Here is a 115,343-nt window from a genome sequence, read left to right on the forward strand (position 1 = left end):
CTTTTTTAGAATCTTTATCAACCCATAAGGCTTTAAGAAATGGCGAAGTGCGTAGAGGCAAGGCATTTTGCGGATATGGCGCGGTGATTTGGGTAATGCCAAGATTTGCAAATTCCTCGCTCAAACGATACCCTGTAGGGGAATCTAGAGTAATGGTTTTAATGTCTTGCTGAGCGAAGTGAGAATCTAACCCATCAAGTTCGCCTAAAAGCTCAAAGAGCAAACTTCCAGCGGTTTTTACGCCAAAAATTTTTGGGTTTGCTTCTCCTGTGAAGTTTCCAACCCATACCACAAGCGTATATTTAGGAGAAGTCCCAGCCGCCCAAGCATCTTTTCTCCCATAGCTCGTTCCACTTTTCCACGAAAATATTTTTTTATCTTTATGGAGATTCTCTAATCCAGCGCGCTCTAATTTCTGCATTGCTCGTAGCGTGAGATACGCCGCTCCAGCAGATAAGAATCGTTTTTCTTGCACTTCATAGCAAGGTTGCTTGGTGAAATTTTGTGTGCTTTGGTGCTGATTGGAATCTTTTTGGCAGGGCTTTTGTGTGTCATAGCGTAAGTTTGCAAACACTCCATAATTGCCAAATCCCGCAAAAACTTTACCTATGTCTTCTGCGCTTAACTCCTTTGTGCCAAGTATGAGAGAAAGCCCATAGCGCGCATAATTATTATCTTTGAAATGTAAAATATCTTTAAGTGTAAAAAAGAATTTTTCATAGCCATATTCTTGCAAAAGTTTGACAAAAGGCACATTAAGCGACCTTGCAAGCGCAGTTTGTGCGGTGATAAGTCCATAGTATTTTTTGTTCGCATTTTGTGGGGCAAACGCACCAAAAAAAAGTGGCACATCAATGAGTTTGGAATATGGAGAGATAAGCCCCTCATCAATGCTAAGTCCATAAAGCAGGGGCTTTAGTAGTGAGCCCGGAGAGCGTTTGGCGATAATGCCATCAATTTGTCCGTAATTTGAAATATCTAAAAAATCTTGAGAGCCAATGTATGCGATGACTTCTCTGCTTTTGGTGTCGATTAAGAGCACACTTGCATTCGCAATGCCATCTTTTTGGAGAATCTGTGAATAGGATTTGACGCGTTGTTCAAAGCGTGCTTGAATGTTTTTATCAATGCTGCTTTTGATGAGTGGAGTGGAGTTTTTTTGTGCTTTTATAAGACGCAGGGCTAGGTGCGGGGCAAGGTTTTTATGTGTGATAAGTTTTTTAGGCAATGGCTCTTGGCTCGCTAGTTTTAGCACATCATCATCAAAGTGCCCCTTTTGGTGGAGACGAGTGAGTAGAGCATTACGCTTTTGGAGTAAAATATCTTTGTTTTTTTCTGGGTTGATTAAGCCCGGCGCATTTGGAAGCACGGCAAGTAATGTGGCTTGCGCCCAAGTGAGTTCATTTGGATTTTGTAAGCCAAAATACAGCAACAATGCTCCACTAAAACCAATAATATTGCGCCCATACGAGGCATTGTTAAGATACATTGTGAGGATTTCATCTTTGCTATAGAGGCTTTCAAGTCGCAATGCGTAAATCATTTCATCAATTTTGTTCTTATAGCTTCGTTCATTTGTTGCGTTTAAAAACTTGCTCACTTGCATTGTGATAGTGCTTGCTCCCGCGCGATTGCTTTGAGTGAGGTTATTTTTAATCGTGCGCGCAATCGCTAAAATATCAATGCCAAAATGTGAATAAAAGCGTTTGTCTTCATACTCTAACACAGCGGTTTTGAGCTTATCTGGCACGGGAATTGTGGCTTTTAAATGCCATTGTTCTTCTTTGTTTAAAAATACGCTTAAAAGCGCACCATTTCTATCAAGAAGCATTTTGCTGTATTGTGCTTCAAATGGGTCTTTTGTTTGATTGTGTTGTGCGTCTTTTAGTTGAGAATCTAGTGCGAAAAATGTCAAAAAGAAATACCACACGCCACTTATGCTAATAAACACAACAAATGCCTTGATAATGGTGTTTTTTGAGAGTTTTGAAGCGAGTAGGTAAGTGAATGTATGTGTCTTTATGCTTTTGAGGATTTTTATGATGTAAGGTGGCGGTGTAACATTTTTCATCAATAAACCTTATAAGGATAGCACTGCTTACTCAAAGTCCCCAAACCATTTGGCTATATCGCTTCTAATGGTTTGTCGTAACTGCATAGCGGCAATTTTATTATCATTGAGTGCTCTTTGGAGCAGACTTAATGCACCATTGCGAAATTTGCTTAAATACGGGTGGTCAATCTGCGCCCAATCGCCTAAAAATACAATTTTACTCCCCTCGCCCACACGCGTGCCAATGAGCTTTATAGTAGCATTGGAGGCATTTTGCACTTCATCAAAAATAATAAATTTGTTTGCCAGCGTGATTCCGCGTGCGTGTGCGATGTCAATGACTTCGATATTATGCTTTTGTAAGAAATATTCCGTTGCTTGCTCTTTTTGGATACTTTTGGTTTCGCCCTTGTATTCTATACGCTTTGCTAGCGAGTTTTGTTGTAATTTATCAATAGTGAAATTTATCGCACTAAAAAGTGGATACATAAAATAGTGGAGTTTTTGTGCTTCATCTCCTTTGCGATAGCCTAGCTCAGCGTGTTTATCGCTCGCTGTAACGGTGTTGCGTAAATATAGTATGCCATCAACACTGCCATTTTTTAACAAACTAATCCCAGCTTGCAATGCAATAAGAGTCTTGCCACTTCCAGTAGCCCCTGTGATAATGCTTAGATTGTTTTTAGGGTGCGTGAGCAGGGCATAAAGCATTTTTTGCTCTAAATTGATAGGCGTGATATAGGGCTTTTGCTCTTCAAGGATAGAATCTAGAGGCATAATCTCACATTTTCCCTCAACCTTAAGCCCAAAAAATTTGCGTCCCGTATGATAGAGCGAACTATCAGTATTATCAAGCTCGGTAATTTCTAGCAAACTCCAATCTGTGAGATTTTTAAACGATTCTCTTTCTTCAAGTGTGCTTATTTCCTCATCTTTATGCACTTCAAAACTCTGCCAAAAGTCGATTTTTTGTGGATTCTCCACGCGGTCGCGAAAGAGCGATTGAGCATTTATCCCTTGCGCGTGAGCACGGATTTTTAGCGAAATATCATTAGTCAGCAAGATAAGGTTATAATCTTTAGCGATTTGGATAATTTTACTATCATTTACACTAATGGTAGAATCTAAGTGATAATGCTCACGGAAAATCAGTGTAATAGGGATTTTTAACTCATCTTTGATAAAAAACATTTCACTTAAAAAATCATCTTTATATCTCTTTGTGATGTGCGAGTTGTTTTTTTGAGATTTTTTTGCGTGGGGCTTTGCGTTATTAGAATCTTGTGGTGATTGAACGGGGTGGTTGTTTGTATAAATGTTGCGAAAAAATTCGCGGATAAAATATCCCATTTCATTTTGCAATTCTTTTTTGCTATCAAGTTCATCGATAATTGTGTCGCTAAGAAAGAGTTGATTTTGTCCGTTTTGATAGAGATGGATAATGTTTTGTATATCATCTAAAATTATTGATGTATCAAGTAGGTAGGACTTGCTTGTCATTAACAACCTTAAAGTAAAATTTAGGAGTGATTGTATCAAATTCACTTAAAGATACAATGTTTTGTGTTGAGTTTAAGGAGGTATAACTATGTTATTAGTTACTTTTAAGGGTGAATTGGTAAAACTCTATGGCAAGAGATTCTCTGTGGGCGATAGTGCGCCTAGCATAAAGCTCATTAGTCGAGATTTATCGCCCATAGAAGTCGGTGGAGCGCAAGATAAATGTCAAGTTATTAGTGTCGTGCCAAGCCTTGACACAGGTGTGTGTGCTGAACAGACAAGGCACTTTAACCAAAAGGCTGCTTCACTGCCAAATGTCAAAGTGTTTTGTGTGTCTATGGATTTACCATTTGCACAAAAGAGATTTTGTAGCACAGAGGGCATTGAAAATGTGAGCGCGGTAAGTGATTTTGTAAAAAAGGAGTTTGGCAAAACTTATGGACTATTGCTTGAGAGTTCGCCACTTGAGGGATTGCTCACTCGTGCGGTAATTGTGGTGGATACAAATGGCAGGATTGCTTACCAAGAAATTTGTTCTGAAATTACTAAAGAGCCAAATTATGATGCCCCATTTTTCACACTCAGTAAATTAACTCAATGAGGAGACACAATGCAAATCAACTCTCTTAACGATATTGTCGCGTTTATTGATTCTGGTTATACGGGATTTTTGGCGACAAAAGGCACTTGCGGGAATCCACGCGTGCGCCCTGTGCAAAGCGCACTTGTGTATAATAATAAAATCTATTTCGCCACTTCTATACACAAAAATCTCTATAAGCACATTCAAAACCACTCGGGCATAGAATATTGCACTTGCTTAGATGATGGGAGTTTTTTGCGTTTGCGTGCAGAGGCTAGGATTGCTAATCATATTGATGCGAAGGAAGCTATGATGGAGCGGTATCCATTTATTAGACAAAAGTATAAAAGCCCAGAAAACCCAGATTTTGCGGTGTTTTACCTCGAAAATATTAGCGCGCAGTGGCAAAAAGGAAGCGAGAAAGTAACTTTCACACAGGAGTTTTAGTGCTTATCTAATGCTCTTTGCGCGAAATAAATACAAGTAAAAATAACACTATATAGCCACAAATATGGGCAAATGACAAATTCAGCCAACGACAAATCAAAACCAAAGAATACATACACACAAATGGTAAAAAATAAAAGCACAAGCGCGCAAGAATCTAAAAACCCAATAAGCACAACCACACAAAGCGTGATAAATCCACTCTGCCAAATCCCCAAATGATATACATCAAAAGGCAAAATATTGCACGCGCCTAAATACAATACTACTCCAAAAACGCTTAAAATAAGCATTGTGCTATCTTGAGGGCGCATTTTTTGCTCTATAAAGTATCCTATCCACGAGAATCTAAACATATCACCAAGCACACATCGAGTAACAAAAAGCATACTTAAAAGCACGCAAAACACACTTGGGGAATCAAAAAATGTATAAATAATTTCAAAAGTGTTATAGCTCTGCTCTGTGTGGAGGTTGATTGGGATAAGACTTATGGCAAATAGCACAAATGCAATGGTGTATTTGAGTTTTAAGCCTTTGGTTATTTTGTCGTTGTATGCTTGGGATTGCAATAGAGCGGTTTTTATCTCCATAAATTCTTGCATACTTTGGCGTATATCTATGCCTAAAAGTTTATTAAGGGCAATTTCTATTGCATTATACATTCGTTTGTTGAGCAATGCGCTATCGCTAAAACCCCCAAAGGTTTGTGCGATTTCTCGGTCTATTTGCGCTTCTTTGCGTGCTTTTTGCGCTCTAGATTCTATCCCAAAGCCTAGAAGTGTGTAGTCTTTAATGCCATATACTTTGAGGAAGATAAAATTTACCACATTTCCAACAAAGAGATACAACGCACTTAGCACCACAACTAATGCAAACATTACATTTCCTCTATTGGAGTGTTTGCGAGATTCTCTTTTGCTTGTGCGATGACCATATCATCGATGTAAATATACGGAGATTCTTGGGAATCTTTGTCTTTTGGTAAGGGCTCATCTTTTTCCTGTGGTTTGTTTGGCGTTGGTGGTATATCGCGCACTTGAGCGATAAGCTCATCAATAGAATCTAGCGGGATTTTTAGGTATTTTATTTTTTCTCTATTGTGCGTATAAGTAATGTGCAAATGCGTAGAATCAAGCAATGCACTTGGATAGCTTACTTCTCCATTTTGCGTAACATCAATGGTTAGTAAGCGCGTAAAGGTGTTAGGATTTTTTAGCAAAAAGAGGCTTAAAGACGCTCTTGGGTGTATTGGCACGCTTTTTCCGTAGATGTTTTGAAATTCTAAGAGCGGATTATTCATTCCGTCATTGTGGAGCAAAAGCACCTCTTTATCCAAAGCAAGCAACACAGAAGAACTATCAAAGTTCTTTATATTGCTTTGCAGTGGCTCCCCCCATTTGTTTCCAAAATCTTGGCACATTTGCAAAAACGCGAAGTTTTCATATCCGCGGTGGATTCTATAACTTGCAAGGCAAGAAGTGGAATCTAGAGCGATTATAGTGGGTTGAAGTTGGGATTTTAGGGAATTTGTGCGCTTAGCAAAGAGGAACTTTGCATCTTTGTTAAAAAACGCCACAAGTGGATATTTATCCGCAAGCTCGTGATAAAGTGGAAGCATAAATCCACCATTTTCTAGCTCAAGCGGTGGCGTGCGCACAAGATGTGAGAGATTAGCAAATGCCCCTAAATGAAGCCCTGTAACATAATTTAAAGATTGCAATTTCTCATCAAAATACAGCTGATAGACTTTACTTGTCGCCCATCCTCCAAGACTAACCCCTACTACAAACAAATGCACACGCTTTTTGGAATCCATAAACACCACAGGGTTGCCAAGTTTTTTAATAAATTTCCCACTTAAGCGTGAGAGCATTTGGGCGTCTAAAATAGGTTTTGATTCACTCCAAGTGTTGTTTGTGCCATTTTGCTTATCTAAAAAACTCTGATAGATTTTTACATCTTTGTCCCCCTCCCTGCTCCCTGCGAAAAACACGACCATAAGCCTATCGCCCAAATCAAGCAGACTTGAGCTGTGGGCTGATTTTTGTGTATTTGGGACAAAGACATTTTGTGTGTTAAAAAAATTCATTTCGCCAAGTAAGTCCGCATTTATTTCAAGGGTGTGAGTATTTTGTGGTTCAAATAAAGATTGAGCGGGGTTTGTAAAATCTAGTGCATATTCTTTATTTGTTTGTTGCAAAAATGCGGAGTCGTTCCGCTCGCCATTAGCATTGTGATAACGCACAAAAAGTCCAACTCCCGCGAGTCCTAGCAATAAGACAATAAAAATAACCCTAATCCCAAGCAATCTATCCCTCCAAAGTATAAATGCAACCCCCAAAGATTCTAATAATATTGTGAAAACTTACACGCTTTTAATAAACTTTGCAATCCTCTCAATACCTTGCTTAATCGTGTCTATATCGCACGCAAATGAGAATCTCACATATCCATCTTGCCCAAAGGCACTGCCGGGGACAAGTGCGACACCGACTTTTTGGAGCAATTCTTCACAAAATTTCATAGAATCCCCACCGCAAAGATTTTGAATACTAATAAAATGATAAAATGCCCCTTGAGGCTTGCGAATACTAATGCCACCAAGCGTGCTAAAAAGTTGATAAGAGACCTCCATTCGCTCTTTAAACGCCACGCACATTTCTTTTATTTCATTATCACATTCATTAAGTGCCACAACACTGGCTTTTTGTGCGATAGAATTGATATTTGATGTGCATTGAGATTGTAAATTATCCATTAACTTCACAAGATTTTTATCCTTGCAAGCCAAGTAACCCACGCGCCAGCCTGTCATTGCCACTGCCTTGCTTAAGCCATTGACTACTATGGTGCGTTCATACATATCCGCATTCACTGCTGCGCTTGAGCAAAATACACCATCATAAAGGAGTTTTTCATAAATTTCATCGCTTATCACCCAAATATTTGTGTCTTTTAATACCCAAGCAATGGCTTCCAACTCTTTTTTGCTATATACCATTCCTGTGGGGTTTGACGGGGAGTTGAGCACAAGGGCTTTGGTTTTTGGTGTGATAGCAGCTTTGAGCTGTTCGGGTGTGATTTTGAAATTTTGTGATTCTGTTGTCGGTAAAAAGATGGATTTTCCACCACAATACTTCACTAACTCTGGGTAACTTACCCAATAAGGTGCTGGTATGAGCACTTCATCACCATCATCAATGAGGGCTTGAAAGATATTAAAAAGCGAATGTTTTGCACCATTGCTAACGAGAATCTCACTAGGCTCGTATTTCAATCCATTATCGCGTTCCAACTTGCCACAAATGGCTTTAAGTAATTCTGGGATACCTCTCACGGCGGTGTAGTGAGTGAAGCCACTATTAAGCGCGCGAATGGCTTCATTTTGTATAGGGGTTGGTGTGTCAAAGTCTGGCTCGCCAGCTGAGAAGCTTAAAATGTCTTTGCCTTGCGCCTTTAAATCGCGTGCAAGTGAGCTAATAGCAATGGTTGTCGATGGCTCTAAAAGTGTGATGCGATTGGCATAGGGATTTTTAGATTCTTTCATAGCTTCCCTCCTTATTGGTTATTTAAGATTTTGGGATTGTATCAAAAAGTCGCTTAACACAGCCTTATAAATACACTTTTGTAATGAGAAATACACAATTACACAAATCTCACTTGGGATTTATTCTTGTGTAAAAACACCATAACGCATAAGTTTTTCATAGCGGTGCTGTAAAAATTTATCGTCTTTTTGTATTTCTTGCACAGCGCAGACGAAATACTCTTCAATAGCTTTAGCTGCATTTTGCTTATCTCTATGTGCGCCCGATAGAGGTTCTTTAATAATATCATCAATAAGGTGTAGTTTTTGGAGTTCTTCTGGGGTGATTCTTAGGGCTTTTGTTGCGGTTTCTATTTTCGTGGGGTCATTCCATAAAATTGCCGCACAGCCCTCTGGAGAAATAACGCTAAATATAGAATATTGCATCATCGCTAGTTTATCAGCCACAGAAATAGCCAAAGCACCACCACTTCCGCCTTCACCGATTACCACGCAAATAGTTTGTGTTTGGAGTGCTGCAAATTCTTGGAGATTTTTTGCTATCGCTTCACTTTGTCCGCGCTCTTCGGCTGCGATACCCGGATATGCACCTGAAGTATCTACGAGCATTAAAATTGGTAATCCAAATTTTTCTGCAAGTTTTGCTGCTCGAAGTGCCTTGCGATAGCCTTCTGGGTGAGGCATACCAAAGTTTCTAGTAAGTTTATTTTTTGTCCCTCTGCCTTTTTCCTCGCCGATGACAACCGCACCAATGCCACCAATTTTACCAATAAAGCACACGATTGCCTTGTCATCGTTAAAATGTCTATCTCCACAAATTTCGTATTTGTCCTGCATAATAAGCTCAATATAATCAAGTGCATAAGGTCTATCTGGGTGTCGCGCTAATTGGAGTTTTTGATAGTCGCTCATATTGTTATACACTTGAGCGATTTCTTTTTCTAAATCTCGTTGCAAGATACTCTGTGCGTGAGTATCCCCTCGAATGCTAGCAGATTCTATATCGTCTTGGAGAGATTTGATTTTGCTCTCAAAATCTAAATATGTAGCCATTACGCCTTATCCGTTAAATTTTTGAAACACCACCACGCCATTTGTGCCACCAAAACCAAATGAATTGCTCATCACGGCGTTTAGCTTTGCTTCTCTGGCGACATTTGGGATATAATCCAAGTCGCATTCTGGGTCTGGCGTCTCATAATTGATTGTAGGTGGCAAGATACCCTCATTCATTGCCATAATGCTAATGACTGCTTCTAAACCACCAGCTGCACCAAGGCAGTGTCCAATTTGTCCCTTTGTAGAGCTTACAGGTGGGCAATTTTCCTTGCCACCAAAGGCTGATTTGATAGCTATGGTTTCAAATAAGTCATTATACATAGTGCTTGTGCCGTGCGCGTTAATGTAATCAATTTTGGTATTTGCCATTTTTAGCGCGGCTTTCATCGCGCGGAACGCTCCTTCGCCTTGCGGTGCTGGAGTGGTAATGTGGTTGGCATCACCGCTCTCGCCAAAGCCAATAAGCTCGGCATAAATTTTCGCTCCGCGTGCCTTAGCAGAATCAAGGCTTTCTAAAACTAACGCACCAGCTCCCTCTCCCATTACAAAGCCATTCCTATCCTTATCAAATGGTCGAGATGCCTTGAGTGGCTCATCATTTCTATCAGAGAGTGCTCTCATCGCCGCAAAACCACCAATACCAACAGGACAAATGGTAGATTCTGAAGCGATGACAATCATTTTGCTTACTTCCCCGACCATAATGCTTTTGCCTGCTTCAATGATAGCGTGTGTGCCAGCCGCACAAGCAGTAACGCTAGCGATATTTGGTCCCTTAATCCCATATTCAATGGAGGCAAAGCCACCAATCATATTGATGAGCGCAGATGGGACAAAAAACGCACTAATTCTTCGAGGTCCTTTATCAAAGCAAGCGATTGAGTTTTGTTCAATATTGCCAAGTCCCCCGATACCAGCTGCAGAACTAATGCCAAAGTCATTGCATATATCTTGGGACACTTTATTATCGCTACCAAGCAATCCGCTATCTTGCAATGCCTCTTTAGAAGCCTTAAGTCCTAAGTGAATGAAGCGACCAGCCTTTTTGACTTCTTTTGCGTCCATTACCTCTTCTGCATTAAAGCCGACAATCTCGCCAGCAATCTTCACAGGGAAGTCTTCAGCATCAAATAGAGAAATTCTTTTAATACCACATTTTCCCTCTACTATAGCCTTAAAAGAATCACTCTTATTTAGACCTAGTGAATTTATCATTCCAAGTCCCGTAATTACCACTCTTTGCACTTAAACTCCTTCATCACAAAACAATTTAGATTTACAAGTTAAGAATCTACAAAATACTGATTTGTAGATTCTGTATCGACATAAATTAAGTATGGTATGCTTACTTGCGTGCTTTTTCGATATATTCCACCACATCTTTTACGGTTTTTATATCTTTGGCATCATCTTCTGGAATCTCGATTTTGAACTTATCCTCTAACGCCATAATAAATTCAACAACATCAAGAGAATCCGCGTTTAGGTCATCGATAAAACTAGAATCTTCTTTAACCTCGCTAGCATCTACATTTAATTGCTCTACAACAACTTCCTTTACTTCATCAAACAACGCCATAATTGACTCCTTATTTTAAATTTGAACTTAAGAGGGCATTATAGTAAAAAAAGGCAAAAATACCCTTAATTTAGACAAAATTTTTTAAAAAAGCTACATATATAAGCCACCATTAACCTTCAAAACCTCGCCTGTTACATAACTTGCCTCATCGCTTAGTAAAAACGCCACAACGCTTGCCACTTCTTTTGCTTCGCCAAATCTCGCCAATGGGATATTTTGCATATAAAATTCCTTAATTTCGTCTTTTAGAGAATCCGTCATATCCGTGCGGATAAAGCCCGGTGTAACGCAATTAAACCGAATATTGCGTCTTGCACCCTCATAGGCAAAACTTTTTGTCATTGCTATCATACCGCCCTTGCTTGCAGCGTAGTTTGTTTGTCCAGCATTTCCTCGCTCGCCAATGATAGAAGCGATATTTACCACCGCTCCAAATCGTTGCTTACTCATTGTTTTTAAGGCTTCTCTTGTGCCGATAAATGCAGATTTTAAATTTGCATCAACCACACTCATAAAGTCCTCTACACTCATTCTTAATGCAAGATTATCTTTAGTGATACCAGCATTATTGACAAGATAGCTAAGCTCGCCATCGGATTCTACAATGCTTTTAATGCCATTGACAAAATCCTCTTCGTTTGTTGCATCAAAGTTTATCACCGCCGCTTTACCACCGCTCGATTCTATTTCACTTTTAAGAGAATCTGCCAATTCTGGCTTGCTACGATAATTTATCCACACTTTAAGTCCTAAAGTTGCTAAATAGCGACAAATTTCTGCGCCTATGCTTTTACTTCCTCCTGTTACAAGGACATTTTTTCCACTAAAGGTCATTTTTACTCCTTAAGCCATTTGTTTTTATAAAATATTATAGTTTTGGATTGCAATAACCCCCAAAACAGATTGCTACGGCACACAGAAATATAAGGTGCTCTGCTGTGTTCCCACCCTGAAGCGTTGCCTACAATTTCCATTGCATAGGTCTATTATGGAGGCGCGAAATTATACTATAAATTGGCATAAAATTTTGTAGTATAATACACAATTTTATTTAAACTCCAAATTTCATAAGGGTGAGTGATGCGCGAAAAAAATTCTCTGTCCATTCAAGGTGCAAAAGAAAATAATTTAAAAAATATCCATCTTAAGATTCCAAAAAATGAGTTGATTGTTTTTACAGGATTAAGCGGGAGTGGCAAAAGCACGCTAGCTTTTGATACGCTTTATGCAGAGGGACAAAGACGATATATAGAATCGCTCTCAAGTTATGCACGGCAGTTTTTAGACAAAGTAGGCAAACCAAATGTAGATAAAATCGAGGGGCTAACGCCAGCCATTGCTATCGACCAAAAGACAACTTCTAAGAATCCACGCTCCACCGTAGGCACAATCACAGAAATTTATGACTATTTGCGATTGCTTTATGCGCGCATAGGCACACAACACTGCCATATATGTGGTGATAAAATATCCCAAATGAGCCAAACAGACATTATAGAGCAAGTGTTAAATTTACAAGAAGATTCCACAATTATTATCCTCGCACCTATTGTAAAGGAAAAAAAGGGGAGTTTTGCTGATAAGATAGAATCTCTGCGTCAAAAAGGATTCGTGCGTGCGCAAATCGATGGCGTGATGACACGACTAGATGAGGAAATCGAGCTCGCAAAAAATAAAAAACACACCATAAAGGCAATTATTGATAGGGTGAAAGTTACGCCAGAAAACCACACAAGAATCGCACAAGGCGTGGAGCGGGCATTAAAGGAATCATTTGGCGAGGTGGAGATAGAGCAAATGCTTCCAGATTCCAAAGCTACCCAGCCAAAGCACATTCATTATAGCGAGCATTTTGCGTGTTTTAGGTGTAAGGTGAGCTTTGAAGAATTAGAGCCACTTAGTTTTAGTTTCAACTCGCCAAAGGGGGCTTGCACGGATTGTTTGGGGCTTGGCGTGAAATACACCATTGATGTCAAAAAGATTCTTAACAAGTCCCTGCCATTAAATAATGGAGGCATTAAGGTAATTTTTGGATTCAATAGAAGCTATTATGCTGAGCTTTTTGTAGGCTTTTGCAAGGCACATAAAATCAATCCAAGTGTGAGTTTTGAGGAGTTAGATTCCCAAAAGCAAAATTACATTCTTTATGGTTGTCCAAATCCTGTGCGGTTTCATTGGAAAAATAGCACATTAGAGCGACCTTGGAAGGGGATTATCCAAATCGCTTATGATATGTTTAAAGATGAGCGTGATTTGGGTGATTACACGACTGAAAAGACTTGCTCCACTTGCGGTGGGCATAGACTTAGCTTATCATCGTTAAGTGTAAAAGTCGCAGGACTTGGAATCGGTGAGGTGATTGACTTGCCAATCGAGCAAGCATATAGATTCTATAATGATTCTAAAAAATTTGCCTATCTCAATGCACAACAAGCAATGATTGCCCAGCCAATCTTAAAAGAGATTACAGAGCGATTATATTTCCTTGATGATGTGGGGCTTGGCTATCTTTCTTTAGGGCGGGACGCGCGCACCATAAGTGGAGGAGAATCGCAGAGAATCCGTATCGCAAGTCAAATAGGCAGTGGGCTTACGGGGGTTATGTATGTGCTCGATGAGCCTAGCATTGGGTTGCACGAGCGCGACACCTTGCGACTGATTAAGACTTTGCGCTCTTTGCAAGAAAAGGGCAATACCGTGATTGTCGTGGAGCACGATAAAGAAACGATACTAAACGCGGATTTTATCGTGGATATTGGACCGGGTGCTGGCTCACAGGGCGGAGAGGTTGTCTTTAGTGGGGATAAGCAAGCATTGTTGAAAGCAAAAACACTTACCGCACAATATCTTAACAATCAGATTCTCATAGACCACCGCGCCAATAGGATACAGAAAAATTGGCTTGAAGTTAGGCATATCACTATCAATAATATCCACGATTTGAGTTTAAAAATCCCGCTAAGCAACTTCGTATGTGTAACGGGGGTAAGTGGCTCGGGTAAAAGCTCGCTTGTTTTGCAAACTCTTTTGCCTGTGGCGCAAGAGATTCTCAATAATGCTAAAAAAATCCATAAATGCGATGGTGTGGAGATTAAAGGTTTAGAGCATCTTGATAAGGTGATATATTTAGACCAAACGCCTATCGGGCGCACACCACGCAGTAATCCAGCGACTTATACGGGTGTTATGGACCATATCCGCGCGCTTTTTGCAGAAGTTAAGGAATCTAAGATTCGTGGGTATGGGGTAGGGCGATTTAGCTTTAATGTTAAAGGTGGGCGGTGCGAGAAGTGTCAAGGCGAGGGCGAAATAAAAATCGAAATGCACTTCTTGCCCGATGTAATGGTAAAATGCGATGCGTGTGGTGGGAAAAAATACAACCCCCAAACACTCGAAATCACCTATAAAGGCAAAAATATCGCCGATGTGCTCGCTATGAGTGTAAGTGAGGCACTAGAATTTTTTGAAAAAGTGCCAAAAATCGCCTCTCAACTCACCACACTCCAAGCCGTAGGGCTTGGATATATCAATCTTGGGCAAAATGCGCTAACGCTAAGCGGAGGTGAGGCGCAACGCGTAAAACTTGCCAAAGAGCTTAGCCGTAAGGATACGGGCAAGACGCTCTATATCCTCGATGAGCCCACCACAGGCTTACACTTTGCCGATGTGGATAGACTGACTAAAGTTTTGCACCACCTTGTGGATTTGGGCAATTCGATGATTGTCATTGAGCATAATTTGGATTTGATTAAAAACGCAGATTATATCATTGATATTGGACCAGAAGGTGGTGATAAGGGTGGGAAACTCGTGGATTGTGGCACGCCAAGTCATATCATCAAAAATCACAAAAAAAGCGGAAGTTATACGGGCAAGTTTTTAGAATCTGAAATGGCGATTTTAGATTCTAAAAGTGCGAGGACAAAAAAGAATAGTGCTTTATAGTTTTGTAGAGTTTGAATAATTTTCATAAAATCGCGTAAGATTACAAATGCCAAAGAATGTTTTTATTTAAATTGAGTCATACACCATTTTTGATACCATTACAACAAACAATAAGGCAATAAAAGCTAGCATATATATAAAATCTCTTGTGCTGTTTGCTTGGGTTTTGTTTTTTGCTTGAGCGATGTGATAAAGCAAAAACATTAAATAACTAAAACTAAGTAGAGATAAAACAAAGCAAATGAAGTTAGGCGTATCTAAAGTAGAAGTGTCTAAGGTGCTTGCAAGGATACATTGAATGAGAAGTAAGGGTAGGTATAGAGAAATATCGCGCCATTTTGCGTGATATTTGCCAAACAAAAGCAAAAAGCACAGCAACTGCACATACACTAAAAAATATGTGGTTTGGTGTATAAATATTTCTAACAACATCTCTATACTTTGTATATTATTCCCAAAAAGCTCCAGAAAACCACGCATTACCAATGTAAGTAGGGTCATCATATCCAGGTGCATTCGCCACACCTATGTTGATTACTCCTATACGAAGCAAAAGCATAGGCCAAAACTCAGCCCTTGTGTCCTTTAATTCTTTTTGAGATAGGATTTGTATATTTAGATTCTTTGATTTTGTTCCAAAAAGAAACTTACTATCTGCTTGTGATAGTTCTTGTGTTGCTTTGGATTCCATAGAATCAACACCACTCGCCCAAAGCCCACTAATGCCTAAAAAAGCACTTAATATTAGTGTTGAAATTATTTTATTCATCTCATATTCCTTAGGTTAGAATGTTAATAATTTATAATAGGAATATTTTTTATTATAAATTATTAAAAGCACATACTAATAAATTTTTATTCTTTTGTCAATGCAAAAATATTGTGTTTTATAATTTTATTGTTTGAGCAAGTTTTTAAGAATCAGTAGCCAAACAGCAACAAAAAGCCCACTTTTGTCATCACAAACAATGAGATTTTATGCAAGTGCAAAACTCACCTTTTGCAACGACAAAATCCATTATGTCTAAGCTTTTACTCTCGCCTTTATCCCCTCTTTATCCGCGCTAAATTCCACTTTATCCCCATCTTTTAGCTTATCTTGCAAGATGAGCTCGGCTAGTCTATCCTCGACTTCCTCGTATAATGCCCGTTTGAGCGGACGCGCACCAAACACAGGGTCAAACCCCACGCTAGCGATAAACTCTTTCGCGCTGGAATCTAGAGTGATACTTATGTCTCTCTCGCGCAATTTTTTAGCGATTCCTTCAAACATAATATCCACAATTTGCGTGATTTCCCCCACACACAGCGGATTAAAAATCACCATATCATCAAGTCGGTTAAGAAACTCTGGCTTAAAGTAGCCCTTTAGCTCCTCTTTCACAGCACTCTCACGCTTAGTCTTATCCTCTATGCTCATTATTTTATCGCTACCGATGTTGCTTGTCAAAATGATAATAGTGTTTTTAAAATCCACCGTTACGCCTTTATTGTCCGTCAAACGCCCATCATCAAGCACTTGCAAAAGCAGGTTAAACACATCGGGGTGCGCTTTTTCGATTTCATCAAAAAGTAGCACGCAATAAGGCTTCCTGCGCACCGCTTCAGTGAGCTGTCCGCCCTCCTCATAGCCCACATAGCCCGGCGCAGCACCCACTAGGCGCGAGACTTCGTGCTTTTGCATATATTCGCTCATATCAAATCGCACTAGATTTTTCTCACTATCAAAGAGAAATCGCGCTAATGCCTTAGCAGATTCTGTCTTGCCAACACCTGTGGGACCAAGAAATAAAAAACTCCCAATAGGACGATTGCTATCGCTAAGTCCCGCTTTGTTGCGCTTGATTGCGCGTGCGATTGCCTTTAGCGCGGCATTTTGTCCGATTACAGATTCTCCTAATTTTTCCTCGATGCCTAAAATCTTTTCTTTCTCGCTTTGGAGCATTTTTTGGATAGGGATTTGCGTCCAGCGACTAATGATTTTAGCGATACTCTCTTGTGTAACGGCATTTTTAAGTAGCGTGCCACCCTCTTGCATTTGCTCCCATTTTTCATTTAAGCCCTTTTGCTTTTCAATCGCCTTTGGAAGCGTGTCATAATCGATTTTTGCTGCCTCTTCGAGCTTGCCCTCGCGCTTGCAAATGTCGCTTTTGCGCTTTAAATTCTCGATTTCATCTTTTGCTTTGGCGATTTGCTCAAACACGCTTTTTTCGTTTTCAAATTTCGCTTCTAGCTTGGCGCGTTCCTCATCGGCGTTGCTGATTTCTTTTTCTATCTCTTTTAGGCGATTGCTCGTTTGGGTGGAGTCTTTTTCCATTTTCAACGCCTCTTTTTCCACGCGCAAATTTTGCACCACGCGCTTTATGCTCGCTAGCTCAAAGGGCTCAGATTCTATTTGCATTTTTAGCTCGGCTGCGGCTTCATCGATTAAGTCAATCGCCTTGTCAGGCAAAAATCTATCCGTAATGTAGCGCGAAGAGAGCTTAGCAGCCGCCACAAGCGCGGAATCTGTGATATTGACTTTGTGGTGGGCTTCTAGTCGCTCTTTTAGCCCGCGCAGGATTTGCAAGGATTCATTGACACTTGGCTCATTTAATGCCACAGGCTGAAATCGCCGTGTCAAAGCCGCATCTTTTTCAAAATATTTGCGATATTCTTTGAGCGTGGTTGCGCCTATGGTGTGGAGCTCGCCTCGTGAGAGTGCGGGCTTTAGGATATTTGCCGCGTCCATACTCCCCTCACTTGCCCCCGCCCCGACAATGGTGTGAATCTCATCGATAAACAAAATCACATTCGCGCTTTTTTTGACTTCATCGACTACGGCTTTTAGCCGCTCCTCAAACTCCCCGCGATACTTCGCCCCCGCTACTAGCGCACTCATATCAAGCGTGATTACGCGTTTATTTTGCAAAGAGAGTGGCACATCTTTTTTGATGATTTTTTGGGCGAGTCCCTCTACGGCTGCGGTTTTACCGACACCCGGCTCGCCTAGCAAGATTGGATTATTTTTTGTCTTGCGGATTAAAATCTGCATAAGTCGCTGAATCTCCTCATCTCGCCCAATCACAGGGTCTAGCTTGCCCTCTATGGCTTTTGCGGTCAAATCGATTCCGTATTTGGCGAGGGCTTCGAGCGTAGAATCATCGTTTTGATTGAGGATTTTGCTCCCTGCGCGGATAGATTCTAGAGTTTTTGCAAGCTCGTGTGTGTCGATATGCTTGCCTAAAATCTGCTTAAAAGCCTCGTTTTTGAGGTTTGCGATGATGAAATTATCCACCGCGACAAAGCTATCGCCATTTTGCGTGGCGTGGGCTAGAGCTAAATCTAGCGCGTTTTTTAGCTCTTTGGCAATGGAAATATTTTCGCTTGAGACGCCAGAGCTTTTTGGCAGGGAATCCACCGCGCTTTTTGCCTCTAGCTCTAAGGGCGATTTTTCTACGCTCATTTTGTTTAGGGCTTGGTTTAGCAGGCTTTGATGATTGGTTAGCATTGCCCAGATTATGTGCTTGGTTGTGAGTTCGGCATTGCTCGCGTGCAGGGCAAGCGAAGCCGCAGAATCTAGCGTTTCTTTGAAATGATTGGTAAGTTTGTCAAAAAGATTGTTTTGCATTTGTTGCTCCTTTATGGATTTATTCTTAAAGTTTAATATGAAAGCATTATATAAGTTTAGTCATTTAATGTCAAGTTTATTTATAAACATTATATTAAATTTTGATGTAAAATATTACAAAAATCCCTCTATGACGAGTATAAGACTTCCCAAAAATCCTTATTGCGCGTTTGATTAAAAAAATCTTTTGTTTTGCCATATTGAATCGCATTGCCATTTTGAAGCACTAAGAGTGTGTGCGAAAAGTAGCGTAAAATCTCTACATCGTGGGTTATAAAAATGAGGCAAAGTCCTAAATTGCGTTGCAAATCTAATAGGAGGGATAAAATGCGTTTTTGTGCAGATTTATCAAGCGCACTCGTAGGCTCATCGAGCACCAAAATATTCGCACCCAAAGCCAGCACGCGCGCTAATGCTACGCGTTGTCGTTGCCCGCCACTTAGCTCGTGTGGATAGCGGTGCAAAAACTCATCATTTAATCCCACCAAATGCAAATTTTTGCTAACAAGAGAATCAAGCTCGTTTGTGGCACAAATTTTGTGTGCCCTCAAACCTTCTTTAATAATCTCACTTACACGCATTCTAGGGGAGAGTGAGGAAAATGGGTCTTGAAATACAATGTTAATTTGTCTTGCTAGCGAGAGTTTTTCATTTTTAGACATACGCGAAAAATCCTTACCAAAGAAATTCATCTCTCCGCTGGAGCGCATAAGTCGCACAAGTGCGTAAGCAAGAGAGCTTTTGCCTGAGCCAGATTCTCCAGCTATACCCAATATTTCGCCCTTATGCAGTGTGAAATTGATATTTTTTACAAGCGCGAGAGTTTGCTTGCGAAAAAATCTGTGGTTTTGCACAATGGCGTTAAAGTTTTTTACGCATAGCACTTCTTTATCGTGTGAGTATGGGCGCAAGGAAAACTCACTAAAATCAATACAATCAAGCAAATCCTTTGTGTATGGTTCTTTTGGATTGCTAAAAAGCATTTGAGTTGGGGCAGATTCTATAATTTTGCCGTCTTTCATCACAACGATTTCATCAGCGTAATCACGCACAATCCCTAAGTCGTGTGTGATAAGCACAATAGCACTTTTTTGGCTTAAAGAGTGTAAAAGATTGATGATTTGCCTTTGGATTGAGGCATCAAGCGCAGTTGTGGGTTCATCACAAAAAATAATTTTTGGCTCATTGATGATACTCATAGCGATGAGAATCCGCTGTCGTTGCCCGCCACTTAGCTCGTGTGGATAGCGGTTTGCGAGTTTGTATTCAAGTCCTACGCTGTGTAAAACGCGTTGTAGGGCTTGTATTTGTTCGTGTTTTGGAGATTTTTTATGGTGCAAAAGATACGCCTCTAAAATTTGCTTACCAACCTTTTGGAGTGGATTTAGCGCGCTTAATGGCTCTTGTGGAATATAGGCGATTTGTGCTCCTAAAAATTCACACCAAGATACAGAATCTAAATGCGCTAAATCTCTCCCCTCAAAAAACACCACATTGCTTTCAAAAGCCTGTGTTTTGTTTCGTGCATTAAATGGCGAGAGATTAAGAATGTATTGTGCTAATAGACTTTTTCCTGAGCCAGATTCTCCTACGATTGCAAGTAGAGAGTTTTTATTCACATTAAATGAAATATTTTGCAGAGCAAAATTTTCATTTACACTAAGACAAAGATTGCGCACTTCTAGGAGCGTTGCATTTTGCATATCAACTCCACCGCGCAAAAAGATTATGAGGAATATGCAATAAATCAAACCACTTGCCAATAAAGAAGTTCTCTAAATCCTCAAGTGTCGTAATTTTGGCATAATATCCAGCGATTGGTGGGGCGATATGCACGCCTAAGTTAGAGAGTTTTAGCATATTTTCTAGCATTATTGAGCTTAGAGGCATCTCACGCACGGCTAAAAGGAGTTTTTTACGCTCCTTTAGCATTACGCTTGCCGCCCGAGATGTAAGCGTATCGCTAATGCCACAAGCAATCTTTGCTAACATATCGCTACTTGTAGGAATGACACACATAGCCTCAATGCCAAAACTCCCAGAGCTCACACACGCACCCAAATCTTTATCATCTAAAAGCGTTACATTGTTGCGTTGCAAAGATTGCAACGCAAGCGTTAGATTGTGTGTCGTTGCGTGATTTGTGTGTAAATGTGCCCCCTCTTTTTCATAGACGAGTTTTGCGCCCTCGCTTGGGATAACGAATAATGAAATATCACTAGGCAAAAGTTTCGCAAAACGCACGCCTAAATGCACACCGCTAGCCCCACAGATTCCAAGAGTGAGTTTTTTGGGATAGTTCATAAGATAGTTCCTTGATTTTTTTGGGTGATTTTTATTTTTACAATGCGCCCACTATTGACATTTTTTGCATTTATTACTTCTCCAAATCCTCCACTTTGCATAGCTTCAAATGTATTTTGCATTGAGATTCCTTGAGTTTGCGTATTTACGAGCACAATTTCTCCCTTTTTTACCAGCAGGGCTTTACGGAGTTTGTCTTTTGATAAGATTGTTTTATTGCCTAGATAGGTTCTCGCACTGCTAAAGAACACCTCGCTTTCACACGCTGGCATCGAAGTGATTTTATCAAACTCAAATTCCACAGCCTTTGTGTTGTTTTGATTGAAGTCCTCGCCGGGTCGTATATTTTGCGTAGTTTCAAAGCCCTTTATTTGCCCCTTGATTGTATAGGATAAAAAAATTTTTTGATTTTTTTTATCCTGTGTGTCTTTGGCGTTTGCTTGGATATTTACAATAAGCGTGCCTCTAGCATTTTTAAACGCGCTATTTTTCTTAAAAAATGCAAAAGAGGCATTTTCAAGGTCAATATCTTGAGGAGATTCTATAATAATGTCGCTAATGACAAGGCTTTGTGGGCAGTTTTGCTCATAAAATTCCACATAATGGCGTTTTATAAATTCCTTTGGTTTGTCAAATGGCATTGGGGCTTGATAGGTGAATTCTACTTCGCTATGAGGCGTGTGTAAAATAAAACCATTGCGTTCAAAAATCCCAACAACTTCATAGCTTTTTAGCGTTATGCTAAATTTTTCTTCAGGCAACACAGCGATTTTAAAGTTTTTTGGAATCTCTGGGAAAAGCATTGTAGAGTAGATTTGTGAGCTATTGATTATGTAGGATTTTTGCAGAGTGTATTCTTTGGGTGCGACTTTGTGGTCTTTGATTTCTTCACCCAAAAGATTCCAAGAGAGCAATCCAAAAAACACTAATCCAAAAAATATTCTAAAACACATACACATATCCTATACTCATCATTAGTATTTGAGAAAAAATTATCGGTGCGTTACTTGCGCTAACAAATGATTCTTGACTTTGTCGAATGTCTGTAAATCGGTGAAACATTAACTCAAAGCGATGTTTGCTATCATACACATAAGCAACACCAAGTCCTAATGCAAATTTGTTTCCACTTAAGAATCTATTCACACCAAAGTTTTGCACGCCATTTGCTTGCTGTGTCCAATTTGAGGCAAAGTCTATCCCTATGAGGTAGGATAAATCAATAATCACGCCTAGTGAATGGGCATAGTTGCGCCCTAAGTTTGTGTCAAAAATCACATTTATCCCAGCACGATACGAATCGAGTGTATATTGTCGTGTTTTTGGATTCTGTCCGCTAGATTCTCCATCTGCCACATAAGAATCTGTGCTAAAAATGCGCGAATACTCTCCATATATGCGAAATCCAATGTATGGCGTGGAGTAGTGTGCGTAGCCAAACTTTGTATGTAGTCCCACGCCAAATGGATAGCTTGCTTTATATATGCTTTGTGGAGTGTTTGTGAGATAATCACTTGTGCTTAGCACCGCCCCCAAAGCTCCAAGACCGACAAAAAATCCACTTTTTTCACTCGCAATATCATTCCATTGTATATTTGGTTTGGTAAAAAGATTGGCATAATCAAGTTTTTGTTTAGTCGTTTGGAGTTCGTCATTTAAGGCAAGAGAATTTGGAGTAGATTCTTGTTTTTTTGTATGAGCGGAATCTATCGTCTTACCAAGTGTAATACAAGGTAGCATTAGTATAATGGCGCATAATTTATGCAGGAAAAATATTCTCAAAAGCCACTCCTAGCTTGGATATTTTACATTGTATTTTTGTTTGCAAATTATATAAATAAAAGGTCAAAATTGGAGTATAATTTAACCCTTTAACAAACATAAAACAAAGGAGTAACAATGGCGACACGAAAAGAGCACGATTTTATCGGGGAGTTAGAGATTGATAATAGTGTATATTATGGGGTGCAGACTTTTAGAGCGGTGGAGAATTTTAACATTTCGCACGATAGATTAGGGAATTTCCCCCGCTTCGTGCGCAATCTCGCACGAGTGAAAAAGGCAGCAGCGTTAGCAAACTACGAGCTAGGATTGCTAGATGAAAATATCAAAAACGCAATCACAAAGGCGTGTGATGAAGTCATCGCGGGGAAATATTATGACCAATTTGTCGTGGATATGTTTCAAGGCGGGGCAGGCACTAGCACGAATATGAACGCAAATGAAGTCATCGCTAACATTGGCTTAGAGATTTTAGGGCACAAAAAAGGCGAGTATCAATACCTCCACCCAAATGACCATGTAAATCTTAGTCAAAGCACCAATGACGCCTATCCTACGGCGTTAAGAATGGCATTGCACGATTATTTAAGCGATTTGGCAAAAGCTATGGAGCATTTAAAATCTTCCTACGAGAAAAAGGCAAAAGAGTTTGCAAATGTGCTAAAAATGGGGCGCACACAGCTCCAAGACGCCGTGCCTATGACTTTGGGGCGGGAGTTTCAAACCTTTGCGGTGATGATGGGCGAAGATATTCAGCGTGTGCTAGAGGCGCGCAAACTCGTGCTTGAAATCAATATGGGAGGCACGGCAATCGGCACAGGGATAAATTCTCACCCAGACTACCCAAAAGTCGTGGAGAAAAAGCTCCGCGAAGTAAGCGGACACGACTATATCGTGGCTAGCGATTTAATCGAAGCTACGCAAGACACAGGCGCGTATGTCCAAATCAGTGGCGTGCTAAAGCGCGTGAGCGCGAAGCTCTCCAAAGTCTGCAATGATTTGCGACTGCTTAGCAGTGGTCCAAAATGCGGGCTAAATGAAATCAACCTCCCCAAAATGCAGCCAGGAAGTTCCATAATGCCGGGCAAAGTCAATCCCGTAATCCCCGAAGTAGTCAATCAAGTGTGCTTTTTTGTGATTGGCTCTGATGTTACGGTTACCTTTGCGAGCGAGGGCGGACAGCTCCAGCTCAATGTCTTTGAGCCTGTGATTGCGTATAGTCTTTTTAATAGTATCGTAATGCTTGAAAAAGCGATGAAAACTTTGGCGGATAAATGTATCGATGGAATCACCGCAAATGAAGCGATTTGCAGTGATTTTGTGTATAACTCCATCGGTATCGTAACCGCGCTAAATCCCTACATAGGCTATGAAAACTCCGCTAGCATAGCAAAAGAAGCACTAAACACAGGCAAACGCGTGTATGACTTAGCACTCGAGCGAGGACTGCTAAGCAAAGAAGAGCTAGATAATATCCTCACACCGCAGAATATGCTAAATCCGCATATGACAAGTAAAAAATAGCTAAGGTAGTATATGGAGGTTACATTAGTTTTGTTGCAAGTTGTCGTGCTTTTGGGCGCGATATTTTTAGGGATTCGACTTGGTGGCATAGCAATCGGCTATGCTGGCGGTATTGGCGTAATCATTCTTGGACTTGCGCTTGGTATGAAACCCGGTGCTATTCCTTGGGATGTGATTTTAATCATTATGGCGGTGATTGCGGCGATTGCGGCGATGCAAATTGCTGGGGGATTGGATTATTTGGTGCAGATTGCAGAGCGAATCTTGCGCTCAAATCCCAAATATATCAACTACCTTGCGCCAACGGTTACTTACTTGCTGACAATTTTGGCTGGCACTGGACACACGGCGTTTTCGATGATTCCTGTAATCGTTGAGGTGGCAAAAGAGCAAAATATCAAGCCATCAGTCCCGCTTTCAATCGCGGTGGTTTCATCACAAATCGCAATCACAGCAAGTCCTGTGAGCGCGGCTGTGGTGTATATGAGCGGTGAGTTAGAGCCACTTGGGTGGAGCTATCCATTGCTGCTAGGCATTTGGATTCCTACGACATTTATTGGTTGTATGGTAACGGCGTTTTTGCTAACCAAATTTGCGAATTTGGATTTAAGCAAAGACCCTGTGTATCAAGATAGACTTGCAAAAGGGCTTGTCAAAAAGAGCGTAGGCGCACAAAACATTCAGCTTAAAAAAGGCGCGAAACTATCCGTGCTACTCTTTTTGCTTGGGGTGCTTTTTGTGGTGCTTTATGCAACGGCGATTTCAACAATCGGTGGCAAACCCGTGCTTATCGCAAATGTCATTGTGCCACGCGATGCGGCGATTATGAGCGCGATGCTTACCATTGCGACACTCATTGTGATTTTCTGCAAAGTTGATGTGAGCAAAATCCCTGAGACTTCAAGCGTCTTTAAAAGCGGAATGGTAGCGTGTGTGTGCGTCTTTGGCGTGGCGTGGCTTGGTAATACCTTTGTCGAAGGGCACAAAGAGAGTATTACAACGCTTGCAGGGCAACTTGTTGAGCAATACCCTTGGCTTTTGGCGGTGGCATTTTTCTTTGCTAGCACCTTGCTTTACTCACAGGCAGCAACCGCAAAAGCTATCGTGCCTGTTGTGGTAATGGCTCTCGCCATAACCCCTGAAAATACTGCAAATGCGTATATCATCGTAGCGAGCTTTGCGGCGGTGAGCGCACTTTTCGTGCTTCCAACCTATCCTACGCTTTTAGGTGCGGTGCAAATGGACGACACAGGCTCAACGCGAATCGGTAAATATATCTTTAACCACGCGTTTTTCCTACCCGGCGTCCTAGCGATTGCATTTAGCGTAGCATTTGGCTTTTTGGCTGTCTCAATCGTATAACAAATGATTTATAAGAATCTTGCATAGAAGATTTCTTAGAGCTTTGGCATTCCTCCAATGGGCGAGGAAGCTGAAGCGTAAGGCTTTTTATCCATTCTTCCAGCGAGGAAGCTTGCTCTTCCAGCAATCACAGCATTTTTCATTGCTTGTGCCATAAGTATTGGGTTTTGTGCGGTGGCTATGGCGGTGTTGGTAAGCACGCCATCTGCGCCGAGCTCCATTGCCACGCTCGCATCTGAAGCACAGCCAATCCCAGCATCTACAATCACAGGCACACTCAATCGCTCTTTGATAAACACAACATTATAGCGGTTTTGTATCCCAAGCCCACTACCAATGGGTGCGGCAAGTGGCATTACAGCACTTGCACCTGCAGATTCTAAGTTTGAGGCGATTATGGGGTCATCGTTGCTGTATGCAAGCACACTAAACCCCTCTTTTGCGAGAATCTCGCAAGCCTTTAGTGTCTCAACTACATCAGGGTAGAGGGTTTTTTGTGTATCGCCGATAATTTCAAGTTTGATAAAATCAATACCCGTAGCTTCGCGCACAAGTCGAAAAAGTGTAATAGCTTCTTTTGCATTGACGCACCCAGCAGAGTTTGGTAAGAATTCAATATCCGTCCCCTTAAAATAATCCAGCAGATTCTCAGAATCTTTGTCCATAATATTCACGCGCCGCACAGCTACGGTTATCATTTGTGCCCCAGAGGCTAAAGTCGCTTCACGCGTAGTTTGAAAGTCTTTATATTTCCCAGAGCCCACAATCAAGCGTGAATGAAAGCTCTTTTTTCCAATTACAAGCGGTGTATCAAAGTTATTCATAATGTTCCCTTTTTAAAGTTTTTCTAAGTTTGCAATAAGCGTGGTTGGCGTGAGTGCATAAGAGTTTGGATTCATACTTCCAGCAAGTGCGTGGGCTAAAGAAGCGTTGATACTTGCATTAAGACAGTCTCGCCCCTGTGCTATGAGTGCGCCAATCATACCCGCCAAAACATCGCCACTTCCACCCTTAGCGAGAGCCACGCTCCCAAATGTATTGAGATAGATTTTTTCTGCTTTAGCGATTATGGTGTTTGCGCCTTTAAGCACGAGGGTAACTCGCGGATATTTTTGACTAAAGGCTAGGGCTAGAGTGATTTTGTCTTTTGTGTGCGTGTCGGTAAATCCACAGAGTTTGAGCAAGGATTGGAATTCTTTTGGGTGTGGCGTTAGGACGATGTCTTTATGGAGGAGTTGCGTGATTTCCTCATTATAAAACGCGTCTGCATCAATCACACAGGGGATAGTAAGCCCCTCTACATATTTTAACACCTCTTTACACGCACTTCCCAATCCCATTCCAAGAGCGATTGCTGTGGTATTTTGTGGGACTTGGCTTGTCTGCATAATCTCATAAGGCACGCTAATTTCTCTTTCAGTAGCGTTCAAAATACTTGCCAATCCTACACCAAAATGCAATCCAGCCTGCGCGCTTAAAATGCTTGCTCCCTCTTTATCTCCACTAAAGACGCACAAATGACCAAAATTCCCCTTATGTGCGTTTTGAATCTTGCGTGTTGGTAGGTGTAAATCACTTTTTTCAAGTAACTTTAATGGCGAGGTAATTTCATAATTGTGTCGTGAGATTCCCAAATCTGCAATGATAATTTCTCCCACATAATCCTTTGCCAAATCACTAAGAAGAACGCTTTTGAGTGCTCCCATACACACGGTGTAATGAGCCTTAAAAATCCATTTATTCAATTCATTTGTGAGTTGTTTTTGCGCGGGGGAATCTTCGCCAAACAATGCTGGAGTTGCATAAGAATCTTTGTTTGTGTTTGATACATCTGCATTAAGCCCACTTGGAATATCACAAGCAATTTTTAATGGTGCAGCGAGATTAGCAATGCGGATAACTTCTAAAATCTCGTCATTTAGCTTACCCTGCAAACCACTCCCAAAGAGACAATCCACCACTACATCGCAGGGCAAAATTTTAGTGATAAATTTAATGCCCTCGATAAGTCTGGCTTTCTCACACATTTGTATGCAAAGCTCGCTTTTTGGCTCTTTTGCTTGGTAGATTCTCACTACGAAGCTCCCACTTAGCTTGCGTGCTAAAGCATATCCATCAGCACCATTGTCCCCACTTCCACAAATAATCGTTACAACACTTTTATAGTAAGCCTTTTGTTTGATAAGCTCAAGCAAACCATTAGCGGCATTTTCTACAAGGATAGCGGGGCTTAGTCCGTATCTCGTAGTAGCGCGTTCATCAAGGCTTTTGGTGCTTTCATAAAAGTTTTGCATTACATTCCTTAGCTTCCACAGCGCACAGCGATAGCAGCGACAATAGCAGCGACAATTTCATCATCAGTTTGCGCATCTTCTTGCGGGATTAACTCTTGCATTTTAGATTCTAAAAACGAAGTATCAAAGTCTCCTCGCCTAAAGTCTTTATTAAGACAAATATTACGCAAAAATGGAATAGTTGTTTTCACACCCTTAATGGTAAATTCACTCAATGCACGCTCAAGTTTATTCACAGCTAAATCATAACTACTTGCCCGCACTATGAGCTTTGCAATCATAGAATCATAAAATGGTGGTATCACATAATCCTTATATGCGCAACTATCCACACGCACAAAAGGCCCAAGCGCAGGATAATACGCTGTAATTTTACCGGGGCAGGGCACAAAGTCATTATTGACATCTTCAGCGTTGATGCGCGCTTCAATCGCGTATCCCTGTGGGATTATATCACTTTGATTAAGCTCTAAGATTTCACCCTTAGCGATTCGTATTTGTCGCCCGATTAAATCAAACCCTGTGATTTCCTCTGTAACGCCGTGTTCGACTTGTATGCGCGTATTCATTTCCATAAAGTAGAAGTGGTTGTAATCATCGAGCAAAAACTCCACCGTTCCAGCATTTGTGTAGCCTACCGCCTTTGCTGCGGCTACTGCAGTAGCACCCATTCTACGGCGTAAATCTAGGCTAATAAGCGGACTTGGCGCAATTTCTACAAGTTTTTGATGTCGGCGTTGGATAGAGCAATCCCGCTCCAATAAGTGAATCACATTGCCATAATTATCCGCTAAGATTTGGAATTCTATGTGGCGTGGATTTGTGATAAACTTTTCCATAAATACAGAATCATCTTTAAAAAATGCCATTGCTTCGCGTTTGCAGGCATTGAAACTTTCCTCTAAATCCTCTTGTTTATATACCACGCGGATACCGCGACCGCCACCACCTGCGCTTGCCTTTAGAATCACAGGGTAGCCTATCTTTTGCGCTATACGCTCAATTTCAGTCATACTTGTATTGTTGAGGGCTTCTGTGCCCGGCACGATTGGGATTCCATTTTTTTGCATAATGCTTCTCGCTTCATTTTTATCACCCATTTTAGCGATGACATCAGCATTTGGGCCAATCCAAATAATGCCAGCTTCTTGGACTTTCCTTGCAAATGCAGCATTTTCGCTTAAAAATCCATAGCCCGGGTGGATAGCATCTACGCCGAGTTTAAGGGCTGCCTCCACGATTAAATCTGCATCAAGATACCCGCGCAATGGCTCATCGCTTATTTCATAGGATTCATCAGCCATTTTAACATTCATAGAATCTCTATCCGCACGCGAATAAATCGCCACACTTTGGATATGTAAATCTCTGCAAGCACGGATAATGCGCACAGCTATCTCCCCACGATTGGCGATTAGAATCTTATTTATCATTTGCTCCCCTTGTTTAAGTGTAAAGTCTCGTTGCAATTTTAGTAGTCCCACATTGTAGCAAAATTTTAAAAAAGCATTGTTGTTTTGGCTTACATTTGGTTACAAATTATGGTTACAATGCTAGTTTTGCACACACCATACAAAAGGATTATTCAATGACTTATGGAGATTCTGTGATTTTGGGGATTGTGGAGGGATTGAGTGAATTTTTTCCCGTTTCTTCCACAGGGCATTTGATTTTAGCTTCTAGCGTGCTTGGGTTAGCGCAAGATGATTTTTTAAAGACTTTTGAGATTGCCATTCAGCTTGGCTCGATTCTCTCTGTGTTATTTTTATTTTATAAGCGATTTTTACAAGGCATTGATATTTGGCTTAAACTCGCTATTGGCTTTATCCCTACGGGATTTTGTGGGTTATTTTTGTATAAGTTTATCAAGCAACTTTTTGATGGTTATGTCGTGGCGATTATGCTTATTATTGGTGGATTGGTGTTTTTGCTTATCGAATACAGGCACAAAGGCAAGCAATACGCTACCAACGAAGTAAGTGAAATTAGCTATAAACAGGCATTTCTTATTGGTTTAATGCAGTGCCTTGCGATGATACCGGGCACTTCGCGCAGTGGGGCGACTATCGTTGGTGGGCTATTGCTCGGGCTTAATCGCCGTGTAGCAGCGGAGTTTTCATTCCTCCTTGCGTTGCCTACGATGTTTGCCGCTACGGGTTATGATGTATATAAGAATCTTGGCATTTTTGATAGCACAAATATACCAATTTTGCTTGTAGGTGGGGCTGTGGCATTTGTGAGTGCATTGTTTGCTATTAAGTTTTTTTTGGCATTTATTTCTAAGTATAGTTATGTGCCATTTGGTATTTATAGAATCTGCATTGGCACGCTTTTTTTAGTGCTTTTTTCTCTGGGGATTTTAGATTCGAGCTTGTTTTAATCTAAGCTACGCCAAATTTGTCCAAACCGCCTGCACATCGTCATCTTCTTCGATTCTATCAAGGAGCTTTTCTAGCTCTAGGGTTTGCTCTTCGCTTAGGCTAATGGGGCTTGTTGGGATTCTCTGCAGGCTCGCCTTTTGGACGCTAATCCCTAGCTTTTCAAACCCCTCGCTCAATGTCCCAAAATCGCTATAATCTCCAATCGCAGCGTATTTCGCGCTATTTTCACCACTAAAATCCACTCTAGATTCAGAATCTGCGCTAGAATCTGCCCGCTCTAGCTCCTCTAATCCATAATCAATCAACGCTAGCTCCACTTCCTCCGCGCTACTCCCCTCTGGCAGCACAAACTCAAACACACTTTTGCGTGCAAACATAAATTCTAGCGAGCCGTTTGGGACGATTTGCGCGCCTTGTGTTTTGTTAAAATAGCTCTTTATGTTGGCAATGGTGCGCGTGGGATTATCAGTCGTGCATTCGATAAAAATCAACACGCCTCCACTTGCCTTGCCCTCGTAAGTTACCTCGCTAAACTGCCCGTCCTTGACACTAGCGCGCTTTATCGCCGCGTCAATATTATCCTTTGGCATATTTTGGGCTTTGGCATTGGCTATGGCGGTGCGGAGTTTGGCATTCATCGCGGGGTCGCCACCGCCCTCTTTTGCCGCCATTGTGATGACTTTGGCAAGTTTGGGGAATACCTTGCTCATCTTATCCCACCGCTTTTCTTTTGCTGCCCTGCGATACTCAAACGCTCGTCCCATTTCGTGTCCTTTTGTTAAAGTAAATTAAAAGTGCATTGTAGCATAATTGGATTATATACATTATTTTTTAAATAATTTGCTATGGCTTCCCACGCGCAAGGCATCAAGTTGTAAAATATCATCGTGTTTTTCATAGATAAGTAATAAATCTGGCTTGATATGACATTCCCTAAAACCTCGTAGATTCCCACTTAGCTCGTGGTCGTTATGTTTTTGCTCTAGGATTTCGCCATTTGCTAGCTTGTCGATTAGCTCGTCTGTTAAATCTTTTTCTTTTGTTTGTAGATTTTTATAATCTTTGATAAAACTTTTTGTGTAGTTGATGTTATATTTCGCCATTTTCTACTGCTATTCTAAATTCTTTCGCACTTTTAAAAGTCCTACACCCTTTTTCTCTTGCTATTTTTGCCTCTGCGCTCGCCTTTAGCACGCTTTTTTCAAACTTGCTAAGTTTTTGTTTTTTATGGTTTTTGTCTTTTGTGATGGTGCATTTCGCACTGATTGCCTTGCTAAGTGCGCTAAATGCGGGCAAAAACTCATCTTTGACATTTTCTATCACTAAAGTGCTCATTTCGTGTCCTTTTGTTAAAGTAAATTAAAAGTGCATTGTAGCATAATTGGATTATATAAGTGTAATTGAGATAGGCGAGATTCTTATAATCTAAGAATCTCGTGTGATAAAGAAGCCACTTATTCTAGCGGGATTTTTGCGATTGTAGATTGTAGTTTTAGAGTTTTATGCAGGGTTTGGATTATGTGCTGGAAATGCGCTTTATTGATTTTTTCATCATTTTTATGTGAGTCTAGATATTGCATTAGCACTTGGTAGCCACCGAAAAATCCGCCTTGCCCAATTTGCAATGAGAATCAATAATGCGTAAAATGTGGTGCGAAGTTTTGCCCCATTTTACGCAGTCATTGTGAGATGAGCCGATAAGTTTGGCGTGGCAATCCACTTTTTGTTTGTGATGAATTTTGTGGATTGCTTCGGGCAAAGCTATCACAATAACGATAAATTCTACTCCACTGCGCTATATGACTTGCGTAATTCTTTTACTTTTATCCACGCTATAATCCACAAGACTGCTGCTACAAATACCAAAAGCAACCCAATGTAAATAAATGCAGTCAATACGCCGATTGAATAGCACCAAAAATAATACATAAAAAACGGCTCGTTTGTAATATGTGCGACTTCTTTATAATACAAATATGCGTAGTAAAATGATGACGCCACTACAAGGAATCCTAATATAAGCCCAGCGATAGCACCTATTCCAAGCCCATTCAAGCTACTTGAGCCACCAGAAAATGACAAAATTATACCACCACCACTTATGGTTATAATGATACCGCCCAAAAATATCACCACCATTGACAAAATCCAATTTTTTAGCAACGAAGTGCTTTGCGAGGCTTCTTTGAGGGCTAAAACCACTAGGACATAGAGCACAATTCCAGCCAAGTCAAATATAATACCGATAAATGGGATAAATGTGAGCAAAAAGCACCCAAACATCACAAAAACTTTGAATTTTATCCCCTGCAAATCTTTGGATAAAAACGCTTTATCTACGCTAAATGCTTGTTTGATTACATAAATATCAACAGCCTTACCACCTTTGATTTGAAAATCCACTTCGCTACCTGCGGAAACATTTGAGTTGTTTTTGAGCTCGTTTGATTCATAAGTGTAGCGATTGCCATCATCACCACTGATGACGCCATCTGCAAGTATTTTACCTTTCATTTGAAGTCCTTTTTACGAAAAATTAAAGCGTGTATTCTAGCAAATAGGGGGGGGGGGGGTTGTCAAGTGATTTTTAAAGGAAAATGCAAAAAAATACAAAATTTGGTGGATTTTAGATTCGCGCTTTTGTTTAATACTTCGGTGCTTTGGCTGTATAAAAATCTCACGGAAATTTTGGTTATAATGCGAGAGCAAATATCATTAAAGGAGTGATAAAATGGCTTACACTATTAAAGAAGTAGAAACTAAAACAGGCATTTCAAGTCATACTTTGCGCTTTTGGGCAAAAAACGATTTATTTCCCTTTATACAGCGCGATGATAATAATGTGCGCTACTTTAGCGAGCAGGATTTAGGCTGGGTGGCAGTGGTGCATTGCCTGCGCCAAAGTGGGCTAAGTATCGAGCAGATAAAGGAATATGTAGATTTGTGTTTGCTTGGTGATAGCACGCTTGAGGCGCGATTGGATATCATAAAGACACAGCGCGATGAAACAAAAAAAATCATAGCGCAATATCAAAAAGCCCTTGACAAACTAGAATCTAAAGTGGTGTTTTATGAAGATGCGGTTTTTAAACACGATGAAGCAATGCGAGCTAAACTCAATCCAAACAAACTCAAAGGCTACTTTGACAATCCAAGTAATAAGCACTATAAGGGCGTGGGAGAAAATGCAGCAAAAAAACTCACTAAAGTGTAGATTATAAAATACAGCGTTTTTGGGAATCTCTTAAAGATAAAATGCCTTAAACACAGAATCTAGATTCTGTGTTTAAGTAGCGAGGGTTATTTAATCACACCACAAGCCATTCTCGCACCGCCACCACCAAGTGCTGCTGGGTGGTCGCTGTGGTTATCGCCACCAGCGTGAATCATAAGCGCGTGCTTTTTGATTTCGTTTATGTCTTTGATTTTTGGTGCGAGCACAGGATTGGTCGCCTTGCCATCAGCATCGACATAGAGTGCGGGCAAGTCGCCTTTGTGTCCTTTGCTATCCCAAGCAAGTGAATGGTTTGTCGTGTTTTCTGGGTCCCAGTGCCCGCCCGCTTTCATTCCTAAGCCTTTGTCTGTCTTGCCACAATCAGGATTCTCGTGGATATGGAATCCGTGAATGCCCGGTGCCAAACCTTTAAGATTTGGGAAAAACGCTACGCCGTGCTCTGTCTGCACAGCGACTACCTCACCTGCGTCTTTGTTTTTCTTCTCATCTAGGGCTTGGACCTTGATGACGATATGCCCTTTAACTGACTTTGGGTTAAACACCTCTTTATTCTCAGCCATAAGCAATGAGCCTAACAACACAGAACCTACTAAAACTACCTTTTTCATCGGCAACTCCTTAAAAGTGATTTTTGAGAAATTTTATTGTAACACAAAACACACTAAAAAATATCTTTTACCATTTTTTAGGCTATATTTCCTTGTGTATGTTACATTTTTACCTTTTACGCTTAAAGAAGTGCTATGCACTCAATCTCAATAAGCGCGTCTTTTGGTAATGATTTCACTGCCACCGTGCTTCTAGCTGGCTTATGTGAGCCAAAGGCTTGCGCATAAATTTCATTTACCACGCCAAAATCAGCCATATCAGCCAAAAAAATCGTAGTTTTTATAACCCTTTGTAGCGAACTATTGTGTGCTTGCAAAATTGCACTTAGATTCTCTAAAACTTGCTTGGTTTGCGCTTCTATACCGCCTTTTGACATTTGATTTTGGGAATCTAGAGCGATTTGCCCAGAAGTAAAAATCAAACCATTAGTAACAATGGCTTGTGAATATGGTCCTATCGCTTGTGGAGCGTTGTTTGTAGAGATGATTTGCATACATATCCTTTGTTTTAAGATTATGGCATTGTAGCCAAAGATTTGGTAAATTGCATATTTGAGTGGAGAAATTATCTGCAAGGGTTTGTAATTTGTATGAAAAAATCTTATAATTTTGAGTTTGATTTAGAGTTAAGACTTTATTAAGGAAATGCAATGTATAAAAAAATCTTTATGTTGGTGGGTTTGGTGAGTTTTTGCTTTGGAGATAATTTCATTATTGACACGCATTCAATCCGTGATTTTGAGCTTTTATTAAAGCCCAATCAAACACTAATGATAAACCACAAAACAGGGAAACTTATCGGAATCCTTGAGCAAACCCCCGATGGCAAAATGAAAAAACTTCCCATTCCACAAAAGTGGTTTGATAAAAATAAAGAAAATGCTTACAGACTAAAAAATTATCAAGATTCTACGCCACGACAATCTGGCGGGTTAGATTCTATGAAAGTGTATGAAAGCAATGAGGATTACAAAGAAGTCCAAGAAATGCGTAATCTCCATAAGCAAGAAAATGCTAAAAACCAAAATAAAAACATTCCGCCCGCAACTCAAAGCACTCAAACTCAAAAGGAGAGGGAAATTAGCGGAGCGAAAAACGCCTCAAGTTTTCAATATGAACATAAAGTGCGCCCGACAAGCACAAGTAACAACAACGCTAGAGAATGGGATAAATCAAAAATCATTTATGAGCAAAAAAGCCACACTATTGATCTCAAATGATTGGGAATCTAAAGCGCGGGGCTATTTTTTAGTGCTTCTAAGAGCACGGTGGCATACGAACCCTTTGGGAGATAAAAGCTAAGCTCCATTTGGGCGACTTGCGGTTTATACGCTACTTTTAGATTCTCTAAAAATACCCAAGCATAGCGTCTAGAGCCATTTTCTGTAATGGCGGAATCTAAAAATGGCGATTCGATTTTGTGTGCGATGTCTTGTGCGTTAAAAAGTTTAACCCCACTTAACGCGCCTGTGGGGACAATATCGCGTTGCAAAAAGCGCGTAGATTCATCTTGTGTGTGCTGAATGTGGAAAAGTTTGCCATATGGATAATGCTTAGCGACATCGCCAGCAAAAATCCTAAAAAAATGCGCTTGATTATGCAAATCGTGTAATGCTTGAGATTGTAATCCCAAATGAGTGATTTCAGGGATTTTTGCAAGTTCTTTAACGCTAAAATTTGCAAATATTTTGCTTAACTCTATGCGTTTGCAAAGCCACGCATTAAAGAGATGGCTTTGGAGTGATGAGCGCAAAAAGCGAGTGAGTGTTTTATCACGCGGGTTTTTTATACTTTTTGCTTGTAAAAAATTATCCCCCTCATTGCCAAATCGTTGCGCGCCAAAGTAATTTGGGAATCCTCCCTTATCAATAGCTTGCAAAACATTTTGTATTTTTTGAGATTCTATGGGGGAGATTTTTTTTAAACGCACAAAAAATTCATTGCCCTTTAAATGCCCGATTTTAAGTTTGTTGCAATGGGCTTTTATATCAAGGATTTTGATATTTTTATCCTCTAAACTTGGTAGCGCGTAAGAGAGGCTTTGCTCGCAAGTTTTAGGGATTGTGAGGTATTGATAGGTGGTTGGAGCTTTGTCCTTTAGCCCAGCGTAGCCGATTTGCTTGCTCTTTATCCCAAGTGAGTTTGAGAGAATCTTCACAAGCTCAAAGGTGCTTAGATTCTTTTTGCGCACATAGAGCATTAAATGCTCACCACTTTGCGATGCTTCATATAGCGGGATTTCTTTAACCACAAAGTCTCTCGGGCTTGGTGTGAATACAAAGGACATAGGTGCGTGCTCTAAATGATAGAGTCTTTTTTGTGGCAAGGTTAGAGAATCTTGTGAAATTATTTGGTTTGCATTATTTTGCATAAAATTTTCCTTTGGAATACACTTTTAAGATTTTTTGCTATTATACAAGTTTGCTTTGCAAGATTTTGCGTTTTTAAGGAAATTTATGAATACTAAAAATCCTAATTCTGTGGGCTATATGTATAACTTGCTTGATTTTAATACACCATTTAACACGCAAGAATCTTGGGATAATGCAGGGCTTAATGTGGGCTCACTTACCCAAGAGTTTGAGAATCTCTATGTTGCTTTAGAGCTTAATGCTACTATTGCGCAAGAAATGAAGCCAAATAGCCTTATTATTACACACCACCCGTTGTTTTTTAAGAGTTTTAAAAACTTTGATATTGACACTTATCCAGCAAATCTTGCTCAAATTTTATTGCGTAAAAATTGCTCGCTTATTTCAATACACACAAACTTTGATAAAAGTCATTTGAATGAATTTTTTACGCATAATGTGCTTGGATTCCCAGCTTTTACACAAGAAGAGATTGTATGCTTTGGCAGTGTGGATAAGCAGGACTTTCAATCCTTTGTCGCGCATATCAAGCAAAAGTTGGGATTGGCAAGTTTGCGTGTGTGTGATGGAAGTCGTGATGTTGAAAATATATTTGTGATTTGTGGGAGCGGGTTTGGCGAGATTGAGTGCGTGGATAGAATCTGCAAAGAGCGTGGATTCTCTAATGTTGTGTTGCTTAGTGGTGATTTAAAATATCACGATGCGATGAAAGCAAAGTCGCTAAACATCGGACTTATTGACATTCCGCATTATGAAAGTGAAAAATATTTCACACAAATTCTTCACACAATTTTGCAAAATGCCAAATATCAAGCTATAATTATGGATTCCAAAAATCCCATTACCATACTTTAAAAAGGAGCACAAATGAACAAACATTTACAATCGCTTAAAGAAATCGCAAAACTTGATAAACAAATCGATGACCTTGAGCCAAAGATAGTCGAAATCCGTAAAGGACTAGATTCTAAAATCCTACAAAAAAACAAAATGACAAAAAACATAGAAATTTTGCAAGAAGTTATCGACAATAGAGGACTTGAGATAGGCGAATGTGAGCGTTCAATCGCACAAAATGGCGCAAGGCTTGAGGAGATTAGCAAAAAGATGAGCGAGATTACGACAGACAAGCAGTTGCGCGCATTGAGTGTAGAAGAGGACATCGCTAAAGAAAATTTAAGCGTAGCAAATGAGCAAATCCGCAAACTTCAAGCTGAACAAAGTGCCAAAAAAGAGGAGATTAAAACTCTCCAAAGTCAAATAGACGCACTTAGCACGGAGATTAAAGAAATCGAAGTTGATGTGCAAGCGCAAGTAGCTGTGGTAAAGAAACAACAACAAGATATTTTTGATGAACGACAAAAAATCGTAGTAAAATCAGATACCAAAACAATCGCCTTTTACGAAAAAATACGCCGATGGGCAAGAAACACAAGTGTTGTGCCTGTGTTTAAGCAAGCGTGTGGTGGGTGCTTTGTGCGCATCAATGATAAGACTTATGCTGAAGTGCTTAATGCAAGTGATATTACTATTTGCCCACATTGTGGCAGGATTCTCTATCCTTCTGATAAGCAAACATACAAAGAGTGCGTGATTTAGCTTTGTGCTGTTGATTTTTTGGATTTAGATTCTGTATATTTTTGGTTTATTGGGGGAGTGCTTTGGTGATTACACCAAAGCATTAGTATTTAAGAAAGCTGTGCTTTTAGCATCCAAATGGCTTTTTGCAGGCTTGCGCATTTATCATCAGCATACGCACCACTTACTTTATCACCACTTTCATCAGCGAGCTCCGAGAGCTCTGTGAATGTCTTTTCAAAATACTCATAATCACTAAGGACTGCTTTTAGCACAGTTTTAGAATCAAAGCTACTTTTGCTCTCTTCTTTGATTTTAGCATTTTTGCTAATATCGCTCATTGTGAGATATGGTGTGCCACCAAGTTGCAAGATTCTCTCTGCGGTATCATCAAAGACTTCTGCAAATTCCTCATAAATTTCTTGCAATGCCTTGTGTGTGGGGTGGAAATCCATTCCTCTTACATTCCAGTGGTAATTATGCACCTTTACATAAAAGACTTGTGCGTCTGCTTGAAGCTGTTTAAGCTTATCGATTACTTTACTCATTTGTTTCTCCTTATTGTTTAAATTTTGTCTTAATTTTTAAGACAACGCAATTCTAAATAAGATTTGTAAATAAACAATCAATAATTTTTATTAAATACTATTTATTACTTAGATAAATTTCGTAGATTCTAAGCAATTAGTGATAAGAATTTGCAAAAAAATGACTTTATTGTTTATTTTTGTATAAAATACCCTTGATTTTAAATTTTTTATAAGGAGTTTGTTATGCGATACATAGCATCAGTTCTTTTGAGCGCATTTGTCGTTCTTTCGTTTCTAGGTTGTCCTTCAAAAAATGGTAACATCAAAAATCACGGACTTAAAGGTGCTCCAGAGTGGGTTCTTACACAAGGCGTAGATGGTGAGACTTATGGTGTTGGTAGTGCGAAAATCACTAACGATAACATTAGCTGGGCGATGAAAGAAGCTACAACTAAGGGCACAGCGGAGTTAGCTGGAATCTTTGAGCAAAAAATCGAGGAGAAAACAAAGATTTTAGAAAAAGATGGCAACACAGAGAGTGTAAGAGCTATACGACAAAGTATTGATAAACTTTTGGCAGGTGCTACACGCACAGCTACTTGGGTGAGCGATACAGGCGTGCTTTATGCGAAAGTGCAGATTAAAGAAATTGACAACAAGTTGTTAAAGAAAAATCTCCAATCAGTGCAAAAAGTCGATAAAGAAGCCGCTAAAGCTCTATCAGAAGTTGTTGATGAACTCATTGATGGCAAGAAATAGTCATCAAAATCATCTCTCCACGCTTAAGTCCCTTAAGCGTGGGTTTTATAATGTCTAATCAATCTCCACAACACATCAATTCAGATTCTCAAAACACCAGCACTATCGTTTTTGGTCCTGTTTTATCACGCAGGTTTGGCACTTCGTTAGGCGTTGATTTATCTCCACAGCTCAAACAATGCAACTTTGATTGTCTTTATTGCGAGTTAAAAGCCGCCAAAAGTATAGATTCTATGCGTAGTGTAGTGAGTGTCGATGAGATTCTGCGCCACATCACGCAAGCACTCCAAAAAATAGGCACACACAATCTCAATGTGCTGACATTTACTGCAAATGGTGAGCCTACGCTCTATCCGCATTTATACGAGCTTATTACGCGGGTAAAAGCAATTTTGCCAAGTGGCATTCGCACACTTATTTTAAGTAATGGCTCGCTTTTTTGGCGAGCAGAAGTTGTGCGTGCATTGCGTGAATTTGATATTGTGAAGTTTTCGCTTGATTCAAATAATCCTAAAAATTTTGCTCGCATAGATAGACCGCACAAAAGTTTAGATTTAGAGCGGATAAAAAGTGGAATCAAGCACTTTAGCAAGGAATTTGGTGGGATTCTTATCGGCGAGGTTTTGTTGCTTAAGGGTGTGAATGATAGCGAACAAGATGCCATTGCCCTCGCACAATTTCTTAAAGACATTACCCTCACGCGCCTTGATATTGGCACGCTTGATAGACCTCCAGCACACAGAGCTTCACCTTTAAGTTTTGAGGAGATACAATCTTACGCCAAGCATTTTAGTGGGCTCAATGTGCATTTGCCAAGTCGCCCGCAAAATACCACAAACAACTCTTGCGACAATCATTTACTAAAGGACATAAGCGCGCAAGAGATTATAGAATCTATCGCAAGACGCCCGCTAAGCGCAGTTGATATACAAACACTCTTTTCGCCAGCAAGCCAAGAGTTGATTACTAAACTTATCGATGAGGAAGTCTTAATATGGGAGAGAGTGGGGGATATAGAGTTTTTAAAAGTGCGATAAAGTTAGAATCTACCAAAGGTAGATTCTAAAATGTGCGTTATTTCTCAACGGCTTCTATCTCGATAGAAATCCCCACAATATCGCTCACTTGGTTATCTGGTGTATTGCTACCGACTTTGAAGTCCTTTCTATTAAGCTCGCCACTAAGTGAGAGTGAAATCACATCTTTGCCACTTTTTGGGTGCTTGATAGGACCGCTTAGCTCTGCTTTAAAAGCGATATTTTTCGTAACATTGCGGATTTTTACATCAGCATAGAGCTTGCCTTTTTCAAACTTTGTCATTTTGAAAGTTGCCTTTGGGAATCCTTTTGCATCAAAGAAATCCTTTGCCTTTAAGTGGTCATCGCGTGAGCTGTTGTTGGTGTTAATATCAGCGATACTTACTTCACCGCTAAGTCCTTTGACATTTTTACCATCAAAATCAACGCTACCGCTCAGTTTCTTAAAATCACCTTTAACTTTGCTTACCATCATATGTTTGACTTCAAAGCCAACTGATGAGTGAGAAGCATCGACCTCGTATTCTGCTGCCCAAAGAAACCCTGCACAAATAAGTGCCATTAACATTGAAAGTTTTTTCATACCAAACTCCTTAAAAGAGAAATTTTAGGCTATTTAAGCCAAGCAACATTATAGAATCTAAAAACAAATCAAAACATTTACTTTTGTTTTGTTTGCCTGTTGTGTTTAGAATCGTTACAGGCGGTAGATTCCATAGCTCCCCCACACAATCGCCCAAAAGAGTAACGCACAAAATTGCGCTGCACTTCCCATATCTTTTGCTTTTTTAGCAAGTGGGTGAATATCTTTGCTGATGTAATCGATAGCACTCTCAATCGCAGAGTTAAAAAGCTCTACGATGAGCGCAAGGAAGCAGGGCAAAAGCAAAATTACTAATTCCACCCAATCCCGTGCGATAACTATGCCAAGCGGGACACAAATCCCGCATAACGCACAAATCTGCCGAAACGCCGCCTCATCATACAACGCTGCCCTAAAGCCATCGATAGAATAAAAAAGCGCGTTATAAATGCGCTTTAGTCCTTTTTGCTGTGGTTTGTTGCGTTGTAAGTCTTTGTCGCGCTTAGAATCGCTCATCACTTATTTCTTTAATTTATTTAAGGTTGTGGAGTTGGATTAGTGGGTTGTAATGGAGATTCTAAGTGTTGTGCTTGAGAATCTCCCTCGTTGCCCTCGCTATTTGCACTAAGTGAATAATTCCCAACTACAACGAGAGCTAAACTCCATTTGTCTAGTTGCACGAGTGGCGTTGTATCGCTTTTAGCTTGCAGGGAAAATCTCGCATTATTCACTTTGCCCTCTAAAATATCACGGAAAAGAAGCAGTGTCTTTGCAAGATTCCTACTAAATGCTTCTATATTGTCATTATCTGCTCCTTTAATCTCACCTAAAAGAGAATCTCGCATAAAATTGAGCGCGAAAATTGTGCGCTCTATATCGCTATTTTGTGTAGAGTTAAAGAGTATCCTTGCGACATATTCTTTAAGGGCATTTGAGTGCATATCTATATCAATGTGGTTAAGCCTAAAATACATTTCTCGCAAGAATTGTGGGTTTTTTAGCAGACTAAAGATTTCTTGCAAATCCTTATTTGCAAAGTCATTATGCGTAATATCAAAGGCTATGTTGCTTTTTTGTAGGTATTCATCATTGTGATTTTTGCATTGGAGTTGTGTGCTAAGGAGGCGCATTGGCTTTTGTTGTCCTTTGTTATAAATGAGTAAATCCTCACCACTAGGCAAATAAACTTCTTTGGTGGCGAGTGAAATCTCTATATCGCAAGAAGTTGGGAGGTTTAGCTCGCTTAAATGCGCGCTTAGCCCCACCTTTGCTTTTTTGGCATTTCCGCTTAGCGTGATTTGGATATTTTGCGCGAGAGTGTTTGACATTGTAGGCGTTTGAGAGAGATTGAGGCTCGTTGTAATGGGATTATAGCGCACACTTTCACTTTTACACACGACTTCGACAAAGCCATCGCACACAAATGGAGCGAAGTCTAAAAAGACCAATTCTTGCGCTATAAATTGATTTATGCTCGCTTCAATTTTTTTGCTTGCTTTACTCGTTTGGTAGAGTAGCCACCCACCTAAAATAACCGCCACTAATCCGCCTAAGCCTAAAGTAATAGAGAGGAGTTTTTTCATCGCCCACCTTTATTTATAGAATCTATACATTACACAAAAGCACATTATAGCGCAATCCACATAAAAGTTTTAAAAAATTATTTTGTTAGGTTGCAAAAATGAGGATAATTTTTCTCAAATAGGTTTAATTTTTGCTTAGAATTTGATATTTCCAAAATTTTACGATATTCTTACTAGAAGTTTCGCATTAGTGGGTTTATGGAAACATACTTTGTATTTATTATTTAGGAGGGTATTTTGTGTCGAGGAAAGAGCATTTATCATATTACTTCAAGTGCGCTAACATTGTCTATATCCTGTGCTTTATGTGCGGGGGGGGCATTAAGTGCTAGAGATATAATGTATCTCGCACAAAATGACGACCCAAACGCACCAATTACTCAGCTACCACAGCAAAGCACTGAGCGCGACCCAAATGACTTTGGCATACCAAATGATAAGTTTAAAAAGCAAGCAAAGGCATATAGCAGTGGCTCGAGTATAGATAAGCCACTATTTAGAGCCTTGCAAGCTGAGGGTGGCGATATGAGTAACGCGCTAAAGATTCTCCCTAATGTGCAGTTAAACGACCCAAAGCGCACAGCAAACACCGCAGGTGAGCTCAATCCAGCGAGTATAAGTATCTCGGGCGGATTACCTGCGCAAAATAACTTTTTGCTTGATGGCTTTAGTATCAATAATGACTTAGACCCATTTGGCGGGAGTGGTGTCGGTGGAATGTTAGAAACTTATGCAAGAAGTGGATTCCCACAAGGACTTAATGTCGATACTTCATTGCTTGATTCTATCACGGTGTTGGATAGTAATATTAGTGCGCGATATGGTCGCTTTAGCGGTGGGATTGTAGAATCTACCATTAGGAAGCCCCGCACCAATGGCTTGCACGGGACATTTTCCGCACAATATGCCAATAGTAACTTTAGTAATCTCCCCTTGCAAAGCAATATGCTCCCTAATTTGTATAGCTTGCCAATTATTAGTGCAAATTCAAGAAATGAAAATTATCAACCAAATTTTAGTAAGACTATTTATCGGGCAAGTTTGGAGACTTATTTGACAGAGCATTTTGCCATCCTTGCTGGGATTAGTTTTGCTAGTAGTTCTATCCCATTATCGACATTTCAAACCTTTCAAGTTGGTAGTAATGACTCTAGAGAACAAAGCACAGGGACAAAAGACCAAACAAGGGCAAATGATAATTACTTTGTCAAACTCTTTATTAATCCTAATGAAAATTTTAACTTGGAGTATAACTTCGCTTATATGCCTCAAAGTAGCACTTACTTTCATCCAAACACACCAGATTCTACTTATGTGATGAAGAGTGGCGGGCGACAAATGGGGGTAAAAACTTCTTGGGATACAGAGTATGGACTATGGCTAGCCAATGTCAATTACTCAAATTTAGAAAACTCAAGAGATACAGAAAGTTCCTTTATCAAAAATCCAACTACCTTTTATCCCGTGCAGGGTTTCTTCCCAAGTATAAATCAAAAGCAAGATACTCTAAGTGTAAAAAACGACTTTGCTTTCACTCCTCTAGAATCAAGCGCAATAACACATAGCTTTTTAGCTGGATTAGAGTTTATTTACCAAAAGGCATCAATGGAGCGCACAAAAGAACATCGTGCTTATATTGCTTGTGGGTTTGATTTAACAGGGGCGGTAGATATTTTTGGTGTCAATAGTTCAAACTGCGCCAATTATGATGGCAGTGGCACTATGTATGCGTATTCCCCCATTGCGAGAGATTTTAGCGCGTATAGCTATTCTTTATATGGAGAAGATGAAGCGGAGTTTGACTTAGGGCGCGGTGGAGAGATGAATGCACGACTAGGATTGCGATTAGACGGGGATTTTAACTACTTTAAAAGGCACAAAATCGCTCCGCGATTTTCTCTCACCTATATCACTCCAGCCCCTCGTAGTTGGCGCACGGAATTTACCTTAGGGGCAAACCGCTACTATGCACGCAACCTTATCACCTATGGCTATCGCTCCTTATTGGGTGCGGATAGATTGGTTTTTACCCGTGCAAATAACACTAGTCCTTGGCAAGTTGTTCGTAGGGAGACTGCTAGTTATAGGCATAGCGTAGAGCTTAATGGCGTGGATTTGCCCTATGATGACGAGCTAATGGGCGCAATCACACAAAACCTAAGTGATTTTGTGCTGAGTGTGAAGTATATCTCACGCAGTGGTAAAAAGCAAATCACCAATACACCAACTAATGCTGGTGTAGAGATACTCTCTAATAATGGAAGCTCAAGCGCAGACATCATCTCTGCCTCCCTCTCTCATAAAGAGCCTCTGCTTACAGGACAAGTGGAGCATTTCTACTATCTCTCGCTAGATTGGAGTAATGCAAGACGCAATTATAACCCCTATATTAACGGAGCGGATATGTATTCTGCAAATGATATAGTTATCTTAGATGGTGTATCAATGCCTTATAGCGCGATGCCTTCTCAAAAAATCAACCAACCACTTACGATAAGGCTTAACGCTTCGCATAGCACGATTTTTAAGAATGTAAAACTAAACCTTAACAACTTTTTGCGCTTTAGAGATTCTTACCAACAAATAGTGCTTACTAATATGAGAATCCCAACTGGCGGTGGGATGAATTATACAATGCAAACAATGAACCTGCAAAGTGCCTTTATGTGGGATATGCGTATTGGGCTTGAGAGAGAAGTGTGGAAAGGCTCTGCGCTCTTTGTCAATATCGATATTTACAATGTGCTCAATTCTAAGAATCTCACCACACTTGGTGTGCAAGATGGTGTGTTGCTCTTTGGGATTCCCACAGGGACAAGTGTGCTTATGTATGAAATGGGGCGGAGCTTTTGGGCGCAAGTGGGATTTAAGTTTTAAATGAGAGACTTAGATTCTATTATCTTACATCCATTGCAAGATTTTGCCCACATCATCTGCTTCAAAGCATTTGATTTGTGAAGTTTGGTTTGGCTTTTTAGGCAATATGACATTTTCAAAGCCATAGCTCTCTAACTCTTTAATCCGCACATCAATATTATGCGCTTCTCTAATGTCCCCGATAAGGCTTACTTCGCCAATAAAAGCGGTTTTATTGCTTAGTGGGCGATTTCTTAGGCTTGAGATAATCGCAGCAATCACGGCTAAATCCGCGCTTGTCTCAGTGATTTTAATCCCACCTGTTACATTGATAAAGACATCATAGCGATTAAGCGGAAGCTCAATTTTGCGCTCTAGCAGGGCTAGGAGCATTGTTAAGCGATTATTATCAAAGCCTGTGGAGGACCGCTTAGGATTGCCAAACGCACATTCACTCACTAACGCTTGAATCTCAATCACTAACGCTCTAGAGCCCTCCAAAATCGCTGTAATAGCACTCCCACTCATTGATGGCTTTTGAGAGAAAAAGAGCTTTGAAGCATTTTTCGCGCTGACAAGCCCTTGAGAAGTGAGCTCAAAAATCCCCACTTCACTTGTCGAGCCAAAGCGATTCTTAAATCCGCGCAAGATTCTAAGTTCTCTGCTTGGGTCGCCCTCAAAGTAAAGCACACAATCTACCATATGCTCTAGCACGCGCGGTCCAGCGATACTCCCCTCTTTAGTAATGTGCCCGATGATAAAAATAGCGATATTACGCTCCTTTGCTAAGCGCATAAGCATAAAGGTAATCTCACGCACTTGGCTAACAGAACCCGGCGCAGAAGTAATCTCGGGAGAATAAAGCGTTTGGATAGAATCTACCACGCACATTGCATACTCATCATTGATAAGCGTGGCGCGGATTTGGTGTATGTCTATTTCATTGAGCAAAAAGAGATTTTTATCTACACAATTCAGCCGTTGCGCTCTATCTTTGATTTGACTTTTGCTCTCTTCCCCGCTGACATAGAGCACCTTTTTGCTTGTGTTTTTGGCGATAAGCCCGCTAATTTTAAGAAGCAATGTAGATTTTCCCACGCCCGGACTCCCACCGATGAGATAAAGCCCACCACTCACAATCCCACCACCAAGCACAATGTCAAGCTCTTGCTCATACGAAGTAAATTGGTGCAAGGCTTCAAATTCTACTTCGGTTATGGCGATTGCTTTATTGTCCGTATTGAGTGATTGTGTTTCTTGGAGTGTTTTAATCTGCTCGCTATTTAGCTCGATAAAAGATTCCCACGCGCCACAGCTCGAGCATTTGCCAAGCCATTTTGAGCTTTGGAATCCGCAGTGTTGGCATTCAAAAAGAGAGCGTTTTTTTGCCATATTTTGCCTTTATCACTTTATTTACGCGCTAAATATAGAATCAAGCAAGGTTGCGACATATTCTTGGGCACTAAAGGCGATTAAATCCTCTGCTCCCTCGCCCACGCCAAGAAACACAATGGGGATTTGCAATTCGCTTACAATGCTAAAAATCGCCCCTCCCTTGCTTGAGCCATCAAGTTTGGTGATGATGATTCCATCGATTTTGGTATGTGAGGAGAAGTGTTTGGCTTGATTGATGCTTGAGCTTCCTTGCGTGCCATCAAGGATAAGGTATTGTTTGATGAGGTTGCTCGCGTTTGGGTTATCCATTCCCTCGCATAATGCCTTTTGGCTTACGCGAATGATTTTTAGCAATTCATTTGTAAGGTTGCTTTGTGTGTGCAGTCGCCCAGCTGTATCCAAAATCACCATATCATACCCCTTAGCAATGGCTGAAGTAATACTATCAAAGCATACTGCACTAGAATCTCCGCCGATTTTTGAAGCAATCACAGGGATTTGCAACCGCTCACCCCACGCCTTAAGCTGTTCGATAGCTGCTGCACGAAAGGTATCGCCCGCGCCCAAAAGCACACTCTTACCCTCGTTTTTGTATTTGTTGGCGAGTTTGGCAATGCTTGTGGTTTTCCCCGCGCCATTTATCCCCATAATGAGTAGGACTTGTGGTTTTGTGGGGAGAGTTTCGGTGTGTGGTGGTGTGGAATCTGAGCGAATGCGTAAAATCTCGACAAGTTTTGGGGCTAAAATATCACGCGAAATGTTTGAGGGTAGGGAATCTAAAAGTGATTGGATAACATCATAATCCATATCGCATTCGATTAAAAGCTCTTCAAGTTGGTCTTTTGAGAGGCTATCTTGCTTTTTACCAAGTATTGAGCCTATGTGGCTGGTGGTCTTTGAGAGAAAGGAGAGCATAGCTTATTATTTAGCAGGATTGGCTTGGCTTTGCTCGCTAGATTCTACAAAATCTGCGGGATTTGCAGAATCTTGTGGTTGTGCTTGAGGCTCATCTTGTGTGTCGTGTGGCTCGTGCGTCAAATCCGCATTTTCATTTATTGGTAAATCCAAATCACGCATTTCTTGGATTTGAAAAGCATTTTGTGCCTCAGCATTAAGCACATCGTGCAAGATAAAGAGTAAATCGCGCTCTATCATTTCTTGTGGCACGAGCCCTGCATAATCCACCACCTTGCTTCCATCGACATCTAAAAGCCATACATAGCCCGATGAAATATCTTTATCTAAAAAGTTTAATATGTCATTATTAACGCCTTGCACGACTGCGGGCGTATAAATAGGATAGCTTTTAGCATAGGCATTTAAGACAGAGTTTATAGATTGTATATTTTGCTCATTTTGTGCGGCGGGAGTAAGGATAAAAAGATTGATATATTTTGCGTATTTTTGCTTTAAATCCACAATATGTGGGGCAAGTGCGAGGCAGTTTTTACAATCGTGCTGGACAAAAAGCAAAATACTTGGTCGCTTATTTGAAGCATCACTTTCCTCGCTTGTAGAGATTTTAATTACCTCGCTATTGCTATCAAGCACTTCAATGGTAAGTGTTTGCGCTTCATTGAAATCTTCCCCAACAGAAGTGGGGTTAAGAGTGTAAGTAAAGCTATCCTTTTTCTCGTGTTTAAATTTATCACAAGCTACAAAATTCAAACAAAGCAATGCGAATGCAAAAAAACCAGCGATATATAATGCCATTGATGTCTTGTGTGTCATAGATTCTCCTCCCACTAAAGAATGTGATTGTTTCATTATTTGTCCTTATTTTACATTATCAAAATGTTTAAAGCAAAATGTGTGCTATGATTATACACAAAAAAGGATAAATTGCGTATGAGTGCTAAAAATGCGTTTCGCCAATGGGCTAAAATGCAACAAATTTATGCTAAAGCAAAGGTTTTGCACGCTAAAATCTCTCCACTCTCAAACCTCTCTACAAGCCCATCACAAGCAAATCCCCTCACAGAGAATCTCCTCGCACAAAAGCCATTTGACAGAGATTCTAAAATTATTTGTAAATATCTTTTCGCACTTTTGCAAAAACTTCAATCTAAAAATATTTTATTGTATGCTCCATTTGTGTTTGAGGCGGATATTTGGGAGTTAATTTGGCGATTAAAAAGGCAAAAAAAGAAAATTTTTCTCCCATTTATACAAGATTTAAGTTTTAAAATGTTACCATTGCACTTGCCATTACAAAAAAATCGTTTTGGCATTTTTGAAAGTAAATATTCTAATTTTAATTTAGCAAAAATCGACACGGCGGTGATTCCAACATTTGGGATTGACGCAAAGTTTAAGCGCGTGGGATTTGGCAAGGGAATGTATGATAGATTTTTTTCGCGTAACCATAAAATTGGACTTTATCCTAGAAAGAAAGTTTGTAAAATTTTTGTAAGTCGCACACCTTGCATAAGTCCTCGTGTCCTTACTCAATCCTTTGATATAATGGGGGATTATTTTATTAGCGCTTTGTCGTGTTGCAAAAGGACAAAGTATGATGATTGTAGTGTATATAGTAGGCGTGCTCCTTTTCGGCGTTATCGTTGCCTGCGTTACTTACCTAGTAAGCAAAAAGATATTTAGTTCTAATGTTGATGTGCTTTTAGAGCAAGCAAAGGCAAAGGCAAAGGCGATAGAATATGAGGCAGAAAAGCTGTTGCGTGAGCAAAAAATTAAGTGCAAAGAAGAAGAAATCGCTCTAAGACAAGAGTATGAACAAAGTCAATCTAATCTTAAGGCTGAATTTCAAGCAAAGGCAACAGAACTTGAAAGGCAAGAATACAAAAAGATTCAAGAGCTTGAGCGACAAGAAGAATCAATAAGAGAAGAGCAACAAAGATTAGCGAGTTTAGAAAATAAGATTCTCAACGCACAATCTGAGAATCAAAAAGTGCGCGAACAATATGAGGACGCACGCAAAGAGGCGGTTAAAGTTTTAAGTCAATATAGCAGGTTGTCTATTGATGAGGCGCGCGAGAGACTTCTTGAGATGCTTGAAGAGGAGCTTATCGAGGATAGGGCGATGATGATACGCAAGTATGAAGAGCGGGCAAGGCACGAAGCCCAGCAAAAAGCGCATTATGTCATCGCTCAAGCCACAATGCGCTATGCGGGAGAGTTCGCCACAGAGCGTCTCATAAATGTAGTAAGTCTGCCAAATGATGAGCTAAAAGGGCGCATTATTGGTAAAGACGGGCGCAATATAAAAACATTAGAGATGATAAGTGGCGTTGATATTATCATTGATGATACACCAAATACTATCATTGTAAGTAGCTTTAATCTCTATCGCCGTGCTATCGCGCTAAAGACGCTAGAAGCACTTATAGAAGACGGGAGAATCCAACCCTCGCGCATTGAAGAAGTGTATGAAAAAACAAAAGAGCAAATGGACGAAATCATCTTGCAAGATGGCGAAAATATCGTTCTTGATATGGGGATTGGCATAATGCACCCCGAGCTTAAAAGACTTTTGGGTAAAATGCGTTATCGTGCAAGTTATGGACAAAATGCACTTGGGCACTCTATCGAGGTGGCAAATCTTGCAGGAATGATTGCAGGCGAGCTTGGTGGTGATGAGCGTTTAGCGCGTAGAGCGGGAATCTTGCACGATATTGGCAAGGCTTTGACACAAGAACTTGGTGGGAATCATATTGACTTGGGCGCGGAAGTATGCAAGCGGTATAAAGAGCACCCTGTGGTAATAAACGCTATTTACGCACATCACGGCAAGGAAGAGGCAAAAAGTATCGAGTGTGCGGCAGTTTGCACGGCTGATGCTCTCTCTGCTGCTAGACCGGGTGCTAGACGCGAAGTGTTAGAGAGTTTTTTGCAACGCGTGCAGGATTTAGAGAGGATTGCCTTACAAAAATTTGGCGTGAAGCAAGCCTATGCTATCAATGCTGGGAGAGAAGTGCGCGTGATTGTGCAAGCTGATTTGGTCGGCGATAATGAAAGCATTGTGCTATCACGCGAAATCGCCAAAGAAATCGAAAAATCTATGCAATATCCCGGAGAAATTAAGGTAAATGTAATCCGTGAGGTTCGCGCAGTTGAGTATGCAAAGTAGCAAACACTTTGTGTATAAAATTTGCTTTATAAGGCATATTTGCCTATAAAATTTATTGTAAGGACAAGAGATGAAGACACAATGGAGTAGAGATTCTTGGCGCAAAAAGCCAATCAAACAGCACCCAACATACAAAGATTCCAAACATTTGCAAGAAGTTGAATCTACTTTAGCGGGTTATCCTCCACTTGTCTTTGCTGGCGAGGCGAGGAAGCTAAAAGAACAACTAGCAAAGGTATGCAGGGGCGAGGCATTTTTATTGCAAGGCGGGGATTGTGCGGAGAGTTTCTCACAGTTTAATGCCATAAATATCCGCGATTTGTTTAAAGTCATCGTGCAGATGAGTGCGATTTTGACCTTTGGGGCAAGTTGTCCTGTGGTAAAGATTGGGCGAATGGCTGGGCAGTTTGCTAAACCTCGAAGTAGTGATTTTGAGGAAGTTAATGGAGTGAGTTTGCCAAGCTATCGCGGAGATTTGATAAATGGCGTGGAGTTTAGCAAGGAAGCACGCGAGCCAGACCCAAATAGAATCTTGCAAGGTTATAATCAAAGTGCAGCGACACTTAATTTGCTCCGTGCCTTTGCACAAGGGGGATTTGCGGATTTAAATCAAGTGCATAAATGGAATCTTAGCTTTGTAAAAAACAACACTTTTGGCAAAAAATACGAGGAAATTGCAGATAGAATCACGCAAGCCCTGCATTTTATGAAAGCGTGCGGGATTGATTCACAAAGTTTGCCGACATTGCGTGAGACAGAATTTTACACAAGCCACGAGGCGTTGCTTTTGCATTATGAAGAGCCATTGTGTAGGCAAGATTCTCTCACGGGGCAGTGGTATAACTGCTCGGCGCATATGCTGTGGATTGGTGAGCGCACACGGGGATTAGATGAAGCGCATATCGAGTTTTTGCGCGGTGTAGATAATCCGCTGGGCGTGAAAGTAGGACCAAATGTAACAAAAGAGGATATTTTGGGGCTTTGTGATATTTTAAATCCTAAAAATGAGGAGGGCAGGCTTAATCTCATCGTGCGAATGGGTGCGGATAAAATCAAGCAAAATTTCCCTAAAATCTTGCAATCCTTGCAAGGCGAGGAGCGCAATATCGTGTGGAGTTGCGACCCGATGCACGGGAACACGATTAAAGCGAGTAGTGGGTATAAAACGCGCAACTTTGATAGTGTGCTTGATGAGGTAAAAAGTTTTTTTGAGATTCACAAAGCAAATGGAAGTATCGCTGGTGGCGTGCATTTAGAAATGACAGGAATGGATGTAACCGAATGCACGGGTGGCTCGCAAGCTATCACAGAAGAGGGGCTAAAGTGCAACTACAACACGCAATGCGACCCGAGACTAAACGCCACGCAAGCCATTGAAATGGCATTTTTAATTAGCGATATGTTAAAGCGCACATAGGATTGTTGTTTAACCTATGGTGTGAGTTCCGCTAGATTTCACTCTTGTAAATTTTGTGCTTGCCACATTTTAGCGTATTCGCCCTCTAGTGCTAATAATTGCTCGTGCGTGCCAGATTCCACTATCTCGCCATCGCGCAAAAATACGATTGTATCGCAGTTCATCACGCTTTTTAGTTTATGGGCGATGATGATGATAGTTTTGTCTTTGGCAAGGGCGTTTAGGGCTTTTTGCATTGCAAATTCATTTGCCACATCAAGACTTGAGCTCATCTCATCTAGCAGGATAATTGGCGAGTTTTTTAGGATACACCTAGCGATTGAGATTCTCTGCTTTTCCCCACCGCTTAAGGAAGTCCCGCCCTCACTCACAGCCGTCTCAAGCCCCTGTGGCAATCCACGCACAAAATCTAGCGCATTTGCAGAATCTAGTGCCTGCTCTATCTCACGCTCACTTGCGTCCTCATTGCCAAATGCGACATTAGATTTCACGCTCCCCTTAAACAAATACACTTTTTGAAACACCATAGAAAATTTGCTCATCAATCTTTCAGGCTCTATGCTTGCGATATTTTTTAGACTGCTAGGCTCATTTGCATTGCCGATTTTTATCGCTCCATTGCTTGGCTCATAAAATCGCGCGATTAGCTTTACTAGCGTGCTTTTGCCACTGCCAGATTTACCGACAATCGCTAGGCTACTTTTATGCGGAATGACAAGGTTAATATTGCGCAGGGCAAAGTCGCTTTTTTGATGTTTGTTCTCATCGTTTGCCCCGTAGGCAAAATCGAGATTCTCGATGACTATGTCATTTCCGCGTGGCAATTCTTTATCATCGCCCGCGACTTTGTTTTCGCGCAGAAGTGTCAAAATATTTTGCCCAGATTTTGCAAAATAGCGCAACTCAATAAAATTTATCGCAAAAGTCATCAGCGGGACAAACGCCTTAGAGCCAATCAAAATAAAGCCCAAATACTCAATCACGCTTAATTCCCCACTAAGCAAAAATTCCCTCCCAAAGCCTATCATAAGTCCAATTCCAGCCCCCATACACGAAATCACAGAGAGTGCAAAAGGCATTAGCCCCACTTCGATGCGGATACTCTCTTTTCGCAAGTTCTCAAAGCTAGCCTCCAATCGCTTAAATTTTTCCCCGCTTAGATTATGTGCCTTTATCGTGGCGATTCCATCGATATATTCGTTGATATGATTTGAAGCGTCCAAAACTGCGGCTATGTGCTTTTGGCTTAGATAGTCGCTAAGTCGCCTTGTAAGCGCAAGTAAAATCACCGCAAAAGGCGCGCAGGCAAAAAACGCTAACGCCATTTGCCAATGATAGACTGCAAGCCCGATAAACACAAGCACGCTTAGCGCGAAGCTCGCAAAGACTTGCGGGAGGAGGTGGCTACTTGCTTGCTCTAAATTTGCAAAATCTTTCATCAAACAATGACTAAGCCTCGCAGGATTTGCGCTCTCTAAAAATCCTAATGGCAGTTTGCGGATATGCTCAGCCAAAGCGATTCGCCCTTGTGCGCTTGCTTTGTAAGTCTCTTCAAAGTTTGCCTTATACGCAGGGAGTGAGAGATAAAAGCTCGCAATCATTAGCCCAAACCCCACCGCACAAATTATAAGCAATTCACTCAAATCCGCTTCCTTTGCTCCCAAAAGTGAGCCCTCAAAAAAGGGCGATAATACTCGTGCTACAAAATAAATAACCACAAAAATGGTGCTAAATTTTGCCACTTCGGCAATGGTAGTCAGTGCGAACGATTTGTAAAATCGTCTCGTGTCATTTAGGGCGATGTCTTTTATCATTTGTATCATTGTATCTCCTTTTGTTTTGGTGTTTTTGTGTTTTTAAAATTTAAATTCTCAAATCTAGACGAATTTTGTGCGTGTGGATTTTGACTTCAAGTCCAAACGCCAAAATCTACGCACGCCAAAACCCGCTAATTTTTAATACTCCATTGTTGCGTATCATTGTAGAGATTCCATAGTTCCTTATACTGCGGGCAAGACTTTAATAAGTCTTTGTGCGTCCCAAGCGCGAGAATCTCGCCTTTTTCCATTAGCGCGACTTTATCGCATTTAAGCGCGGAGTTGAGCTTGTGTGCGACCATTATGAGTGTTTTTCCACGCGCTAGATTTTTTAGTGCCTCATTGAGCTTTGCTTCATTTTCGCTATCAAGCGCGGAATTTACCTCATCAAGCAATAAAATAGGCGCGTTTTTCAAAATCGCCCGCGCTAAGTTTATGCGCTGTGCTTCGCCACCGCTTAGATTCATTCCTCCCTGCCCGATGACACAATCTAACCCGTATTTGGTGATGATTTCATCGCATTGCGCTAAATGCGCAGCGTGCAAAATCTCCTCATCGCTGGCTTCCTTGCCAGCTTTTATATTCTCACGCAGTGAATCGAAAAACATAAAATTCTCTTGAAACACAAAGCTCATTGCTTCCATCAAATCGCATTCTGCAATGTCTTTTATGTTGATTCCGCCCATTAGGATTTCGCCCGCGCTTGCGTCATAAAATCGTGCGAGCAAATGCACGATACTAGATTTCCCCGCACCGCTTTTGCCGACAATGGCAAGCGATTCCCCTTGTCGCAGTGCAAAACTTACATTTTTAAGCGCGTGTTTTGCGCTCAATTCTCCATTTGGATTTTGATATGCAAAATCTACGCTTTTAAATTCTATGTCAAAGCGCGTTGGCTTGAGCGGATTTTTGCTTTGTGGCAGGGGCTTTTGGCGAAAGATTGTATCCACTCGCTCCACCGCTTCGCTTATTTGCATTAGCTCGCTACTTAGGTTAAAAAGGCGCAAAAATGGCGCGATTAAGCCATTGCTAAGCAATATGAAAAACACGCATACCAAAATATCGTAGAGATTGAAAGTATCACGCGTGATGAAATACGCACAAAAGGGCAACGCAAAGAGGATAAAGCCATTTACAAGCGTGGTAAAAACCCCAAAAGGACGCATACATTTGTAAGTAAAACTCAAAGTGAAATGATGATAGTCCTCCACAGATTTAGCAAAATCTTGGAATGCAAAAATGCTTTTGCCAAACATTTTTACCACGCTAATGCCTTTGATAAACTCCATACTTGAGGAGTTTATGGATTCTAGTTTGCTAAAAAACTGCTCTAAGCAGGCTTTCATCTCTACTTTTGTCTTGCCATAGACGCTAAATTGCACAAATAGCCCGACTAAATACACCGCCACGCATACTATGGCAAGTCGCCAATCGCTCCAAACAAAAATCACAAAAATCGCGCACGCCCCCACGACTGATTGGATAAATTCTGGAATCTTATGGGCGACAAAGTTTTCGATTTTTTCGACATTTTCTTGCAAAGTTTTGTGAATCGCACCTTTGGTTGTGTGCGTGAAATAGCCTAGTGGAAGCGTGGCTAGGTGGCGAGCAAGGCGCAAGCGTAGATTGTAGAGAATGCGATATGCAGCAAAATGACTAAGCGTAAAAGTCGCCCCTTGCAAGAGCATAGAGACAATCACGCTAGAAATGGCGATAAGCGCGCAATAAAACACCAAATTTTTATCCACATTTGCCAAATCGTGCGCGTTTAGGACAAACTCTTGCACAATCCAATACCCCGCAAAATAAGGCACAAACTGCAAAATCGCAGAAAGCGCGCTAAGCAGGCTAGAAAATGCCAAAAGCGTCTTTTTCTCCCCGCTAATCTCAAGCAATCTAGGCACACCTTTTTTCGGCTTTTTGTTTTGGTTTTGTGTTTTCATTGTTTTACTCCTTTATGTGATTTTTTTATTACACGCGGTGATAGCTAGCGCGATGAGTCCAAACACAAGCGAGGCGCAAAATAGCGCGAAATAGCCATTTGCTACGCTCACTTCAATCCCGCTGCGAGCCAATACTTCGCTAAAATCTGCCAACGCTTCGCTAACGCCACTTAGGCTAGATTCTGCGCTTGCCACGCTAGAATCTCCACTGCCAAGCCCTGCGCTACCAAAATCCGCGCTACCAAAATCCGCGCCATCAAAATATGTCTCGCGTGAATGGTGAGAATGCCCCTCGCCTTTGCTTAAGGCTTCAATGGTATCTTGCGCGATAAAAATCCCTAAAATCTGTGAAGCGATAACCCCGCCGATGACAAAACAGGCATTTTCCGCCGAGCGCAAGAAGCTAAAATCTACCCCGCTTTGTGCGCTACCCTCACAGATACGCATTCCTAGCGAATACATAAACACGCATAGCGCGCACATATATACGCCAATGCACGCTAGCCCAATCAAGATTAACGCGTGATTTTGCCATAGCCACATATTTGCTAACAATAGCAAAAACACGCACGCACAAAACGCCAAAAGCGTGATAAACGCAGGGCGAAATCCAAAAATGCGGATAAGCAAATACGCTAAAGGTGCGCCTACAAACATCGCTACGCAATTTATCACCCCACCGACAATCCCAACGACATCAAGCGAAAATCCAATATAGACTAAAAGCATTGTGCTTGTGGTGTTTGCAAGTGCGATAGGGAGCATACAGAGGCAAAAAAATCCTAGCCACCCCCACAAACTTAGGCTTTTTAGCGTTTGCAAAATCGAGTCTTTGGAATGACAGGAATCTTTAAAATGCAGGGAGTCTTTGGAGGGCGAGGAATCGATGGCGTAATTTGTCGCGTTTGTAGCGATTTTTGCGCTATTTGCGGGCGATATTTCAGAATTTACACCGCGAAGATTCCCATATTGCCCATTTGAGCTCATACGCACAAACGGCACGCAAAGCAACGCCACAAAAAACGCCATTACAAAGCACGCCACGCTAAAGCCATATTTTTCATAGATTACGAGGGCGACTATGATGCCCATAATCCCACCCACGCCAGAGGCAAGGAGCATTATGGTATTTAGGCTTACTTTTTTATCCGCGCTTGTTTGCGTAATCGCAATGGCGTTTAGGCTAATGATAGCACACGCCCCAAGCAAACACATAACCATAAACGCCACGCATAATAGCCCTATATCTTGTGGCGAGGCAAAAGCCCCAAGCGCGATAAAACTAACCGCAGAAACTAGCCCAAGCGCAAGGCAGAGAATCTTAAAATTATGTGCGTGCTTTTTGCGCCAGATTTCCACGACACCAGAGTAAAAAAAACTTAGCATAAAGGGAATCATCGTAAGGTAAAGTAGCCCGATTTCTTGCGGGGCGATGCCATCTTTTGCCATTATCGCGGGCAACGCGCCATAAATCATCAGCGTAAAAATGCTAATAATGCTATACACGCTAAAAGAAATGCTATACAATTTCATAATTTTGCTCCTTTGTATTGGTTTATTTATTGTCGTTTTATTGTCATATTGAGCGTTAGCGAAATATCTCAAAGTTTTTCAAAAGACCAGAGATATTTCGGCTTTTTCAAAGCATCAATATGACAAGAAAAACCTCCTTTTAATGTTGATTTAGTATTTATACGCCACTTGCGCACCGAGATTCCACGGATTGCCTACGAGATAGTAGGGCTCTAGTAGATTAAGTTGCCGTGCATAGAGCGCGTAGCGCGTGTTGGTTACATTTTGGGCGAAGATTTTAAAGCTGAAGTTTTTGTATTCATAGCGCGTGTTTAAGTCCAAAACCACATAGGGCTTTTGCATCAAATCATCACTGCGTATCAAATCATCAAAATATTGCTTTGTGTAAAATCGCGCATTGCCACCTACATACAATCTATGCGCATTTATGCGTAAGAAATTCCAATCCGCACTTGCAGTGAGGCTCACAAGCGGTGCGTATTTTAGCTCCTTGCCACGCACATCATAGGGAGCGGGTTGCCCGCCGATACTTAAGCTACCGACATTTTTGCCACCATTTGTATAGCGTGCGATACCGATATTTGTGCCGAGACTTACATACAATCGCTCGCCATTGTAGTTTATATCTGCTTCAAACCCCGTGCTATATGCGTCTCCTATGTTTTTGATACTTTGGGCGATACTATTTCCCACATAGGCTTGCCTATCTTGTATATACGAATAATAAACAGCGAGATTTGCCATAAGCACAGAATCTAAAAAGCGCAAATGGCTTCCTAACTCCGCGCTATAAATCTGCTCGGGGTTGTAAGGCTCTTTGTCATCATCTGCATAGGGGAATTTCGCAAATCCGCCCATTTTGGTGCTATGCGTGCCTGCAATGTAGAGTTTAATATGCTCGTTTGGATTAAAGCCAAAGGATATTCTAGGATTAAAAGTATGCCAGCCTTTGGAGTTTGTATATGCGGAGTTAATGCCCGCCCCTGCAGCCACAGGGCTATCTATGGAAGCGTGATAATACTGATAGCGTCCGCCAAAGCCGATGTCAAAATATTGCCCTAAGGGGAAATACCCATCGCCAAAAAATGCTATGGTATTTACCCGCTCTGTTGCACTCCAATTTGCCCGAAATCCAAATGGCGTCATATCACCTGCTCCACCGATAAATCCGCGCATTCCATTATCGGTTATCAAATGCTTATAATACGCGCCAAAAGTCGTGCGGATTCCATTGCTATACTCGCTATCTAAGCGCAACTCCTCTAGCACTTGCGTAATATCATAAAAATACCCGTCCTTTTTGCCTCCATAAGTTTGCACCAAAGGATAAGTGTTCGTAAGAGAATCTGTCTTGTTAAAAGCAGTAATGGAGCTTAGCAAATGCCCGCCAAAGTCATAATCTAGCTTTAGGCTTGCTTGCTGGGCGAGGAGCTTTTCCCAAGGGTTTTTGGCATACACGGCGTTTGGTTGCCCAAGTGTAGTGCCATTTGGTTGCCATTGCCGACCATCTGCACCACCATACCCGAAATTATCCGCCACAGGAGAATCTGCGGGAATCTCCCAGCCACTAGCGGTTGTGCCGTTTTGGTATTGGGATTTGGTAAGCCAAAATCCTTTGGTGTTTTTAGGCACATAGTGAAAATTATAGCTGACCGTGGCTAGAAACGCACTTGTAGGGGCATAATACAGCGAAGCCCCGCCTAAAATGCTATCGCTATCTTTCATATTTTTGTTCCCATATTTGATAAAGCCATTATCGTGTATGTAGCGCACGCTTGCCTTGCCCCAAAGTTTGTTTTTGACTAGTTCGCCACCTATGTAGGCGTTTAAGTCCTCATAGAGCTTTGAGCCTGTGAGAGAGACATTGGCATAGTCGCCTTTCATTGGGTTTTTGGTGCGGATAGAGATTAGCCCTGCTTGGGAGTTTTCGCCATAGAGTGTGCCTTGCGCACCGCGAAGCAACTCTACTGCCTCCACATCGCCTAAGGCTTGGATAAGGAAATTTGCACTTTGTGGGACGCCATCGACATAGAGATTGAGCGTGGTGGTGTAATAATCAGGGCTAGAAATCCCGCGCAAAGAAGCCATAGGAAACACCGATGTGCCGTGAGAATCTTGAATCTGCAAGCCCGCAAAAATGCTACTTAGTTCGGTAGTGGATTTTATGTTGGCATTTGAGAGTTGCTTTTGCTTTACCACTTGCACGCTAGAATTTACACTTTGGATTTCCGCTTCGTATTTGTTTGCATAAGTCGTAGTAGTGGATTTTTCGAGTTGCACAGATTGCTGTGGTGTAGCGTTAGAATCTTGTTTATCGCTAAATTTTGTGTCTTCGCTTTGTGCGTTTATATTACTTAGTGCTAATAGCGCGTAAGTGATAATAGAAATTGTGTAAGGCTTAGTTTTTGGCATTGCTTCCATTAGTTATCTCCTTAGAATTAGATAAAAATAAGTCGCAATAATAATAAAAGCCATCAAAAAATTTCTACTCTAAAATACCAAAATACCTCAAAATAATATAAATTTTTGCGCGTAAAACTTTAATTTGTGATTTTTGTCGTTTTGTTGATAATTTATGATATAATAACAATTCTTAAATTTTATTATAGTTTATTATTTGCGAATCAATACAAATAAGGAGAAATGATGACTACACCTATCAAAGACAATACAAGGGCTAAAGCTAGTTTGTATTCGCACTATGATGTTTTTTCTCGCTCTGCGAGAAAGGTCGCACAATTAAATCTTTCAAAAGATATGCAAAGCCTAGAGTTTTTGGGACAAGATTTTAATGTGAGATGTAATGTTGTTTCCATACTTGATGGAGTAACGCTACATTATGGAAGTTTTGTGGGGGATTTTTCTTGTTTGGATTATAAATTTGATTCTCCAAGGGTGCATTTTGGATTATTGCAAAGTGGAAACTACAAGAGCGAGTTGGATTGCGAGCCTTTTAGTGTGGAGGGTGGTGAAATTTATATAGTAGCACCAAACACACATACAATTGGTCAAAGTTCTTTTGCGGATTGTAATTGTGTGCAAATTGACATTGATGTAAAAGAATCCAAGAGAGAAATACAATCTTTTTTATCTAATTTTAACATCGAATTGCTTTATGAATTTCTTATCCAAAATCCATTAGTGGTGAAGTCCTGCCTGCATACTCGTGGCTTACTTAATATGCTTTGTGGAACAAAGAACATTGATTTATTAAGACTAAAGGTCTTAGAGTCTTTGCTTACCATACAAGAAAGTGCTTATAAATTACAAATGCACAACGCTTATGGTATAAATTATAGTAAAAATGCTTATATTGCCCGCGTGGCAGAATATTTGGAAACGAACTATAACGCAAGCGAGGAATGTTTGAATCTATGCACGCTTGCAGAGCGATTTGAAGTGTGTGTGAGCAAACTCACAAGTGATTTTCGCTCGGTTAAAGGCATTTCTATATATCAATACCTCAAACAATGCAAAATTCAAAATGCTATTTTTTTGTTGCAATCTGGCAAAAATGTAAGTGAAGTCGCAAATGAAGTGGGCTATGTCAATGTTTCGTGTTTTTGTAAAAACTTTAGAGAAAAGATAGGAGTAAGCCCAAATAGATTCATTAAAACGACCAAAAATCATTAAAAATTGTATTTGGGTTGAGAATCTATGAGATTCTAGTGAGTTACAAAAATACATTGTTTTGTCAATACCAAAGGCAAATTGAACGCGCATTATTTCGCGCTAGTCGCCTTATCCACCATATACGCCACATTTTGAAATTTACTCTCACTATACGCGCAAAGTCCTATCTCACAAGTGCTACTTGAGCTCACACCGATGATATTTGTCGCGCTTTCATCTGCCAAATGTGCCGTGCTAGACTTGTTGAGCTCTGGAGTAAAAAAGCCCTTTTTACCCGCAAATCCGCAACACTCAAAGCTTTTTACCACGCGCACATCATCACTGCATAGCTTTGCTACTTCCACAATCGCGCTATCCTTGCCCAGCTTTTTTAGCAGACAAAGCCTATGCACCAAAAGTGGCGAATCCACCTTGCTCCAAGCAAGTTTGTCGCTTATGCTTAAAATAAATTCGCTAATATCATACACTTTATATTTATCCCCAAACTGCGCAATCGTAGAGTAAAAGCAACTTGAATGGTCTGTTATAATAGCATATTTCCCGTCCTCCGTTGCCTTTTGTAGCTCGGATTCTAAAAACGCCCTATTTTGTGCCTTTATACTCTCATAATCCTCAAACATCTTGCCACAGCACATTTGTTTGATTTTTTGCGGATAAATTACGCCGATTTTTGCTTTCGCACAAATGCTCTCCACTACTTCTTGCAATGGGCGTTTGTCGCGCTGTTTGGCATTTGGGGCAAAAATGCGATTCGTGCAAGAAGTGAAATACACGACTTTATCGGGCAGATTTTCGCCCTTATTTGTGAGTGTGTAACCATTTGCGCGAGGCATAAATGGCGGAGTAAAGGGCAGATTCGCACTTAATTTATGCAATGCGCCTGTGATTTTGCTAACCCAAAATTCACTCAAAATCGCACTTGCCACGCGGTAGATTCGCAGTCCTCCACGCGCCACGCCCAAAATTGCACTAAAATTATTATAAATTTTTTGCGCGAATTTCTGCGTTTTGCCACTCATCGCCACTCTTAACTCAAAGGCGACATTTGCGGTATCAATCCCAAGCGGACAAAGAGCAAGGCACGATGAACAACCCGCGCAGGTTTCATTGCCAAAGTATTCATATTCGCTCAAAAGCGCGTCCGCCTCATACTTTTTGCCGTCTTCTAAAAGTCGCGTGATTTCGCGTAGCACTGCAATACGCTCACGCGGTGTTAGTGCAATCTCGCGCGATGGGCAGTTTTTCTCACAAAATCCGCACTCCATACAGCGATTTATCATCTCGCTATTTTCGGGTAGGTTGAGCAGATTTTTGGGTGCGGATTTAAGGTTTTTCTTAAAAATTGTCGCATCATCGCTGATTATGACATCGGGGTTCAAAAGTCGCGCAGAATCAAAGGCATTTTTTATCGCCACATTGATTGCATAAGCCTTTTTGCCCCACTCGATTTCCACAAATGGCGCAACCATTCGTCCCGTGCCGTGTTCGGCTTTCGCACTTCCACCCATTAGCGCGACTTTGCTGCTCATTTCCTCCACAAGCGCGGCAAAATTTTCATATTGCTTTTTGTCTTTTAAGTCTGGCGTGATATTAAAGTGCAGATTTCCCGCTAATGCGTGTCCAAAAATCACGCCATCAAAGCCATATTTCTTAAACAACTCTTGCAACCACGCCACGCCATCGGTAAATTTATTAATCTCAAAGCACACATCTTCGGTGATAATCGTAGTCCCTTTTGGGCGTGTCCCTGCGACAATAGGCAAGATTCCCTTGCGAATCTTCCACCACGCATCATATTCGTGCGAATCCTTTGAATACAATGGCGCAAAGGGCATTTTGATGGATTCTAACTCCGCTTTTATGGCAGTTAGATTCGCCTCTAACTTTGAAGACTCCTGTGATTCGCTTTGAAATAAAATACACGAATAGCCTTCTTTGCACTCTTTGACTATGCTAGGTATCCCTTCACTATCTTTAACCGCCATAAGACAGGCATAATCCATCATTTCCGCACTCACAACTTTGTCCCGCCCAAGTTTTGATAGCGCGACCACCGCTTTACTCGCCTCGCTCAAATCCGCAAAAAATAGCAATCCACACGCTTTGAATTTCGCGTCAATCACGGCGTTGTAGCGCACCTTGCTGATGAATGCCAAAGTCCCCTCGCTACCGATTAAGATATGATTTAAAATATCCGCAATGTCGCTAAAATCCGCTAGGGCGTTTATGCTGTATCCTGTGGTGTTTTTGATTTTGTATTTTCGCGCGATGAGTGCGGTTAGCTCTTTGTCGGCGAGAATTTCAGCGCGGAGTTTTTGCAGAGATTTTACAATGTGTGCGTGGGTTTTGCAAAAGGATTCAACGCTATTTTTGTCTGCTGTATCGATGATTGTGCCATCCGTTAGCACTGCGCGGACAGAATGAATGGTGTTATAGCTATTTTGCTCCACGCCACAGCACATTCCGCTTGAATTGTTGTTGAAAATCCCGCCAATTAGCGCAGTTGTGATAGTCGCTGGGTCTGGTCCAATCTTTTTGCCAAGTGGTGCTAACGCCGCATTTGCCTCGCAACCAATCACGCCACACCCGCACTCAATGACATTACCCTTAACTTCAATGCTTTTAAAGCCCTCATTTGCGATAATCAGCACCGAATCGCTACTGCATTGTCCGCTAAGTGAAGTCCCTGCGGCACGAAAAGTTATAGGCGTGTGGCATTGCCTAGCAAGTGCCAAAAGCGCAATGATTTCGCCCTCGCTATTTGCGCGAATGACGACTTTTGGCACATAGCTATAACAGCTCGCATCCACGCCTAGCGCGTATCGCATTAAGCGCGAATCCCAAACACGCCCAATACAGATTGATTTTGCCTTGCTTATGAATGTTGTGTAGTTTGGTTTCATTGTGCATCCTTATGTGAATCTAAAATGTGAAATCTCCCTAAAATGCGACATTGTAGCAAAAAATAGACTCAAGACAACTTAAATTTTAAACATTACAAGGAGTCTTAAGCTATGATTGCGCACGGTGAAACAAGCATATCGTTACTTTGTGATTAAAGTTTTTGTAAGAATTTCTTAAGACAAATTTATGATATTTCTAATGAAAAATCAAAAAAAATGTAAAAAATTTCAAAATTTTTGCAGATTTTTTACAAAATTAACAAAATATAAGGAAACTTTAAGGTTTGTTTTTATAAAATCCCGCTTTTGATTTGAAAAATTCTCGTAATTTTTGGTCATTAACAAAGCATAAAATAGCTTTTCTTTAAAATGGATTTCTTTTTAATGTAACCATAAGGAGAAATTTTAGAGATTTTGTTAAAAGCCTTTGAGAATCCTTTTTGGATATTTGGAGTGCTTTTTGCTTTAAATTTTCGCTCTTTAAAGTCGAATTAGAGGGTGGAAAAGATGGCTAAAATTTATTGAATTTTACAATCTTGTTCTTTTACACAAAACTTTACTTTAGATTCTTAAAATGGGTAACCTCAGTTTAAGATTAAAGCAAATTTTGAGTAATGATCTTTGAAATCTAAGCAAGAGATAAGAGGTGTGCTGGTTTCTGGCAACCTTTTTCTTAAGCTATGTTAAATCTCAAATATACTTTGAGCTTATCGAAGTGATAAGAGTTTAAGCTTTGACTTAAGACTAGGACAACTAACCTAAAAACAGATTCTTTGATTTATTTAGGGAATCTACAATTTTGGAGAGTTTGGCTCTATTGATTTAGATTCCAACTCCCCGCTTTTTATGGAGAGTTTGATCCTGGCTCAGAGTGAACGCTGGCGGCGTGCCTAATACATGCAAGTCGAACGATGAAGCCTTTAGCTTGCTAGAGGTGGATTAGTGGCGCACGGGTGAGTAACGCATAGGTAATATGCCCCATAGTCTGGGATAGCCACTGGAAACGGTGATTAATACTAGATACTCCCTACGGGGGAAAGTTTTTCGCTATGGGATTAGCCTATGTCCTATCAGCTTGTTGGTGAGGTAATGGCTCACCAAGGCTATGACGGGTATCCGGCCTGAGAGGGTGAACGGACACACTGGAACTGAGACACGGTCCAGACTCCTACGGGAGGCAGCAGTAGGGAATATTGCTCAATGGGGGAAACCCTGAAGCAGCAACGCCGCGTGGAGGATGAAGGTTTTAGGATTGTAAACTCCTTTTGTTAGAGAAGATTATGACGGTATCTAACGAATAAGCACCGGCTAACTCCGTGCCAGCAGCCGCGGTAATACGGAGGGTGCAAGCGTTACTCGGAATCACTGGGCGTAAAGAGTGCGCAGGCGGGATAGCAAGTCAGATGTGAAATGCTATGGCTTAACCATAGAACTGCATTTGAAACTGCTATTCTAGAGTGTGGGAGAGGTAGGTGGAATTCTTGGTGTAGGGGTAAAATCCGTAGAGATCAAGAGGAATACTCATTGCGAAGGCGACCTACTGGAACATTACTGACGCTCATGCACGAAAGCGTGGGGAGCAAACAGGATTAGATACCCTGGTAGTCCACGCCCTAAACGATGAATGCTAGTTGTTGTGAGGCTCGTCCTTGCAGTAATGCAGCTAACGCATTAAGCATTCCGCCTGGGGAGTACGGTCGCAAGATTAAAACTCAAAGGAATAGACGGGGACCCGCACAAGCGGTGGAGCATGTGGTTTAATTCGAAGATACGCGAAGAACCTTACCTAGGCTTGACATTGATAGAATCTGCTAGAGATAGCGGAGTGCTGGCTTGCCAGAGCTTGAAAACAGGTGCTGCACGGCTGTCGTCAGCTCGTGTCGTGAGATGTTGGGTTAAGTCCCGCAACGAGCGCAACCCTCGTCCTTAGTTGCTAGCAGTTCGGCTGAGCACTCTAGGGAGACTGCCTTCGTAAGGAGGAGGAAGGTGAGGACGACGTCAAGTCATCATGGCCCTTACGCCTAGGGCTACACACGTGCTACAATGGGGCGCACAAAGAGATGCAATATCGCGAGATGGAGCAAATCTCCAAAACGCCTCTCAGTTCGGATTGTAGTCTGCAACTCGACTACATGAAGCTGGAATCGCTAGTAATCGCAAATCAGCAATGTTGCGGTGAATACGTTCCCGGGTCTTGTACTCACCGCCCGTCACACCATGGGAGTTGTATTCGCCTTAAGTCGGGATACTAAATTGGTTACCGCCCACGGCGGATGCAGCGACTGGGGTGAAGTCGTAACAAGGTAACCGTAGGAGAACCTGCGGTTGGATCACCTCCTTTCTAGAGAATTGTTTGGGTAATTTGTTTTATCCAAACCAAAAAAGTTAGAGATTTAGCGTGCCTCTTTGTTTCTTGCTTAGTTTTCAGAGATCATCTCAATGTAAAGTTAGCATAGGGGCTTATAGCTCAGGTGGTTAGAGCGCACCCCTGATAAGGGTGAGGTCGGAGGTTCAAGTCCTCCTAAGCCCACCAGAAAATGACATTTTGTAATAAAGCACCTAGTGGTTTGTTATTAAGATTGTGAGGGGAATTAGCTCAGCTGGGAGAGCGCCTGCTTTGCACGCAGGAGGTCAGCGGTTCGATCCCGCTATTCTCCACCATATTGCAAGTGGAGGATTTAGCTAACTTATTTAGCATAGATTCTAAGGTTTGTTTGTTCAAAGTTTAATGCAAGTTTTATCTCATAGAGAATCTCAACCCAAAGAGGTTGAATGAGTGTGTGTTTGTAAGATTTGCATTAGGCTTTGTAAAAGTCGTGTTATTTAACTTATCATTGTTAATAGCCTAAGTAAAATTAAAACTACAATAGCCTGTTTTATTGTGGTGTAGGTGGTCGGCATATATCTAGTTCCGTATAGATTCTGCTGGCGGGTTTGAGCGTGATATAAATCATACTTGAATCACACGATACACTCAGTAAGGCAGTAATTTTAGAATACTCAATAATGAAGGCATAAGCTTTGTAAGGGCAAATGGTGGATGCCTTGGGTGATAGAGGCGATGAAGGACGCACTAGACTGCGAAAAGCTACGCGGAGCTGTCAAGGAGCTTTGATGCGTAGGTTTCCGAATGGGGCAACCCAATGCGTAGTGATGCGCATTACCGATTAAGGGGCGAACCTAGCGAAGTGAAACATCTCAGTAGCTAGAGGAAAAGAAATCAAACGAGATTCTCTTAGTAGCGGCGAGCGAACGGGGATAAGGGCAAACCGAGTGCTTGCACTCGGGGTTGAGGACTGCAATATCCACTGCAATATCTTAGCAGAAGAGTTTGGAAAGGCTCATCATAGAGGGTGATAATCCCGTATGCGAAAAGACATTGCTAGGTAGCAGTATCCAGAGTAAGCCAGGACACGTGAAATCCGGGCTGAAGCTGGGGGGACCACCCTCCAACCCTAAATACTACTATCACACCGATAGCGCACAAGTACCGTGAGGGAAAGGTGAAAAGAACCGCGGGTAGCGGAGTGAAATAGAACCTGAAACCATTTGCTTACAATCATTCAGAGCCCTATGATTTATCAGGGTGATGGACTGCCTTTTGCATAATGATCCTGCGAGTTGTGGTATCTGGCAAGGTTAAGCACACGCGAAGCCATAGCGAAAGCGAGTCTTAATAGGGCGTTAAGTCAGATGCTGCAGACCCGAAGCCAAGTGATCTATCCATGACCAAGTTGAAGTAAGTGTAACAGCTTATGGAGGACTGAACTCGTGCCCATTGAAACGGGTTGGGATGAGTTGTGGATAGGGGTGAAAGGCCAAACAAACTTGGTGATAGCTGGTTCTCTTCGAAATATATTTAGGTATAGCCTCAAGTGATAGCAATAGGGGGTAGAGCACTGATTGGGCTAGGGCTGCTCACCGCGGTACCAACCCCTGTCAAACTACGAATACCTATTGCCTTATCTTGGGAGTCAGGCGGTGGGTGATAAAATCAATCGTCAAAAGGGGAACAACCCAGACTACCAACTAAGGTCCCAAAGTTCTATTCTAAGTGGAAAATGATGTGAAGTTACTTAGACAACCAGGAGGTTGGCTTAGAAGCAGCCATCCTTTAAAGAAAGCGTAACAGCTCACTGGTCTAGTGATTTTGCGCAGAAAATATAACGGGGCTAAGATAGACACCGAAGTTGTAGATTCTATGCTGGTGCATAGAGTGGTAGAAGAGCGTTCGTATCAGCGTTGAAGCCATATCGGCAAGAAGTGGTGGAGCGATGCGAAGTGAGCATGCAGGAATGAGTAGCGATAAAAGTGGTGAGAATCCACTTCGCCGAAAGTCTAAGGTTTCCTACGCGATGCTCGTCATCGTAGGGTTAGTCGGGTCCTAAGACAAGTCAGAAATGGGTAGTCGATGGAAAATTGGTTAATATTCCAATACCAATAGTAGTGTGCGATGGAAGGACGCATAGGGTTAGGTGAGCTAGCTGATGGAAGTGCTAGTCTAAGGGTGCAGCTTGGAGGATAGGCAAATCCGCCTCTGTATGTCAAACCTCAAAGGCTCTCCAAAGTCTTCGGATAGCGGGGAGAATCACTGATACCGTCGTGCCAAGAAAAGTTTCTAAGTTTAACTACTATTGCCCGTACCGCAAACCGACACAGGTAGATGAGATGAGTATTCTAAGGCGCGTGAAAGAACTCTCTTTAAGGAACTCTGCAAACTAGCACCGTAAGTTCGCGATAAGGTGTGCCTAGCAATAGGTCTCAGCAAAGAGTCCCTCCCGACTGTTTACCAAAAACACAGCACTTTGCAAACTCGTAAGAGGAAGTATAAGGTGTGACGCCTGCCCGGTGCTCGAAGGTTAAGAGGATTTGTCAGGGGCAACCCAAAGCATTGAATTGAAGCCCGAGTAAACGGCGGCCGTAACTATAACGGTCCTAAGGTAGCGAAATTCCTTGTCGGTTAAATACCGACCTGCATGAATGGCGTAACGAGATGGGAGCTGTCTCAAAGAGAGATTCAGTGAAATTGTAGTGGAGGTGAAAATTCCTCCTACCCGCGGCAAGACGGAAAGACCCCGTGGACCTTTACTACAGCTTGGCACTGCACATGGGAGCATTATGCGCAGGATAGGTGGGAAGCTTTGAAGTCTCTACTCTGGTGGAGATGGAGCTGTCCTTGAGATACCACCCTTAATGTTTCTGTGGGCTAACTGGCTAGAGTTATCCTCTAGCAGGACAATGTCTGGTGGGTAGTTTGACTGGGGCGGTCGCCTCCTAAAAAGTAACGGAGGCTTGCAAAGGTTGGCTCATTGCGGTTGGAAATCGCAAGCAGAGTGTAATGGCATAAGCCAGCCTGACTGCGAGACAAACAAGTCGAGCAGAGACGAAAGTCGGTCATAGTGATCCGGTGATTCTGTGTGGAAGGGTCATCGCTCAAAGGATAAAAGGTACCCCGGGGATAACAGGCTGATCTCCCCCAAGAGCTCACATCGACGGGGAGGTTTGGCACCTCGATGTCGGCTCATCGCATCCTGGGGCTGGAGCAGGTCCCAAGGGTATGGCTGTTCGCCATTTAAAGCGGTACGCGAGCTGGGTTCAGAACGTCGTGAGACAGTTCGGTCCCTATCTGCCGTGGGCGCAGGAGAGTTGAGGAGAGCTGTCCCTAGTACGAGAGGACCGGGATGGACACGCCACTGGTGTAGCAGTTGTTCTGCCAAGAGCATCGCTGCGTAGCTACGCGTGGATGTGATAACCGCTGAAAGCATCTAAGCGGGAAGCCAACTCCAAGATGAACTCTCCCTGAAGGTCGCAGCAAGACTAGCTGCTTGATAGGGTAGGTGTGTAAGCATAGTAATGTGTTTAGCTGACTACTACTAATAGACCGTTTGGCTTATTTCTTTATTAAGTCTTAAGTATTCTAATTACTGCCTTATTGAGTGTATCATTTTACACCAATAAAGTTTAGGTGTAGTTTTTTAGGCTATTGCAGTGATTGATAACTTATGTATGTAGGTTGTCAAGTTGTTGTTTCCCCCATTAGGAAAATGGAAATAAGGGCAAAATTTTAAAAAAAAGAGATTCTAAAAAAGTGCCTTTATTTCCCTTTTCCTTGTGTCTATAGAGAGGAGGACACACCTAGCTCCATTCCGAACCTAGCAGTTAAGCTCCTCTTCGCTGATGATACTGCACTTTGCAAGTGTGGGAATGTAGGTCGATGCAGGGTTAGGGGAAAACTACTTAGAGACTACTTGTATTCTTTTAGCTCATTTACTTTATTCTTATTGCTTATTAGTTTTTGGCTCAATCCAACTTAGACTCTAACAAAGGAATCTTAAGTTATGATGTCAGCGATGAAAAACAAGTATATCCCACATAATAAAAAAACTTTGCAAGAATTTAAGAAACTAAGAGAATCAAAAACAAGTGAGATTCAAAAAAAGATCATTAAATATGTTTCTACTTCGCTTACACTCGTAGCCTTGCAAGAAGTCTTGATATTGAGGCTGTTAAAATTGCAAAAATTTGTAAGATTTTACAAAAAATTATCGATGAAAAGTGTGATAAATTTTGTAAAAATATTAGAATCTTAATCGCACAAGAGTATGAAAAGATATTTAAAATACAAAGCGAAATTGAAATTGATGAAAGCTATTTTTGCTTCGCTAATGCTCTTAACTGCAAGCACAATGGGTTATGCAAAACATAGATTAAGCAAATTTAAAGGAATCAAAAAAGAGAATTTTTGCTTCACTTAAAAGAAACAGAATTTAGATACAAGGCTAGCAGTAGCATTGAAATGTCAAAATACAAAAGCAAGATTTGTATAAAATCTTATTAAAAATGATAAGAAAAAATCCACTTAAGTTGTCTTGAGCCAACCAAATACACCACGCAAGATTTTTGCCAAAATATTGTGAGAATCAAACTAAAATCTAACCAAATTTAGCTACAATCTTGCCAAATTTTCACTAAATCAAAACGACTTTACACGCACAATCAAAAGGGGTAAAATGACTTTCGCGACTACAAATCCTCCAAAACCACAAAACAAACCAACTCTAAAAAAACCAAAGCCCCATAGCGATTCTAGCAACTCCAAAGATTCTCTCTCCACTAGACTTATCATTATCCTAAAGCGACTTTATGAGGGCGAGTGTATCAAGGCAGACTTACTAGCGAGTGAGTTTGGCACTTCACTTCGCACGATACAGCGCGATATATCTCACATAGCAAATTTGCTAAGTATCAAATATGACAAAGGCACATATCAGCTAGATTATTACGGGGGGGGGGGGAGTGTAAATCCCAAATCTATCAAGCGATTTGCCTCTATTAGCGGGATAGAAGCACTCTACCCCACGCTAGATGAGTTTTTTGTCTATGATTTGCTAGATGATGATGAGAAGTCCCTACACATTGCCAAAGGACATTTTGAAAAGCCTCAAACACAGCTCTTTGAGACACTCAAAGAAGCGATTGATCTCCACCACATACTCCACTTCACTTATAGCCTAAAGCCTAGAGTAGCAAAGCCATACAAGCTAGTGCATATTCAGGGCATTTGGTATCTGCTAGCGAGCGAGTCGCGTAAATTAAAGCATTTTGCCCTATCCAAAATCAAAAATCTAATCGACACAAAAGAAGCGTTTGCCCCTAGCCAAAAAGTAACAACACTGCTAAAATCTAGCCTAAACTCCACCGCCTATCTCACCACCGCCCCCAAAACCGCGAAAATCCTGCTTACCACGCCAAAAGCTAGGATACATTTTTTGCGCAAAAATTTGGGAGCAAACTTCTCTATCATAAAAGATTCATATCAAAATCTAACGCTACAAATGCAATATGCCTTTGATGATGAAGTGATAAATTTTGTCAAAAGCTGGCTACCACACGCCCAAATCATCTCCCCCACACCACTACAAGAAAAACTCCAAAAAATGCTCCTAGAGTATATCAAAGCGACAAATGCTGACACGGGGAGTGAGTAAAATGCAGGGATTTAAAAGGGATTTTAAAATGGGGTATGAAATGTTTGTCATCGCAAAAATCTGCTATCTAAACAAAAGCCACAGATTTTTGACAATCCAAAATAACCCCCTCCCTTAGCACGAGGGGCTTGGGGGTGGGCGTCATTGCGAGAATTTGCGCTAGCAAAATTCGTGTCAATCTATCCGTTTGTCATACTGAGGCTTTAGCCTAAGTATCTCAAATAGCAACAAAGATTTGTCATATTGACCGTTTAGCGAAATATCTCTATTTTTATTGATACTTTGAGATACTTCACTTTGCTCAGTATGACAAACCCACCCCCTTAATCCCCATCCGCAATGGATTGGAAAATTTTGTCATTGCCACGCTTAATCAGCATCTTGCTCGCAATGAGTTCTATTCATAGTCCGCAATGACTATAAACTAGGATTTTTGGCAGACTGATTTAGTCTATGGACGGCGGAAGAAGAAAAAATGACAAAAAAAATACAAACTAACGGAGACAAAAATGTCAAAAATAGAGCCAAGCAAAGTCTATGACTTTGTGTTAGAGAAATTGCAGGATATGAAAGAGAGCGCAGATAGCATTAGTGCCGATAGCGTGGGTGCAAGTAGCGATGATAGCAACATAGAAGCAAAATCTCGCGCAGAGCAGTTGCAAGCAGTCCGCAAACAAATAAGCGACTTTGAAGCAAATGCCACAAAAAGCGCGTTAGATTACAAAAATGTCGCAGAATTTGACACTTTTACAATCGCATTTTATGGTGAGACAAATGCTGGTAAATCCACTATCATCGAATCTTTGCGGATTTATTTTGGCGAATCAACCAAGCAAAATTCACGCGCAAAGTTTGACAAAAGCTATGAAGCGTTCAAATATTACAGCGAGGCATTTTTAGGTAAGATTTTCGCGTTTTTTGCCCCATATCTTAAATCAAACGCGCTTAAAAAGATGATAGATTGTAGCGATGGCGTGATTATCGGCGATGGACGGGCGGATTTCACGCAAAAAAGTCAAACTTATCATTTTGATAATAATGGCGTGAAGTTTGATATTTTAGATGTGCCCGGTATTGAGGGCAAGGAAAATGCTGTGATTGATGAAATATTAAAGGCGACTAAAAAGGCGCATTGTGTATTTTATATCACGCGAAATCCACAGCCACCGCAAAAGGGCGATAGCCCAAGTGGCGAATCCAAAGGCACTCAACCAAAAGGCACGATTGAGAAAATCAAAGAGCATTTAGGCGCGCAAACGGAAGTCTTTAGCATTTTTAACAAATCCGTTACAAACCTTATGCAACTATCAGATTCGATAATCCAAACTAGCGATGAGAGTGGCTTAAATGATTTGGATAAGATAATGGCACAAACACTTGATACAGATGAGCAAAAGCACTACGCAGGGCGCAAAACTTTGAGCGCACAAGTGGCATTTTACGCGTTAGCGGACAAAACGCTTATCATAGATTTGCCACAAAATGCAAGTAGCGAAGCCACAAAGGCAAAGAATTTGGCACTAAAAAGAGAGAAATTTATCGCAAAATATTCAAAAGATGAGTTGTTAGAAAAAAGCCTATTTTTGGACTTTGCGAAATTTATCAGCGATGATTTGGCGCAAAATGTGGGTGCAAAAATCAAAAAGTCAAACTTTAATAAAGCACATAGAATCTTGCTTGGTATGAATGAGACGCTTGAATTTGTGCATAAAACTTATAGCGATTTATACGACAAATGCGCCAAAGAAGTGGAGGATTCGTGCCACAAAATAGAGCGTATATTAGATAGTGCAAAAAGCAACTTTGAAGTGGCTAGTGATAGCGTGATAAGGGCTTTTAGAGGTTCGGTTCAAAATATAATGTATGACTACATTGATGACAATGTCAGTGATGATAGCTTTAAAAACAAATTTAAAGCTGTTTTGGAATCTCAACAACAATCGCTTAATGATAAATTTAAAGAAGCGTTTGAAAAAGAGCAAAAACAATTTGGCAAAGATGTTGAAGTAGAGATAGAAAACTTACAAAGGCGTATAGGCAATATCGCTAAAGATTTTCAAAATCTAACGCTAAATAATGATTTTGATTCAAATCTAAGCATCAACATTGATAACGGGTTAAATACGGCTGGGCTTATTGGTGCTGGGGTTGGTGTTATTGGTCTAGCTATCACAATGACAGCAGCAAATCTTTGGAATCCTGCTGGTTGGGCTGCAGCAGGTGCTCTTGCTATTGCAGCAGTTGTTATGAGTGCGGTTGGTATTGTTGTAGGTGCAGTCAAATCTGTGTGGAAATTTTTTAGCGATGATTACAAAATGAGCGAACAACGCAAAGCGGTTGATACAAATTTGCGTAATATTTGTGGCAATATGCAAACAAAGGTCAATGAATCCATAAAAAATAATATCGAGCAAAACTTACAACCCTATATAGAAGATATCCAAGATAATCTGTCATTAAGCATAGAGCCTATACAAGAAGCAAGTGAATTTTTTGGCGAACTGCGGGAAAATGAAGTTTTGCCACTTGCAGAGCAAATCAAAATAGAGGGAGGTTTGTAAAGGAAAATGTAATTTTTTGGCAAAAATCGTGGCGGTTAAGTAAAAAAATTAAGGAGTAAAAAATGACAACACAACAAGAATTTAAAAGGCAAAAAGAGCAAGGCGAAGCAAAGCTAAACAATCTGTAAGGATTTTTAGAAAAAGGCAGGGATTTTGAGCTATTTGGCGTTAGCGTAGATAGCGGTTTAGAAAAGCTACAAAAAGCAAAAGAGAAAATAAATCAGCGCAAACTAAAAGTCGTGCTTGTGGGAGGATTTAGCGAGGGTAAAACCTCTATCGCTTCGGCGTGGCTAGGCGAAGTTTTGGGGAAAATTGACAGCGCAGAGTCAAGCAATGAAGTGCTTATCTATGATACAAAAAATAATGAAGTAGAGATTGTCGATACGCCCGGACTTTTTGGATTTAAAGAAAAAGGCGTGGGCGTAAATGCCGAAAAATACAAAGACATTACCAAAAAATTCGTAAGCGAAGCGGATATAATTTTGTATGTGATGAATCCCACAAATCCTATCAAAGAAAGCCACAAAGAGGATTTGGAGTGGCTATTTCGCACACTAAATCTACTGCCTAGAACGATTTTTGTGATTAGCAAATTTGATGAAGTGGCGGATTTGGGCGATGAAGCAGAATTTGACAGCGCGTTTGCGATTAAAAAAGAGCAAAGCATTATCCCAAACTTGCAAAGTGCCATAAATCTAAGTCAAAGTGAAAAAGAACATTTGCAAATCGTAGCAATCTCTGCAAATCCTTTTGGTAAGGGCATTGAATCGTGGTTGGCAAATAAAGATGAGTTTGAAAAACTCTCCCATATAGATTCGCTCCAAAATGCCACCACAGAGTGCATTAAGCGCAATGGTGGGTTGGAATCTATTTTGGTTGAATCTCAACAAAGCATTTTAAGCGATATTGTGGGGAGGCAACTGCCTAGTGCTATATCGCTACAAGGAAAAATCAAAGGCGATATGCAACGATTAAATGAGAGCGCAAAAGCATTACAAAAGGATATGTTACGGACAAATGACAAAATGAACGATGCGCAAATTGCGCTTCGTAGCTTTGTAACGCAGTATTTTAATGATTTGATTAAACAAGTAAATGGGACAAGTTTGGAGACATTTGGCGATTTTATGCAGGGCGAAATCGGTAGCGAGGGAAGCCTAATAAACGCGAAAATCCAAAACGAATTTCAACGCCACACACATTCTGTAATCAATGATTTGCGAACGAGTATCGAGCGATTTGACGCAGAGAAAGGCGACTTTGAAAAAGCAATCAGTAGCTATGGTAAGCAAGGCGTAGAGTGGCTACAAAAATCAGGTGCTATAAATTCTCAAAATGTTTTAGCTGCTAGAGATTTGCTAAAAACAGGACTTGAAAAAATAGGCATAAATGTCGGCACAGCATTGAATTTTAAGCCGTGGGGAGCAGTAAATCTTGCAAAAGGAGCTAATACCGCATTAGCTGGTGTGGGACTCGCGCTTGAAGTGTGGGATAGCTATAAACAGCACGAAAAAGAACAAGAATTTCAAAAGGCAAAATCTAAAATCGCTAATATGCTTGAAACTCAAATGAAAGAGATTTTGGACACGATAAATAGCGATAAATTCTACGAACTTTTCAGTGGCTATAATGAGCTAAAAAACGCACTTGAATCCACACAAAATGAGCTAGAATCCTTTGAAACACAAAGTCAAAAATTTGATGAATGGGTAAAAGAGGGCGAAATCATAGAAGCTGAAATTGTAGAAAATTAGTGTAGCTATACAAAAAAATACTTTAAAAGTATATCATAGCGACAAATAATGTCGCACACAGGGAGTAAAATCTCGCCTGTAAATGCCAAAATCTTGCAAATATCAATCCTGCAAAAACGCAGATAAGCAAAATAAAAAGCGCAAATGTGGGCAAGATAAGCAAGAGCAGGCATTACAAAATCTTTTTTAAGGAGCAAGAAATGTCAATTTTCACTCGTTTCGTATTGGGCAGTGCAGCCCTAGCAGGCATAGGATACGCAGGATACAAGGCAAAAAAACACCTAGATAACCAAATGGAGAAGCCAGAAAACTATGGCTTAGGCTACAAAGATGTGGCGTTTGAGGAAGCGGGCAAAATCATCTGCAATGGCTTAGGAGCGATAACTGAAGGACTAGCCAAAGGTTATGAAAAAATCTTTGATGAGCCACTTTATGCAGAAGGCGTGATGTCTAGCCTAGATACCCTAAAATCAACTTTGCGCAAGAGTGAATGCAAGCACCTAAATGGTATGCAGCTCGCACCAGCCCTTGTGAAAAAAACAAGTTTTAGCGCGGCGCAATGCAGTCGCATAGGTATCCCTATCTATGATGAGGAGATGGATAAACTAAATACCCTCCACGATGAAATCCAAAAAAACGATGATTTCATAGACGCGATTTATGAGCTAGAAGCACAATGCTACAAGGCGCATAAGACGATTTTAGATTTTGTCTCATTTGCTAAAGATATGGCGCGAGATTCTAGCGATACGGATACTATAAAGGGCTTAGATAACATATATAGTGTCGCTTCTAGCAAATACGACTTAGATGAAGTAGGCGAGATAGAGAGCGTCAAATCCGCTATAAAATCTATCAAAGAGTCTTGCGATAGATTAGCCACGCTAAATGCAGAGCTAAAATCTAGCCTAAAAGATTCTGCTTTGCAAGATAGTCATCACGCAAGCAAACTAAGCGAGGCTTTAGAGCTAGCCACAGCACTAGATGGCGTGATAAGAGGGGATTTTGCAAGCTATGGTAGCTTTTGTAGCGAGCGCGTAGAGACATTGCAACAATCCGCATAACAAAGTCTCATAGTGTATGAGATTGTGTCATTGTGAGAATCTTAAAAAACCCCTTCCCTTGCAAAATGGGTTTTTGCTTCGGCTAACGCCTCGCAACCTGTTGGGTGGGGGTGGGTTTTTTTGTCATATTGAGCGCGTAAGCGCGAAATATCTCTATTTTTGTTTTTTAGATTTTTGAGATACTTCGCTACACTCAGTATGACAAATGTTTTTAGCATAAAAAAGTTGCTGTCATTGCGAGCGCAACTTGTTGCGCGTGGCAATCCATAATAAGCCCCCCTCCCTTGCGGAGGGGGTTTGGGGGTGGGTAAAGTCATTGCGAGCAAACGCTAGTTAAGCGTGGCACAAGCCCACAGCTACGAAGTAGCGATTCAGCGCGTAAGCGCGAGTGGGCGCAGTTGCGCAAGCAAAATCCACAATCAAAAACATAAAAAATGGATTGCCACGCAAATGCTACTTTTAACAAAGTCGCATTTGCTCGCAATGACGGATTTTTTTGTCAATAAAATTTTCTTTGTCATATTGAGCGTTAGCGAAATATCTCGATTTGTATTTTTGGATTTTTTACAGAATCTATGCTTTGAGATACTTCGCTTGCGCTCATTCCGACAAGTAGATTTTTACCAAACCAAAACAAAGGAGCAAAAAATGCCAATCAAACCAAAATCATTCATAGCAAAATGTCCCAAATGTGGCAAAGTGAAATTTGTCTCGCCCAAAAGCGATGCGCTAAGCCCGCTTGAAATGTGCCCAATGTGTGAGAAATGCAATGAGCCAATGAGTAAAACACCAATGCCAAATTTAGATGTCAAAAGCATAGGCGATTTTTTCAAAGGCTTGTTTAAGGGCAACTAAGGTTAAAAGCAACGCTTAATAGGCTCTCGTGCTTCAATCCTATCGACAAAATATAAGGACGCAATGATGGACTTGAAAAAATTCTCAAAGATTATTAGTGTGCTGTATAAGTTTTTAAGCGAATTTATGAATCTATGGGAGCTAGGGAAACTAACGCGTCTAGGGAGCTTAGGATTTGCACTAAAACAACAAGCAGAGATTTTCACAAACGAGCTAGAATCCAAACAAAAGCGCGTAGATTCTGCATTTGAAGCATTAGATTTAATCCTCGCGTATAAAAAGCAAAATCCACAAGAATTTGAAGAAATATTTTGTGCGTTAGAGCGATTTAGCCAAAAGCGCAAAGTCGATAAATCAATCGATGAAGCGATAAGGTCGCTTTTAGGCTAGATTGCCGTTTGGATTTCATAGCAAAAAAATCTAAAAAGTGCAAAACCAAAAACTAACGCACAAAAAGGAAGCAAATGGGAGCGATTTTTTTATTTTTATTAGCGGTTTTATCGGCTATTTTAGGATTGTTTGTCTTTATAGCGTATATGTATATGTTTGTTTTTGTGGGCTTTATCATCGCTAGCATTGCGATTTTTTATTTTTATGGTGTGGCGTGGGGGCTAGCGTGGCTAGGGCTGTGGTGGGTAGGTGGCTACCTCATCAGCAAAAGCAAATAACCCAAAATCTTTACGCTTACATTTAAGACATTTTAAAATCTCTAGCATAAAGGAAACAAAATGACAAACCTGCTGATTTTATACAATCCATACTACCAAGACACCGTGATAGAATCCCACTTAGAAGTGCTAAAGCAAAAGGGCAAAGTCGCTTTTGGCAAGGTGCGCTCCAAGCTAAAAGACACGCTAGGAAGTCAAAAAAGCCAAAGCGAAAATCCGCTAGATTTAGCCACGATAAAATCCGAGCTACATTCACAAAAAGCACAGGACAAACGCGCATATTTGCAACTTTTTTTGACGGATTATGCCAATCTCTATGTGGCAAAAGTCGATGAGATTTTGGATAAATCCCAAGCCCCAAATGAGATAATCCCAAACTACTATCAGCAAAAAGGCTTAAATGTCGAGGAATATTTCATCATCACGGATTTGCGCGAGATTGTGCGTGATGATTTCGCGACTTTACGCGATAAATATTTGGCAAATTTCACTACTCCCGCCTTTGCAAACCACACTTACGCGCTTTATGGCAACGCCTACACATATCCCATAGAAGTGGTGCAAAAGCGCGAAGTGTGCTATTTTGAGGGCGATGAACGGCATTTTCTTACGCTCTTTAAAAGCGAGGCATTTTTGGCACAAAAGCAGATTTTGACAGACTACATATTTGGCGACTATCTCTACGCTCTGCACCCCGATAGCTTTGAAAATCTCATTTTTGCCGAAATGGAATTTCACGCAAATAAAAATGACAAACTTTATGATTTTAGTGGCGTGATTTTGCGCTATGCAAAGGCGTTTGAGAGTGAATGCTATGAATTTGTGCGCCAAATCGTGCGAATTTTGGGCGCAAAAGATAGCGCGATTTTAGAGCTAAAATTTGGCGTGGGAAGCAAAATGAAAGAAGTGGCGAATCTATCGCACGAAAAGGCGATGCTTGGGGCGTATCTGCATTTGCTTGATAATCTTTTGCGAAAATCTATAAAGGCGCATTTAAGTGCTGAAATCGTGGCATTTTGCGCTAGATTCACAAAAGATATTGCCTTTATGCAAAAGGCGCGAAATCCTGTGGCGCATTCGGATTTTGCAAGGTTTGAAATGGCAAATGCCGTGCGCGATAAAATCATCGGCGTGGGGCAAAGTAGCGTAATGGTGGAAATACTAAAAGCAAAAGAATTGCTAAAATAAAATTTAAGATTTGGCATAAATTGTTTGAAATTTTACGAATCGAAATGTGAATTTTGTGTGATTCGCGTTGAATGTTTGGCGATTTTGTGCGCTAAAAGAGTAAGAGGAAAAAGAGGGCGTGGAGCTGGCAAAAAACTTCTGTGTTTTTGCTTCGCTTTGCTTACAACTGCAAGCAGAAGGTGTTATGCAAAGCATAGATTTGTTAAAATTAGGGGAATCAAAAAAGAGAATTTTTTGCTTTATTAAAAGAAACAGAATTTAAATATAAGGCTAGTAGTAGCATTGAAATGCCAAACTTCAACAGCAAGATTTATACAAATCCTGCTTTTGAAGTCAAACATTAGTATCTAACCTTAAAGAGCGAATTTGATTGGCTAAGTAACTTAGATTCTCATAAATGAGTTGTTTTTAGTTGTGCTTGCGCACAATGAAACAAGCCTTGCGTGGATATTTTCATCTCGCTTATTTAAAGAAAGACAACTTTGATTTTGCGACTTTGGCGCAAGTCAATTACAAAAAGTAACAATTTCCTTGACTTTATTTCTTTGTTGGATTCCAAATTAACCACTTTTGCTTATAATCAAACAATAAATAGCAACAAAGGAGATAAGATGGAAAACTTTGATACATTCATTAAAGAGTATGAGGTGCTTAAATCAGAGCGAGAATCTCAAGGTATCCCGCCATTACCATTGAGCGTAGCGCAGACAAAAAGTGCGATTGAGATTTGCAAAAGCACTCAATCAAGCCAAACACAAAAAGACTTTGCAAAAGAATTGCTTATCCACCGCGTGAATCCGGGCGTAGATGATGCAGCTAAGCTCAAAGCAGAGTTTCTCGCTGAGATTCTTAAAAGTGGCAAGGCGCAGGTTTTCACACCAAAAGAGGCTGTAAAATATCTTGGCACAATGCTTGGTGGCTATAATGTCAAGCCACTCATTGATGGTTTAAGCTTGAGCGATAAAGAATTAGCGCAGGATTGTGCGAATGCACTTAAGCATACACTGCTAATGTATAATAGCTTTGAAGATGTCGCTAAGCTAAGCTCGAGTAATCCTTTAGCAAAGGAAGTTTTACAATCTTGGGCAGATGCAGAATGGTTTTTGCAAAAGCCAGCCTTATCAGAGGTCATTAAAGCGTGTGTGTTTAAGATTGATGGCGAGACAAACACCGATGATTTAAGTCCTGCGGGAGATGCTTTCACGCGTAGCGATATTCCACTCCACGCTAAGGCAATGCTAAAATCACGCATTGAAAACTACGAAAGCAGAATCCAAAAGATTAAAGAAGTCGCTAGTAAAAATGACGCTCAAGTAGCGTATGTAGGCGATGTCGTGGGCACAGGAAGCTCAAGGAAGTCTGCGTGTAATTCGATTTTGTGGCATTTTGGGCGTGAGATTCCCTACATTCCAAACAAAAAAGGCGGTGGAGTTGTGCTTGGTAGCGTGATTGCACCGATATTTTTTAATACTTGTGAAGATTCAGGTGCGTTGCCAATCGCCGTTGATGTGAGCAAACTTAATGAGGGGGACATTATCGAAATTCATACAAATAAGGGTGAGATTCTCAAAAATGGAGAAGTAGTAGCCAAATTCACACTAAGCCCAATCACCATTGGTGATGAGATTCGCGCTGGTGGGAGGATTTCACTCATTATTGGGCGCAATCTTACAGCTAAAGCACGAGATTTCTTAAAGCTCCCACCGAGCGATATTTTCAAATCTCCTAAAACACCACAACAACCAAAAGGATTCTCATTAGCTCAAAAGATTGTCGGGCGTGCGTGTGGTGTAGAGGGTATCGCACCGGGCACTTATTGCGAACCAAAGACTACGACCGTTGGCTCACAAGATACCACAGGTGCGATGACACGCGATGAAATTAAAGAACTTGCCGCTATTAGCTTTGGCGCAGATTTTGTAATGCAAAGTTTCTGTCATACAGCAGCATATCCCAAGCCTTCAGATGTGAGCTTGCACGCTACATTGCCAGAGTTTATCTCTACGCGTGGTGGTGTCGCACTGCGTCCAAAAGACGGCGTAATCCACTCGTGGCTCAATAGATTCTGTTTGCCTGATACGCTTGGCACGGGTGGAGATTCTCATACGCGATTCCCTATTGGTATTAGTTTTCCAGCGGGGAGTGGATTAGTGGCGTTTGCGGCTGTTACGGGCACTATGCCACTTGATATGCCAGAATCTGTGCTCGTGCGATTCAAAGGTAAGCTCAATCCGGGCATTACCTTGCGTGATTTGGTGAATGCAATTCCGTATTACGCAATTAAGCAGGGGCTTTTGACCGTTGAGAAAAAGGGCAAAAAGAATATTTTCAGCGGGAGAATTTTAGAGATTGAGGGCTTAGGCGATTTGAAAGTCGAGCAGGCTTTTGAGCTCTCTGATGCGAGCGCAGAGCGCAGTGCTGCAGCTTGTAGCGTGCGATTAAATAAAGAGCCAATTATTGAGTATCTTAAGTCAAATATCGCGCTTATTGACGAAATGATAAATAAGGGCTATCAAAATGCCGATACGCTCCGCAGGAGAGCACAAAAGATGAAAGATTGGATAGCAAATCCTGTGCTTTTGGAGCCAGATTCTAACGCAGAATATGCCGCAGTAATTGAGATTGATTTGGCAGATGTCAAAGAGCCTATTTTGGCTTGCCCTAATGACCCTGATGATGTGGCGACTTTGAGTGAGATTTTGGCAGATTCTAAGCGACCAAAAGAGATTAACGAAGTCTTTATTGGTAGTTGTATGACTAATATTGGGCATTTCCGTGCGTTTGGTGAGATTGTCAAAAATGAGGGGCAGTCTAAGACGCAAATTTGGATAGCACCGCCAACAAAGATGGACGAGAAAAAGCTCACACAAGAGGGCTATTTCTCGCTCTTTGGTGCAGCAGGTGCGCGTATGGAAGCACCGGGTTGTAGCCTCTGTATGGGGAATCAAGCACGAGTGCGTGATAATGCAGTGGTGTTTTCTACTTCCACGAGAAACTTTGATAACCGAATGGGCAAGGGAGCGCAAGTGTATCTAGGAAGTGCCGAGCTTGGTGGTGTGTGTGCGATATTGGGACGATTGCCCAGCACAAAAGAGTATTTAGACCTTGTGCCTAAGAAATTGGAGGGTAAAAACACTGTTTATACTTACCTTAACTTTGATAAAATCGAAAACTTCGCCCTGTAAGATATAACCACATAAGAATTGCATAGATTCTTATGTGGCTTATATAAAATGTTTATGTCTTATTTAGTGATTGCTTGATAGTCGCTTAGTGATTTGCCCACTGCCCACTCAAAGCTATCATAAAATGCCTTGCATACAGGGTTATTGAGTTCTGGAGTTGCTTTTTTTGTTATGACTGTGTGTTTCATATACTCAACATTATCTTCATAGAGGAAGTAGTCATAGCAAGATTTGTAATATGTTCTAATATACTCGTATTCCTTACCCATAGATTCAAAATATTTAGATTCAAAATATTTGGCAATGTCAAAATCGCTGGTTGTTGCATTTGATTGTTTCTCGCCATAGCGCATTCTAAATGGAATAAATGTTTGAAATAAATCACCTATCAATCTATCGCCATAATTTCTAAATACTCCCCAATATTGCGAAAAAGATTCCTTTGTAAGTGGTATTTTCTTAAATTGCAAAAATGCTACTACTTCAATCAACTCGCTTTTATTATAATCACCTTGCTCATAGTCTTCAAATAATTTTTTATCGTAGTCATAGAGAATTTTTTCAAATGATTCTTTCATAGAATCTGTAAATTGAAAATTATCATAAAAATCCTTAAAGGCATTGCTAAATTTTATGACATAAAGCGTATTAGCTCCTTGTTGATAAAACTCGCGCACTTGATATTGCAATCCAAAGAGTTTTTGTATCTTTGTCATATCAAGGTATTCTATGCCATTTTGATGAGTGGAGATAAATAACGCCAGATATGAATAAGTAGCGCACTTACTACTTCCATATATATCCTTTGCCATATCGCAGATATTTTTAATCGTTGCATTGAGTTTTTTCTTTTCTTTTATGCTTTCTTTGAGAGCAATATATTCTTCCCAATCATTATTAAAAAGACTTAGGTATCGTTCTTGTGCCATATCTTGCGCTATTTTTGCCACGCTTGCTTCTATATTGCTTGTATTACTTGGCGTGGCAAACGCCACCACAGCAAATGAAAGAATCATAAAAATACATTTTTGCATTGTGTGCCTTTGGTATAAAATTTGGATAAATTCTATCCCCCCCCCCTTAAAAACTCCTTAAATTTTGGTTTTGGGGGCTAAAATTTGCAAAAATAGGACTTATGTGAGTGGAGATACAGGAGTGCAGTGTGTGATTGCCTTAAAGGAAGTTGTAACGATTGAAATTGTTGGACTTAGATTCCTTAATTCTATGCCCTTAAATGCCTAAGCCATTATGATAACTTGCTGATTTTTACATCTTTTAAGTAGCGTTGTGCTATAATCATCTTTCGCAAACAAGGCGATTATGCCTTAGAATCCAAATAAAAGGAATAAACAATGTCAGCAAATGAAACAAGAAGCGAAAAAAGTGTGAGAATCGTGCTAGATGAGGAAAAAATCTTGCGTGAGGGCAAGTATAAGTTAGAGGATTTATATGCGTATTTAGATGAAATCGCTAAAGAAGCAGATTTAATCAAACAAGATAAATACAACTATGTCGGCAAGGGCGATAAAAATGATTTGTCGCGCTTAGGGATTTTTACAAATAATAATGTAGTCAAAAATGAAGCAATCACGCGCAATGTAAAAGAATGGTATTGGCTTGAAAATGATGAAATTGATACTAATGTCATAGAATCTGCAAAAAGATATGATAAAGGCATTTGGGAATGAAAGAGCAAAAATATATCAAATATATAATTTTGATTTAGATACTAATCAATTAAGGGATATATTCCCCGATAGCACGAGGTTACCTTATACTATGATTAGAAAATTTTTTGAGGATAGAGGATTTGAGCATAGACAATATTCGGGCTATATTTCTAAAAACACCGCTAGAGGATTATCATATAGCCGCGATTATGGAGGAATTAGGACAAAAATTCACTTGGTTAAAAAACTGCATACAAGAATTTGATGTCTCAAATGTAATAAATGAAGTAAGCGTAAAATACCAAATCATAAATAGCGCGTTAAAACAAGAAAAACAAAACAAAATTCAAAAAATTAACAAAATCACTCAAAATCCACTAATTAAACCCAACACACATACTGCACCAAAGCTCCACAAACGATAAAACTAAGCATTCTTACAAAAATCTTGAGATATTTTTAAAAACAAAAAAACTAAAAAGCTACACTTCGTTTTTAATGAACTACCAACTTCGTGTGATAGCGTGGCAACTCGTGCAAGAGCGAAAGATTCTAGTTTGAAACTCAGCAGCGCGCAAAATATCGCCTTTGGCAAGAGCCTTTTCTAGCGCGATAATATTTTCCTCATCGTGCTTAATGGTGCTTAGGACGACATTTTCTTCTAAGGTGTGTGAGGGTTTTATATATTGCATTACATCGTATTTTTTGAAGTCTTTGTAGGTTTTTTTGAAGCCTTTTAAGCCCTTTGTGATGACAGCCGTGTCATTATAGAAGAAGCCTCGTTGCATTATGCCCATACTATATTCTAAATCGTGCATCTTGCTTACGATGTCGCTTGCTGGCATTGGTAGAGCTACAATGACGCAAATTGCGAGTGTCCTTAAGTTTTTCCCCACTTTACTTCCTTGTTAAGTTTTACTAAAAACTGCTTAAACTACGCATTGTAGCACATTATTTGAAAATGTGGCAAAAAATTATACTTTTTTGATACTTTTATGCAGTTGTTTTGATGATTTTGAGCATATAACACTTTAAGTTTTGCTAAAAATAGCGATTTATGTTAGGAAATTTAATTCAAAAAGCGAGGGGGCTAATAAAATGCAGGACGCACATTTGGGATTTATTCGCGCTACAAGAGCAAGTTTGATTGCTTTGCTTGCCTTTATTGTCATATTTAGTGGTGTTTTTGGTTATTTAAGTTTTAAGGCATACCAGATTAGCGAGCTTTCTGGCAAGGATTTTTCAAGGGCATTTCAGGTGTATCAAAAGGATTTGAGCGCGGATTCCAATGTGCTTATTGATGTGTTGTTAGAGAGCGAGGACTTAGTTGAGCAATTTGATTTTATTATCCAAGCGAGTGGGCGTTTGGCTCATATCATCTCATCGGGTGCTGATACGCAAAGAGCGGTTACAAGTGCTATGTTTCGTAGTTGGAATGAGAGTTTTATCAAAAATAACGATTCTATAAAAGAATTTTATGAAGAGGTCAATACTACCATAGAAATCACCAATGCAAAGGAATTTGCCACAAAAATGCAAAGCCTACTAGAATCTATCACAGCAAAACTTATCCAAAAAGCTCACAGCAACGCTTCTATTGTAATTTCTTCGCTTGATTCTCAAAATTTAGCAAAAGAATTCCTCGCCAATGCGACAACCAACCCTGATGGTAGCATTATCCACACTCCGCAAGGCTATGAGAAATTAAATTCTATCCAAATAGCCTCGATGAGTGCGAGTGTAGCTGGTGTAGTGATTATCCTTTGTTTGGTTGTGAGTGTTTTGGTAGTATGGTTTAATGTAAGCAAGATTGGGAAAAATCCAAGTTTGTTTGCACAGGCTCAAGAGAGCGTAGATTCTAAACAAAACGAGGCAAAAAAATCTGACGCGAATGATAATGCAGATTCTAAACAAAACGAGGCAAACACGCAAGAACTCAACCAAAAATTACAGAATTTACAAGAGCAGTTTATCCACGCCAAAAATGAAGCAAATAAAAGCATAGAATCTAGCAAGGAGCTAAGTGCGCGATTGCAAGGAAGCATTGATATTACAAAGACTTCGCAGGATAAGATTTTGCAAAGCAAGGAGCATTTTGAAGTGGCGTATCAAACTATCCAAAACCTCCTTGAGGGCATTAACCAAAGCATTAACGCACAAGGTGAGTTTAGCTTAAAGTTTCAAGAGTTTGAGGGCAATATCGAAAACATTAAAACAGCACTTGTCTTTATTGATAATATCGCCTCACAAACCAATCTCTTAGCCCTTAATGCTGCGATTGAAGCAGCACGCGCAGGTGAGCACGGGCGAGGGTTTGCCGTAGTGGCTGATGAGGTGCGCAAACTTTCAGAATCTACACAAAAAAGCCTCAAAGATGTCGAGATGAGTATCAACCTTTTAATGGGAAGCCTGCAAGAAATCACTGATGTAGTCTCGCAAAATACCAAAGTCTTTGAAAATCTCGCAAAGCAAAGCGAAGATTCTAAAGAGAATCTCACACTTACACAAAATTCTTTAGGTGAGGTGGTGGAAAACATTAGCGCGCAAAGCAGTGATTCTATTGATATTGCTCAAAAGACTTATGAGGCCATAGAGGCGTTTGAAAAAATTGCTGACTTATTACAGCAAAGCGCACAGTCCTTGCAAGATGAACAAAACGAAGAAAACAATGAGAATCTTGCTGATGAAAATGGCACAAGTGGCGAGGCGACACCAGCTCAAGCAAGCACACAATCAAACGATGAAGGCGAGGCAAGCACACTTAAGACAGCGTAAGTCCCAAGTGTGCGATTGCTTTAAAAAGCTATAAGACCACATTCCACAACTACTACAATTTATTTGTTAAATCAAATTTTGCAAAAGGCGTAGTTTCTTATCAATATCTTTGATAATTTCTTTTGCTTTAAGTTTTTTGTTGATTTGCTCTAGCCTCTCTCGCAATACTTTTTCAGCAGAATCTTGAGGGTAGAGTTTATCCCATTTTTGCATTCGAGCGAATTCCTCTTTATCGTAAGGCAAGTCATTTGGTATGAAGTAAGTTTCAATCATATACAAATAACTGCGCGCGATGTAACCCTTAGAGTATGGCGCAGGATAAAATCTTTTATTTTTGGAATCCACAAATACCTTGCAGTTGCCGTATTGTGAAAATTGCAAATCTTGTGGCGCGTCAAAATACTCAAATGTGCTACGAGAGGCATTTATCTCGCCAATAGCTGGGACGATATTAAGCACATCGCTTTCCATTTGATTAAAGAGCTGTGCGTCTTTGGAGGTGTTTTGTGTGTCTTGGCAGTTTGCCCTGCCTTTTTTGCCCTTTTTGGAGGTTTCACTCCAGCAAGAGAGATGTTTGCCAAAGGCACTTGCAGGCACAATATGCTCAAACTCGATAATTTTAGCCTTTTTGTTTGATTTTGTGCTTGGAGTGTATGCGCTAGATTCTATAATCTCTGGCGTCTTAAACCCATTAAAATCACTTTTTGGTTCAACTTTAAAGGGGGCTTGGCAGTAAAAATCAAAGCGGTATTGTGCGTTATAAAAATAAAACGCTCGCAACTCTTCTTTCGCCCTATCAAAGGTGCTTGCTTCTAAGTGCACAGCAACGCATAGAAAAAGTGCGATTGTATAAAATATTTGGTGTATTTTCATTATTTTCTCCTCTCAAAGCTGTCCATTACGCTAGCAGCCTCCATTAGTCGCTCTTTGTCGAAGTGCGTGTAGATTCTGCTGGTATTAAGACTAGCGTGTCCTAATGCTTCTTGGACAAGCACTAAATCGTGCTTTTTGGTATAAAGCATCGTGGCAAAAGTGTGGCGGAGCATATGTGCCCCCATTTTTTCTTTTTTAATCCCAGCAAAATGAAGAATCTCGCTTAATACTTGATACACTCTTGCTTGGGTGAGCTTGCCGCCCTTTGGGTTACAAAAGATGAGATTATCCTCGATTTTGCTCTTAAGTTCAATTTGTGCTCGTTGGCTTATCCACGCATTCATTAAGCCCTCAATCTTTTGTTTTTTCATCATTACCACACGCATTTTATTTCCCTTGCCGCGCACTTGGAAAAGCCAAATATCATCTTGGGGGATAAAGTCCTTGATTCGTAGATTAAGCACTTCACTTACGCGCACGCCTGTATAAACGATTATTTTAATGATAAGTTTATCGCGATTTACGCGTTCATAGGGCATTGGCGTTTCATCGATAGCTTGTAAAAACGCTTCTAATTCATTTTCATCTAAATAAGTTGGGAGTTTTTGCCCGCTATTTTGCCGTTGTAAATATTTAATAGAAAGCGTGATATTAAAAACAAACGAACCCCCTTTTTTCTCATCGCTATTATTTTTGTCGATAAATCCAAAGAATCCAAGCAATACAATGCGGTAGTTTTTTTTGCTCGCATCACTTAAGTTCGCGGTATGCACGCTAATAAAATCAATGAGAATCTCCTCATCGATTTGCTTAAGCGAAGTAAGGTTGAGTGTTGTGAGGTATTCATAGAGTTTGCTTAGTGGCGTTATAAAGATATTGATTCCTATAAGTCCGCTACCACGCGCCATTTTACAAATACTTATAAGTTCATTAAGGTCATTTGGTTTTTGTTTAAGGGCATTAAGACAGGCAAGCAAACACTCTTTATCACGCACTTGATGATTTGAGAGCGTATTAAGCTTATAACGGACAAATCTCCCCATCCACGCCAATAGATTCTCATTAAAACTCTCATAAGGTTCTAAAGTGTGTCGCATTTATTCCTCTGTCTTTCATCTAGTAATTAGGCATTTGTGATACATTGTGATTGTAGCATTTTATAGGGATTTTACAAACCTACTCAAAGTCATTTGGCAGGCTTTTTGAAGCAATGGTATCACTAATAGGGCTAAACTCACCTCTGCGGTAAGATTCACACGCTATTCGTCCTATCATAGCAGCATTATCTGCGCAAAATTCCAAATCTGCTAAAAGGAGTTTTTTTTCAAATTTTTCACAAAGATTAGCAATTTGAGTGCGCAAAAATGCGTTTGCACTCGCTCCACCCACAATAGCAAAATGCGAGAATGCACCCGCCTTTTTGTCAAAATATTTTTCCAATTTATTGAGGAGGTGTTCGCACGCGGTATTTTGAAAGCTCGCGCAAATTTTTGCTATGGTTTTGGAATCTAGCCTTGCTCTCTCACGCTTCTCTTGCTCTATCGTAAGCCTTACGGCATTTTTAAGCCCAGAAAAACTAAAGGCTAATCGTTTGTCGTGTAAAAGCGGGAGGGGAAATGGGAAAAGTGGCGCGTCTTGTGGGTGTTTGGTGGCATAAGATTCCACGATTGGACCACCGGGATAACCTAAAGAGAGCATTTTAGCGACTTTATCAAAACTCTCCCCAAAACTATCATCAAGACTGCAAGTTATAAGTTTAATGTGCTCATAACTTTGAAACTCTAAAATTTGCGTATGCCCGCCAGAGACAAGCAATACAGCAAGTCCGCTACCCACGCAAATATCTTTTTGATTGATAAAAAGCGAGTAAATATGCCCTTTTAGGTGATTGATATACATAATGGGCACATTAAGGCTTAGTGCGAGTGCGTTTGCCATACATACTCCCTCGCTAAGCGTAATGCTTAAACCCGGACGATTTGTAACAGCGATTGCTTTGATTGCGCCAAAGGGGTTTGTAGAATCATTGCTTAGATTATGTGTGTGTAGAAATTCTGCGCATTTTTCTAGCAAGTTTGGCAGGGCGAGCGCGTGCAGGCGTGAAGCAATTTCTGGCACTACGCCCCCATATTGGCTATGATGAGAATCTTGAGAGATTTTATAATGCCACAAAAGTGCGCAATCATTCACGCGCGTAAGAGCGAGTGAGCTATCATCACAGCTAGATTCTATGCTTAAAATCATTTTGTGCCTTTTGTTGAAATTCGCGTCATTATAGCAAAGGCTCGTTAAATTCGGCTATAATTTAATATCGTTAATTTTGAGGGGTGGCTAATGAGAATGCGAGCAGAATGGGAAAAGCAAAGGGCAGTTTTACTCGCCCTCCCACATAAAAAAAGTGATTGGGAATCCATTTTACCTAAAGCACGAGAATGTTTTGCGAGGATTATCTCTCATATTTTAAGGTTTGAGGAAGTGTGGGTGTGTGCCGACCCACGCGATAAAAGTGCGAAAAAATTTTTGGAATCTCAGTTTAAAAACGCAATAGGCAAGGGGAGATTAAAAATCCTTAAAGTGCGTTATAATGACACTTGGGTGCGTGATTATGGTGTGATTACTTTAGATAATGCTGGTAAAAATACACTCTTAAACTTCGGGTTTAATGGTTGGGGATTAAAATATACAGCAAATTATGATAATGCGCTAAATGGCGAACTTCAAAAGCTCGGCGTGCTTAAGAATCTACGCAATGAAGGGATTATCTTAGAGGGCGGGAGTATTGATTGCAATGGTGCGGGACTTTTGCTTACAAACACGCAATGTCTCTTAGAGCGCAATCGCAATCCACATTTAGATAAAGGCGCGTTAGATTCTCTATTGCGCGAGAGATTGGGTGTAAAAAAGGTTTTGTGGTTGCATTGCGGATTTTTGCGCGGTGATGATACAGATAGTCACATTGATACGCTTGCGCGCTTCATTGATGAACGCACGATTGCATACAGTGCGTGCGAGGACAGAGATGATGAGCACTATGAGGCACTCCAAGCAATGCAAGACGAACTTCGCGCACTAAGAGATGACAAGGGAAATGCGTTTAACCTTATTCCACTCCGTTTGCCAAAGGCGAGACTGTATCAAAAAGAGCGTAAGCCAGCGAGCTATGTGAATTTTTTGTTTGTCAATGGTGCATTGCTTATGCCAACCTATAAGGACAAAAAAAGCGATACAAGAGCATTAAAAACCTTGCAAAATGCTCTCCCACATTTGCAAGTCATCGGTGTAGATTGCGTGGAGTTAATCAAATGGAATGGGAGTTTGCACTGCGCCACTATGCAAATGTATTAGCGTATTTTCTACAAAATTGCTTAGCGTTGTCGATTGGTTAAGAGTTGGTATGTATATTGCTGACTTGTTTGTGTAGAGGGGCTGAAGTGGCTTTCGACAGGAATTAAAAGAGACTAAGTGCATGTGAGCGTGGCGGGCTCTAAAACCGCTTTTTAAATTTAAACGCAAACAATGCAAATTACGCTCCAGCTTACGCAAAAGTAGCGTAGGTTTAACCTTACTTTTGGAGCTGGCTTACTGATAGATTCTAGCTTTATTAGTGTTGCCATCATTTCGCTAGATGCTAGCCTAATGTATCTCACTTAGGCTAAAAGACTTAGAGATTGCTCGCAGGCAGGAGTTTGGGGATTAGCTCGCAGGCGAAAAGACAAAAATCTCATCTAAACATGTAGATTCTTAGAGGATTTGATTTTTGGACTGGGGTTCAATCCCCCACAGCTCCACCATTCCGCTTAAATCTTAACCTTAGATAAAAATCCAATTCATAATTTAACAAAGATTCTCATTGCCAAAAGGAATATTTTTTGCATTTTGACAAAGATTATCATAAAAGGATTTGAATGCTTGAAAATCTCTACTATAAAGGAATTATCTATGATGAAATGCTCCGTGAAGTAGAAAAGATTCCAAGTGTAGCTCCAACTCCTAAAAATCTCTCTTTTGTTGTCAAAGTTTTTGATTTATTGTGTCGTATTATTAGCGTGCTTTTCCCTCGCACTACAACTTATGTCATTGTAGAATCTCACACAATCCCAAGCATTCATTTTGAGTGTCAAAAGCACATCGATAGCACACAAGAAATTATCAAAATTGCGCTCCAAAAGGCAAAAGAGCAGGGCGCAATCAACAAGGAATGTGTATATGAAATAGCCCTTTGTATTAACAAGCATTTTTATGATGAGAATCTCCAAGAAATTCGCGCCTATTTTATCAATGAAAAAGAGATTTTGACGCCATTAGATTCCCTGCTTGGGCGTAAGGTTATCATTGGCATTGATAGCTTTTTGCTTGGCAGTGAGATACAAAAAGGATTTTTATATGTGAGTGATTATGAGGAGGTGCTATTGATTGAAAATGGCGTGGTTTGTAGCACTTTGCATACAAGTAAGGAAGAATTAGGACAAAAGATTGAAATTTTGCGTGATATGTATGGGGATTTTGATTTGCATAAGATTTGTCTGCGTGATGAAGTGCGGATTTTACTAGAGATAGCTTTCCACCAAGTGAGAGGATATAGTGCGTGGGAGCGCGTGAAACAAGATATTATCAATGAATGGGAGAGCCACAAAAACGCGCTATTAAAGAACCAAAGATTTTTTGCGCTCAATTATTGTGGTTTTTTCACACGGGGTAAGACACATATTTTACGCGATAGTCTTGTTGCGTTGTGTTTTTGTGTGTGTTTTATGTATCCAAGTGCGATATTTATCCAAAACACACTCTTAGATTCTGAACTTAGGGCGTTGCAAAGCAAGGATTTTAACTTTGATGATTTGCAATCAAGTGCTACCGCACAGGATAATGAAATAAAAGAATTGCAAAATAAAAATGCCACTTTGCATAAAAAGCTCAACTCCCTTGCTCAAAACATAAACACCCCGCTAAGCGTGCATATAAGTGAAATTTTTAGCTTGCTAAAAACCTTTGATATTGCTCTTGAGCACATTGTGCTTGCCAAAAGTGAGGAAGTAAGTGTGATAAATCTGCATATTCACGCGCTCAATCAAGCCCAAATTATGCACTTTTTAAAAGCACTGAATGCGACAAATAAACAAGCAAAAGTCAAACAAATCGTGCGTAAAGATGATAGGGCACATTCTGAGGTTTTTGTCGTGAGTTATGAGTGATTAAGAAAATATGTTACAATGCAACTTTTTAGATTCTTAATGTGGAGTGAATAATGCGTGTGGAAGTGCTTTACTCAAAAATTCATCGAGCGCGCGTGAGCGATGCAAATCTCAATTACACAGGTTCTATTACTATTGATGAGAATCTTGCTCGTGCCGCCAAGCTTTATAATGGAATGAAAGTTGATGTGGTGAATATCAATAATGGAGAGCGGTTTAGCACCTATGTGATTTTGGGGAAAAAAGGCGGAGAAATCTGCCTCAATGGTGCAGCTGCAAGAAAGGTGCAAGTCGGCGATATAGTCATCATTATTGCCTATGCGAGTATGGAAGTCGATGAGGTGCAATCCTTTAAACCAAGTATCGTGCAAGTAGATGAAAACAACGCGATTGTAGGCGTGGGTTATGAAATTTAATACTTCAAAGGAGCAAAATGTTTGATTCTAAACAATTTGGCGATATGCTTATGAATGTGCAAGAGAGTTTGCGTGAGCTCAATGAAAAGGCGAAGCAAAATATTTTTACTGCTAAAAGTGGTGGTGGGCTAGTGAGCGTGAGCTTTAATGGCACGGGAGAATTGGTAGATTTGCAAATCGATGAGAGTTTGCTTGAAGACAAAGACTCGTTGCAAATTTTGCTCTTAAGTGCGCTTAATGACGCTTATAAATCGGTGGAGCAAAACAAGCAAAATAGTGCGTTTGATATGCTTGGTGGATTAAATTTATTTGAGAAAAAATCCTAAGGTTGTGGCTTTGAAAAAAGTTTGTTTATTGTTTTGTTTGGCGTTTGGCATTGTGTTGGGTGCAGATGGCGAGGGAAGTGAGGCTACCAAAGATGTCTTAAATCCACAGGATAAGCTAAAAAATTTCCAAACGCTAAAAGACCTTAAAGAGCGCGAGAATATAGATTCTGGAGATTCGCAAAAGTCTCAACCCAAAAAGCAAGAAGACATACAAATCACGCCAACAAAGACACCCTCTGCCACAGCTACTCAAACAACCACACAACCTAAACCAACCCAAGCCACCAATGCACCCACACCCAAAGCCCCCGCTCAAAATTTCAACTACTCGCATTGCAAAAACTACTATCTTAATGCAAGCGTGCCTGTGGGCGATACGCGTGCGATAGCCCTCAAACATAAAGGCAAAAAGGTTTATTTACTTCAATCCAAGACGCGTCCTAATGCAAAGATTCTCAAAGCCGACCCATTTGTGGGGCTCTATCTTGTGGAATCTGGGACAAGCAAACTAAGCTATAATTTACTTGCGCTCGATTCTCGCACGCTAAAAGACCCAAATCTTGCTACTATCAGTGCTAAAGAAGTCAAAAAAGGCAAAATCACCGCACGCCAAAGCGGGTATCTTAATTATGCGAAGTTTTCCTCTCCATTAGCGCAAAACAGTGTTATTGGCAATATTTGCTATCAAATTTATGGAATCGGCGTGGGCGGGAATGGCTTTTTAGAGAAAAAATACATTGATAGATTTTTAAATGTTGGCGCAAGTTATAGTGATATAGGTGTGCGCTTTGATATGAATGCAAAAAAACCACTTGTGCGTTTAATCGACCCATTTTTCCCTAATAACCCATTTATGGTGGGTGATGAAATAGTGAGCGTGAATGGCAAAAAAGTCGGCAGTGTGCTTGATACGATATGGGTTATTACTAATCTAGCACAAAATACAAGCGCAAAAATTGCCTTTAAGCGTGATGGCAAGGTGCATACAATTACCATTAAGCCAGATAAAATGTATGGTGGATTGCTTTTGAGTGATACATTTTTAGAGCGATTTGGAGTGGCGTTTGGCGAGGATTTAGAAGTGTTAAGTTTAAATGATAGCGGACATTTGCGCTTAGGATTCTTAAAAGAGGGTGATAAAATCGTATGGATAAATAAAAAAGAAGCAAACATACACAACATTAAAGAACTCTTATCAAACTCTCAAAGCGATGAGGAATTGCAACAATATGGAGGTAAGATTCAATTACTCATTCATCGTGGTGAAGCAGAGTTTTTTATTAAAATCTAAGGAATCTCTACAATAATGCCAAGTAAAAATTCTTCACAATGTGTAGATTCTCAATCTAGTTTTAATCTTCACTCTACAATGCGCGAGTTTGAGGACTTTATCACGCATAATGCTCCGTGCGCGCAGAGTTTTCACCCGCATTACCAAAGAGCATTGTGGGAAATGGTGCTTGCTGGTGGCAAGAGGTTTCGTCCTGCTCTTTGTTTGTGTGTGGTTGGCTCACTTGCGCCACAAATGCTTCCAAACGCCTTTTTGCCAGCTCTCGCCATAGAATCTATCCATACTTATTCGCTTATCCACGATGATTTGCCCTGTATGGATAACTCTCCATTGCGCCGTGGCTATCCTACACTGCATACGACTTATAATGAGACGCTCGCACTCCTTGTGGGCGATGCGCTCAACACTTATGCCTTCGAGCTCCTTTCTTGTGCGAGGTTAGATTCTCATATTAAAGTCGCGCTTATGCTTGAGCTTTCTAAAAGTGCTGGGGCTATGGTGCTTGGACAAGTGCTTGATTGCGAGTTTGAGAACACAAAATTAGAGATTGACAAACTCCAATGTATCCACCACAACAAAACCTCACAACTTATCATTGCTTCGCTTAAAATGGGCGGATTGATTGGCAATGTTAGTGATTGTCTTTTGGAGCAACTTGCACGGTTTGGCAAGGATTTAGGGCTCTTTTTCCAAGTGCGCGATGATTTAATCGATGTGCTTGGTGATAGCGCGATTGAGGGCAAGGCGTTGCAAAATGACACACTCAAAAATACTTATGTCAATCTACTTGGCATAAGCGGCGCACAACAAGAGCATAAAAACCTCACCGATTCTCTAAAAAATCAACTTGATGAGTTTCCAGATTCTCTTGCGTTTCATCTTAGGGGATTTTTACAACCATATTTTCAAGAGATAAATCCCACAAAGGAGAAAAAATGAAAAATATTTTACTTACCAATGATGATGGCTTTGATTCTAAGGGATTAAGCGCGTTAAAAGAAGCCCTTTCCCCGCTAGGACGCGTGCTAGTAGTCGCCCCCGCGAATGAAAAATCTGCGTGCGGACACGGACTTTGTATCACTAAACCATTATTTTTCCACGCTGTGGGGGAGGATTTTTATAAACTCGATGATGGTTCACCCACAGATTGTGTGTATCTCGCACTTAATGCAATGTATAGCGATGGAACACGCCCTGATTTAGTTGTTTCAGGCATAAATTTAGGCTGCAATATGGGTGAAGATGTAACTTACTCTGGCACGGTGGCAGGGGCTATGGAGGGAGCGATTGCTGGGATTCCTAGTATAGCGATTTCACAGCTTGTCAATAAGGAGGGCGATGCAAAAGATTGTGATTTTAACCTTGCTAAAAAGGTGGCTTATGAAGTTGCACGCAAACTCTTAGATTCTAATCCGCTTGGGAATCGAAAGTTTCTCAATGTCAATGTTCCACTTTCAAAGGAGTTTAAGGGATACAAGGTTACAGAGCTTGGCTATCGTCTCTATGGCAATGACGCAAAAAAGGGTCGTTCGCCTCGAGGGCAAGAATACTATTGGCTTGGCACGCACCCACTTAAATTCGAGCCTCGTAGTAAAAAAATGAGCGATTTTGAGGCACTCAAGCAAGGATTTGTTTCTATAACGCCACTAAGCGTGGATATGACAAGCTATGAAGATTTAGAGAATCTCACTCGATGGACGAGTGAGTGAGATTCTTACTTGTATGTTAATTTTGCAAGGAATGTGATATATGTGTAATTTGTCCATTGTGCAAATTTATGCGATAAATCTCGCGTAAAACATTCCCCGTTATACCTAACTCGACAATAGAAACACTTTCAAACTTTGCTATCACCCCTTTGGTAAAGATTTCATTAAATTCATTAGCCAAGTTTGACAACTCTATTTCTAAATTACTATCAAGCGTTTGCATACTATAACTTAGGGTAATATGTGGGCGGTGTAGCCATTCTTGATTTCCATTTATCGTGCGATTTAAACCATTTACTCCTAAATCTTTAATTTGTTCTTGTGCTTGTTTTGGCAAGTCTGCATAAATCCTGCCACTTACTCTTGGAATTGGGGAATCTCTTAAGGGTGAAAGTGCTTGAGTTGCAAGTTCGTTAAATTCCATAATGCTTTGGTAGCCCAAAACTCAAAGTCTCAATTTTATTTATCGCCTCTTGTGGGACTATATAAACCAAACCATAAGTTTTATAGTGCTTGCCCAAATTTCTACCTTGCAATGATGAATTATCAACACCAAAAACTACACTACATAGCAATGTGATGCAGATAATTTTACAAAACAAACCAAATCGTGTCATAGGGTTCTCCTTATCTTTGAAGTATAAATTACAAATAAAATGCTATGCAACAAATGTAAAAAATACAATGTGGTTTTTGTAAGGTTGTTGTAAAATTATGGGTTAAAGAGTAATTTTATGGAATCTAGACTGTTTTTCACCTCTTGGCAATCAAAAAAGTAGATTTGCAAAGTAAGATTTTGCTTTTTGTGGGTTTTTGGATTTTCTTTTTGATTCTCATCAAGTTGTTTTTCATCAAATCGATTTTCATCAAAAAAGCAAATGCGTGCTTTGTAGGTAAATTTTCGCGGGATTTGTGCTTCTTGCGTGGAGTTAGATTCTTTGCTTGTATCCGTGATTTTGGGGTAGATGAGGTAGCCTTTGCCACACTGATATTTCGCCAAATACGCAAAGAGCTGATATAAATCGCCCTGTGAGATTCCATAATCATTTCGACTAGAATCTAGAATCTTCCACTTGGTATCAGCGATAAAACGCGCGGATTTTGCGCCGTTTTCATAGCACACTAAATCGGGGTTGATTTGAAATTTACGCTCACCATTTATTTCTACCAAATATTTGCTTTTTTCCTGTGCTTTTATGCTGTGCCCCTCGCCACATTCTCTTTTGAGATGCCACGCGACAAAACTCTCAAACAGCGCATTCATATCAAAAAGTAGCGCGAACGCCTTATCCCCGCCTTGATAGGGCATAAAGTTATGGCGTTTAAGAAACACTTTGCACCACAAAAGCAAAATCTCATAACTCTTAAAATGCCGTAGATTCTCGCATTTGGCGAAATCTTTGTCATAGTTTTGACTTGGAGCGATTTCATCAAACACAAAGCGACTTTGCAAAATCCGCGTGCTTGTTTTGGCACTAAAATTACACTTGCTTAGAAGCAAAAGTGTGCTGACAATAAGGCGATTTGGCGCAATATCGGCGATAAATTCATCACTTGCGGTGTAAAATCGCTCTTTGTGCGCGAAATTGTGCTTTAAATTCTCGCTAAAAAGCAATTTGCCTTTGAGAAACGCGCGATTTTCCTCACGCACTACATAATCGCTCTTTATCCCCCTTTTGATAAGGCACTCTAACTCATCTAAAAACATATTGGCAAAGATTTCTAGCAAGGGGAATTTGTGCGTTTTGAGGTTTGAAATATGGCTTTGCTTAAATGGACTTTTTTTCAAAGTTTTAAGCATATTGAGTAAAATCTGCTTTGCTTCACACACTTGGCATTTTGTGCGCTTATTTGGCAAAGATTCCCCCTCCCTTGTGTGCGGCAACTCCACACTTTCCCCCTCCCTTGTGTGCGGGTGGCGCAGGGGGTGGGCGTTGTCATTGCGAGCCGATTTGTCGGCGTGGCAATCCATTTTTTTATCATTTTGAGCTGTAGGTAAAAAATTTACATTGTCATATTGAGGTTTCGTAGAAACCGAAATATCTCTATTTTTATTAAGGTTTTGAGATACTTCGCTACGCTCAGTATGACAAGAAAATAAGTTTGCTTTGTCTTGCAATGACGAGCAGGCGCAATTTTGAATTTTAAAGCCATCATTTTCATTTGCTGTGCGAAAAGTCTTTGGCAAAATTTCCAAACAAAATCCGCTTTTGGTTTGGATAAGCCCGACATAATTCCGCGCTTTAAGGCGATTTTTGCCATAAGAATTTAAAAATATGTGGTTGCCCTTGTCATCGGCGAAATTTTTAAGTTCATTGAAAATCTTTTGGGCTTTGTCGTGTAGTTTTTCTTTGTCATTCTGAGGGAGCGAAGCGACCGAAGAATCTAAAACAGCGTGCAAGTCTTTATTATCGTTTTTGGATACTTCGCTGCGCTCAGTATGACAAAGCACCTTAGCTATATCCTCCACGCCAAAGCTCTGCCACTCGGCGATACAAAGGGTGTTATTTTTACTCATTGTCGCTAGATTCGCGCGAATCGTTTGATTGGTAGATTTTGATAAAAGTCTCTATATCCCACGAATGAGAATCGCTAATGCGATACACGCGCTTTTCGTTATCCACAAAATCATCACTCAAATTCACGCCCAAATCGCCTTGCGAAAAAGCCTTAATCATTCCATTATGATTTAGCACCGCGCTAATTTTGGCATAATCATCATAAAAATACTCTTGCAACAGCGGGATAATCTTTAGCCCAAAGACTTCGCGTAAATCCTCCATAGAATCCACGCCAATAAAAAAGCTATGCCCAATGGTATGCTCCCTATCAAGCAAAAATTCGATTCGCGCGTTTATAGATTGTAGCAATTTACGCAGATTCACGCCATAGCAATTTTCACTCAAAATGCTACAATCAGGCATCATCTCTACAAACTCAAACCGCCTACGAAGCGCGGTATCAAGCAACGCGATACTTCTATCAGCGGTATTCATCGTGCCGATTATGTAGAGATTGCTCGGCACTCCAAAGCTATCATTGCTATAGGGCAGAGTTACGCGCAGTTCCTCATCGCCACCGATTCGCTTACTAGGCTCGATAAGCGTGATAAGTTCGCCTAAAATCTTGGCTATATTCCCACGATTGATTTCATCAATGATGAGAATGCAGGGCTTTAGCTCGATTTTCTCATCGCTATTTTCTAATATTTCTTGTGGTTTAAATTCTTGAAATAACTTGTATAGCTGAAAATAATATGTGCTTGATTGCCATTGATTTTTCTTCTTTGCTATTTTTGCCATCATTTCTTTTGAAGTTTGAAATTTCTCATCGCTTTGCAAAACCTTTTTTAGAAAATCTATATTCAAAAACAAATTTATTTTTGTGTCTTGCGTATCAATATAGATTTTTGTTTCATCAAAATCTTTAATGCGAAAACTACCGACATTGCTTTTCTCAATCTCTCTTTGATTTTCTGCTAAATCACTTAAAAATTCATTAAGTTTGTTTTCAAAATTTTTCTCATATTGTAGAATCTCTTGGCTTTTTAGTGAATTTTCCAAATTTTCTAGCGCGTTTTTGCAAAGTTGCTTAAAGATTCCGCTTTTGATTTCATAGCTCATCTCGCTAGATTCTAGCCCATCGCTAGAATCTATGAGTTTTGGCTTTATCCCCTCGACAAATTCCTCATAGGAAAAACTTTGATGAAAGGTTACAAATGCGATTTGTCCATTTGTGCGATAACTCTCAAAAATCACCTTTTTATCCTCTCTAGATTCGGGAATCTGCATTGACTTATCATAATAATGCAAAATCTCCAATGCTCTATCAATCGTGCTATAAGTCTTGCCCGTGCCCGGCGGTCCATAGAGGATTTGATTAAGCGGCGGATTAGTTATCACATTTTTTCCTTTTGGTTTAAGATTATTTTGTGTTATTTGTGGCAACATATCCTCGTAACCTTTTGGAACGGCATAAAACTTGCAATTTTCATAAATTTGTTCAATATCTTTGTTATTTCTCTTAGTTGTTTTGATATTTGTAAAAATAGGTGCTTGCCATATCACACTAGAATCTGCTTCTACTTTATCCACAAAAGCACCATTTTTGTAAATATGTGCTATCCACCCACCACTTTTTACGACTTCATTTTTAAATTCGTTTTCATCTTGTGGGTAATGAAAATATTGATTGCCTCTAATTGTTACTTTGCTTTCTTTCCATTGTGTTTGCTCTGTCATTTTCACTCCTTTTTGTGTTTGTAATTCTACAAAAGCATTAGCGTGAGAATCTTGCGAATGAGATTCTCTACTTCGCCACAAGCACAGAGATTGGAGATGAATTCACAAAGCTATTTTGATGGGAGCTAAAGATTCTATATAGGAGAGAAGATTCGCTTTCGCCGATGACAAGTAAGTCGTATTGCTCGGCGATTTCGAGCACGACATCGATTGGATTACCCGTGCGCAAGAGTGTCTTGCACGATATGCCCTCTTGTTTGAATATGTTTTCAAATTCATTGATAATCTCGTGGGAGTGCTCTTGCTCGATATTTTCAATCATTTCATAATCCACGATACCGCTTTGGGCATACATTACGATGTCTTGGCTTGCGTGTAGGAGCGTGAGCTCAATGTCCTCTCGCTTGCCAAAGAGCTTAATGATAGTGCCGATAGCTTTCCTACATTCTTGTGTATCACTCACCCCAAATAAAATTTTTGTCATTTGCTACCTCCTTAAATCATTGATAAAGTTACACGATTCCTCAAATTCACTCTCAAAGGCAATACAAGCAAGAGTATCATTTGGTTTGATTGTATCATATTGTCCGTTAAGAATCGCTAGCGCGTTGTTTTTCCATACATTTATAAGCGCGCTGGAGCCAAATTTGCCTTTATTGAAAATATAAAATTTGCCACTTTCTAAACGCCCTAAAATGATTTTTTGCACTCCATTTGCAAGCGAAGCTTGAGAATCTGCATTCGCGTATTGCGCCTTTATGAAGCATAATCTCGCCCCACTAAGGAACTCTAAAATACTGAGAATTATGGTGTAAAAATGCAACAACGAAGCAAGCGGGTTACCCGGTAGCATTATAAATATACTTTTGCCTAAAATCGCTATGCTTAAATGTTTGCCCGGTTTGACATTCACTCCGTCAAAGAGAAAATCCGCGCCAAGCTCGCTTAAAGTCGATTTAAGCAAATCTGCATCGCCCACACTTGCCCCACCTGTGGTAATGACTACATTGTATTGAGTAAGATTTTGTAATTTAGTGAGGAGTGTGGATTTATCATCTGGCAAGATTCCCAAGTATTGTGCGTTGTGATGATAGTGAGAAAGGATAGAATCCAAGCTGATTGCATTTGTATTGTAAATTTGATGTGGAAGTGCTTTTGTCCCGGGCTCTATGACTTCATCGCCACTTGAAAAGAGCGCGATAGACAATCTTTTACACACTTTAATCGTGCGCAATCCTTGCGAAGCAAGCAATCCCAAGTCAAGTGGCTTTAATCTCGTGTAGCGTGGTAAAATCACAGAATCTAGAGCGATTTCTTCGCCTTGTAATCGAATGTGTTGGTTTGGGAGAATGTCTTGTGGCAGGGCGATATGCGTAGATTCTTTAGATTGCGTGATTTGGACTTTTTCGATTGGGACTATCGCCTGCGTGCCAGCTGGCACGGGCGAGCCTGTCATTACTTTTTGGCACATTCCATCTTGTAGTGTTATGTCCTGCGCGCTTTCTCCTGCTAGTGTGCGCCCCTGCAAGGTAGCAACGCGACCGCTATCAGCTAAACGCACAGCATATCCGTCCATTGCAGAGTTATCAAAAGGCGGGAGAGCGCGCGAAGCGATAATATCATCAGCCAAAATCCGCCCCCGCGCCTCAAATATATCAACCTCCTCACAAGTTGTGCGAGAATCCTTTGCGATAAAGGCACATTTGTCCCATATAAGCGCAAAAACTTCATCAATATTTAAATTTTTACGCATTTTACTCCTTTAGAGTGGCATTAGATTATATTGTTATGCGGTGGCAAAGTTTGGATTATCGTGCTTTTTTGCACCTTGTTTTAGGCATTCTGGGCAGATACCAATAAACACGGCTGAGGTATCATAAAGCACAAAGCCACTTTTTGCAGATATGGCACTCTCTAACGCGCTTGTATCAATGACAATATCTTGCAACTTTCCACATTTTTCGCAAGAAGCGTGAATGTGCTTATCGCAGGAAAGCTCGTATTTTTGCTTTTGACTTGGGGCTTTTACCTCTCGTAAAATGCCAGCCTCGCACAACACTCCCAAATTTTTATACACAGTAGCAAGGGAAATAGATGGGTAAAATTCTCTAATATTTTCATACATTTCATCGACATCCATATGCCCATTGCGTTTGAGCTCATCAAGCATTGCGATTCTTTGTGGCGTTACTTTGAGTTTTTTTGCTTGCAAATCTTTTATCCATTGTGTGTTCATAATTCTCTCCGAAACAAAATATTTAATGTATTGAATTTTGGCATTATAAACATAAAATTTAATTTTTTGATAAATCTATAAAAATTTATGTGTTTTTTGCCTGTAAATATTTTATAAGTTGTGTTTTTCCAAAAGGCTATTATCAAGGAATATAACCAAAAAAAGTTTAAATTTTGGCTCAAGACAACTTAAGACAAAATAAAGGAGTCTTAAGTTATGATGTCAGCGGTGAAAAACAAGTATATCATTCGTTCAAGAATTTCAGAGGCAAAAACAAGAGAGATTCTTAAACTTTTTTGTCTTGATATTGAAGCTTCTAAAATTGCAAAATTAAGCAACATTTCTCGTCAAAGTGTCAATAAAATCATCAATCAAATCCGCATTTTAATCGCCAAAGAATGCGAAAAAATCTCTACATTAAATGGTGAAATAGAGATTGATGAAAATTATTTTTCTTCGTTACACTTGCAACTGCAAGCAAAATGTGTTATGCAAGACATAGATTAAGCAAATTTAAAGGAATCAAAAAAGAGAATTTTTTGCTTTATTTAAAAGAAACAGAATTTAGGTATAATACTCAAATACAAAAGCAAGATTTGTATAAAATCTTCTTAAAATTGATAAGAGAAAATCTGTTTAATATAGGTTGTGTCATATTTATTCATAAAATCTATAATTGCACCTATCCTTTGTCTGCCATCGACAACTTGAATGCGCGCGTCTCTTGTTTGAAAAAGATATACTATGGGGATAGGGATTCCCATAAGTATAGATTCGATTAACTCAGATTTTTGTTTTTGTGACCAGACATTCCATCTTTGAAATTCAAAGTCCAAAATAAGCTGTTTTCTTTCTTCACATTGTCTTTTTATTTCAAAAAGACTCATTCTGCCCTTTTCTATGTGAATGGAACTAAGTGGATAGACTTCATCGCTTTCGCTTGAGGCACCATCAAGCGTCTCTTCGCCCTCTATTTCACTCATATTGGCACTCATAGACTTATCCCTTTAGAGTTTAATAAATCAAAAATGGTGGATTATAACAAACAAATCTTAATATTACCTTATATCTTTTTTCTCCCCACCACACGCACGAAAAAGTCGTCCTCATCTCTAAAAGGTGCAAAGCCTTTGTCCTCTTTGGCAAAGAGAATTTCATAATCTTTACTTAAAAGCCCTAGCAAATCCTCAAATTTGACAAATCGCCTATAATGATTTTCATAGATAAAAGCGTCATTTTCCACCATAACACCAAGTCTATACAAAGAGTTTTTATATCCTCTGCATTCTATTGCTAAAATCCCGCTCGTTTTTAGATTCGCATTTATCCAGCCAAAAAGCCTATCTTGTTGCTTTGAGTTTATCGAATGTAGCGTGAATCTAGAATAGATTGCGTCAAATTTAGAATCTGCATTTGGCAAATCCGTAAAATCCCCACTTTGAAAAACTAGATTTTCGCTCTTATGCTTTTTATTAAGAAATTCTATAACATTTTCGCATTGGTCGATTCCTAGCACATTTATACCATTTTTGGCAAAATACACACTATCACGCCCATTGCCACAGCCTAGCTCAATAAGCCTTGAATCTTTATCAAAGTAATTATCCACACAAAAAGAAGCAAAATTGCTTTGTTCTTGCTCTTTTGTATTTAGACGCGCTTGGTAGTAGTTTTCCCAATAGTTTTTGTCATCTATCTTTTCTTTTTCTTTGGCATTGTCTATAAATTCATCGATTTTAGTAAAAAGATTATCAAGTTTTTCATCTAGATTCGTGGCGTGATGATTTTCTAGCACAAAATGCGCCTTTGGCTCATCATAAGCTATATCCACGCCCACGACATTTTTTATCACCCCACTTAATGCCCCACTATAAAGCCCTTTTTTATCCCTGCGGACAAGCTCATCAAAGTCGCATTTGACAAACACTTCAAAATAATTTTTGAAATTTGCTCTATTTAGTGTGTAAATCTCATCAAACAAACTCATAGTCGCCACAATGACTAAAAGCCCATTTTGCTCTAAAAACCCAGCAAGTGCGTTGATTTTATACGCAACCATTAGTCGCTCATCGCGCTTAAAGCCACTTTCTCCAAAGATATTGCGAAATACATCGCCATCAAGCAAAATCACATTGCTATGCTTTTGCTTTAAGTGCTTATAAAGCTCGCTTGCAAATGTTGTCTTCCCAGCCCCAGCTAAACCTGTGATATAAATCACACCACTTTTTGCTTGATTTTTCATCTTACGCACCACCTTTATTTGAATCTGTCCCATCAAGCTCTGCGCACATTTTTTCAAACTCCAAATAATACTTCCATTTTTGGATAAAGTCAGGGTGGTAGGTTTTTATGTAATTTAGTTCGGTATCTAACATTTGTTTAATGGCAATTCTCGCATTTTTGTGTTCTCGCAAGTAGTCTAAAATTTGCGATTCGTTAATAAGTCTGCTATTGATACTTGAAGTATATTCTTTAAGTGTTTTAATGTAATTTTTGAGATAAGTTATACTAGCATTATAAAGTTGATTGTTTTGTTTTATATTGTCTAATTCTTGCTTGTCAATAATTATTACAATTTTAGAATTATCTATAATCAAATCTTTTTGTATTTCATTGGTAATATCTACAAAATTTTTTTGTTTATCATCAATACATTGTGGCGTTGTGATGATAAAACTAAATCCACCATTTTTATTGAGTGTAGTTAAATTTTCTTTGTCGTTATGAGTTAAATCATCTGGGTGTGCGTAAAGTATGCTTGGGAGTTGTGTGATTCCACCACAATTACGATTGATTCTGTTAAGAAAAATATTTGTATTTTTTGGTTGTTCTAACCCAAGTTTATTGGTTATATTATCGAGTGTTTCAATAACCTTGTCGGGTTTTAAATCATTAAATTCTATGCAGTGGATAAATGAAATAGTATCTTTTAGGTGTTGCAATACAGAATCAAGAATAAATGATTGTGATATAGCCCAATTTAGGCTTTTTTTTCTTTCAAAAGTAGTGAAATCTGGGTAGCTTTTGCCATTGACATAAGTGGGTTTATAAAAAAGATTTTCGTAATTTGTGCAAGTGAGATTAAATCGCTTCATAAGTGGTTTAATCTCATATCCACTTCCACCTAAATGATTCAAATGATGTCTTAATCGCCCGATAGGGTCTCTCACAATAAGAAGCATAGGGACTTTTTTAGAAATACTATATAAAAACTGCTTTGGATTTTCATTAAAATCAGGAAGTCTAGTGTTTGCAGAAGCACTCCAAAAAAATAAACAGGTTTTTTGTTGTTTCGCTGTTGTGGTTTTTAAAATATCATAATAAGTTCTGTATATATCCTTTGGTGCATAGCCTATAAAGTGATTCACATTTGACTTTTCTAAAAAGAGGATACCTAAAGCCGAGGCAGATGAGCCATTTGAAAAGAATATAAAATCATATTTCGGCGGCAATGGCAAATTCATCTCCCACGCAATATCTGTGTCAATAGTGCCATAATCTATCGTAGTGGGATTTAGCAATGGCGGATACGGATGATTTGTATCAAGGTATTTTTCTTTAAATTCACTAGATTCTACCCACGCTTTGATTTGTGGATAAAATAATTTTGAAGTTTTAAAACATTTTTTCGCTAATTGCAAATCATTATGACGCTCTTTGCGCCTATCACGCCATTTTTGTATTTTATCTTTATTTGAGGTGAGTTTATAAAAAGGAAGTTTGATAATCCAAGAACCAAGATAGTATTGCCTATATGCTCTGATGAGTAAAAATGTTTTTTTAAGATAATATTTTCTTAAAGGATTTTTATATGAATGCCCCCCCCCATTATTAGTAGATACTTTGTCAGTTGTTAAATTCATTTTTCTCCTTTCAGTATGAGTTCAATGAGTGTGATTACACCTCAAAAATAGTGTTGCGCAATGTATTTATGTTTGACTTCCCTAAAGAATCTAGCAAAAAAATATGTATTTTTTCTGCTAAAGATTCTATAAAATGTTCTATAATTCTACCTTAAGACCTTAAATTTTGGCTGAATTTTTCCGTATTTTCATATTTTTATTTTTAAGGAGATGTTGTTGTTTGATTCATTGACCCAATCTTTCAAAGCAGTGGCGAATAAAATTCGCTTTAGTGATGATGAGCGTGCGCTCAAATCTGCCTTAGAGGAGCTCAAAAAATCCCTGCTCAAAAATGATGTCTATCATAAGGCGACTAAAGAGATTCTCACTCGCGTAGAGCAAGAGACAAAAGCAAAAGGCATCGGCAAGCAAAATTTTATGGACGCATTGCAAAAAAGCCTACTTGAGATTTTGCAAACCTCTAAACATTATGGCTTCACTTACGCTCCCAAACCGCCTACGATTATTTTGATGATGGGCTTGCAAGGTAGTGGAAAGACGACAAGCACGGCAAAGCTAGCAAACTATCTCAAAGCGCGTGGCAAAAAAGTGTTGATGTGTGCGTGTGATTTGCAAAGGCTTGCTGCTGTTACGCAGTTACAACAACTTGGAGAATCTATTGAGGTGGGTGTTTTCAGTGCGCGAGATTCATCGCATAGTGCGTTACAAGTAGCTAAGGAAGCTAAGCAAAAAGCAATCGATGAACTCTATGATGTCTTGCTTATCGACACAGCTGGACGCTTGAGTATCGATGAGACATTGATGAGTGTGCTACAAGAAATAAAAGATACTATCAAACCAAGTGAATGTTTCTTTGTCGCAGATTCTCTAGTTGGGCAAGATGGCGTGAAAAGCGCGGCGATATTTAATGAAAAAATTGGCATTGATGGCGTTATTTTAAGCAAATTTGATAGCGATTCTAAAGGGGGGATTGCGCTTTCTATCGCGTATCAAATTGGCGTTCCATTGCGCTTCATAGGAAGCGGAGAGAAAATCCCTGATTTAGATATTTTCTTGCCTGAGCGTATTGTCTCACGCCTTATGGGCGCGGGAGATATACAATCCCTCGCAGAAAAAACCGCCACAGTGATGAGTGAAAAAGAAGCAAAAGACATTGGCAAAAAACTTAAAAAAGGGCAGTTTAGCTTTGAGGATTTTATAACTCAAATTGAAAATATCAAAAAACTTGGCTCCGTGAGCTCTATACTCTCAATGGTGCCCGGACTTAATAATGTAGCAAGCGGGCTAAAAGATGTAGATTTAGATAATTCTAAGGAAGTAAAAAATATTAAAGCAATGGTAAATTCTATGACGCGCAAAGAAAGAGAGAATCCAGAAATCCTCAATGGCTCGCGCCGTAAAAGGATAGCTCAAGGAAGCGGATTGGAAGTCCAAGACATCAATCGCATTATCAAGCAGTTTGATAATGCGCAAAAAATGGCAAAAAAACTCAGTCAAAAAGGTGGTATGCAGGAGCTTATGGGTATGCTTGGCGGGGCAAAAATGCCAATGAGGTAGCATAAAGATTGAAGTTTAGGTAAAATATAAGGCGCATTTAAGCAAAAATAGTTTATAATCCGCGTTTTTGTTTGTCTTTAGGTATAATGCCAAACAATCCAAAGACGGACAAACATAAAAACAACAAGGAGAAAATATGGCAACCGTAATTCGTTTGACAAGAATGGGGCGCAAGAAAAAACCTTTTTATCGCATAGTCGTTACAGATTCTCGTAAGAAACGCGATGGGGGCTGGATAGAATCTATCGGGCATTACAATCCACTAAGCGAACCTGTGGTGATAAAGTTTGATGCAGAGCGATTAGCGTATTGGAAGAGTGTGGGGGCGAAGATGAGTGAGCGCGTAAGCAAGATAACAGCCTCAAAGTAGGTATTGCATTGTTTAAAATCTAAATAAATACACAAAAATTAGGAAAATATGGGTATGGTAGAGACTTTTGTTGAAAAATACACGCAAAAAATTGTAACAAAGCCAGATTGCATAAAAATCCAAAGCCGTGTGGATAAAGATTCCAAAGGTCTAAGTTTTAAAGAGATTTGTATTTTTGCTCACCCTAACGATGTGGGACGGCTTATTGGCAAAGAAGGCAAGATGATTGGTTCGCTTAAAACGCTCATATCAGGAGCAAAAGCCAAAGATGGACAAAACTATAAAATCATCATCAAGCCCACACAGCAATGAGTCTGTCTGCTTGGATACACAAAATCAAAAACTCCTTATTGGCATATTTGGTCGTAGTATCGGCATAGATGGAAGTTTGCGACTTTTTATATACAGCGACTTTCCTCAAGTGTTAAAGAAGGGGCGTGAGTTTCTTAGCTCCTCGTTGCAATATCCCACGCTTCACATTCGCTCTTGTGTGTTTCCAAAGGCATTGTTAGATTCTCATATATCAGAATCTACCCGCACAAAAGAGTTTGCCAAAATCGCCTTTGAAGAAATTACCACTAAAGAGCAAGCGCAGATTCTCACAAATCATAAACTTTACTCCACTTTAGCGCAAAGCAAAGAGCAGTGTGAGCTTGGTGATGGGGAGTTTTTTTGGTGTGAGATTATTGGGTGTGAAGTAGTTGAAGATTCTTTGTTGCTTGGGGAAGTGAGCGATATTGAGCGCATTGGAGATATTGATTATTTGTGTGTGAAGTCCTGTGTCCCTAATGCGCCAAAGAGTTTTTTACTCCCTTATACACAACGATATATTATAACCACTGACATACAAGACAAGCGTATAGAAGTGCGCTATGGGCTTGATATTTTGCGGAGTAGTTGAATGCTTCAATATAGTTTTTTTACGCTTTTTCCTCATCTCATTGCGCCGTATTTTGAAGATTCTATACTAAAGCGTGCGATTGATAATGGGTTGATAAGCGTTGAATGTATTGATTTTAGAGATTTTGCACAAAATATGTATAAAAAGGTTGATAATCCACCGATAAGTGGCGGAGCAGGGCAGGTTATAGGCTTTGAAGCGTTGGCTTATGCCTTACAAGGGTATCTTGATACTCATATTATTTTTTTAAGTCCCTGTGGCAAGCCATTCACGCAACAAGATAGTGTGCGACTAGCTAAAAAAAATCATATCAGTTTTGTTTGTGGGCGGTATGAGGGCTTTGATGAGCGATTGGTGGAATCTTTTGGCGATGAAGTGTTTAGCGTGGGGAATTTTATTTTGACGGGCGGGGAGCTTGGTGCGTTATGCCTTGCAGATTCTATTGCGAGGCAGGTAAGCGGTGTGCTTGGCAATGAAGAGTCGTTGCGCGGGGAAAGTTTTGAATCCAATATGTTGCAATCTTTAAGTTTTGCAAAAAATTCATCAAAAATGCAACAAAATTTACAAAAATTTACAAATTTTTATGTTCCTTTAGAATTTTTAAAGGGAAATCATAGTAAAATCACGGATTTAAAAAACCGCTTAGCAATGTGTAAGACTAAATATTTTCGCCCAGATTTGTGGCGTAAGCGCACAAAGCAGGGCAATTAAGGAAGCATAAATGAAAAATCGATACATACAAAATTTTGAAAAAGCGCAAATTGGTGATAAGAAAGTCCCAGAATTTAAGGCTGGAGATACTTTGCGACTTGGCATTAAGATTCAAGAGGGCGACAAAAGTCGTATCCAAAACTTCGAGGGTGTGTGTATAGCTATACACGGTGGGAGTGTGGATACAACTTTTACCGTGCGTAAAATTGGCGCGAATAATGTAGGAGTGGAAAAGATTTTCCCATTGTATAGTGAGAGTTTAGATTCTATACAAGTATTACGCAAGGGGCGCGTGCGCAGAGCAAAGTTGTATTACTTGCGTTCTCGCAGTGGCAAGAGTGCTCGTATTAAAGAATTGCGCAAAGAGGTAAAATAAGATTCTTTAAAAAGCGTTAATGTAATATTTAGCGTGATTTTATGATAAATTGTGCTTTATAAAATTATTAAGTTTAAGGATTCTTAAGTGGATTTTATCAAACAAATTCCAGCAATAACCTTACAAAAAGACAGCGTGAGTGGGGATAGCACGACAAAGCAATCAAGTGATTATGTCATCACCGAGCAACGCATCGCGCTGTATCTCAATGGACAAAAACTCCTCTCTACAATGTCGCTCCCAAAGGACCAAGACGCCCACGCGGTAGGATTTTTAATGAGTGAGGGCGTGATAGAATCTGCCAAAGACATTACGCATATCGAAGTGGCACAAGATGGCTTGAGTGTGTCTGTGGAGGCAAAAATCAATGAGGAAAAAATCGTCAATCTTTTCCACGAAAAGACGCTTACTTCTGGGTGTTGTGTAGGAGTGAGTGCAAATTTTGAGGGAAAAATTATCCAAAAATTCATCTCCACGCCACTTCATTTGCCACTTCCCCGCTTGTGGAATCTTATTGAAAACTTTGAAGTAGATAGCGATTTGTTTGCTAAGACAGGTTGCGTGCATAGAGCGATACTTGTGTTGAGCGATGAAAGTAGGATTGAGAGCGAAGATGTGGGGCGACATAATGCCATTGATAAAGTCGTTGGCAAGGCACGCTTGCAGGGCATTGATATTAGCGAGGCGGTTTTGGTAGTGAGTGGGCGACTTTCTATGGAGATGGTTATAAAGGCAGCGATGCACGATATTGCGATTGTGATTTCGCGCTCTGCGACTACGGAGCTTGGTATTAAAGCAGCCGCACTGCTAGGAATCACGCTTGTTGGCTTCGCACGAGGTAATCGATGTAATATTTATACCCACCCGTATAGAATCTTAGGCGAGCAAGGTATGGTAGATTCTCATAATAAGACAACCAAAGCCAAAGAGAGAGAAAAGGAAGCAAAAGAGCTGTTTTGCAATATGTAGTCGTGTTTGTTGAAATATAATGCAAAATTTTATAAGAAAAATGCGAATTTAAGTGTATTTTAAGGCTTTATAACGCACAATTTTGATTATTTTACTTAAAAAGGATTAGAATGAAAAAATTATTTTCTTTTCTATTGCTTAGTGCATTTTTAGGATTTGTAGGTTGTAGTAGTGGCTCTAAAACGCCAGAAGACGCGGCGATACGCATTGCTAAATACACTATTGATGGCGATATTGATAAAGTGATAAAAGAAGTTCGCGACAGAGATGGCAAGCCATTTGGTGATAAAGAGAGAATCGCGCTTATGAATCAAAAACTCGCAAGCATTAGTGAGCAATGGAAGCAAAATGGCGAGGTTAAAGCCATTAGGACGCAGAATCTTGAGTATAAAGAAGACACCAAAGCAAGCGTGGAAGTGGTGGTAGAATTTAGCAATGGAGCGGTTGAAACGGAGCGATATAGCAATATTTGGCTTATCGATGGAGAATGGCGCGTAGTGTTTATGTTTTAGTGGGTGTGAAGCATTGCATAACTTAATAAAGTCAATCATTGGGAGATAGATTGCGAGTTGGTGAGCCTTTCCACACATATAAAAAACTTGCTATCGTATTTGCCATAGCACTTATTGCTTGTCTTTGTGTGTTTGGCATTGTTTTTAAGCCTAATCAAAGCACCAAGAGAACTCCAGCGGACATTGAGCCAATCGCATTAAAAATTAGCCAAAATGCGGAAGTTGGGGATTTAATTTTCCGCAAGGGGCTAAACACTGAGAGCGATATTATCACATATATTAGTCATTCTCCTTTTTCACACATTGGTATGATTGTTTCATTAGAGCCACTTTCTGTCATTCACGCGACTACCGATGATGATAAAAATGCGCCAAATCAGGTGATTATTAGTTCGTTAGAAAATTTTTTATCGCAAGCACAAGCAGTTGGGTTAAGGAGGCTTGACTTACCACAAGAGATTCGCACTGCTATGGCTCGTGATTCCTTGCGTTATCTTGCTAAGCCTTTTGTGCTAAGCACGGATTCTACGCGTTTTTATTGCACGACATTTTTGCTTGAAGTCATTTCACAGCAAACAGAATTTGAGGTGGATTTTATCAATGTAGATTTTGCATTTTTGGGTGGAGAGTATTTGTTTCCGAGCGCATTTTGGAATCACCAAAAAACACTCAAAGTCCTTGAAGTAAGCGAATTTTAGATTTTTATAATGTATTGTAGCCTAAGTTTTATCAATGAGAAACAAATCTTAAAACACGCATTATCCAAACTTTTAGTATAATTTTCGCATTTTTAATGAGACTTTGGAGTGAAAATGAGAAAATATGTTGTAGGCATTGTGGGTGCGAGTGGCGCAGTGGGAGAGGAGATTCTAAAGATTTTAGAAGAGCAAGACTTCCCCGTAAAAAAAATCGTGCCTCTAGCGAGTGCGAGAAGTGCTGGCGAGCTCGTAGAATTTAAGGGCAAGAACTATGAGATTATAGAGACTACTGATGAAGTGTTTGCTAAGCAGGGCATTGAAATCGCGTTTTTCTCTGCTGGTGGGAGTGTGAGTGAGCGATTTGTGCCCTCAGCAGTGCGTGCAAAAGCCGTAGTGATAGATAATACGAGCTTTTATCGTATGGATAGTGATGTGCCATTGGTTGTGCCTGAAGTTAATCCACAAGACATTGCATTGTGGGAGAAGCGTGGAATCATCGCTAATCCAAATTGCTCGACAATCCAAATGGTGCAAGCCTTAGCCCCACTACATAAAGAATTTGGAATCACGCGCGTAGATGTAAGCACTTATCAAGCGGTCTCTGGTGCGGGAAAAAGCGGAATGGAGGAGCTTGTCTTGCAAATGCAAAAATTCTTTGCCTTTGAGCTAGATTCTACTTCACCAAGTGTTTTCCCACATAGAATCGCACTTAATGCTATCCCACATATTGATGTATTCCAAGATAATGGCTACACCAAAGAAGAGATAAAAATGATAAAAGAAACACAAAAGATTATGCACGAGGATTTTGCGATAAGTGCTACTTGTGTGCGTGTGCCGATTTTGCGAAGCCATAGCGAAAGCATTAGCATAACTTGCAAAAAAGAAGTAACTTGCAAGCGCGCACAAGAAGTGCTAAAATCTGCACCAAATATCGTGGTGCTTGATAATCCAAGCGCAAATCTCTATCCAATGCCAAGTGTCGCCACTGATACCGATGAGACTTATGTGGGGAGAATCCGCGTGGATTGCTTTAATCCTCATATTTTGCATTTTTGGTGTGTCGCTGACCAGATTCGCGTGGGTGCAGCGACAAACGCGGTGAGAATCGCACAAAAATGGATTTCATTGCAAAAGGATAAATGATGATTTTTATCGATGCGTGCTTTAAGAAGCAAACGCCCTATATGCCTACTTGGCTAATGCGTCAAGCAGGGCGATATTTAAGTGAATACAAAGCGACAAGGGCGCAGGCAGGGAGCTTTTTAGATTTGTGTCAAAATGTCGCATTAGCGAGCGAAGTTACACTCCAACCTGTGGATATTTTGGGCGTTGATGCGGCGATTTTGTTTAGTGATATTTTGGTTGTGCCATTAGAAATGGGATTGGATTTGCAGTTCCTTGCGGGTGAGGGACCGAAATTTTCACAAACTATCCAAAGCGATAGTGATATAGATAGGCTTAAGGTTGGCGCGTTTCGGAATCTCGAGTATGTGTATGATTGTGTGAGTTTGACTCGCTCAAAACTCCCCAAAGATAAAGCACTTAT

General features: G+C 40.3%; 103 protein-coding genes, 2 tRNA genes, 3 rRNA genes, 2 other RNA genes and 3 pseudogenes (2 of these 113 only partly in view). 55 read left to right on the forward strand and 58 right to left on the reverse strand.

From position 1 onward, the window contains the following. Both pbpC and ACWIWK_RS04845 read right to left on the reverse strand, forming a co-directional pair. Nucleotides 1-2,071, reverse strand: partial view of a penicillin-binding protein 1C gene (gene pbpC, locus ACWIWK_RS04840; protein WP_454151336.1) — the 5' portion only. The gene continues 404 nt to the left of window position 1, outside the view; 2,071 of the gene's 2,475 nt are visible here — the first part of the coding sequence; it begins with the start codon at nucleotides 2,069-2,071; its stop codon lies off the left edge, out of view. A gap of 27 nt (nucleotides 2,072-2,098) precedes the next feature. Continuing rightward, nucleotides 2,099-3,553: a PhoH family protein gene (locus ACWIWK_RS04845; RefSeq protein ID WP_454151337.1), complete on the reverse strand. Its 1,455-nt coding sequence runs from the start codon at nucleotides 3,551-3,553 to the stop codon at nucleotides 2,099-2,101. An 88-nt stretch (nucleotides 3,554-3,641) separates the two neighbouring features. Here ACWIWK_RS04845 and tpx point away from each other — a divergent pair, with 88 nt between their 5' ends. Further along, the gene (gene tpx / locus ACWIWK_RS04850; protein WP_454151339.1) at nucleotides 3,642-4,154 is read left to right on the forward strand and encodes a thiol peroxidase; all 513 of its coding nucleotides are present in this window, start codon (nucleotides 3,642-3,644) and stop codon (nucleotides 4,152-4,154) included. 9 nt (nucleotides 4,155-4,163) lie between these two features. Next, the gene (locus tag ACWIWK_RS04855; protein WP_454151341.1) at nucleotides 4,164-4,583 is read left to right on the forward strand and encodes a pyridoxamine 5'-phosphate oxidase family protein; all 420 of its coding nucleotides are present in this window, start codon (nucleotides 4,164-4,166) and stop codon (nucleotides 4,581-4,583) included. Here ACWIWK_RS04855 and ACWIWK_RS04860 read toward each other — a convergent pair. From ACWIWK_RS04860 to ffs, 8 genes are all read right to left on the reverse strand, one after another. Beyond that, a complete protein-coding gene (locus tag ACWIWK_RS04860) occupies nucleotides 4,580-5,464 on the reverse strand; it encodes a hypothetical protein (RefSeq protein ID WP_454151343.1) in 885 nt (294 codons plus the stop codon). The genes ACWIWK_RS04855 and ACWIWK_RS04860 overlap by 4 nt on opposite strands. Continuing rightward, complete coding sequence (locus ACWIWK_RS04865) at nucleotides 5,464-6,894, reverse strand: exo-alpha-sialidase (RefSeq protein ID WP_454151345.1); 1,431 nt, start codon at nucleotides 6,892-6,894, stop codon at nucleotides 5,464-5,466. The genes ACWIWK_RS04860 and ACWIWK_RS04865 overlap by 1 nt, the downstream gene beginning before the upstream one ends. A 57-nt stretch (nucleotides 6,895-6,951) precedes the next feature. Then, entirely contained in the window at nucleotides 6,952-8,133 is a 1,182-nt protein-coding gene (locus ACWIWK_RS04870) for a pyridoxal phosphate-dependent aminotransferase (protein ID WP_454151347.1), read from the reverse strand. Between the two features lie 120 nt (nucleotides 8,134-8,253). Next, the gene (gene accA / locus ACWIWK_RS04875; protein WP_454151348.1) at nucleotides 8,254-9,186 is read right to left on the reverse strand and encodes an acetyl-CoA carboxylase carboxyl transferase subunit alpha; all 933 of its coding nucleotides are present in this window, start codon (nucleotides 9,184-9,186) and stop codon (nucleotides 8,254-8,256) included. A 6-nt stretch (nucleotides 9,187-9,192) separates the two neighbouring features. After that, a complete protein-coding gene (locus ACWIWK_RS04880) occupies nucleotides 9,193-10,437 on the reverse strand; it encodes a beta-ketoacyl-ACP synthase II (protein WP_454151350.1) in 1,245 nt (414 codons plus the stop codon). Nucleotides 10,438-10,537: 100 nt separating this feature from the next. Continuing rightward, entirely contained in the window at nucleotides 10,538-10,771 is a 234-nt protein-coding gene (acpP, locus tag ACWIWK_RS04885) for an acyl carrier protein (RefSeq protein ID WP_454151352.1), read from the reverse strand. A gap of 93 nt (nucleotides 10,772-10,864) precedes the next feature. Then, nucleotides 10,865-11,608: a 3-oxoacyl-ACP reductase FabG gene (gene fabG / locus ACWIWK_RS04890; RefSeq protein WP_454151354.1), complete on the reverse strand. Its 744-nt coding sequence runs from the start codon at nucleotides 11,606-11,608 to the stop codon at nucleotides 10,865-10,867. A 58-nt stretch (nucleotides 11,609-11,666) separates the two neighbouring features. After that, nucleotides 11,667-11,764: signal recognition particle sRNA small type (ffs, locus tag ACWIWK_RS04895), an RNA gene on the reverse strand. A gap of 90 nt (nucleotides 11,765-11,854) precedes the next feature. Between ffs and uvrA the strand changes: the two genes are divergently transcribed. Beyond that, nucleotides 11,855-14,719, forward strand: coding sequence for an excinuclease ABC subunit UvrA (gene uvrA / locus ACWIWK_RS04900; RefSeq protein ID WP_454151356.1), 2,865 nt, complete (start codon nucleotides 11,855-11,857; stop codon nucleotides 14,717-14,719). A gap of 66 nt (nucleotides 14,720-14,785) precedes the next feature. Here the strand turns inward: uvrA and ACWIWK_RS04905 are convergent, their stop codons facing one another. From ACWIWK_RS04905 to ACWIWK_RS04935, 7 genes are all read right to left on the reverse strand, one after another. Continuing rightward, a complete protein-coding gene (locus ACWIWK_RS04905; RefSeq protein WP_454151358.1) occupies nucleotides 14,786-15,151 on the reverse strand; it encodes a hypothetical protein in 366 nt (121 codons plus the stop codon). A gap of 16 nt (nucleotides 15,152-15,167) precedes the next feature. Continuing rightward, nucleotides 15,168-15,488: a hypothetical protein gene (locus ACWIWK_RS04910; RefSeq protein WP_454151360.1), complete on the reverse strand. Its 321-nt coding sequence runs from the start codon at nucleotides 15,486-15,488 to the stop codon at nucleotides 15,168-15,170. 255 nt (nucleotides 15,489-15,743) lie between these two features. After that, entirely contained in the window at nucleotides 15,744-18,329 is a 2,586-nt protein-coding gene (locus tag ACWIWK_RS04915) for an ATP-dependent Clp protease ATP-binding subunit (RefSeq protein ID WP_454151361.1), read from the reverse strand. A gap of 128 nt (nucleotides 18,330-18,457) precedes the next feature. Then, nucleotides 18,458-20,032, reverse strand: coding sequence for an ATP-binding cassette domain-containing protein (locus ACWIWK_RS04920; RefSeq protein ID WP_454151363.1), 1,575 nt, complete (start codon nucleotides 20,030-20,032; stop codon nucleotides 18,458-18,460). Nucleotide 20,033: 1 nt separating this feature from the next. After that, complete coding sequence (locus ACWIWK_RS04925) at nucleotides 20,034-20,633, reverse strand: UbiX family flavin prenyltransferase (RefSeq protein ID WP_454151365.1); 600 nt, start codon at nucleotides 20,631-20,633, stop codon at nucleotides 20,034-20,036. Beyond that, nucleotides 20,630-21,586 (reverse strand): flagellar basal body P-ring formation chaperone FlgA, encoded by a 957-nt coding sequence (flgA, locus tag ACWIWK_RS04930; protein WP_454151367.1) that lies wholly within the window; start codon nucleotides 21,584-21,586, stop codon nucleotides 20,630-20,632. The genes ACWIWK_RS04925 and flgA overlap by 4 nt, the downstream gene beginning before the upstream one ends. Beyond that, the gene (locus tag ACWIWK_RS04935; protein WP_454151368.1) at nucleotides 21,576-22,415 is read right to left on the reverse strand and encodes a hypothetical protein; all 840 of its coding nucleotides are present in this window, start codon (nucleotides 22,413-22,415) and stop codon (nucleotides 21,576-21,578) included. Before ACWIWK_RS04935 ends, flgA begins: the two co-directional genes overlap by 11 nt. Nucleotides 22,416-22,532: 117 nt before the next feature. On the opposite strand from ACWIWK_RS04935, the gene aspA reads away from it, so the two are divergent. Next, on the forward strand, nucleotides 22,533-23,939 hold the full coding sequence (gene aspA, locus ACWIWK_RS04940; protein ID WP_454151370.1) for an aspartate ammonia-lyase: 1,407 nt from the start codon (nucleotides 22,533-22,535) through the stop codon (nucleotides 23,937-23,939). A 12-nt stretch (nucleotides 23,940-23,951) separates the two neighbouring features. Next, on the forward strand, nucleotides 23,952-25,301 hold the full coding sequence (locus ACWIWK_RS04945) for an anaerobic C4-dicarboxylate transporter (RefSeq protein WP_454151372.1): 1,350 nt from the start codon (nucleotides 23,952-23,954) through the stop codon (nucleotides 25,299-25,301). Nucleotides 25,302-25,336: 35 nt separating this feature from the next. On the opposite strand, the gene ACWIWK_RS04950 is transcribed toward ACWIWK_RS04945, so the two are convergent. The 3 genes from ACWIWK_RS04950 to ACWIWK_RS04960 are packed head-to-tail and all read right to left on the reverse strand — an operon-like array spanning nucleotide 25,337 to nucleotide 29,028. Beyond that, nucleotides 25,337-26,125, reverse strand: coding sequence for a thiazole synthase (locus ACWIWK_RS04950; RefSeq protein ID WP_454151374.1), 789 nt, complete (start codon nucleotides 26,123-26,125; stop codon nucleotides 25,337-25,339). A 12-nt stretch (nucleotides 26,126-26,137) separates the two neighbouring features. Continuing rightward, on the reverse strand, nucleotides 26,138-27,595 hold the full coding sequence (locus ACWIWK_RS04955) for an NAD(P)H-hydrate dehydratase (protein WP_454151376.1): 1,458 nt from the start codon (nucleotides 27,593-27,595) through the stop codon (nucleotides 26,138-26,140). An 8-nt stretch (nucleotides 27,596-27,603) separates the two neighbouring features. Then, the gene (locus ACWIWK_RS04960) at nucleotides 27,604-29,028 is read right to left on the reverse strand and encodes an acetyl-CoA carboxylase subunit A (protein ID WP_454151378.1); all 1,425 of its coding nucleotides are present in this window, start codon (nucleotides 29,026-29,028) and stop codon (nucleotides 27,604-27,606) included. Between the two features lie 155 nt (nucleotides 29,029-29,183). Between ACWIWK_RS04960 and ACWIWK_RS04965 the strand changes: the two genes are divergently transcribed. Then, the gene (locus ACWIWK_RS04965; protein ID WP_454151379.1) at nucleotides 29,184-29,975 is read left to right on the forward strand and encodes an undecaprenyl-diphosphate phosphatase; all 792 of its coding nucleotides are present in this window, start codon (nucleotides 29,184-29,186) and stop codon (nucleotides 29,973-29,975) included. A gap of 6 nt (nucleotides 29,976-29,981) precedes the next feature. Here the strand turns inward: ACWIWK_RS04965 and ACWIWK_RS04970 are convergent, their stop codons facing one another. The 6 genes from ACWIWK_RS04970 to ACWIWK_RS04995 form a co-directional block, all read right to left on the reverse strand. Next, entirely contained in the window at nucleotides 29,982-30,740 is a 759-nt protein-coding gene (locus tag ACWIWK_RS04970; protein WP_454151381.1) for a YebC/PmpR family DNA-binding transcriptional regulator, read from the reverse strand. Nucleotides 30,741-30,800: 60 nt separating this feature from the next. Further along, nucleotides 30,801-31,079, reverse strand: coding sequence for a type II toxin-antitoxin system YafQ family toxin (locus ACWIWK_RS04975; protein ID WP_454151383.1), 279 nt, complete (start codon nucleotides 31,077-31,079; stop codon nucleotides 30,801-30,803). Next, entirely contained in the window at nucleotides 31,066-31,311 is a 246-nt protein-coding gene (locus ACWIWK_RS04980) for a hypothetical protein (protein ID WP_454151385.1), read from the reverse strand. Before ACWIWK_RS04980 ends, ACWIWK_RS04975 begins: the two co-directional genes overlap by 14 nt. Before the next feature lie 119 nt (nucleotides 31,312-31,430). Then, the gene (locus ACWIWK_RS04985; RefSeq protein ID WP_454151387.1) at nucleotides 31,431-31,556 is read right to left on the reverse strand and encodes a hypothetical protein; all 126 of its coding nucleotides are present in this window, start codon (nucleotides 31,554-31,556) and stop codon (nucleotides 31,431-31,433) included. Continuing rightward, complete coding sequence (locus tag ACWIWK_RS04990) at nucleotides 31,556-31,735, reverse strand: hypothetical protein (protein WP_454151389.1); 180 nt, start codon at nucleotides 31,733-31,735, stop codon at nucleotides 31,556-31,558. Before ACWIWK_RS04990 ends, ACWIWK_RS04985 begins: the two co-directional genes overlap by 1 nt. 23 nt (nucleotides 31,736-31,758) lie before the next feature. Beyond that, nucleotides 31,759-32,490, reverse strand: a complete 732-nt coding sequence (locus ACWIWK_RS04995; protein WP_454151391.1) for a hypothetical protein — start codon at nucleotides 32,488-32,490, stop codon at nucleotides 31,759-31,761. A gap of 217 nt (nucleotides 32,491-32,707) precedes the next feature. Between ACWIWK_RS04995 and ACWIWK_RS05000 the strand changes: the two genes are divergently transcribed. Beyond that, complete coding sequence (locus ACWIWK_RS05000) at nucleotides 32,708-33,190, forward strand: MerR family transcriptional regulator (protein ID WP_454151393.1); 483 nt, start codon at nucleotides 32,708-32,710, stop codon at nucleotides 33,188-33,190. Between the two features lie 86 nt (nucleotides 33,191-33,276). On the opposite strand, the gene ACWIWK_RS05005 is transcribed toward ACWIWK_RS05000, so the two are convergent. Both ACWIWK_RS05005 and ACWIWK_RS05010 read right to left on the reverse strand, forming a co-directional pair. Beyond that, nucleotides 33,277-33,819 carry a superoxide dismutase family protein gene (locus ACWIWK_RS05005; protein ID WP_454151395.1) on the reverse strand — a complete coding sequence of 181 codons (543 nt, stop codon included), beginning with the start codon at nucleotides 33,817-33,819 and terminating at the stop codon, nucleotides 33,277-33,279. A gap of 122 nt (nucleotides 33,820-33,941) precedes the next feature. Further along, a complete protein-coding gene (locus tag ACWIWK_RS05010; protein WP_454151397.1) occupies nucleotides 33,942-34,313 on the reverse strand; it encodes a RidA family protein in 372 nt (123 codons plus the stop codon). A gap of 156 nt (nucleotides 34,314-34,469) precedes the next feature. On the opposite strand from ACWIWK_RS05010, the gene ACWIWK_RS05015 reads away from it, so the two are divergent. Then, nucleotides 34,470-35,039, forward strand: coding sequence for a hypothetical protein (locus tag ACWIWK_RS05015; RefSeq protein ID WP_454151398.1), 570 nt, complete (start codon nucleotides 34,470-34,472; stop codon nucleotides 35,037-35,039). Nucleotides 35,040-35,047: 8 nt separating this feature from the next. Here ACWIWK_RS05015 and truD read toward each other — a convergent pair whose 3' ends face one another. After that, on the reverse strand, nucleotides 35,048-36,190 hold the full coding sequence (gene truD / locus ACWIWK_RS05020; protein ID WP_454151400.1) for a tRNA pseudouridine(13) synthase TruD: 1,143 nt from the start codon (nucleotides 36,188-36,190) through the stop codon (nucleotides 35,048-35,050). A gap of 85 nt (nucleotides 36,191-36,275) precedes the next feature. On the opposite strand from truD, the gene ACWIWK_RS05025 reads away from it, so the two are divergent. Further along, entirely contained in the window at nucleotides 36,276-37,046 is a 771-nt protein-coding gene (locus tag ACWIWK_RS05025) for a Nif3-like dinuclear metal center hexameric protein (RefSeq protein WP_454151402.1), read from the forward strand. A 12-nt stretch (nucleotides 37,047-37,058) separates the two neighbouring features. Next, nucleotides 37,059-37,790, forward strand: a complete 732-nt coding sequence (locus ACWIWK_RS05030) for a zinc ribbon domain-containing protein (protein WP_454151403.1) — start codon at nucleotides 37,059-37,061, stop codon at nucleotides 37,788-37,790. Nucleotides 37,791-37,879: 89 nt separating this feature from the next. On the opposite strand, the gene ACWIWK_RS05035 is transcribed toward ACWIWK_RS05030, so the two are convergent. Further along, the gene (locus ACWIWK_RS05035) at nucleotides 37,880-38,317 is read right to left on the reverse strand and encodes a Dps family protein (RefSeq protein ID WP_454151405.1); all 438 of its coding nucleotides are present in this window, start codon (nucleotides 38,315-38,317) and stop codon (nucleotides 37,880-37,882) included. A gap of 225 nt (nucleotides 38,318-38,542) precedes the next feature. Between ACWIWK_RS05035 and ACWIWK_RS05040 the strand changes: the two genes are divergently transcribed. Then, nucleotides 38,543-39,058: a hypothetical protein gene (locus ACWIWK_RS05040; RefSeq protein WP_454151407.1), complete on the forward strand. Its 516-nt coding sequence runs from the start codon at nucleotides 38,543-38,545 to the stop codon at nucleotides 39,056-39,058. A gap of 50 nt (nucleotides 39,059-39,108) precedes the next feature. Beyond that, nucleotides 39,109-40,095 (forward strand): radical SAM protein, encoded by a 987-nt coding sequence (locus tag ACWIWK_RS05045; protein WP_454151409.1) that lies wholly within the window; start codon nucleotides 39,109-39,111, stop codon nucleotides 40,093-40,095. Nucleotides 40,096-40,132: 37 nt separating this feature from the next. Here ACWIWK_RS05045 and ACWIWK_RS05050 read toward each other — a convergent pair whose 3' ends face one another. From ACWIWK_RS05050 to ACWIWK_RS05060, 3 genes are all read right to left on the reverse strand, one after another. Further along, complete coding sequence (locus ACWIWK_RS05050; protein ID WP_454151411.1) at nucleotides 40,133-40,678, reverse strand: YceI family protein; 546 nt, start codon at nucleotides 40,676-40,678, stop codon at nucleotides 40,133-40,135. Nucleotides 40,679-40,792: 114 nt separating this feature from the next. Continuing rightward, on the reverse strand, nucleotides 40,793-41,194 hold the full coding sequence (locus ACWIWK_RS05055; protein ID WP_454151413.1) for a diacylglycerol kinase: 402 nt from the start codon (nucleotides 41,192-41,194) through the stop codon (nucleotides 40,793-40,795). Between the two features lie 20 nt (nucleotides 41,195-41,214). Further along, nucleotides 41,215-42,261: a hypothetical protein gene (locus ACWIWK_RS05060; protein WP_454151415.1), complete on the reverse strand. Its 1,047-nt coding sequence runs from the start codon at nucleotides 42,259-42,261 to the stop codon at nucleotides 41,215-41,217. A 237-nt stretch (nucleotides 42,262-42,498) separates the two neighbouring features. Here ACWIWK_RS05060 and ACWIWK_RS05065 point away from each other — a divergent pair, with 237 nt between their 5' ends. Beyond that, nucleotides 42,499-45,138, forward strand: coding sequence for a TonB-dependent receptor plug domain-containing protein (locus tag ACWIWK_RS05065; RefSeq protein ID WP_454151417.1), 2,640 nt, complete (start codon nucleotides 42,499-42,501; stop codon nucleotides 45,136-45,138). Between the two features lie 24 nt (nucleotides 45,139-45,162). Here ACWIWK_RS05065 and radA read toward each other — a convergent pair whose 3' ends face one another. The 3 genes from radA to ACWIWK_RS05080 are packed head-to-tail and all read right to left on the reverse strand — an operon-like array spanning nucleotide 45,163 to nucleotide 48,279. Beyond that, nucleotides 45,163-46,509: a DNA repair protein RadA gene (radA, locus tag ACWIWK_RS05070; protein WP_454151418.1), complete on the reverse strand. Its 1,347-nt coding sequence runs from the start codon at nucleotides 46,507-46,509 to the stop codon at nucleotides 45,163-45,165. Between the two features lie 21 nt (nucleotides 46,510-46,530). After that, nucleotides 46,531-47,427 carry a signal recognition particle-docking protein FtsY gene (gene ftsY, locus ACWIWK_RS05075; RefSeq protein ID WP_454151420.1) on the reverse strand — a complete coding sequence of 299 codons (897 nt, stop codon included), beginning with the start codon at nucleotides 47,425-47,427 and terminating at the stop codon, nucleotides 46,531-46,533. Between the two features lie 6 nt (nucleotides 47,428-47,433). Then, on the reverse strand, nucleotides 47,434-48,279 hold the full coding sequence (locus tag ACWIWK_RS05080) for a hypothetical protein (protein ID WP_454151422.1): 846 nt from the start codon (nucleotides 48,277-48,279) through the stop codon (nucleotides 47,434-47,436). 81 nt (nucleotides 48,280-48,360) lie between these two features. On the opposite strand from ACWIWK_RS05080, the gene ACWIWK_RS05085 reads away from it, so the two are divergent. The 3 genes from ACWIWK_RS05085 (at nucleotide 48,361) to ACWIWK_RS05095 (ending at nucleotide 52,016) form a co-directional block, all read left to right on the forward strand. Next, on the forward strand, nucleotides 48,361-49,113 hold the full coding sequence (locus ACWIWK_RS05085; protein ID WP_454151424.1) for a 5-formyltetrahydrofolate cyclo-ligase: 753 nt from the start codon (nucleotides 48,361-48,363) through the stop codon (nucleotides 49,111-49,113). Further along, nucleotides 49,025-50,599 carry a ribonuclease Y gene (rny, locus tag ACWIWK_RS05090; RefSeq protein ID WP_454151426.1) on the forward strand — a complete coding sequence of 525 codons (1,575 nt, stop codon included), beginning with the start codon at nucleotides 49,025-49,027 and terminating at the stop codon, nucleotides 50,597-50,599. The genes ACWIWK_RS05085 and rny overlap by 89 nt, the downstream gene beginning before the upstream one ends. A gap of 70 nt (nucleotides 50,600-50,669) precedes the next feature. Beyond that, nucleotides 50,670-52,016, forward strand: coding sequence for a class II 3-deoxy-7-phosphoheptulonate synthase (locus ACWIWK_RS05095; protein WP_454151428.1), 1,347 nt, complete (start codon nucleotides 50,670-50,672; stop codon nucleotides 52,014-52,016). Nucleotides 52,017-52,054: 38 nt separating this feature from the next. On the opposite strand, the gene ACWIWK_RS05100 is transcribed toward ACWIWK_RS05095, so the two are convergent. From ACWIWK_RS05100 to ACWIWK_RS05115, 4 genes are all read right to left on the reverse strand, one after another. Further along, on the reverse strand, nucleotides 52,055-53,839 hold the full coding sequence (locus tag ACWIWK_RS05100) for an ABC transporter ATP-binding protein (RefSeq protein WP_454151430.1): 1,785 nt from the start codon (nucleotides 53,837-53,839) through the stop codon (nucleotides 52,055-52,057). A 125-nt stretch (nucleotides 53,840-53,964) separates the two neighbouring features. Continuing rightward, the gene (locus tag ACWIWK_RS05105; RefSeq protein ID WP_454151432.1) at nucleotides 53,965-55,776 is read right to left on the reverse strand and encodes an ABC transporter ATP-binding protein; all 1,812 of its coding nucleotides are present in this window, start codon (nucleotides 55,774-55,776) and stop codon (nucleotides 53,965-53,967) included. 12 nt (nucleotides 55,777-55,788) lie between these two features. After that, complete coding sequence (locus ACWIWK_RS05110; protein ID WP_454151434.1) at nucleotides 55,789-57,309, reverse strand: MFS transporter; 1,521 nt, start codon at nucleotides 57,307-57,309, stop codon at nucleotides 55,789-55,791. Nucleotides 57,310-57,459: 150 nt separating this feature from the next. Next, complete coding sequence (locus ACWIWK_RS05115; RefSeq protein ID WP_454151436.1) at nucleotides 57,460-59,730, reverse strand: TonB-dependent receptor; 2,271 nt, start codon at nucleotides 59,728-59,730, stop codon at nucleotides 57,460-57,462. Between the two features lie 225 nt (nucleotides 59,731-59,955). Between ACWIWK_RS05115 and ACWIWK_RS05120 the strand changes: the two genes are divergently transcribed. After that, on the forward strand, nucleotides 59,956-60,942 hold the full coding sequence (locus ACWIWK_RS05120; protein ID WP_454151438.1) for a helix-turn-helix transcriptional regulator: 987 nt from the start codon (nucleotides 59,956-59,958) through the stop codon (nucleotides 60,940-60,942). Between the two features lie 89 nt (nucleotides 60,943-61,031). On the opposite strand, the gene ACWIWK_RS05125 is transcribed toward ACWIWK_RS05120, so the two are convergent. After that, on the reverse strand, nucleotides 61,032-63,845 hold the full coding sequence (locus ACWIWK_RS05125; RefSeq protein ID WP_454151440.1) for an FAD-binding and (Fe-S)-binding domain-containing protein: 2,814 nt from the start codon (nucleotides 63,843-63,845) through the stop codon (nucleotides 61,032-61,034). 843 nt (nucleotides 63,846-64,688) lie between these two features. On the opposite strand from ACWIWK_RS05125, the gene ACWIWK_RS05130 reads away from it, so the two are divergent. The 9 genes and pseudogenes from ACWIWK_RS05130 to ACWIWK_RS05170 all read left to right on the forward strand — a co-directional run. Then, a 16S ribosomal RNA gene (locus tag ACWIWK_RS05130) occupies nucleotides 64,689-66,186 on the forward strand. A gap of 115 nt (nucleotides 66,187-66,301) precedes the next feature. After that, a tRNA-Ile gene (locus tag ACWIWK_RS05135) sits at nucleotides 66,302-66,378 on the forward strand. Between the two features lie 52 nt (nucleotides 66,379-66,430). Further along, nucleotides 66,431-66,506, forward strand: a tRNA-Ala gene (locus ACWIWK_RS05140). A 351-nt stretch (nucleotides 66,507-66,857) separates the two neighbouring features. Continuing rightward, nucleotides 66,858-69,743, forward strand: a 23S ribosomal RNA gene (locus ACWIWK_RS05145). A gap of 209 nt (nucleotides 69,744-69,952) precedes the next feature. Continuing rightward, nucleotides 69,953-70,068: ribosomal RNA gene (gene rrf / locus ACWIWK_RS05150) — 5S ribosomal RNA — on the forward strand. Together the 16S, 23S and 5S rRNA genes with 2 tRNA genes alongside form the textbook arrangement of a ribosomal RNA operon. Before the next feature lie 115 nt (nucleotides 70,069-70,183). Further along, a pseudogene (locus ACWIWK_RS05155) lies at nucleotides 70,184-70,718 on the forward strand (hypothetical protein). 137 nt (nucleotides 70,719-70,855) lie between these two features. Next, nucleotides 70,856-71,833, forward strand: coding sequence for a helix-turn-helix transcriptional regulator (locus tag ACWIWK_RS05160; protein WP_454151442.1), 978 nt, complete (start codon nucleotides 70,856-70,858; stop codon nucleotides 71,831-71,833). Nucleotides 71,834-72,342: 509 nt separating this feature from the next. Further along, a complete protein-coding gene (locus ACWIWK_RS05165; RefSeq protein WP_454151444.1) occupies nucleotides 72,343-74,394 on the forward strand; it encodes a hypothetical protein in 2,052 nt (683 codons plus the stop codon). A 134-nt stretch (nucleotides 74,395-74,528) separates the two neighbouring features. Then, nucleotides 74,529-76,148 (forward strand): annotated as a pseudogene (locus ACWIWK_RS05170) (LeoA/HP0731 family dynamin-like GTPase); the annotation flags it as partial. Between the two features lie 5 nt (nucleotides 76,149-76,153). Here ACWIWK_RS05170 and ACWIWK_RS05175 read toward each other — a convergent pair. Further along, nucleotides 76,154-76,321, reverse strand: coding sequence for a hypothetical protein (locus ACWIWK_RS05175; RefSeq protein ID WP_454151446.1), 168 nt, complete (start codon nucleotides 76,319-76,321; stop codon nucleotides 76,154-76,156). 27 nt (nucleotides 76,322-76,348) lie between these two features. Here ACWIWK_RS05175 and ACWIWK_RS05180 point away from each other — a divergent pair, with 27 nt between their 5' ends. Continuing rightward, the gene (locus ACWIWK_RS05180; protein ID WP_454151448.1) at nucleotides 76,349-77,212 is read left to right on the forward strand and encodes a hypothetical protein; all 864 of its coding nucleotides are present in this window, start codon (nucleotides 76,349-76,351) and stop codon (nucleotides 77,210-77,212) included. A 41-nt stretch (nucleotides 77,213-77,253) separates the two neighbouring features. Here the strand turns inward: ACWIWK_RS05180 and ACWIWK_RS05185 are convergent, their stop codons facing one another. Then, nucleotides 77,254-77,529 carry a hypothetical protein gene (locus ACWIWK_RS05185; RefSeq protein ID WP_454151450.1) on the reverse strand — a complete coding sequence of 92 codons (276 nt, stop codon included), beginning with the start codon at nucleotides 77,527-77,529 and terminating at the stop codon, nucleotides 77,254-77,256. A 22-nt stretch (nucleotides 77,530-77,551) separates the two neighbouring features. Here ACWIWK_RS05185 and ACWIWK_RS05190 point away from each other — a divergent pair, with 22 nt between their 5' ends. The 5 genes from ACWIWK_RS05190 (at nucleotide 77,552) to acnB (ending at nucleotide 83,108) form a co-directional block, all read left to right on the forward strand. Beyond that, nucleotides 77,552-78,067: a hypothetical protein gene (locus ACWIWK_RS05190; protein ID WP_454151452.1), complete on the forward strand. Its 516-nt coding sequence runs from the start codon at nucleotides 77,552-77,554 to the stop codon at nucleotides 78,065-78,067. 66 nt (nucleotides 78,068-78,133) lie between these two features. Beyond that, entirely contained in the window at nucleotides 78,134-78,457 is a 324-nt protein-coding gene (locus tag ACWIWK_RS05195) for a hypothetical protein (RefSeq protein ID WP_454151454.1), read from the forward strand. Nucleotides 78,458-78,531: 74 nt separating this feature from the next. After that, the gene (locus tag ACWIWK_RS05200) at nucleotides 78,532-78,735 is read left to right on the forward strand and encodes a hypothetical protein (RefSeq protein WP_454151456.1); all 204 of its coding nucleotides are present in this window, start codon (nucleotides 78,532-78,534) and stop codon (nucleotides 78,733-78,735) included. Nucleotides 78,736-78,795: 60 nt separating this feature from the next. Then, nucleotides 78,796-79,923 carry an HP0729 family protein gene (locus tag ACWIWK_RS05205; RefSeq protein WP_454151458.1) on the forward strand — a complete coding sequence of 376 codons (1,128 nt, stop codon included), beginning with the start codon at nucleotides 78,796-78,798 and terminating at the stop codon, nucleotides 79,921-79,923. A 611-nt stretch (nucleotides 79,924-80,534) separates the two neighbouring features. Continuing rightward, nucleotides 80,535-83,108 carry a bifunctional aconitate hydratase 2/2-methylisocitrate dehydratase gene (gene acnB / locus ACWIWK_RS05210; protein WP_454151460.1) on the forward strand — a complete coding sequence of 858 codons (2,574 nt, stop codon included), beginning with the start codon at nucleotides 80,535-80,537 and terminating at the stop codon, nucleotides 83,106-83,108. A gap of 59 nt (nucleotides 83,109-83,167) precedes the next feature. Here acnB and ACWIWK_RS05215 read toward each other — a convergent pair whose 3' ends face one another. Further along, complete coding sequence (locus ACWIWK_RS05215) at nucleotides 83,168-84,142, reverse strand: hypothetical protein (protein ID WP_454151462.1); 975 nt, start codon at nucleotides 84,140-84,142, stop codon at nucleotides 83,168-83,170. Nucleotides 84,143-84,460: 318 nt separating this feature from the next. Here ACWIWK_RS05215 and ACWIWK_RS05220 point away from each other — a divergent pair, with 318 nt between their 5' ends. Both ACWIWK_RS05220 and ACWIWK_RS05225 read left to right on the forward strand, forming a co-directional pair. After that, entirely contained in the window at nucleotides 84,461-84,796 is a 336-nt protein-coding gene (locus tag ACWIWK_RS05220; RefSeq protein WP_454151464.1) for a hypothetical protein, read from the forward strand. A 122-nt stretch (nucleotides 84,797-84,918) separates the two neighbouring features. Then, nucleotides 84,919-85,203: a hypothetical protein gene (locus ACWIWK_RS05225; protein WP_454151466.1), complete on the forward strand. Its 285-nt coding sequence runs from the start codon at nucleotides 84,919-84,921 to the stop codon at nucleotides 85,201-85,203. 78 nt (nucleotides 85,204-85,281) lie between these two features. Here ACWIWK_RS05225 and ACWIWK_RS05230 read toward each other — a convergent pair whose 3' ends face one another. After that, nucleotides 85,282-85,674: a hypothetical protein gene (locus ACWIWK_RS05230; protein ID WP_454151468.1), complete on the reverse strand. Its 393-nt coding sequence runs from the start codon at nucleotides 85,672-85,674 to the stop codon at nucleotides 85,282-85,284. A gap of 832 nt (nucleotides 85,675-86,506) precedes the next feature. Here ACWIWK_RS05230 and ACWIWK_RS05235 point away from each other — a divergent pair. Next, entirely contained in the window at nucleotides 86,507-87,553 is a 1,047-nt protein-coding gene (locus ACWIWK_RS05235; RefSeq protein WP_454152030.1) for a methyl-accepting chemotaxis protein, read from the forward strand. 66 nt (nucleotides 87,554-87,619) lie between these two features. On the opposite strand, the gene ACWIWK_RS05240 is transcribed toward ACWIWK_RS05235, so the two are convergent. The 3 genes from ACWIWK_RS05240 to tsaD form a co-directional block, all read right to left on the reverse strand. After that, nucleotides 87,620-88,426 carry an endonuclease gene (locus ACWIWK_RS05240; protein WP_454151470.1) on the reverse strand — a complete coding sequence of 269 codons (807 nt, stop codon included), beginning with the start codon at nucleotides 88,424-88,426 and terminating at the stop codon, nucleotides 87,620-87,622. Further along, nucleotides 88,426-89,523, reverse strand: coding sequence for a tyrosine-type recombinase/integrase (locus tag ACWIWK_RS05245; protein ID WP_454151472.1), 1,098 nt, complete (start codon nucleotides 89,521-89,523; stop codon nucleotides 88,426-88,428). The genes ACWIWK_RS05240 and ACWIWK_RS05245 overlap by 1 nt, the downstream gene beginning before the upstream one ends. A 79-nt stretch (nucleotides 89,524-89,602) precedes the next feature. Beyond that, nucleotides 89,603-90,670 (reverse strand): tRNA (adenosine(37)-N6)-threonylcarbamoyltransferase complex transferase subunit TsaD, encoded by a 1,068-nt coding sequence (gene tsaD, locus ACWIWK_RS05250; protein WP_454151474.1) that lies wholly within the window; start codon nucleotides 90,668-90,670, stop codon nucleotides 89,603-89,605. A 96-nt stretch (nucleotides 90,671-90,766) separates the two neighbouring features. Here tsaD and ACWIWK_RS05255 point away from each other — a divergent pair, with 96 nt between their 5' ends. From ACWIWK_RS05255 to surE, 8 genes are all read left to right on the forward strand, one after another. After that, nucleotides 90,767-91,771 (forward strand): agmatine deiminase family protein, encoded by a 1,005-nt coding sequence (locus tag ACWIWK_RS05255; protein WP_454152031.1) that lies wholly within the window; start codon nucleotides 90,767-90,769, stop codon nucleotides 91,769-91,771. A gap of 77 nt (nucleotides 91,772-91,848) precedes the next feature. Further along, nucleotides 91,849-92,217: a transfer-messenger RNA gene (gene ssrA, locus ACWIWK_RS05260) on the forward strand. Between the two features lie 114 nt (nucleotides 92,218-92,331). Next, a complete protein-coding gene (locus ACWIWK_RS05265) occupies nucleotides 92,332-93,618 on the forward strand; it encodes a hypothetical protein (protein ID WP_454151475.1) in 1,287 nt (428 codons plus the stop codon). Nucleotides 93,619-93,671: 53 nt separating this feature from the next. Further along, nucleotides 93,672-94,034 (forward strand): aspartate 1-decarboxylase, encoded by a 363-nt coding sequence (panD, locus tag ACWIWK_RS05270; protein ID WP_454151477.1) that lies wholly within the window; start codon nucleotides 93,672-93,674, stop codon nucleotides 94,032-94,034. A 17-nt stretch (nucleotides 94,035-94,051) separates the two neighbouring features. Continuing rightward, nucleotides 94,052-94,360 (forward strand): YbaB/EbfC family nucleoid-associated protein, encoded by a 309-nt coding sequence (locus ACWIWK_RS05275; RefSeq protein WP_454151479.1) that lies wholly within the window; start codon nucleotides 94,052-94,054, stop codon nucleotides 94,358-94,360. A gap of 10 nt (nucleotides 94,361-94,370) precedes the next feature. Beyond that, nucleotides 94,371-95,651, forward strand: a complete 1,281-nt coding sequence (locus tag ACWIWK_RS05280) for a DUF7488 domain-containing protein (protein WP_454151481.1) — start codon at nucleotides 94,371-94,373, stop codon at nucleotides 95,649-95,651. Nucleotides 95,652-95,666: 15 nt separating this feature from the next. Then, nucleotides 95,667-96,590 carry a polyprenyl synthetase family protein gene (locus tag ACWIWK_RS05285; RefSeq protein ID WP_454151483.1) on the forward strand — a complete coding sequence of 308 codons (924 nt, stop codon included), beginning with the start codon at nucleotides 95,667-95,669 and terminating at the stop codon, nucleotides 96,588-96,590. Beyond that, complete coding sequence (gene surE, locus ACWIWK_RS05290) at nucleotides 96,587-97,360, forward strand: 5'/3'-nucleotidase SurE (RefSeq protein ID WP_454151485.1); 774 nt, start codon at nucleotides 96,587-96,589, stop codon at nucleotides 97,358-97,360. The genes ACWIWK_RS05285 and surE overlap by 4 nt, the downstream gene beginning before the upstream one ends. A gap of 16 nt (nucleotides 97,361-97,376) precedes the next feature. Here the strand turns inward: surE and ACWIWK_RS05295 are convergent, their stop codons facing one another. From ACWIWK_RS05295 to ACWIWK_RS05325, 7 genes are all read right to left on the reverse strand, one after another. After that, nucleotides 97,377-97,802, reverse strand: coding sequence for a hypothetical protein (locus ACWIWK_RS05295; RefSeq protein WP_454151487.1), 426 nt, complete (start codon nucleotides 97,800-97,802; stop codon nucleotides 97,377-97,379). After that, on the reverse strand, nucleotides 97,774-97,977 hold the full coding sequence (locus ACWIWK_RS05300; RefSeq protein WP_454151489.1) for a hypothetical protein: 204 nt from the start codon (nucleotides 97,975-97,977) through the stop codon (nucleotides 97,774-97,776). Before ACWIWK_RS05300 ends, ACWIWK_RS05295 begins: the two co-directional genes overlap by 29 nt. Before the next feature lie 95 nt (nucleotides 97,978-98,072). Continuing rightward, nucleotides 98,073-99,878: an McrC family protein gene (locus tag ACWIWK_RS05305; protein WP_454151491.1), complete on the reverse strand. Its 1,806-nt coding sequence runs from the start codon at nucleotides 99,876-99,878 to the stop codon at nucleotides 98,073-98,075. Then, nucleotides 99,871-101,601, reverse strand: coding sequence for an McrB family protein (locus tag ACWIWK_RS05310; protein WP_454151493.1), 1,731 nt, complete (start codon nucleotides 101,599-101,601; stop codon nucleotides 99,871-99,873). Before ACWIWK_RS05310 ends, ACWIWK_RS05305 begins: the two co-directional genes overlap by 8 nt. A gap of 67 nt (nucleotides 101,602-101,668) precedes the next feature. After that, nucleotides 101,669-102,085: a universal stress protein gene (locus tag ACWIWK_RS05315; protein ID WP_454151495.1), complete on the reverse strand. Its 417-nt coding sequence runs from the start codon at nucleotides 102,083-102,085 to the stop codon at nucleotides 101,669-101,671. Nucleotides 102,086-102,088: 3 nt separating this feature from the next. Continuing rightward, nucleotides 102,089-103,354 carry a molybdopterin molybdotransferase MoeA gene (locus tag ACWIWK_RS05320; RefSeq protein ID WP_454151497.1) on the reverse strand — a complete coding sequence of 422 codons (1,266 nt, stop codon included), beginning with the start codon at nucleotides 103,352-103,354 and terminating at the stop codon, nucleotides 102,089-102,091. 33 nt (nucleotides 103,355-103,387) lie between these two features. Next, entirely contained in the window at nucleotides 103,388-103,837 is a 450-nt protein-coding gene (locus ACWIWK_RS05325) for a Fur family transcriptional regulator (protein WP_454151499.1), read from the reverse strand. A 216-nt stretch (nucleotides 103,838-104,053) separates the two neighbouring features. Between ACWIWK_RS05325 and ACWIWK_RS05330 the strand changes: the two are divergent. Further along, nucleotides 104,054-104,481, forward strand: a pseudogene (locus ACWIWK_RS05330) (hypothetical protein); the annotation flags it as partial. Here ACWIWK_RS05330 and ACWIWK_RS05335 read toward each other — a convergent pair. The 3 genes from ACWIWK_RS05335 to ACWIWK_RS05345 all read right to left on the reverse strand — a co-directional run bounded on the left by ACWIWK_RS05335 (nucleotide 104,449) and on the right by ACWIWK_RS05345 (nucleotide 107,700). Further along, nucleotides 104,449-104,832, reverse strand: a complete 384-nt coding sequence (locus ACWIWK_RS05335; protein WP_454151501.1) for a DUF262 domain-containing protein — start codon at nucleotides 104,830-104,832, stop codon at nucleotides 104,449-104,451. The pseudogene ACWIWK_RS05330 and the gene ACWIWK_RS05335 sit on opposite strands and share 33 nt — an antisense overlap. A 68-nt stretch (nucleotides 104,833-104,900) precedes the next feature. Next, nucleotides 104,901-106,112, reverse strand: coding sequence for an adenylyl-sulfate kinase (locus ACWIWK_RS05340; RefSeq protein ID WP_454151503.1), 1,212 nt, complete (start codon nucleotides 106,110-106,112; stop codon nucleotides 104,901-104,903). Then, complete coding sequence (locus ACWIWK_RS05345) at nucleotides 106,081-107,700, reverse strand: DUF2972 domain-containing protein (RefSeq protein WP_454151505.1); 1,620 nt, start codon at nucleotides 107,698-107,700, stop codon at nucleotides 106,081-106,083. Before ACWIWK_RS05345 ends, ACWIWK_RS05340 begins: the two co-directional genes overlap by 32 nt. A gap of 216 nt (nucleotides 107,701-107,916) precedes the next feature. On the opposite strand from ACWIWK_RS05345, the gene ffh reads away from it, so the two are divergent. The 11 genes from ffh to hemE all read left to right on the forward strand — a co-directional run. After that, the gene (gene ffh / locus ACWIWK_RS05350; RefSeq protein ID WP_454151507.1) at nucleotides 107,917-109,257 is read left to right on the forward strand and encodes a signal recognition particle protein; all 1,341 of its coding nucleotides are present in this window, start codon (nucleotides 107,917-107,919) and stop codon (nucleotides 109,255-109,257) included. Nucleotides 109,258-109,393: 136 nt separating this feature from the next. Next, nucleotides 109,394-109,627 (forward strand): 30S ribosomal protein S16, encoded by a 234-nt coding sequence (rpsP, locus tag ACWIWK_RS05355; protein ID WP_454151509.1) that lies wholly within the window; start codon nucleotides 109,394-109,396, stop codon nucleotides 109,625-109,627. A 54-nt stretch (nucleotides 109,628-109,681) separates the two neighbouring features. After that, complete coding sequence (locus ACWIWK_RS05360; RefSeq protein ID WP_454151511.1) at nucleotides 109,682-109,939, forward strand: KH domain-containing protein; 258 nt, start codon at nucleotides 109,682-109,684, stop codon at nucleotides 109,937-109,939. After that, nucleotides 109,896-110,528, forward strand: a complete 633-nt coding sequence (gene rimM / locus ACWIWK_RS05365; protein ID WP_454151513.1) for a ribosome maturation factor RimM — start codon at nucleotides 109,896-109,898, stop codon at nucleotides 110,526-110,528. Before ACWIWK_RS05360 ends, rimM begins: the two co-directional genes overlap by 44 nt. Further along, a complete protein-coding gene (gene trmD, locus ACWIWK_RS05370) occupies nucleotides 110,529-111,239 on the forward strand; it encodes a tRNA (guanosine(37)-N1)-methyltransferase TrmD (protein ID WP_454151515.1) in 711 nt (236 codons plus the stop codon). A gap of 10 nt (nucleotides 111,240-111,249) precedes the next feature. Continuing rightward, nucleotides 111,250-111,615 carry a 50S ribosomal protein L19 gene (gene rplS / locus ACWIWK_RS05375; RefSeq protein ID WP_454151517.1) on the forward strand — a complete coding sequence of 122 codons (366 nt, stop codon included), beginning with the start codon at nucleotides 111,250-111,252 and terminating at the stop codon, nucleotides 111,613-111,615. Nucleotides 111,616-111,702: 87 nt separating this feature from the next. Beyond that, a complete protein-coding gene (gene fdhD, locus ACWIWK_RS05380) occupies nucleotides 111,703-112,584 on the forward strand; it encodes a formate dehydrogenase accessory sulfurtransferase FdhD (RefSeq protein ID WP_454151518.1) in 882 nt (293 codons plus the stop codon). Nucleotides 112,585-112,694: 110 nt separating this feature from the next. Continuing rightward, nucleotides 112,695-113,096, forward strand: a complete 402-nt coding sequence (locus ACWIWK_RS05385; RefSeq protein WP_454151520.1) for a DUF4878 domain-containing protein — start codon at nucleotides 112,695-112,697, stop codon at nucleotides 113,094-113,096. 50 nt (nucleotides 113,097-113,146) lie between these two features. Then, nucleotides 113,147-113,794 (forward strand): YiiX/YebB-like N1pC/P60 family cysteine hydrolase, encoded by a 648-nt coding sequence (locus ACWIWK_RS05390; protein WP_454151522.1) that lies wholly within the window; start codon nucleotides 113,147-113,149, stop codon nucleotides 113,792-113,794. Nucleotides 113,795-113,908: 114 nt separating this feature from the next. Continuing rightward, the gene (locus ACWIWK_RS05395; RefSeq protein ID WP_454151524.1) at nucleotides 113,909-114,940 is read left to right on the forward strand and encodes an aspartate-semialdehyde dehydrogenase; all 1,032 of its coding nucleotides are present in this window, start codon (nucleotides 113,909-113,911) and stop codon (nucleotides 114,938-114,940) included. Further along, a protein-coding gene (gene hemE / locus ACWIWK_RS05400; RefSeq protein ID WP_454152032.1) for a uroporphyrinogen decarboxylase crosses the window boundary here: on the forward strand, nucleotides 114,940-115,343 show its start. It continues 616 nt past the right edge of the window; 404 of the gene's 1,020 nt are visible here — the first part of the coding sequence; its start codon is at nucleotides 114,940-114,942; its stop codon lies off the right edge, out of view. Before ACWIWK_RS05395 ends, hemE begins: the two co-directional genes overlap by 1 nt.

It is taken from the genome of Helicobacter sp. 23-1048 (assembly GCF_053654545.1).

Coding starts and splice junctions, on each gene's coding strand:
- ACWIWK_RS04845 (WP_454151337.1), bottom strand. CDS start 3,553: ATGACAAGCAAGTCCTACCTACTTGATACATCAATAATTTTAGATGAT.
- tpx (WP_454151339.1), top strand. CDS start 3,642: ATGTTATTAGTTACTTTTAAGGGTGAATTGGTAAAACTCTATGGCAAG.
- ACWIWK_RS04855 (WP_454151341.1), top strand. CDS start 4,164: ATGCAAATCAACTCTCTTAACGATATTGTCGCGTTTATTGATTCTGGT.
- ACWIWK_RS04860 (WP_454151343.1), bottom strand. CDS start 5,464: ATGTTTGCATTAGTTGTGGTGCTAAGTGCGTTGTATCTCTTTGTTGGA.
- ACWIWK_RS04870 (WP_454151347.1), bottom strand. CDS start 8,133: ATGAAAGAATCTAAAAATCCCTATGCCAATCGCATCACACTTTTAGAG.
- accA (WP_454151348.1), bottom strand. CDS start 9,186: ATGGCTACATATTTAGATTTTGAGAGCAAAATCAAATCTCTCCAAGAC.
- acpP (WP_454151352.1), bottom strand. CDS start 10,771: ATGGCGTTGTTTGATGAAGTAAAGGAAGTTGTTGTAGAGCAATTAAAT.
- fabG (WP_454151354.1), bottom strand. CDS start 11,608: ATGACCTTTAGTGGAAAAAATGTCCTTGTAACAGGAGGAAGTAAAAGC.
- uvrA (WP_454151356.1), top strand. CDS start 11,855: ATGCGCGAAAAAAATTCTCTGTCCATTCAAGGTGCAAAAGAAAATAAT.
- ACWIWK_RS04905 (WP_454151358.1), bottom strand. CDS start 15,151: ATGTTGTTAGAAATATTTATACACCAAACCACATATTTTTTAGTGTAT.
- ACWIWK_RS04910 (WP_454151360.1), bottom strand. CDS start 15,488: ATGAATAAAATAATTTCAACACTAATATTAAGTGCTTTTTTAGGCATT.
- ACWIWK_RS04915 (WP_454151361.1), bottom strand. CDS start 18,329: ATGCAAAACAATCTTTTTGACAAACTTACCAATCATTTCAAAGAAACG.
- ACWIWK_RS04920 (WP_454151363.1), bottom strand. CDS start 20,032: ATGCAAAATGCAACGCTCCTAGAAGTGCGCAATCTTTGTCTTAGTGTA.
- ACWIWK_RS04925 (WP_454151365.1), bottom strand. CDS start 20,633: ATGAACTATCCCAAAAAACTCACTCTTGGAATCTGTGGGGCTAGCGGT.
- flgA (WP_454151367.1), bottom strand. CDS start 21,586: ATGTGTTTTAGAATATTTTTTGGATTAGTGTTTTTTGGATTGCTCTCT.
- aspA (WP_454151370.1), top strand. CDS start 22,533: ATGGCGACACGAAAAGAGCACGATTTTATCGGGGAGTTAGAGATTGAT.
- ACWIWK_RS04945 (WP_454151372.1), top strand. CDS start 23,952: ATGGAGGTTACATTAGTTTTGTTGCAAGTTGTCGTGCTTTTGGGCGCG.
- ACWIWK_RS04950 (WP_454151374.1), bottom strand. CDS start 26,125: ATGAATAACTTTGATACACCGCTTGTAATTGGAAAAAAGAGCTTTCAT.
- ACWIWK_RS04955 (WP_454151376.1), bottom strand. CDS start 27,595: ATGCAAAACTTTTATGAAAGCACCAAAAGCCTTGATGAACGCGCTACT.
- ACWIWK_RS04960 (WP_454151378.1), bottom strand. CDS start 29,028: ATGATAAATAAGATTCTAATCGCCAATCGTGGGGAGATAGCTGTGCGC.
- ACWIWK_RS04965 (WP_454151379.1), top strand. CDS start 29,184: ATGACTTATGGAGATTCTGTGATTTTGGGGATTGTGGAGGGATTGAGT.
- ACWIWK_RS04970 (WP_454151381.1), bottom strand. CDS start 30,740: ATGGGACGAGCGTTTGAGTATCGCAGGGCAGCAAAAGAAAAGCGGTGG.
- ACWIWK_RS04975 (WP_454151383.1), bottom strand. CDS start 31,079: ATGGCGAAATATAACATCAACTACACAAAAAGTTTTATCAAAGATTAT.
- ACWIWK_RS04980 (WP_454151385.1), bottom strand. CDS start 31,311: ATGAGCACTTTAGTGATAGAAAATGTCAAAGATGAGTTTTTGCCCGCA.
- ACWIWK_RS04985 (WP_454151387.1), bottom strand. CDS start 31,556: ATGCAATATCTAGACTCACATAAAAATGATGAAAAAATCAATAAAGCG.
- ACWIWK_RS04995 (WP_454151391.1), bottom strand. CDS start 32,490: ATGAAAGGTAAAATACTTGCAGATGGCGTCATCAGTGGTGATGATGGC.
- ACWIWK_RS05000 (WP_454151393.1), top strand. CDS start 32,708: ATGGCTTACACTATTAAAGAAGTAGAAACTAAAACAGGCATTTCAAGT.
- ACWIWK_RS05005 (WP_454151395.1), bottom strand. CDS start 33,819: ATGAAAAAGGTAGTTTTAGTAGGTTCTGTGTTGTTAGGCTCATTGCTT.
- ACWIWK_RS05010 (WP_454151397.1), bottom strand. CDS start 34,313: ATGCAAATCATCTCTACAAACAACGCTCCACAAGCGATAGGACCATAT.
- ACWIWK_RS05015 (WP_454151398.1), top strand. CDS start 34,470: ATGTATAAAAAAATCTTTATGTTGGTGGGTTTGGTGAGTTTTTGCTTT.
- truD (WP_454151400.1), bottom strand. CDS start 36,190: ATGCAAAATAATGCAAACCAAATAATTTCACAAGATTCTCTAACCTTG.
- ACWIWK_RS05025 (WP_454151402.1), top strand. CDS start 36,276: ATGAATACTAAAAATCCTAATTCTGTGGGCTATATGTATAACTTGCTT.
- ACWIWK_RS05030 (WP_454151403.1), top strand. CDS start 37,059: ATGAACAAACATTTACAATCGCTTAAAGAAATCGCAAAACTTGATAAA.
- ACWIWK_RS05035 (WP_454151405.1), bottom strand. CDS start 38,317: ATGAGTAAAGTAATCGATAAGCTTAAACAGCTTCAAGCAGACGCACAA.
- ACWIWK_RS05040 (WP_454151407.1), top strand. CDS start 38,543: ATGCGATACATAGCATCAGTTCTTTTGAGCGCATTTGTCGTTCTTTCG.
- ACWIWK_RS05045 (WP_454151409.1), top strand. CDS start 39,109: ATGTCTAATCAATCTCCACAACACATCAATTCAGATTCTCAAAACACC.
- ACWIWK_RS05050 (WP_454151411.1), bottom strand. CDS start 40,678: ATGAAAAAACTTTCAATGTTAATGGCACTTATTTGTGCAGGGTTTCTT.
- ACWIWK_RS05055 (WP_454151413.1), bottom strand. CDS start 41,194: ATGAGCGATTCTAAGCGCGACAAAGACTTACAACGCAACAAACCACAG.
- ACWIWK_RS05060 (WP_454151415.1), bottom strand. CDS start 42,261: ATGAAAAAACTCCTCTCTATTACTTTAGGCTTAGGCGGATTAGTGGCG.
- radA (WP_454151418.1), bottom strand. CDS start 46,509: ATGGCAAAAAAACGCTCTCTTTTTGAATGCCAACACTGCGGATTCCAA.
- ftsY (WP_454151420.1), bottom strand. CDS start 47,427: ATGCTCTCCTTTCTCTCAAAGACCACCAGCCACATAGGCTCAATACTT.
- ACWIWK_RS05080 (WP_454151422.1), bottom strand. CDS start 48,279: ATGAAACAATCACATTCTTTAGTGGGAGGAGAATCTATGACACACAAG.
- ACWIWK_RS05085 (WP_454151424.1), top strand. CDS start 48,361: ATGAGTGCTAAAAATGCGTTTCGCCAATGGGCTAAAATGCAACAAATT.
- rny (WP_454151426.1), top strand. CDS start 49,025: ATGATGATTGTAGTGTATATAGTAGGCGTGCTCCTTTTCGGCGTTATC.
- ACWIWK_RS05095 (WP_454151428.1), top strand. CDS start 50,670: ATGAAGACACAATGGAGTAGAGATTCTTGGCGCAAAAAGCCAATCAAA.
- ACWIWK_RS05100 (WP_454151430.1), bottom strand. CDS start 53,839: ATGATACAAATGATAAAAGACATCGCCCTAAATGACACGAGACGATTT.
- ACWIWK_RS05105 (WP_454151432.1), bottom strand. CDS start 55,776: ATGAAAACACAAAACCAAAACAAAAAGCCGAAAAAAGGTGTGCCTAGA.
- ACWIWK_RS05110 (WP_454151434.1), bottom strand. CDS start 57,309: ATGAAATTGTATAGCATTTCTTTTAGCGTGTATAGCATTATTAGCATT.
- ACWIWK_RS05115 (WP_454151436.1), bottom strand. CDS start 59,730: ATGGAAGCAATGCCAAAAACTAAGCCTTACACAATTTCTATTATCACT.
- ACWIWK_RS05120 (WP_454151438.1), top strand. CDS start 59,956: ATGACTACACCTATCAAAGACAATACAAGGGCTAAAGCTAGTTTGTAT.
- ACWIWK_RS05125 (WP_454151440.1), bottom strand. CDS start 63,845: ATGAAACCAAACTACACAACATTCATAAGCAAGGCAAAATCAATCTGT.
- ACWIWK_RS05160 (WP_454151442.1), top strand. CDS start 70,856: ATGACTTTCGCGACTACAAATCCTCCAAAACCACAAAACAAACCAACT.
- ACWIWK_RS05165 (WP_454151444.1), top strand. CDS start 72,343: ATGTCAAAAATAGAGCCAAGCAAAGTCTATGACTTTGTGTTAGAGAAA.
- ACWIWK_RS05175 (WP_454151446.1), bottom strand. CDS start 76,321: ATGCCTGCTCTTGCTTATCTTGCCCACATTTGCGCTTTTTATTTTGCT.
- ACWIWK_RS05180 (WP_454151448.1), top strand. CDS start 76,349: ATGTCAATTTTCACTCGTTTCGTATTGGGCAGTGCAGCCCTAGCAGGC.
- ACWIWK_RS05185 (WP_454151450.1), bottom strand. CDS start 77,529: ATGACTTTACCCACCCCCAAACCCCCTCCGCAAGGGAGGGGGGCTTAT.
- ACWIWK_RS05195 (WP_454151454.1), top strand. CDS start 78,134: ATGGACTTGAAAAAATTCTCAAAGATTATTAGTGTGCTGTATAAGTTT.
- ACWIWK_RS05200 (WP_454151456.1), top strand. CDS start 78,532: ATGGGAGCGATTTTTTTATTTTTATTAGCGGTTTTATCGGCTATTTTA.
- ACWIWK_RS05205 (WP_454151458.1), top strand. CDS start 78,796: ATGACAAACCTGCTGATTTTATACAATCCATACTACCAAGACACCGTG.
- acnB (WP_454151460.1), top strand. CDS start 80,535: ATGGAAAACTTTGATACATTCATTAAAGAGTATGAGGTGCTTAAATCA.
- ACWIWK_RS05215 (WP_454151462.1), bottom strand. CDS start 84,142: ATGCAAAAATGTATTTTTATGATTCTTTCATTTGCTGTGGTGGCGTTT.
- ACWIWK_RS05220 (WP_454151464.1), top strand. CDS start 84,461: ATGTCAGCAAATGAAACAAGAAGCGAAAAAAGTGTGAGAATCGTGCTA.
- ACWIWK_RS05235 (WP_454152030.1), top strand. CDS start 86,507: ATGAGTGCGAGTGTAGCTGGTGTAGTGATTATCCTTTGTTTGGTTGTG.
- ACWIWK_RS05240 (WP_454151470.1), bottom strand. CDS start 88,426: ATGAAAATACACCAAATATTTTATACAATCGCACTTTTTCTATGCGTT.
- ACWIWK_RS05245 (WP_454151472.1), bottom strand. CDS start 89,523: ATGCGACACACTTTAGAACCTTATGAGAGTTTTAATGAGAATCTATTG.
- tsaD (WP_454151474.1), bottom strand. CDS start 90,670: ATGATTTTAAGCATAGAATCTAGCTGTGATGATAGCTCACTCGCTCTT.
- ACWIWK_RS05255 (WP_454152031.1), top strand. CDS start 90,767: ATGCGAGCAGAATGGGAAAAGCAAAGGGCAGTTTTACTCGCCCTCCCA.
- ACWIWK_RS05265 (WP_454151475.1), top strand. CDS start 92,332: ATGCTTGAAAATCTCTACTATAAAGGAATTATCTATGATGAAATGCTC.
- panD (WP_454151477.1), top strand. CDS start 93,672: ATGCGTGTGGAAGTGCTTTACTCAAAAATTCATCGAGCGCGCGTGAGC.
- ACWIWK_RS05275 (WP_454151479.1), top strand. CDS start 94,052: ATGTTTGATTCTAAACAATTTGGCGATATGCTTATGAATGTGCAAGAG.
- ACWIWK_RS05285 (WP_454151483.1), top strand. CDS start 95,667: ATGCCAAGTAAAAATTCTTCACAATGTGTAGATTCTCAATCTAGTTTT.
- surE (WP_454151485.1), top strand. CDS start 96,587: ATGAAAAATATTTTACTTACCAATGATGATGGCTTTGATTCTAAGGGA.
- ACWIWK_RS05300 (WP_454151489.1), bottom strand. CDS start 97,977: ATGACACGATTTGGTTTGTTTTGTAAAATTATCTGCATCACATTGCTA.
- ACWIWK_RS05305 (WP_454151491.1), bottom strand. CDS start 99,878: ATGAGTAAAAATAACACCCTTTGTATCGCCGAGTGGCAGAGCTTTGGC.
- ACWIWK_RS05310 (WP_454151493.1), bottom strand. CDS start 101,601: ATGACAGAGCAAACACAATGGAAAGAAAGCAAAGTAACAATTAGAGGC.
- ACWIWK_RS05315 (WP_454151495.1), bottom strand. CDS start 102,085: ATGACAAAAATTTTATTTGGGGTGAGTGATACACAAGAATGTAGGAAA.
- ACWIWK_RS05320 (WP_454151497.1), bottom strand. CDS start 103,354: ATGCGTAAAAATTTAAATATTGATGAAGTTTTTGCGCTTATATGGGAC.
- ACWIWK_RS05325 (WP_454151499.1), bottom strand. CDS start 103,837: ATGAACACACAATGGATAAAAGATTTGCAAGCAAAAAAACTCAAAGTA.
- ACWIWK_RS05335 (WP_454151501.1), bottom strand. CDS start 104,832: ATGAGTGCCAATATGAGTGAAATAGAGGGCGAAGAGACGCTTGATGGT.
- ACWIWK_RS05340 (WP_454151503.1), bottom strand. CDS start 106,112: ATGGGACAGATTCAAATAAAGGTGGTGCGTAAGATGAAAAATCAAGCA.
- ACWIWK_RS05345 (WP_454151505.1), bottom strand. CDS start 107,700: ATGAATTTAACAACTGACAAAGTATCTACTAATAATGGGGGGGGGCAT.
- rpsP (WP_454151509.1), top strand. CDS start 109,394: ATGGCAACCGTAATTCGTTTGACAAGAATGGGGCGCAAGAAAAAACCT.
- ACWIWK_RS05360 (WP_454151511.1), top strand. CDS start 109,682: ATGGTAGAGACTTTTGTTGAAAAATACACGCAAAAAATTGTAACAAAG.
- rimM (WP_454151513.1), top strand. CDS start 109,896: ATGGACAAAACTATAAAATCATCATCAAGCCCACACAGCAATGAGTCT.
- trmD (WP_454151515.1), top strand. CDS start 110,529: ATGCTTCAATATAGTTTTTTTACGCTTTTTCCTCATCTCATTGCGCCG.
- rplS (WP_454151517.1), top strand. CDS start 111,250: ATGAAAAATCGATACATACAAAATTTTGAAAAAGCGCAAATTGGTGAT.
- ACWIWK_RS05385 (WP_454151520.1), top strand. CDS start 112,695: ATGAAAAAATTATTTTCTTTTCTATTGCTTAGTGCATTTTTAGGATTT.
- ACWIWK_RS05395 (WP_454151524.1), top strand. CDS start 113,909: ATGAGAAAATATGTTGTAGGCATTGTGGGTGCGAGTGGCGCAGTGGGA.